The following is a 111,829-nucleotide window of genomic DNA, read 5'->3' on the forward strand; positions in this document are numbered from 1 at the left end:
GCGTGGCCCGGGCGACGATGACGCCGATCTCGGCCGGGGCGTCGGCGGCTTGCGGGGTTTCGGGCTTCGAGCACCCGGTAATAAGAATTAATACGGAAGATAGGGCGAGCGTGCGTAGGGAGACTTTTTGCTTCATTTTTGAAATTGTCTTGATGGGCCCGCGGCGGGGCTTACGTGGGGAAAGGCGCCAACTTTCCCGGGTGGGGAAGCGAGTCTATCATTTAATCCGTCACGCTTGATTAATTATTTTGTTCGGAAGTATGCTCTTCGCTTCACACATGTTCACAGTGTCCAAAAAGGCGGCTTCGAGGCCGCCTTTTTTTTGCACCCCGTTTTTTGAGAAGGAGGTCCCCGCATGGCCCGCAAGACGAAAGAAGAGTCCCAACGCACCCGCGACCGCATCCTGGATGCGGCCGAGCACGTGTTCCTGTCCAAAGGGGTGGCCGCCACCACCATGAGCGACATTGCCGACCACGCGGGCGTGTCCCGGGGCGCCGTCTACGGCCACTACAAGAACAAGATCGACGTCTGTATCGCCATGTGCGACCGCGCGCTCGGCGAGGCGGCGCCGCTCACCCAGGTGTCGACCGAGGGCGAGGCCCTGGAATCGCTTTACGCCTCCATGCGGCAGTACATCCAGATCTACGCGCAGGAAGGATCGGTGCAGCGCGTGCTGGAAATCCTGTACCTGAAATGCGAGCGCAGCGACGAGAACGCGCCGCTGCTGCGCCGCCGCGACCTGTGGGAGCGCCATGCGCTGCGCACCTCGGAGAAACTGCTGCGCGCCGCCGTCAGGCGCGAGGACCTGCCGCGCGCGCTGGATGTGCGCCTGTCCAATCTGTACCTGCACGCCCTGGTCGACGGGGTGTTCGACAGCATCTGTTGGTCCGATCGCCTCAAGGGCGATATGTGGCCGCGCGTCGAGCGCATGCTCCGCGCCGCCATCGACACCCTCCGGTTCTCCGCGCACCTGCTGACGCCCAAAACCGCGTGATTCCACGGGTCGCCCGGGCGCTGCGCGCCTCTACAATCCGGGCATGACCCTCAAGCAACTCGAAGCCTTCTACTGGGCCGCCACCTGCGCAAGTTTCGCCGTGGCGGCCGAGCGCCTGCATCTGTCGGTGTCGTCGCTGTCCAAGCGTATCGCCGAACTCGAACAGGCGCTGGGCCAGCCGCTGTTCGACCGCAGCGGCCACAAGGCGGTGCTGACCGACGCCGGCCAGCGCCTGTTGCCGCAGGCCGGCGAACTGCTGGTCGCGGCCGAGCGGGTGCGCGCCTCGCTGGCGCAAAGCCCGGGCCTGCGCGGACGCTGCCGCTTCGGCGTGGGCGAACTGAGCGCGCTGACCTGGCTGCCGCGCCTGATCCGGGGCGTGCGCAGCGCCTACCCGGAGCTGGTGCTCGAACCCTATGTGGACATCGGCCAGGTGCTGGAGCAGCGCGTGGCCGACGGCGAACTGGATTTCGCCGTGATCGCCGGCCGTTCGTCGCGGCCCGGCATCGCCTCCGCGCCCATCGGCCAGGCCGAGTTCTGCTGGACCGCGGCGCCGGCCGCGCTCGACGGCGCCACGCGCATGTCGCCCGAACTGCTGGCGCGCCTGCCGCTGGTCACGCTGCCGGCCGGGGCCGGCACCACGCGCATCATCGACGACTGGCTCGCCGGCCGCGACGCCGGCGGCGAACGCCTGTGCTGCAACAACTGGGGGGCGGTGGTCGGCCTGCTGATCGAAGGCACCGGCGTGGGGCTGCTGCCCAGCCATTGGGCCCGCAAGCTGCAGGACGAAGGCAGCCTGCGCGTGCTGGACTGCGAGCCGGCGCTGGCGGCCTTGCCCTACGCGTTTCAATACCGGCGCGACGACGCGCGTCCGCTGGTGGCCAGCCTGCGCGAGCAGGTCCAGGCCTGCGTGGACTTCGCCGCGCCCTGCCGGATTCCCTGAAGCGTCCGCATGGCGGCCGCCGCCGGCGCCCCGGGCGTGAGGGGCGTCCGCCGCTCTATACAATCCCCGCGCGCCTGGCGCAGAATCGAACCCTATATAGACGGAGACAAGCATGCGTAAACTTTGCCTCGCCATGGCCATGGCCGGAATGCTGGCCAGCGGATGGGCCCAGGCCCAGTCCACCCTGCGTATCGGCCTGCAGGACGACCCGGACGTGCTCGATCCGGTGCGCGCCCGCACCTTCGTCGGCCGCATCGTGTTCGCCTCGCTGTGCGACAAGCTGGTGGACATCACGCCGGACCTGAAGATCGTGCCGCAGCTCGCGCAGTCCTGGACGGTGGCCGACGACGGCAAGACCCTGACCTTCAAGCTGCGCACGGACGCCGTGTTCCATGACGGCACGCCGATAGACGCCGCCGCGGTCAAGGCCAACCTGGACCGCGCCCGCACCCAGCCCGACAGCAACCGCAAGAGCGAGCTGGCCACGGTCGCCAGCGTCGAGGCGCCGGACGCCGGGACCGTGGTGCTCAAGCTGTCCGAGCCCGACGCGTCGCTGTTGTCGCAGCTGTCGGACCGCGCCGGCATGATGATGTCGCCGGCCAGCTTCGACAAGGACCCGGGCGGCAAGCCGGTGTGCTCCGGTCCGTACCAGTTCAAGGAGCGCGTGCAGAACGACCGCATCGTGCTGGAGAAATTTCCCAAGCACTGGGACGCGGCCAACTATCACTTCGACCGCCTGGTCTACACGCCGATTCCCGACACCACGGTGCGCCTGAACAACCTGCGCGCCGGCGACCTGGACATCATCGAGCGCGTCGCGCCCAGCGACGCCAAGGCGGTGAAGGACGACAAGAACCTGCGGCTCGCGCCGGTCACCGGCCTGGGCTTCCAGGCGATCTCGGTCAACCTGGGCAACGGCGCGCGCGCCGACAACCCGCTGGCCAAGGACAAGCGCGTGCGCCAGGCGCTGGACCTCGCGATCGACCGCGACGTGCTCAACCAGGTGGTCGGCGAAGGCATGTTCCAGCCCGCCTATCAGCCGTTCCCGCCGGCCAGCTTCGCCTACGACAAGGCGTCCGAGCACAAGGGCCGCGACCCGCAGAAGGCCCAGGCGCTGCTCAAGCAGGCCGGCTACGACCGCGTCAAGTTCGAGATCACCTACGGCAACAACACCACCATGCAGCAGGTGTTCGAGCTGGTGCAGGCCATGGGCGCCGAAGCGGGTTTCGATATCACGCTGCGCCCGGTGGAATTCGCGTCGCTGCAGTCTTCGCTGGCGCGCGGCGACTTCGAAGTGGGCCAGAGCGGCTGGTCCGGCCGGGTCGATCCCAGCGGCAACATCCATCAGTACGTGAGCTGCAAGGGCAACCTGAACGACGGCAAGTTCTGCGATCCCGCCGTGGACAAGCTGCTCAACGACGCCCGCGCCGAATCCGACGAGGCCAAGCGCCGCGCCCTGTACGACCAGGTGCTGGCCGCCATGCAGGACCAGCGTCCCATCGTCTACCTCTTCTACCTGCCGTGGACCTTCGGCGTGCAGAAGAAGCTCGATGGCTTCGTGCCGTATCCCGATGGCCTGATCCGCCTGAAGGGCGTGAGCCTCGCCAAAAAGTAAATCAGCCCAGGTGCCCCCATGTTCACCACGCGTCCGGAAATCCTCGGCACCTTCGGTGTCGTCACGTCTACGCACTGGCTGGCCAGCGCGGCCGGCATGTCGCTGCTGGAACGCGGCGGCAATGCGTTCGACGCCTGCGTCGCCTCGGCCTTCGTGCTGCAGGTGGTCGAGCCCCACCTGGTGGGGCCGGCCGGCGAAGTGCCCGCCGTGTTCTATTCGGCCCGCACCGGCCGCGTCGAGGTGCTGTGCGGGCAGGGCGCCACGCCGGCGGCGGCCACGCTGGAGCGCTACCGCGCCGAAGGCCTGGCGCTGATTCCCGGCAACGGCCTGCTGGCCACGGTCATTCCGGGCGCGTTCGACGCCTGGATGCAGCTGCTGCGGGACCACGGCACCATGCGCGTGCGCGACGTGCTGGAACCGGCCATTTATTACGCCGAGCACGGCCACGCGCTGATGCCGCGCATCTCCAACACCATCGCCGGGCTCAAGGACTTTTTCGAGACCCACTGGCCGACCACGGCCCAGGTCTACGTGCCGGGCGGCCAGGTGCCGCAGGCCCGCAAGCTGTTCCGCAACCCGGCGCTGGCCCGCACCTGGACCCGGGTGCTGCAGCAGGCCGAAAGCGCGGGCGGAGACCGCGACCGGCAGATCGAGGCGGCGCGCGACGCGTTCTACCGCGGCTTCGTGGCCGAGGCGATCGACCGCTACGCGCGCGGCAACGAGGTCATGGATGAGAGCGGCGTGCCGCATCGCGGCGTCATCACGGCCGACGACCTGGCGGGCTGGTCGGCCGGCTACGACACGCCGGTCACCTACGATTACCACGGCTATACCGTGGCCAAGGCCGGCGCCTGGAGCCAGGGGCCGGTGTTCCTGCAGACCCTGGCGCTGCTCAAGCACATGGATCTGGGGGCCGCCGGGCCGAACAGCGCCGAGTTCGTGCACCGGCTGACCGAGGCCATGAAGCTGGCCTTCGCCGACCGCGAGGCGTATTACGGCGATCCGGCATTCGTCGACGTGCCGCTGGCGCATCTGCTGTCGGACGCCTACAACGACGAACGCCGCGCGCTGATCGGCGCCGCGGCCTCGCACGAACTGCTGCCCGGCATCGTGCCCGGCTACGAGGCGCAGGTGGCGCGCGTCATGGAGACGCTCGCGCGCCTGTCGCCGGTCACGGCGCCCGGCAGCGCCACCAACGAGCCCACGCTGGCCGACATGCGCGCCTCGGCCAGGCGTGGCGACACCACGCACGTGGACGTGATCGACCGCTGGGGCAACATGATCTCGGCCACGCCGTCGGGCGGCTGGTTCCAGTCCTCGCCGGTCATTCCCGAACTGGGCTTCGGCCTGAACACGCGCGCCCAGATGTTCTGGCTGGAAGAGGGGCTGCCGGGCACGCTGGCCCCGGGCAAGCGGCCGCGCACCACGCTCACGCCCTCGCTGGCGCTGCGCGAAGGCAAGCCTTACCTGGCCTTCGGCACGCCCGGCGGCGACCAGCAGGAGCAATGGCAGCTGCTGTTCTTCCTGCGCCACGTCCACCACGGGCTGAACCTGCAGGAAGCGATCGACCTGCCCATGTCGCACACCATGCATTTCCCCACTTCCTTCTATCCGCGCGACCGCAAGCCGGGGCACCTGGCGCTGGAGGCCGGTTTCGGCGCCGAGGTGATCGAGGCGCTGCGCCAGCGCGGCCACCGGATCGAAGAGGTGCCGCAATGGTCGGTGGGGCGCCTGACCGCCGCCTCGCGCGACGCCGACGGCCTGCTGCACGCGGCCGCCACGCCGCGCCTCATGCAGGCCTACGCGATCGGCCGCTGATCGGCCAGGGGCTTTGTTGCGGCGCGTCGCCGGCATGGGGTATGTTTTACCCATGACGCCATCCCAGCAGAGCCCCGCGGCGGGGGCCCGGTCCCTGACGGGACAAGAGCCGCTCTTCATCGTCCTCAATACCGGATCGGGGCGCGGCGACGCGCAAGCGCTGCAGGACACCATCCGCGGCATGCTCGATGCGGCCGGACGGCGCTACGAACTGATGCCCGTGCAGGACCCGTCCCGTTTGACCGAACAGGCCCGCGAGGCGCTGCGGCGCGCCCGGCAGGAGCAGGGCGTGGTGATCGCCGCCGGCGGCGACGGCACGCTCAGCGCCGTGGCCGGCGTCGTGCTGGGCCAGGGCGTGCCCTTCGGCATCCTGCCCCAGGGCACCTTCAATTACTTCGGCCGCAGCTACGGCATTTCCCAGGATACGGAAACGGCGCTGCGCGGGTTCCTGCAAGGCCGGATCCAGCCGGTGCAGGTCGGCCTGCTCAACGGCCGGCTGTTCCTGGTCAACGCCAGCCTGGGCCTGTATCCGCAACTGCTCGAAGACCGCGAAGCCTACAAGCAGAAGTACGGCCGCAGCCGGCTGGTGGCCCTGTGGTCCGGCATGGTCACGCTGCTGCGCGCGCCGCGCCAGCTGAGCCTGACGCTGGACTACGAGGGCAAGGCGCGCAGCCTGCGCTCTCCCACCCTGGTGGTCGGCAACAATCCGCTGCAGCTCGAACACATCGGGATTCCGGCCGAGGAACTCGAACGCGGACGCCTGATCGCCATGGCGGCGCGGCCGGTCGGCACTCTGGCGCTGTACGGCCTGCTGCTGCGCGGCCTGGCCAGCCGGCTGGGCGACGCCGAGCACGTCGTCAACTTCGCCTTCGACCGGCTGTCGGTGGGCGTGCGCGGACGGCGGCGGGTCAAGGTGGCGATGGACGGCGAGATCTTCTGGATGGACACGCCGCTGGAATTCAAGGTGGCCCCCGAGCGGCTGCCGCTGGTGGTGCCCACGGACCCGCAATACCTGGACCGTTCATGACGCGCATCCTGCATCTTTCCGATACGCACTTCGGCACTGAACGCAAGCCGGTCGTCGAGGCCGTGCTGGACCTGGCCCGCAGCCTTGCGCCCGACCTGGTGGTGCTGAGCGGCGACATCACGCAGCGCGCGCGGCGCGGCCAGTTCGCCGCCGCCCGCAAGTTCATCGAGCGCCTGTCGCTGCCGGTGCTGGCCGTGCCGGGCAACCATGACATCCCGCTTTTCAACGTGTTGGCGCGCGCGCTCAACCCCTACGGCAACTACAAGCGCGCCCTGGGCGCGGTGCTCGAACCGGTCTACGAAAGCGACGGCCTGCTGGCCATCGGCCTGAACACGACGCGCCCGCGCCGCCACAAGGACGGCGAAATCTCCGGCGGCCAGATCGCCCGCGTGGCCCAGCGCCTGCGCCAGGCCCGGCCGGGCCAGCTGCGGGTGGTGGTGGCGCACCATCCGGTGCGCGCCAAGGTCGAGTCCGACCTGTCCAACCTGCTGATCGGGCGCGAGCGCGCGCTGCAGGCCTGGGGCGAGGCCGGGGTGGACCTGGTGCTGGGCGGCCACATCCATCTGCCTTATGTGCTGCCGCTGCGCCCCGAGGCCGGGGGCGGGGGCTGGATCGTGCAGGCCGGCACCGCCTGCTCGCACCGCGTGCGCGGCAGCATTCCCAATTCCGTGAACGTGATCGAGCGCGACGCTGACGGCGGCTGCCGGGTCGAGCGTTGGGACTACGCCGCCGGGACCCATGCTTTCGCACCGGTCGACAAGACGCTGGTCGCGCTGTAGCGTGGCCGGCGGCGTGAATTTCCTCATGGACGCTTGCAAATGACCAACGTCTATGCGGCGTGGGTCGCGTCCCATGCCTTGCTATTGTTCATCGCGCTGCCGCTTCTGAGCGGCGCGGCGGCGATGCTGGCCGCGCGCGGCTGGCAGCAGCTGCCGTGCCGCGGCCGCGCGCCGTGTTTCGCGGCGGCCGCCGGCGCTTCGTTCGCCCTGTTCCTGGTCTTCGCCTACGCGGTCGGGCAGCAGGGCGCCGTGGTGGCGTTCGACGAGGCGCTGGCCGGCGCCCTGAGCTTGTCCATGTCGATGTGGCTGCTTTGGCTGCTGTCCTGGTTCACCTACCTGGGCGACCGGAATTTCCTGACGGTGGTGAGCGTGTTGATGACGCTGGGCCTGCTGTGGAACCGGCAGTGGCGGCTGGCCCTGTTCTGCGCGGTCGCCACCGCCGCGGGCGGCGCGCTCAACTGGATGCTCAAGCACAGCTTCGAGCGCGTGCGCCCCGAGCACGGCTACGGCTACATCAACGTGTCGGGCTGGAGCTTCCCCAGCGGCCACGCCTCGGCGGCGATGGCGGTCTACGGCACGGCCTGCTACCTGGTGTGGCGGCTGGCGCCGCCGGCCTGGCGGCTGCCGGCGGTCGCGATCATGGCGGCGCTGGTCATGGCGGTGGGGCTCAGCCGCATCCTGCTGCAGGTCCATTTCGCCAGCGACGTATTCGCCGGCTTCGCGGTCAGCTTCGGCTGGCTGGCGCTGTGCGTGGCGGCGGCGCAGCGCTGGCGCTGAACGCCAGCGCCAGCAGCAGGCGGGCCTCGGCGCTGCCGGGGGCCGCGGCGCCGGGCAGCGGCGCGCAGATATAGCGCCCGCCGGCCTCCACGATCGCCTGGTCCAGCCGGCGCGCGCGTTCGGCCGAGGGCGGCTCCAGGTCCACGATCAGCTTGCCGGCCACCGGCGCGGTGACGTGGCCGTCGCTGAAACGTTCCAGGGTGCGGTCGATCTCGCGCTCGCGCGGCAGGGCCAGCACGATGGTGTCGGACTCGGCCAGGGCCTCGCGCGCGGAGGTGGCCAGCGTGGCGCTGCCGCGGAAATCCTCGCAGCGGTCGGGCTCGATGTCGTAGAGGGTCAGCGCGATGTCCGGTTCGGCCGCCAGCAGGCGGCGCGCGGCCCGCGTGCCGGTCCTGCCCATGCCGACGATGCTGACGCGCAGGCTGGCGGGCGGGTTCATGGCCTGGGCACCGACCAGGTGCTGACGATATGGGCCAGGGGCTCGTCCGAGCCTTCGCCCGTCAGTATCACTTCGCCGGCCGACAGCCGCCCGACCTTGAGCAGGCGGGCGTCGGCGTAGATCGCGCCGGCGGGACTCTTGCGCAGGAAATTGATGGTCAGGCTGGCGGTGACGGCGTGCGCCTGCCCGGTGGCGCCCACCACCGCCGCATACATGGTCAGGTCGGCCAGGCCCATCAGCATGGGACCGGCCACGATGCCGCCCAGCCGCTGGTGGGCGTCGCGCGCCGGCAGCACGGCGCGCGCGGTGCCGTAGCCGATGCTGATCACGTCGATGCCGAGCAGCATGGAGAACGGATGCTGGTCGGCCAGCAGGATGTGGAAGTCGGCCAGGCTGATGAGCGGGGCCTCGGCGCGGGTGTCCAGGTCGGTTGCGGTCATCGTTGCTCCAGGGCGTTGCAATAGCTGTCCAGCAGCGCGTCGGCGCGCTGGCCCAGGGATTTCAGGCGGTGGGTGTGCTGCAGCAGGAGCAGGCCCATCAGGTAAGTGAAGAGATTCATCTGTTCGACCTCGACCACGGCGGCGTCCCAGGACTTGGTGCGGGCCAGGGCCAGGCCCAGCAGGTCCACGCATTGCCGCAGCCGGGCGTTGAGGCGTTCGTCCATCTCGCGGCCCAGTCCGCGCGGGCCCAGGCCCTGGAACAGGTACATGCCCAGGGAGAAATCGGTGCGGCGCTCGGCGTAGTAGCCATAGAAGGCGTGGATCGCCCGGCGCGCGGCCGTGCGCGCCTCGCCCGTGGCCGCGGCTTCGCTCAGGTGGGCGTGCAGGCGCTGCAGCGAGGCTTCCAGCAGCGCGCCGTAAATGGTTTCCTTGCCCGCGAACCAGGGGTAGATGGCGCCGGTGGTGCAGCCGGCCTCGTTGGCGATGGCGCGGATCGTGGTCTTCTCCAGCCCGTCGCGTTCGAACACGCGCTGGGCGGCGTCGAGGATGAGCTGGCGGCGCAGCGCGTTCAGGCTTTCGCTACGGCCGCTGCGGGGGGAAGTGGAGGGCATGGCGCGGGAACCGGTTGTCGATGCGTTCGATCATAGCGGCGATTTTTATTGATAACAATGTTATTGAAAGCCGGGAGACGGAAACGGATCGGCATATGGATTGCAGCCGCCAAACCGATCGCGGCTGAAAGGTTCGTGCCGGCCGGCCGCGCCGGATCGCGGCCGCGCGGCAACGTAGCTCGCGCCAAAAACAGGGCTCCGAAATGCCTCAAAAAATTAGGGGCAGGGCTGAAAGTCGCATGAATAGGGGCTTGGTCAGTTTCATCAGGGTTAGCCCTAGGCCGATCGGCCAGGCCTTGCCGTGATGTTGCAATATCCCAACAAGCCTGTCGCAAACCTGCACTTTTCTGATGCCGGCCGTAGCCAGCCCCCCTGATTTTTGATGCAATAGCGTCAACTTCCCTTCGCGGAGTTAGGGGGGCGGCAGGCTGGTTTGCTGGATTGCTGCTCTTGTCACTCAAATCAACGGAGATTTCTTAAATGAAAAAGACTCTGCTCGCTGCCGCCCTGCTCGCCGGTTTTGCCGGTGTCGCCCAGGCAGAAACGTCTGTCACCCTGTACGGCATCATCGACACGGGTATCGGTTACAACAAGGTCAAGGGCAACGGCTTCGACGGCAGCCGCGTCGGCATGATCAACGGCGTGCAGAACGGTTCGCGCTGGGGTCTGCGTGGTTCGGAAGATCTGGGTGACGGCCTGCGCGCTGTTTTCCAACTGGAATCGGGCTTCAACTCGGGTAACGGCAACTCGGCTCAGAACGGTCGCCTGTTCGGTCGTCAAGCCACGATCGGTCTGGCCTCCGACAGCTGGGGTCAACTGGACTTCGGCCGTCAGACCAACATCTCGTCGAAGTACTTCGGCTCGATCGACCCGTTCGGCGCTGGTTTCGGCCAAGCTAACATCGGTGTCGCCCTGAGCGCTGCCAACACCGTCCGCTACGACAACATGGTCCTGTACCAAACCCCGTCGTTCAGCGGCTTCCAGTTCGGCGTCGGCTACTCGTTCAACGCTGACGACAACAACGCTCGCCAAAGCGGCTGGCGCACCGCCGACAACACCCGCGCGATCACCACCGGTCTGCGCTATGTCAACGGTCCGCTGAACATCGCTTTCTCGTACGACCAGCTGAACGCCTCGAACAACCTGACGCAGCCGGAAGTTGACGCCACCCCGCGTATGTACGCCCTGGGCGCTTCGTACGACTTCGAAGTTGTGAAGCTGTCGCTGGCCTATGCCCGCACGACCGACGGCTGGTTCGGCGGCCAAGGCGTGTCCGGCCCCGCTGGCAACATCAACTTCGGCAACAACATCTTCGCTGACGGCTTCAAGGCCAACTCGTACATGGTCGGCCTGTCGGCCCCCATCGGCGGCGCTTCGAAGCTGTTCGGTTCGTGGCAGATGGTTGATCCGTCGAACGATCGCCTGAACACGGCTCCGGGTGCTGACGAGACGATGAACGTCTTCTCGCTGGGCTACACCTACGACCTGTCCAAGCGCACCAACCTGTACGCCTACGGTTCGTACGCCAAGAACTACGCCTTCATCGACGACGTCAAGTCGACCGCCGTCGGCGTCGGTATCCGTCACCGCTTCTAATCCAACGCAGGGCGCAAGCCCTGCCTGGATTTGAAAAAGTGCGCGAACGGGCTTCGGCCCGTTCGTACGAAAACCACTCTCCGGAGTGGTTTTTTTTCGTTCCGGCGTTGTTTTTCGCCGCCTGGTCGACGGCGCGCAAAGCGCGTGTAGTAAGCTTGTCCGGTCGCTGCGCAAGCCGCGATTGTTCCGGTGAAGAAATGCAGTCTTTCACCCGCTGTTCAGGCTACAGAGTTCAGCCAGAAGTAACCCCGCGAATGCTACAATCCTAAGGTTTGCGCATTTGACGGACGCCTGAATGAACCTGCAACAGTATTTCCCCGTCCTGCTGTTTATCGTAGTGGCCACCCTCATCGGGTTCGCGCTGCTGACGGCCGGCTCCCTCCTTGGTCCGCGGCGTCCGTACGCCGAAAAGCTTTCGCCGTACGAGTGCGGCTTCGAAGCTTTTGAAGACGCCCGCATGAAGTTTGACGTGCGCTACTACCTGGTGGCGATCCTGTTCATTCTTTTCGACCTCGAAATCGCGTTCCTGTTCCCGTGGGCCATCGCCCAGGGCACGGTCGGGCTCGTCGGATTCTGGACGGTCATGGTCTTCCTGGCCGTGCTCACCGTCGGCTTCATCTATGAATGGAAAAAGGGCGCGCTGGACTGGGAATAAGCCCCGGGCTTCCTGTACAGCACGCTATCAGAGACGAATATGGCTATAGACGGCATTCTCAAGCAAGGGTTCATCACAACCAGCGCCGACAAGTTCCTTAACTGGGCGAAGACCGGCTCCATGTGGCCCATGACCTTCGGTCTGGCCTGCTGCGCGGTTGAGATGATGCACGCGGGCGCGGCCCGCTACGACCTGGACCAGTTCGGCATCATTTTCCGGCCCAGCCCGCGCCAGTCCGATCTCATGATCGTGGCCGGCACGCTGTGCAACAAGATGGCGCCGGCGCTGCGCAAGGTCTACGACCAGATGCCCGAGCCGCGCTGGGTGGTCTCGATGGGCTCCTGTGCCAACGGCGGCGGCTACTACCACTATTCGTATTCGGTGGTCCGTGGCTGCGATCGCATCGTACCGGTAGACGTCTACGTGCCGGGCTGTCCGCCTACGGCCGAGGCGCTGGTCTACGGCTTGCTGCAAATGCAGAACAAGATCCGCCTGACCAACACGATTGCGCGCTGAGCCTTCGCCCGCCGGGCGGCAACCCGCCGCCGGCCTCGCGAAACCAGCGTATCGGTTCACCTAAGCGTACAAGATGATGACCAGGCTCGAAACCCTGAAAAACAATTTGCAGACCACCCTCGGCGCCGATATCGCGCTGACCGAGGCGCTGGGCGAGCTGACGCTCGAAGTGCCCGCGCAGCAGTGGTTCTCGGTCTGCAACAAGCTGCGCACCGAAGCCGGCCTGCGCTTTGAAACCTGTATCGACCTCTGCGGCGTCGACTACCTGACCTGGGGCAACGGCACCCGCCAGATGCCCGAGGAAGCCAACGCCAAGGTCCAGCGCGCGCGCTTCGCCGTCGTCGTGCACCTGCTGTCCATCGAGCACAACTGGCGCCTGCGGGTGCGCACGTGGGCCGAGGACGACGAGTTCCCGGTGGTCGCCTCGCTGATCGAGTGCTGGCCGGGCGTGGGCTGGTTCGAGCGCGAAGCCTTCGACCTGTACGGCATCGTCTTCGAAGGCCACCCGGACCTGCGCCGCATCCTTACCGACTACGGCTTCATCGGCCACCCGTTCCGCAAGGACTTCCCGTTGTCCGGCACCGTCGAAATGCGCTACGACCCCGAACAACGCCGCGTCATCTACCAGCCGGTCACGATCGATCCGCGCGAGATCACCCCGCGCGTGGTCCGCGAAGATTCCTACGGCTTGGGGCGTTAAATCATGGCAGAAATCAAGAACTACACGCTCAACTTCGGTCCCCAGCACCCGGCCGCCCACGGCGTGCTGCGCCTGGTGCTCGAGCTCGACGGCGAAGTGATCCAGCGCGCCGACCCGCACATCGGCCTGCTGCACCGCGCCACCGAAAAACTGGCCGAACACAAGACCTACATCCAGGCGCTGCCCTACATGGACCGCCTGGACTACGTGTCCATGATGTGCAACGAGCACGCCTACGTCATGGCCATCGAGAAGCTGCTGGGCATCGAAGCGCCGCTGCGCGCCCAGTACATCCGCGTGATGTTCGACGAAATCACGCGCCTGCTGAACCACCTGATGTCGCTGGGCTCGCACGCCCTGGACGTGGGCGCCATGGCGGTGTTCCTGTACGCCTTCCGCGAGCGCGAAGACCTGATGGACTGCTACGAAGCGGTCTCGGGCGCGCGCATGCATGCGGCCTACTACCGTCCGGGCGGCGTCTACCGCGACCTGCCGGATTCCATGCCGCAGTACGGCGCCACCAGCAAGTACCGCGGCGACAAGGAACTGCGCGCCATGAACGACGCGCGTTCGGGTTCGCTGCTGGACTTCATCGAAGACTTCACCAACCGCTTCCCCGGTTGCGTGGACGAGTACGAAACGCTGCTGACCGACAACCGCATCTGGAAGCAGCGCCTGGTCGGCATCGGCGTGGTCGATCCCGAGCGCGCCAAGGCGCTGGGCTTCACCGGCCCGATGCTGCGCGGTTCGGGCGTGGCCTGGGACCTGCGCAAGATGCAGCCCTACGAGGTCTACGACCTGGTCGATTTCGACATCCCGGTGGGTGTCAACGGCGATTGCTACGACCGCTACCTGGTCCGCGTCGCCGAAATGCGTGAAAGCAACCGCATCATCCGCCAGTGCGTGGAATGGCTGCGCAACAATCCGGGCCCGGTCATGATCGAGAACCACAAGATCGCCCCGCCCAAGCGCACCGCCATGAAGACCAACATGGAAGAGCTGATCCACCACTTCAAGCTCTTCACTGAAGGCTTCCACGTTCCTCCCGGTGAAGCGTATGCCTCGGTGGAACACCCCAAGGGCGAATTCGGCATCTACGCGGTGTCCGACGGCGCCAACAAGCCCTACCGTCTGAAAATTCGGGCGCCGGGCTTTGCCCACCTCCAATCGCTGGATGAAATGTCTCGCGGTCACATGATCGCCGACGCCGTCACCATCATTGGCACGCAGGACATCGTTTTCGGCGAGATCGATCGCTGATCCGCCCAGACAGTCACGAGCACGCCCGCATAACCCGGATTCAAACTATGCTGCTTTCCGAACAGGCCTACCAGAAAATCGACCGAGAACTCGCCAAGTTCCCGGCCGACCAGCGGCAGTCCGCCATCATGGCCTCGCTTGCCATCGCGCAAGAAGAGAAGGGCTGGTTGGCTACCGAAATCATCGAAGATGTGGCCAACTACATCGGCGTCCCGCCCATCGCGGTCCAGGAAGTCGCCACTTTCTACAACATGTTCGACGTCAAGCCCGTCGGCAAGAACAAGATCGCCGTCTGCACGAACCTGCCCTGTGCCTTGCGCGACGGCGAACGCGCCGGCGACTACCTCAAGCGCAAGCTGGGCGTCGACTACCGAGAAACCACCGCCGACGGCCAGTTCACGCTCGTGGAAGGCGAGTGCATGGGCGCTTGCGGCGATTCGCCGGTGCTGATCGTGAACAACAAGCATATGTGCGTGCGCATGACCGAAGAGAAGCTGGACGCGCTGGTCGCGGCCCTCAAGGCGCAAGGAGAGTCGGCATGAACGCGCCCGACCTGTACAAGCAGTTTGCGCAGGGGCTGGACCCCAACCCGCTGAACGACCTGACCAACTCGATGTGCCTGCACGGCCGGCACATCCAGCCGCAGATCCTGGCCGACGTCGACGGCGCCAACTGGCGCCTGGCCGACTACGTCAAGCGCGGCGGCTACGAAGCCCTCAAGAAGATCCTGACCACCGGCATGAAGCCGGAAGACGTGATCGCCGAAGTCAAGGCCTCGGGCCTGCGCGGCCGTGGCGGCGCGGGCTTCCCGACCGGCCTGAAGTGGAGCTTCATGCCGCGCGCCTTCCCCGGCCAGAAGTACCTGGTGTGCAACTCCGACGAAGGCGAGCCGGGCACGTTCAAGGATCGCGACATCCTGCGATTCAACCCGCACATCGTGATCGAAGGCATGGCCATCGCCGCCTACGCCATGGGCATCAGCGCGGGCTACAACTACATCCACGGCGAAATCTTCGAAGTCTACGAGCGCTTCGAGGAAGCGCTGGAAGAGGCTCGCGCCGCCGGCTTCCTGGGCGACAAGATCCTGGGTTCGGATTTCAGCTTCCAGCTGCATGCGTTCCACGGCTACGGCGCCTACATCTGCGGCGAGGAAACCGCGCTGCTGGAATCGCTGGAAGGCAAGAAGGGCCAGCCGCGCTTCAAGCCGCCGTTCCCCGCCAGCTTCGGCCTGTACGGCAAGCCCACCACGATCAACAACACCGAGACGTTCGCGGCGGTGCCGTGGATCATCCGCAACGGCGGCCAGGCCTACCTGGAAGTCGGCAAGCCGAACAACGGCGGCACCAAGCTGTTCTCGATCACCGGCGACGTCGAGCGTCCCGGCAACTACGAGATCCCGCTGGGCACCCCGTTCTCGACCCTGCTGGAACTGGCCGGCGGCATGCGCGGCGGCAAGAAGCTCAAGGCCGTGATTCCCGGCGGCTCCAGCGCCCCGGTGCTGCCCGCCGACATCATGATGGAATGCACGATGGACTATGACTCCATCGCCAAGGCGGGCTCGATGCTGGGCTCGGGCGCGGTGATCGTCATGGACGAGACGCGCTGCATGGTGAAGTCGCTCATGCGCCTGTCGTATTTCTATTTCGAGGAAAGCTGCGGCCAGTGCACGCCGTGCCGCGAAGGCACCGGCTGGCTCTACCGCATGGTGCATCGCATCGAAAACGGCCAGGGCCGTCCGGAGGACCTGGACCTGCTCGACAGCGTGGCCGGCAACATCATGGGCCGCACCATCTGCGCCCTGGGCGACGCCGCGGCCATGCCCGTGCGTGGCTTCCTCAAGCATTTTCGCGACGAATTCGCGCACCACATCGAGCACAAGTCTTGTGTGGTCCCGCAATATCTGTAGGTCTCAGGAACAGCAATGGTTGAACTAACCGTCGACGGCAACAAGGTCGAAGTGCCCGAAGGCAGCATGGTCATGCATGCCGCCCAGAAGATCGGGCTTTACGTGCCGCATTTCTGCTACCACAAGAAACTGTCCATCGCGGCCAACTGCCGCATGTGCCTGGTTGAAGTGGAAAAGGCGCCCAAGGCGCTGCCCGCCTGCGCCACGCCCGTAACCAACGGCATGGTCGTCCACACCTGCTCTGAAAAGGCGCGCGCCGCCCAGAAGTCGGTGATGGAATTCCTGCTCATCAATCACCCGCTCGACTGCCCGATCTGCGATCAGGGCGGCGAATGCCAGCTGCAGGACCTGGCCGTGGGCTACGGCGCCTCCTCCTCGCGCTACAACGAGGAAAAGCGCGTGGTCTTCCACAAGGACCTGGGCCCGCTGGTTTCCGCCGAGGAAATGAGCCGCTGCATCCACTGCACCCGCTGCGTGCGCTTCGGCCAGGAAATCGCCGGCATCATGGAGCTGGGCATGCTCAACCGCGGCGAGCACTCCGAGATCACGACCTTCGTCGGCCGTTCGATCGAGTCCGAGCTCTCCGGCAACATGATCGACATCTGTCCGGTGGGCGCGCTGACCTCCAAGCCGTTCCGCTACAGCGCCCGTACCTGGGAGCTGGCGCGCCGCCGTTCGGTCAGCCCGCACGACAGCCTGGGCGCCAACCTGGTGATCCAGGTCAAGGGCGACCGCGTCATGCGCGTGGTGCCGTTCGAAGACGAAGCCATCAACGAATGCTGGATCTCCGACCGCGACCGCTTCTCGTATGAAGGCCTGAACAGCGAAGACCGCCTGTCGGCCCCGATGATCAAGGGCACCGACGGCAAGTGGCAGGAAGCCTCCTGGTCCGACGCGCTGGCCGCCGTGGCCCAGGGCCTGTCGCGGGTGCGCGACAGCTTCGGCGCCGGCCAGATCGGCGCGCTGGCCTCGGAATACGCCACCACCGAAGAATACGCGCTGCTGGGCCGCCTGGTCCGCGCGCTGGGTTCGGAAAACATCGACTTCCGCCTGCGCCAGACCGACGCGGCCTTCGACGCCGCCCTGACGGGCGCGCCGTGGCTGGGCATGCCGATCGCCGAACTCGACAACCTGGACCGCGTCCTGGTCGTGGGCTCGTTCCTGCGCAAGGACCACCCGCTGATGGCGCAGCGCCTGCGCCAGGCCGCCAAGCGCGGCACGCAGATCCTGATGCTCGACAGCGCCGCCGACGATCCGCTGATGCCGGTCGCCGCCCGCGTCACCGTGGCCCCGTCCGAACTGGCGCGCGCGCTGGCCGAAGTGGCCGTCGCGCTGGCCCAGGCCAAGGAACAGGCCGTGCCGGCCGAGTTCGCCTCGGTCGTCCCGGGCGACAATGCGAAGGCCATCGCCGCCAGCCTGGCGTCCGGTTCCAACACCGCGGTCCTGATGGGCAACTTGGCCGTGGCCAGCCCGCAGGCCTCGACCCTGGCGGCCAACGGCCGCGCCGTGGCCGACCTGGCCGGCGGCAAGTTCGGCTTCCTGACCTCCGGCGGCAACACCGTCGGCGGCTACCTGGCCGGCGCGATTCCGGGCAAGGGCGGCAAGAACGCCGCCGCCATGCTGGCCGAGCCGCTCAAGGCCTACGTGGTGCTGCACGCCGAGCCGCTGCTCGACGCCGACAACGGCCAGCAGGCGCTGGCCGCGCTGCGCGGCGCGCAGTTCGCCGTGGCCCTGACGCCTTACCGTTCGGCCGCCGCCGAATGGGCCGACGTCATGCTGCCGGTCTCGCCCTTCACCGAAACTTCGGGCACCTTCGTCAACGCGCAAGGCCTGGCCCAGAGCTTCAAGGGCACGGTCGCGCCGTTCGGCCAGACCCGTCCGGGCTGGAAGGTCCTGCGGGTGCTGGGCAACGTGCTGCACCTGGCCGGCTTCGACGACGAGACCTCCGAGTCCGTGCGCGACGCCGTGCTGGCCGGCGGCGTCGAAGGCCGCCTGTCCAACGACATCAAGGCGCCGCTGGGCCTGGGCCAGGCGGCAGCCGGCCTGGAGCGCGTCGCCGACGTGCCGATCTACCGCAGCGACGCCATGGTGCGCCGTTCCGAGCCGCTGCAGGCGGCTCCGGCCTCGAAGAAGCCGGCCGCCGCCATGAACGGCCGCACGCTCACCAGCCTGGGCCTGACGGCCGGGGCCAAGGTGCGCGTGTCGGGCGGGCAGGGCGCCGTCGAACTCGAAACCGTGCAGGACGATGCCGTGGCCGACCGCGCCGTGCGCATTTCGGCTGCCTTTGAAAACACCGCGGCCCTGGGTGGCGCATTCGGTCAAATCAGCGTGGAGCGTGCCTGATGGAATGGCTTAATGTTCTTGAGAGCCAGGGTACGGCATTGCTGGGCCCGACGGTCTGGATGGTCCTCTGGACCCTCATCAAGATTGTGATCATCGCTGTGCCCATCATCCTGTGCGTGGCCTACCTCACGTACTGGGAACGCAAGATGATCGGCGCCATGCACGTGCGCATGGGTCCGAACCGCGTCGGCATCAAGGGGCTGCTGCAGCCGTTCGCCGACGTGTTCAAGCTGCTGACCAAGGAAGTGGTGGTTCCGTCGCAGGCCAACAAGGTGCTGTTCGTCGTGGCCCCGGTGGTCACGCTGATGCCGGCCCTGGCCGCCTGGGCGGTGGTGCCGTTCGGTCCCGACGTGGTGCTGGCCAACGTCAACGCCGGCCTGCTGTACATCATGGCCATCACGTCCATCGGCGTGTACGGCGTGATCGTCGCCGGCTGGGCGTCGAACTCCAAGTACGCGTTCCTGGGCGCGCTGCGCGCCTCGGCGCAGATGCTGTCGTACGAACTGGCCATCGGCTTCGTGCTGGTGACGGTGCTGCTGGTCTCGGGCAGCCTCAACATGTCGGAAATCGTGCACGTGCAGAACCGCGGCTGGTTCGCCGACAAGGGCCTGACGTTCCTGTCCTGGAACTGGCTGCCGCTGTTGCCGCTGTTCGTGGTCTACGTGATCTCGGCCGTGGCCGAAACCAACCGCCACCCGTTCGACGTGGTCGAAGGCGAATCCGAAATCGTGGCCGGCCACATGGTCGAATACTCGGGCATGGCGTTCGCGCTGTTCTTCCTGGGCGAATACGCCAACATGATCCTGCTGTCCTGCATGGCCTCGATCATGTTCCTGGGCGGCTGGGCCTCCCCGATCGACATCGCGCCGCTGACCTGGATTCCGGGTTGGATCTGGCTGGGTATCAAGACGTTCGTCGTGGTCTCGTTGTTCGTGTGGTTCCGCGCGACTTTCCCGCGCTACCGCTACGACCAGATCATGCGTTTGGGTTGGAAAATCTTCATCCCGCTGACCGGCGTGTGGCTGGTCTTGGTGGCGATCTGGATGCAGACGCCCTGGAACATTTGGCGCTAAGCCGCCAGGCAGAGGCAGGATATGGAAGCGATCAAGGATTTCTTCGGCAGCCTGATGCTGACCGAATTGCTCAAGGGCATGCGCCTGACGGGCAAGTATTTCTTCAAGCGCAAGGTGACCTTGCGCTACCCCCAGGAAAAGACGCCCGCGTCGGCGCGTTTCCGTGGCCTGCACGCGCTGCGCCGCTACCCCAACGGGGAAGAGCGCTGCATCGCGTGCAAGCTGTGCGAAGCCGTGTGCCCGGCCCTGGCGATCACCATCGAGTCGGACCAGCGCGACGACGGCACCCGCCGCACCACGCGCTACGACATCGACCTCACCAAGTGCATTTTCTGCGGCTTCTGTGAGGAAAGCTGCCCGGTGGACTCCATCGTGGAAACGCATATCCACGAATACCACGGCGAAAAGCGCGGCGACCTGTATTTCACCAAAGACATGCTGCTCGCCGTGGGCGACCGCTACGAAGCCGAAATCGCCCAACGCCGGGCCGAAGACGCTCCCTATCGTTGAAGCCCAGGGTCTGATCCATGACTTTTACCACTGTCCTGTTTTACATACTGGCCGCCGTGCTGGTGATCGCGGCCTTCCGCGTGATCACCGCGCGCAGCCCGGTCACCGCCGTCCTGCACCTGATCCTGGCGTTCGCCAACGCGGCCATGCTGTGGATGCTGCTCGGCGCCGAGTTCCTCGCGCTGCTGCTGGTGCTGGTGTACGTGGGCGCCGTGATGGTGCTCTTCCTCTTCGTCGTGATGATGCTGGACATCCGCATGGATGCGCTGCGCCAGGGCATGAAGACCTACCTGCCCCTGGGGCTGGTGATCGGCCTGGTGCTGGTGCTCGAGATGTCCTTCGTGCTGGGCTCGACCTGGTACGGCGCGGGCCCGCAGGCCCCGGTCGCCGGCGACTACAACAACGCCCGCGCGCTGGGCGAGGCCATGTACACCCAGTACATCTACGCCGTTGAAGTCGGCGCCGCGCTGCTGCTGGTCGGCATGGTCGCCGCCATCGCGCTGACCCTGCGCCGCCGCCGCGACGTCAAGTACAACGACCCCGTCGCCGCCGTGCGCGTGCGCGCCAAGGACCGTTTCCGCCTGGTGAGCATGCAGCCCCAGAGCGAGCGCGCCCAGTCGCAGATCGGTGCCTCGTCCGCCGCCGCGCCCCAAGGAGAACAAAAATGACGCTGACGCTGGCCCATTACCTGATCCTGGGGGCGGTGCTGTTCGCCATCGGGATCTTCGGCATCTTCCTGAACCGCCGCAACCTGATCATCCTGCTGATGTCCATCGAGCTCGTGCTGCTGGCCGTCAACATGAACTTCGTGGCGTTCTCCAGCTGGTTCGGCGACACCGCCGGCCAGGTGTTCGTGTTCTTCATCCTGACCGTGGCCGCCGCCGAAGCGGCGATCGGCCTGGCCATCCTGGTGCTGCTGTTCCGCAACCTGAACACGATCAACGTTGACGAACTCGATCGCCTGAAGGGCTGACGGGGTATTGGAAGAAAATGTCTAGCTCACCCAATCTCTACTTGCTCATCGCGCTGGCCCCGCTGGCCGGAGCGATTCTCGCGGGCCTCTTCGGCACCGGCTTCCTGGGCCGTCCCATCGGCCGCCGCGCTTCGCACGTGATCACCATCCTGGGCGTGCTCGTCTCCACCATCGGTTCGGTGGTGGTGCTGAACGACGTGCTCAACGGCCTGCGCTTCGACGGCGCGGTCTACACCTGGAGCCTGATCGGCCAGACCAAGCTGGAAATCGGCTTCCTGATCGATCCGCTGTCGGCCATGATGATGGTCGTGGTCACCTCCGTGTCGCTGATGGTGCACATCTACACCATCGGCTACATGGCCGACGATCCCGGCTACCAGCGCTTCTTCTCGTACATCTCGCTGTTCACGTTCTCCATGCTGATGCTGGTGATGTCGAACAACATGGTGCAGCTGTTCTTCGGCTGGGAGGCGGTGGGCCTGGTGTCCTACCTGCTGATCGGCTTCTGGTACACGCGCCCGACGGCGATCTTCGCCAACATGAAGGCGTTCCTGATCAACCGCGTCGGCGACTTCGGCTTCGTGCTGGGCATCGGCCTGCTGTTCGCCTACGCCGGCACCATGCAGTACGCCGAAGTGTTCGCCCAGGCCGACAAGCTGGCCGCCCTGACGCTGCCCGGTTCCGACTGGATGCTGCTGACCGTGGCCTGCATCTGCCTGTTCATCGGCGCCATGGGTAAATCGGCCCAGGTTCCGCTGCACGCCTGGCTGCCCGACTCGATGGAAGGCCCGACCCCGATCTCCGCGCTGATCCACGCCGCCACCATGGTGACGGCCGGCATCTTCATGGTCGCGCGCTTCTCGCCGCTGTTCGAGCTGTCCGACACCGCGCTGTCCTTCATCATCGTGATCGGCGCCATCGGCGCGCTGTTCCTGGGCATCCTGGGCATCATCCAGAACGACATCAAGCGCGTGGTGGCCTACTCCACGCTGTCGCAGCTGGGCTACATGACCGTCGCGCTGGGCGCCTCGGCCTACTCGGTGGCGATCTTCCACCTGATGACCCACGCCTTCTTCAAGGCGCTGCTGTTCCTGGGCGCGGGCTCGGTCATCATCGGCATGCACCACGACCAGGACATCCGCAACATGGGCGGCCTGCGCAAGTACATGCCCATCACCTGGATCACCTTCCTGCTGGGCACGCTGGCCCTGGTCGGCACTCCGTTCTTCTCGGGCTTCTACTCGAAGGAACACATCATCGAGGCGGCCGGCGCCGCCAACGTGTGGGGCGCGAACTTCGCCTACTACGCCACGCTGATCGGCGTGTTCGTGACCTCGCTGTACTCGTTCCGCGTGTACTTCCTGGTCTTCCACGGCAAGGAACGCTTCGACACTTCCGACCACGGCCACGGCCATGGCCACGATGCGCACGGCCACGACGACCACGGCCACCACGGCGGCAAGCCGCATGAGTCGCCCTGGGTGGTCACGCTGCCGCTGGTGCTGCTGGCGATCCCGTCGGTGCTGATCGGCGCCTGGGTGGTCGACCCGATGCTGTTCGGCAAGTTCTTCGACGGCGTCATCAAGGTCCTGCCGCAGCATCCCGCCATGCACGAGCTGCATGAAGAGTGGCACGGCTGGGTGGCCTTCGGCCTGCACGCCTTCCAGACGGTTCCGTTCTGGCTGGTCGTGGCCGGCGCGGTCATCGCCTGGTACTGCTACCTGATCAATCCCAAGGTTCCGGCCAAGATCCAGTCCAGCCTGTCGGGCATCAACAAGCTGCTCGAAAACAAGTACTACGTCGACTGGATCAATGAACAGATCATCGCCCGCGGCGCGCGCTGCCTGGGCCGTGGCCTGTGGCAGACCGGCGACCGCGGCATCATCGACGGCCTGCTGATCAACGGCAGCGCCCGTGTGGTGGGCTGGGTGGCAGCGATCAGCCGCCACCTGCAGTCCGGCTTCATCTATCACTACGCGTTCGCGATGATCATCGGCATCATGGCGCTGGTGACTTTCTTTGTGCTGATTCCCCAATGATGGCAAGCGAGATGGCATCCAACACTTTTCCCTGGCTCACGCTTGCGATCTTTGTTCCGATCGTATTCGGCCTGCTGGTGCTGGCGGTTGGCCGTGACGACCGCCCCGGCCTGACGCGCGGCCTGTCGCTGATCGGCTCGATCGCGGGTTTCCTGGTCACGATTCCGCTCTACACCGGGTTCGACTCCTCCACGGCCGCCATGCAGTTCGTGGAGAAGACCTCCTGGATCGAGGCCTTCAACGTCAACTACCACCTGGGCATCGACGGCATCTCGATGTGGTTCGTGCTCCTGACCGCCTTCATCACCATCATCGTGGTGCTGGCCGGCTGGGAAGTCATCACCAGCCGCGTCGCCCAGTACATGGCCGCCTTCCTGATCCTGTCGGGTCTGATGGTGGGCGTGTTCGCGGCGGTCGACGGCATGCTGTTCTACGTGTTCTTCGAAGCCACGCTGATCCCGATGTACATCATCATCGGCGTCTGGGGCGGCCCGAACCGCGTGTACGCGGCGTTCAAGTTCTTCCTGTACACGCTGATGGGCTCGCTGCTGACCCTGATCGCGTTCATCTACCTGTGGAACGCCTCGGGCGGCTCGTTCGACATCCTGACCTGGCAGCAGACCAAGCTGGGCTACACCCCGCAGATCCTGATCTTCGTGGCGCTGCTGGCGGCCTTCGCCGTCAAGGTGCCGATGTGGCCGGTCCACACCTGGCTGCCGGACGCCCACGTCGAGGCGCCCACGGGCGGCTCCATCGTGCTGGCCGCGATCATGCTGAAGCTGGGCGCCTACGGTTTCCTGCGCTTCTCGCTGCCGATCGCCCCTGACGCCTCGCACAGCCTGGCCGGCCTGATGATCACGCTGTCGCTGATCGCCGTGATCTACATCGGCCTGGTCGCCATCGTGCAGGACGACATGAAGAAGCTGGTGGCCTATTCGTCGGTCGCCCACATGGGCTTCGTGACGCTGGGCTTCTTCATCTTCAACACGGCCGGCGTCGAAGGCGCCATCGTGCAGATGATCTCCCACGGTTTCGTGTCGGGCGCCATGTTCATGTGCATCGGCGTGCTCTACGACCGCATGCACTCGCGCCAGATCGCCGACTACGGCGGCGTGGTCAACGTGATGCCGCGCTTCGCCACGTTCTTCATCCTGTTCTCGATGGCCAACAGCGGCCTGCCCGCCACCAGCGGTTTCGTCGGCGAATTCATGGTCATCATGGGCGCGGTCGAGCACAACTTCTGGATCGGCCTGCTGGCGGCGACCGCCCTGATCCTGGGCGCCTCGTATTCGCTGTGGATGGTCAAGCGCGTGGTGCTGGGCGACGTCGCCAACGACCATGTGCGCGAGCTGACCGATATCAACCGCCGCGAGTTCGTGATTCTTGGCGTGATGGCGATCGCCGTGTTGTACATGGGGATCTATCCCAAGCCCTTCACCGACGTGATGCACGTTTCGGTGGAGGCCCTGCTGCAACACGTTGCCGTCTCGAAACTGTAAGACAAGACAATGATGCAATCCCAAATCGATTTCGCCCTGGCGACACCGGAAATCCTCTTGCTGGTTTTCGGCCTGGCTATCCTGCTCATCGACGCGGTCAGCAATCACCCCGAGCGCAAGCCGACGTTTCTGCTGACCATGCTGGCCTTGGGAGTGCTGACCGTCGTGTCGGCGCTGCAATGGAGCAACGGCGTGACCGGGTCGACCTTCAACGGCCTGTACGTCACCGACGAGCTGTCGCACCTGCTGAAGATCGCGTCCTACATCGCGGTCGCCGTGACCCTGGTGTATGGCCGCCTGTACGCGCAGGTGCGCGACATGATGCGCGGCGGCGAGCTCTACGTGCTGACGCTGTTCGCGCTGCTGGGCCAGATGGTCATGATCTCCTCCGGGAACCTGATCTCCATCTACCTGGGCCTGGAGCTGATGTCGCTGGCGCTGTACGCGCTGATCGCCCTGCGCCGCGACAACGTCACGGCCACCGAAGCCGCCATGAAGTACTTCGTGCTGGGCGCGCTGGCCTCGGGCTTCCTGCTCTACGGCATGTCCATGGTCTACGGCGCCACCGGCCACCTGGACCTGGCCGAAGTGGCCAAGGTCATCGCCGCCGGCAAGGCCGAGAACCTGGCGCTGGTGTTCGGCATCGTGTTCCTGGTTTCGGGCCTGGCGTTCAAGCTCGGCGCCGTGCCGTTCCACATGTGGGTGCCTGACGTCTACCAGGGTTCGCCGACCGCCGTCACGCTGATCCTGGGCGCCGCGCCCAAGCTGGCCGCCTTCGCCATCACGCTGCGCCTGCTGGTCGATGGCCTGCACGGCCTGGCCGCCGACTGGCAACCCATGCTGATGATCCTGGCGGTGCTGTCGCTGGCCATCGGCAACCTGACCGCCATCGCGCAGACCAACTTCAAGCGCATGCTGGCCTATTCGACCATCTCGCACATGGGCTTCGTGCTGCTGGGCCTGATGTCGGGTTCGGTCGCCGGCAAGCCGGACCTGGCTTCGGCCGCCTACGGCGCCTCGCTCTTCTACATGCTGACCTACGTGCTGACCACGCTGGCCAGCTTCGGCATCATCCTGCTGCTGTCGCGCCAGGGTTTCGAGTGCGAGCAGATCGACGACCTGAAGGGCCTGAACCGCCGCAGCCCGTGGCACGCCGCCATCGTGCTGCTGCTGATGTTCTCGCTGGCCGGCATTCCGCCGCTGGTGGGCTTCTACGCCAAGCTGGCCGTGCTGCAGGCGCTGATCAGCGCCGGCCACGTCACGCTGGCCGTGATCGCGGTGCTGTTCTCGCTGATCGGCGCGTTCTACTACCTGCGCGTGGTCAAGGTGGTGTACTTCGACGAGCCGGCGGCCGACGCCGCGCCCATCGCCGCCACCTGCGGCCAGCGCGGCGTGCTGTCGGTCAACGGCGCGCTGATCCTGGTGCTGGGCGTGCTGCCGGGCGGCCTGATGGCGCTGTGCGTGCAGGCCATCCGCAGCTCGCTGAACATGTAAGAGGGCGGCCGGGCATGAACCAGACCCTGGCGGTATGGCTGTTGATCGCGCTGGCCGTGGTCAGCGCCAACCTGCCGTTCCTGACCGAGCGGGTGTTCGCCGTCATGCCCTGGAAGCGGGGCGGGGCGGCGGCGGTCAAGCCGCTCTGGGTCCGCCTGATCGAGGTGCTGGTGTTCTACCTCGTCGTCGGCGCGCTGGGCTTCGCGTTCGAATCCGCGCTGGGCAACCGGTTCTCGCAGACCTGGGAGTTCTACGCCATCACGCTCAGCCTGTACCTGGTGCTGGGTTATCCGGGTTTCGTCTACCGGTATCTGTTCAAGCGGCATCCGCGCCTGCGCACCTGAAGCCCGGATCCGCTTTGTGAAAAACGCCCCTCTGGGGCGTTTTTTTATGCGGACATGGATAGGGTGCCAACCACCGGCCGCGGCGCGTCCTGAGCCGATCCTGGAGGCTCTGGAAGGCCTTGGAACGGCAAAAGGTGTTGTATTTTCATCTTTCATGACCGTTTGGTGGAAATGTTCAGGTTCCATTCAGCCAGTGGGTTCAGAATCGCAAACGTTTAAAAAACAAGAATCGTTGCTATTCACACTGGAGAAGCTGGTTTGAAGCCCCAAGACTCGTATTCGCTGAATACGCTCGCCACCTCGCTGGCCGCCGCCATCGCCGTTCCCGCGCTGTTCGTCAGCCCCCACGCCGCCGCCCAGTCCGCCGACGGCGTGACGCAGCTTGCGCCGGTGCGCGTGGAAGGAGAGGGCTCGTCGTACCAGACCACGACCGTGTCGTCGCCGAAGATGACCGCGCCGCTGCTGGACACCCCGCGCACCGTGCAGGTCGTGCCCAAGCAGGTGATCCAGGACCAGTCGGCGTCGACCCTCCAGGACGTGCTGCGCAACTCGCCGGGCATCACCTTCGGCGCCGGCGAAGGCGGCCGTCCGGGCGGCGACCTGCCCATCATCCGCGGCCAGAACTCGGCCGGCAGCATCTTCCTGGACGGCATCCGCGACTCCAGCACGCAGGTGCGCGACACCTTCAACCTGGAAGAAGTGGAGATCATCAAGGGCCCGGACTCGGTGTACTCCGGCCGCGGCGGCGCCGGCGGCAGCATCAACATGGTCAGCAAGACCCCGCGGGCCACCGACTTCACCGAAGGCACGATCCAGCTCGGCACGGACAACAACTACCGCGCCACCATCGACAGCAACTGGCGCCTGGACGAAAAAGCCGCCTTCCGCCTGAACGTGATGGGCAACAAGGGCGACGTGCCGGGACGCGACGACGCGGTGGACTTCGAGCGCTGGGGCGTGGCCCCGTCGCTGACGCTGGGCGTGGGCACGCCGACCCGCATCACGCTGAGCTACTACCACTATCAAGACGACAGCATGCCGGATTACTCCATCCCGTATGACCCGAAGACGGGCCAGCCGGTGACGGAGACCATGGGCGTGAGCCGCAAGAGCTTCTACGGCCTGACCGGCCGCGACTTCATGAAGACGCGCGACGACGTCGCCACGGCCGACTTCCAGCACGATTTCTCCGACAAGCTGCAACTGCGCAGCGTGCTGCGCTACGGCCGCGGCACCACCGACTTCGCCGCCACCAACCCGGACGACAGCAAGGGCAACGTGCCCAACGGCCTGGTGTACCGCGCGCTCAAGTCGGGCTATTACGTCACCAAGACCTTCGCCAGCCAGACCGACCTGACCGGCGAATTCGAGACCGGCAGCCTCAAGCACAGCTTCGACCTCGGCTTCGAATACAGCAACATCAAGCAGGACAAAGACGGCTACACCCAGTCGGGCGTGCCGACCAGCGCGACCTGCACCGGCCTGTCGGTGGTGTGCGCCTCGCTGTGGGACCCGGACCCGCACACCGATTACACGGGCCGCCTGACCCGCAACAACAATCCGGCCCGCTACAACACCGACACCATCGCGCTCTACGGCTTCGACACCATCAAGTTCAACGAGCAGTGGCAGGCCAGCCTGGGGCTGCGCTGGGACAACTACCGTACCAGCGGCAGCAACATCGCCCGCGGCCGCAACGACCCGGCCGGCACGCCCGCGTTCTACAGCACCAGCCGCGAGGACAACCTCTTCAACTACCAGATCGGCCTGGCCTACAAGCCCATGCCCAACGGCACGATCTACGCCACCTACGGCACCTCCTCGACGCCATCGGCCATCGCCGCCGGCGCCATCAGCGACGCCGCCACGGCCGTGAGCGAGTCGCTGGAGCCCGAAAAGAGCCGCACGGTGGAACTGGGCACCAAGTGGGACGTGTTCGACGACCGCCTGACGCTGTCGGCGGCCGCCTTCCAGGACATCCGCAAGAACACCAGCGTGGCCGTGTCGGCCACCGAGACCGAGCAGATCGGCGAGGCCAAGGTGCGCGGCATCGAACTGGGCTTCTCCGGCAGCATCACGCCGCGCTGGAACGTGTTCGGCGGCTACACCTTCATGGACAGCGAAATGACCAAGGGCGCCTTCAACAGCGGCGCCGTGGGCCAGGATCTGCCCAACACCCCGCGCAACGCCTTCAGCCTGTGGACCACCTACAAGGTGCTGCCCAAGCTGACGGTGGGCGGCGGCGCCTACTACGTGGACAAGGTGTACGGCAACTCGGATTCGAGCAAGAACCCCGACGGCACGCCCAAGGCGCGCTGGGTGCCCTCGTACTGGCGCTTCGACGCGATGGCGTCGTATGAATTCAACCCGAACGTGTCGGCCCAGCTGAACGTGATGAACATCTTCGACGAGACGTATTACACCAAGGCCTATGCCGCGCACTATGCGGCGCTGGGCGGCGGGCGCGCGGCGTTGCTGTCGCTGCGTGTGCGGTATTGACGGGAGAAGGGGAGGCGCCTGCCGCGAAAGGCGGCGGCTGGCGCCGCCCGATGGGTTTCGCGCGCTCGAGCGGATCGGTTCGGTCGACGTTCATCGCGAACCGGTATCGTAGGATGGGTGTAGCGCGGCAACCGGCGGACAAGAACGCCGGTGCGCAACGCGCGCAACGCATCAGCCGGCTTTATTTCATTACCCCTCGAACCAGCTCAACACCCCGTCCAGCCCCGACACGTTGAGCGCATAACGCGTCTGCTGGCGCACCAGGGGCTTGGCGTGGTAGGCCACCGGAAAACCGGCCGCGGCCAGCATCTTCAGGTCGTTGGCGCCGTCGCCCATGGCGATGATCTGTTCCTGGGCGGCGCCATGGCGGCGCGCGAATTCGCGCAGGTGCATGGCCTTGGCGTCGGCGTCGAGGATGTCGCCCAGCACCTTGCCGGTCAGCACGCCGTTGTCGATCTCCAGCGTGTTGGCGTGCGCGCTGTCGAGCTTGAGGCGCTCGCGCAGGCGGTCGGTGAAGAAGGTGAAGCCGCCCGAGACCAGCAGCACCTTGATGCCGGCGGCCTGGGCCGTGGAGATGAGGCGTTCGGCGCCCGGGTTCAGGCGCAGCTTTTCCGCGTAGACCTGGTCCAGCGCCTCGGCCGGCACGCCCTCGAGCAGGGCGACGCGGCGCCGCAGGCTTTCGGCGAAGTCCTTGATCTCGCCGCGCATCGCGGCCTCGGTGATTTCCGAGACCTTGTCTTTCACGCCGACCACGCCCGCGATCTCGTCGATGCATTCGATGTTGATCAGCGTGGAGTCCATGTCCATGGCCAGCACCTTGCAGTCCGACAGCTTCAGCCCGGCGGGCAGGAAGGCGGTGTCGATGCCGCGGCCCTCGGCCCACGCCACGACCTCGGCGCGGGTGGACTCGTCGTGCTGCACGTCGAGCAGGCGGGCGGCGGTGGCGCTGATGCGCGCGATGCCCTGCGCCTGGGCCAGGGCCGCGAGCTGTTCCGCGTGTTCGGCGCTCAGGGCGGGGGATTGGACGACTAGGTGGTGGGTGGTCATGGGGTTCGGGTGATGGCTACGGTTACTTCAGGGCGCGCAGCACGGCGCGCACGGCGTCGACGCGGGCCGGCACCTGCGCGGCCTTGATCTCGACCCGTAATTTATCCTGTCCCGCCAGTTTGATGTGGCGCTGGCGCTGGACCAGCTCGATGATCCTGGCCGGGTCCACCGAGGTCTTGGCGCCGAACTGCAGCAGCGCCTGGGTTTCGCTGGCGTCGATCTTGACCACGCCCAGCGGCTGCGCCGCCAGGCGCAGGCGATGCGTGGCCAGCAGGGTCTGCGCGGCTTCGGGCAGCTTGCCGAAGCGGTCGATCAGCTCTTCCTGGATGTGGATCAGGTCGTCCTCGCCCGCGGCGTGCGCCAGGCGCTTGTAGATGCCCAGGCGGGCGTGCACGTCGGCGCAATAGTCCGAGGGCAGCAGCGCCGGCGCGTGCAGGTTGACCTCGCAGGCCAGGTTGAAGGGCGCTTCCAGGTCGGGTTCTTCGCCGGCGCGCAGCGCGCGCACGGCCTCGTTGAGCATCTCGTTGTACATGGAGAAGCCCACTTCCTGGATATTGCCCGACTGCGAGTCGCCCAGCACCTCGCCGGTGCCGCGGATTTCGAGGTCGTGCATGGCCAGGTAGAAGCCCGAGCCCAGTTCCTCCATCGCCTGGATCGCTTCCAGCCGCTTCTTGGCGTTGCTGGTGATGGCGTCTTCGCCGGGCGTCAGCAGATAGGCGTAGGCCTGGTGGTGCGAGCGCCCGACCCGTCCGCGCAGCTGGTGCAGCTGGGCCAGGCCGAAGCGGTCGGCCCGGTGGATCACGATGGTGTTGGCGCTGGGCACGTCGATGCCGGTCTCGATGATGGTGGTGCACAGCAGCACGTTGTAGCGCTGCTGGTAGAAGCCCTTCATCACCTGTTCCAGCTCGCGCTCGGGCATCTGGCCGTGGGCCACGGCGATGCGGGCCTCGGGCACCAGTTCTTCGAGGCGGGCGCGGCGGTTGTGGATGGTCTCGACCTCGTTGTGCAGGAAATAGCACTGGCCGCCGCGCTTGAGCTCGCGCAGCAGCGCCTCGCGCAGCGTGCTGCCGTCCTCGCGGCGCACGAAGGTCTTGATGGCCAGGCGCTTCTGCGGCGCGGTGGCGATGACCGAGAAGTCGCGTATGCCTTCCAGCGACATGCCCAGGGTGCGCGGAATCGGCGTGGCCGTCAGGGTCAGCACGTCGACCTCGGCGCGCAGCGCCTTCAGCGCCTCTTTCTGGCGCACGCCGAAACGGTGTTCCTCGTCGATGATGACCAGGCCCAGGCGCTTGAACTTCACGTCCTTGGACAGGATCTTGTGGGTGCCGATGACGATGTCCACGCGCCCGTCGTTGATGCCCTCGATGGCGGCCGACACTTCCTTGGCCGAGCGGAAGCGCGACAGCTCGACCACGCGCACCGGCCAGTCGGCGAAACGGTCGGAGAAGGTCTGCGCGTGCTGCTCGGCCAGCAGCGTGGTGGGACAGAGCAGGGCGACCTGCTTGCCGTTGGCCACGGCCAGGAAGGCGGCGCGCAGCGCCACCTCGGTCTTGCCGAAGCCCACGTCGCCGCACACCAGCCGGTCCATGGGGCGTCCGGAGGTCATGTCGGCGATGACGGCCTCGATGGCGGCGGCCTGGTCGGCGGTCTCCTCGAAGCCGAAGCCTTCGGCGAAGGCCTGGTAGTCGTTGAGCGGCAGGTTGAAGGCGTAGCCTTCGCGCGCGGCGCGCTGGGCGTAGAGCGCCAGCAGCTCGGCGGCGGTGTCGCGCACCTGCTTGGCGGCCTTGCGGCGCGCCTTGTCCCATTGGCCCGAGCCCAGCTGGTGCAGCGGCGCGGCCTCGGGGTCGGCGCCGCTGTAGCGCGCGATCACGTGCAGCTGCGAAACCGGCACGTACAGCGTGCTGCCGCTGGCGTATTCGAGGTGGAGGAACTCCATCCCGCCTTCGCCCATGTCCATGTTGACCAGGCCGTGGTAGCGGCCGATGCCGTGCTGCGCGTGGACCACCGGGTCGCCCTCGCGCAGTTCGGACAGGTCGCGCACCATCGCCTCGACGTTGCTGGCGCGCTCCTGGTCGCGCTTGCCGCGCCGGCCCGTGGCCGCCAGGCCCGGGTAGAGGTCGTTCTCGGTCAGGAAGGCCAGGTTGGCCTGGGGCAGCTGGAAGCCCGTGGACAGCGGCGCGGCGACGATGCCGAAATGCGCGTCCGAGGCCAGGAAGGCCTCGATGGCGTCGGGCTGCGCGTCCGGAGTGAGGCCGAATTCGTTCAGCATCTGCACCAGCGTCTCGCGCCGGCCGGCGGAGTCCGCGCACAGCAGCACGCGCGTCTGGCTGCCCGCCACCAGCGCGCGCAGCTTGGCGATGGGGTCGTCCGAGCGCCGCGCCACGCTGACGTCGGGCGCGGCGCGGAAATCCGGATGCGGCTGGCCGGAGCTGAGCGCCAGCCGGCGGAAGGCCTTCAGGCCGGCGTAAAGCGCCTCGTTGTCCAGGAACAGCGCCGAAGGCGGCAGCACCGGGCGTTCGCGGTCGCTTTTCAGAAAGCCGTAGCGGCTGGCGGTGTCCTGGTTGAAGCGCTGGATGGCGTCGTCGATGTCGCCGACGGTGACCGTGACGGTGCCTTCGGTCAGGTAGTCGAACAGCGTGGCCGTGTCCTCGAAGAACAGCGGCAGGTAGTACTCGACGCCGGCGAACGGGATGCCGTTGCCGATGTCCTTGTACGGCAGCGCGCGCGAGGGATCGCCCTCGAACACTTCGCGAAAGCGCGCGCGAAAACGCGTGCGCGCCTCGTCGTCCATCGGGAATTCGCGTCCCGGCAGCAGCTGCACCTCGCGCACCGGGTACAGGCTGCGCTGCGTGTCCACGTCGAAGCTGCGGATGGTCTCGATTTCGTCGTCGAACAGGTCCAGGCGGTAGGGCACCGCCGAACCCATGGGGAACAGGTCGATCAGGCCGCCGCGCAGGCAGAATTCGCCGGGCGCCGTCACCTGCGTGACGTGGTTGTAGTTGGCCAGCGTCAGCTGCGCGCGCAGCGCGGCTTCGTTGAGTTTGTCCTTCTGCCTGAAGGAAAAGGTGTAGGCCGCCAGGAACGCGGGCGGCGCCAGCCGGTACAGCGCGGTGGTGATCGGCACCGTGAGCACGTCCACCGATTTGGTCATCAGCGCGTGCAGCGTGTGCAGGCGTTCGGAGATCAGGTCCTGGTGCGGCGAGAACGCGTCGTAGGGCAGGGTTTCCCAGTCGGGCAGCTGGCGCACGCGCAGTTCGGGCGCGAACAGCTGGATCTCTTCGGCCAGGCGCTGGGCCTCGACCGGCTCGGCGGTCAGGATGACCAGCGGCGCCGCGGCCTGGCGCGCCAGGTCGGCCAGCAGCCAGGCGTCGCCGGAACCGGGCGGGCGCGGTTGCGCGTAGCGCGCGCCGGGCTTGAGCGCGGACAGGGTGGGAGCCGTGGCGGGGACGGGGGCGGCGAGAGTGGGGGAGGGCATCAGGCTGGCAGCAGGCATCAAGCGGAAGATTATAAAATCACCGCACCATGTCTGCCTCCATCATCGCAATCGTGCCTGCCGCCGGCGTCGGCGCCCGCGCCAGCCGGCCCGGACACGAAGCCGTGCCCAAGCAATATCGCCCCTTGTCCGGCCAGCCCATGCTGCGCCACGCGGTGTCCGCGCTGCTGGCCGACGACCGCATTTCCCAGGTGCGCGTGGCCGTGACGCCGGGCGACGGCTGGGTGGACGCGGCGCTGGCCGGGCTGCCCCGCACCGTGTGGCGGGCCTGCGGCGGCGCGACGCGCGCCGACACCGTGGCCGGCGCGCTGGCCGACAGCGGCGTCGCCGACGACACCTGGGTGCTGGTGCATGACGCCGCGCGCCCGGGGCTGCCGGCGGCCGCGCTGGCCCGGCTCATCGACGCCTGCCTGGCCGATCCGGTGGGCGGGCTGCTGGCGCTGCCGGTGGCGGACACGGTCAAGTCCGGCGACGCGCGCGTGGAGCGCACGCTGGACCGCAACGGCCTGTGGCTGGCGCAGACCCCGCAGATGTTCCGCGCCGGCGTGCTGCGCGATGCGCTGACGGCGGCCTCGGTAAGCGGCGCCGCCGTCACCGACGAGGCCTCCGCGATCGAGGCGGCCGGCTATGCGCCGCTGCTCGTGCCGGGCGCCTTGCGCAACTTCAAGGTGACCTGGCCGGATGATTTCGAACTGATGGAAAAATGGCTATGAGCATTCCCTTTCGCGTCGGGCAGGGCTTTGACGTGCACGCCCTGGTCGAGGGCCGTCCGCTGATCATCGGCGGCGTCACGATTCCCCACACGCACGGCCTGCTGGGCCATTCCGATGCCGACGTGCTGCTGCACGCCATCACCGACGCGCTGCTGGGCGCGGCCGGCCTGGGCGACATCGGCCGCCACTTTCCCGACACCGACCCGGCCTTCAAGGGCGCCGACAGCCGCGTGCTGCTGCGCGAGGCGATGGCGCGGGTGCGCAAGGCTGGCTGGACGCCGGTCAACATCGACGCCACGCTGCACGCGCAGGCGCCCAAGATCGGCCCGCATGCGCCGGCCATGGTGAAAAACATCGCCGCCGACACCGGGCTGGCGGAAACCGAAGTCAACATCAAGGCCAAGACCAACGAAGGCCTGGGCTATCTGGGCAGGAAGGAAGGGATCGCGGCGACGGTCGTCGCGCTGCTGGCGCGAGCCTGACCCCGGAGGGGGCCAGGCTGCGCAGGGAGTACCGGGCGGCGGGGGAGCCGCCCGCGGGCCTTAGGCCTTGCCTTGGGCCGCCAGCGCCAGGGCGGCGGCGTTGACGACTGCGGCGATGCGGCCGACGTCGCGCATCTGTTCGACCGACAGGCCGTCGTTCTTCAGGTTCTCGTAGTGCGAAGCCACGCAGAAATGGCACTTGCCGATGATGGAGGCGGCCAGCGCGAACAGCTCGAAGCGCTTTTTCTCGACGCCGCCGTGGGTGGCGTAGGCGTTCATGCGCAGCTGCGCGGGCAGGCTCTTCAACTGGGCGTCGCCGGTCATTTCCACGTAGGGATACCAGGTGTTGTTCATGCCCATCAGGGACGAAGCGGTCAGCGCGGCGTTGGCGTCGGTTTCCGACAGGCCGCTCTTGAAGGCTTCGACCAGCGCCGGGCTGCGCGCGGCGAAGGCGGCCGACAGGGCGGCGCCGACGGCGTCTTCGGGCGCCAGGGTCGAACGGGCGATCACGGCGTCCAGATTCAGGCGGATGTCCTTGGCCCAATCCGGCAGTTGATCCTTAATGGTGGCGAGAAATTCCATAGTTTTTACCTATCATCTAGCGCAGTTAAAGCCCAGCGCGGGACCTGCTGGGCAGATCCCGGGCCGGGCTGGAAATTACAGCGTGGCGCCGCCAACCGAGCGGTTGCACGGGCACAGCTCGTCGGTTTGCAGGCCGTCGAGCAGACGCAGGACTTCTTCGGGGTTACGGCCGACGTTCAGGTTGTTCACCGAAACGTGCTGGATCGTGTTGTCCGGGTCGACGATGAACGTGGCGCGCAGGGCAACGCCAGCGCCCTTTTCACGCACGCCCAGCTGGTCGATCAGGGCGCCGGTGGTGTCGCCGAATTGGTAGTGACCCAGCTTGTTCAGGTCCGGGTGCTCACGGCGCCATGCCAGCTTGACGAATTCGTTGTCGGTGGAGCCGCCCAGCAGAACGGCGTCGCGGTCTTCGAAATCCTTGGCCAGCTTGTTGAAGCCGACGATTTCGGTCGGGCAAACAAACGTGAAGTCTTTCGGGTAGAAGTAGATCACCTTCCACTTGCCGGGGAACGAGCTTTCGGTGATGTCTTCGAATGCCGACACGCCGTTTTCTTCGTGTTGGTTGAAGCCGGGCTTGACGCCGGTGACCTTGAAGGGCTCGAGTTTGTCGCCAACAGTTTTCATGTTTACTCCCAGTTTGTCGGTGAAATTAAGGCACTGCCTCAAACCCCAAATTCTACGCTATGGATTGTCGTTGTCTAATTGATAATTCCTAAACTTGGCTTTGGGCAACTCTATCCGGGCGGTCAGGCCGCCGCCCTCGCGGGCGAGCATGCGCAACGAGCCGCCCACGTGCTTGAGCAGGCGCTCGACGATGGCCAGGCCCAGGCCGGCGCCGCTGACGCCGGTGCGCGCCGCTTCGCCGCGCGAGAACGGCCGCAGCAGGCGGTCGACGTCCTCGGGGGCGATGCCGGGGCCGCGGTCGGACACCTCGATCGCGATCATGGCGCCGTCGGCCTGCAGCGTCATGGTCAGATGGGCCATGCCGTCGGGCGAGCGGCCGTAGCGGCGGGCGTTCTCGATCAGGTTGCTGACGATGCGCTTGAGGTCCAGCGCCGTGATGCGGGCCCGCAGGCCCGGCTCCAGCGAGGCGTCCAGTTCGCCGCCCAGCGACGCGGTATGGCTGCGTTCGCGCTCGTAGAGTTCGGCCAGCACGGCGGAAATGTCGGTGGCCAGCTGCGGCAGCGTGCCGGCCGGGCGCGCGTACTCCATCAGCTGTCCGATACTGTGGTCGATCTGGCCCAGGTCTTCGTCGATGGCCTGACGGGCGTCCTCGGACACGCCGCTCAGCTCGATCTCCAGCCGCATGCGCGCCAGCGGCGTGCGCAGGTCGTGCGAAATCCCCGCCAGCATCAGTTCCCGGTCGGCTTCCGCCTGTCTGAGATCCTTGGCCATGCGGTTGAAGGAAGCGTTCAGGTCGCGGATTTCCAGCGGCCCCTGCTCGGGCAGGGCGGCCGGCGTCTCGCCGCGCGAAAGCACCTGGGCGGCGCGCGCCAGCCGCGACAGCGGCCGGTTGACGAAGCCCACGCTGACCGCGGCTCCCACCAGAGACAGCAGCAGCGCCGTGGCGCCCCAGCCCAGCCATTCGATCCCGCCCGTCAGGCCGATCTGCTCGCGCTCGAATACCAGCCAGTACAGGTCTTTCTCTATCTGGAAGCTGACCCAGAAGCCGGGCACCTGGTTCACGCCCCAGGCGATCTGCGTCTCGGGGCCGAAGCGCGTGCGGATGTGCTGGGCCACGCGCTGCCAGTAGTCGTCGTCGGGCAGGGCTTCGGCGAAGTCCGTGACCTCGCGCGGATAGACCTGGATGCCTTCGTTGGTGGCCAGGTCCAGCAGCAGCTTGCTGCGCTCGTCGTTATGGGAATAGATCAGCGCGGTGCGCGTGATATTGACGGCCGTGATCACCCGCTGCGCCATTTGATTGGCGCGCGGTCCCAGCTCCATGCTGAAGAAGACTTGTAGCCACGCGCCCAGGCTGACGAGCATCAGCGCGGCGAGCAACAGGAACGTGCGGCCGAACAAGCCGAGCCGCAAACGTGAAGTCAGGTTCCTGAAGGTTCTGCGCAAGCGGGGCACGAGGCTGCGCTCCTGCCCGGGGCGGGCGAGCCGGTCAGCTGCCACCGTCCGGCACGAACACGTATCCCAGGCCCCAGACGGTCTGGATGAATACGGGCTTGGACGGATTCGGTTCGATCAGCTTGCGCAGGCGCGAGATCTGGACGTCGAGGCTGCGGTCGAAGGCCTCGTATTCGCGGCCGCGGGCCAGCTCCATGAGCTTGTCGCGCGACAGCGGGATCTTCGGGTGGCGCGCAAACACCTTGAGCACCGAGAATTCGCCCGTGGTGATGGGGACTTGTTCGCCGTTGCGCGTGAGCGTGCGGGTCGACAGGTTCAGCACATAGGGGCCGAACGCGATGGATTCGTTCTCCTGGCTGGGGGCGCCGGGGTGTTCCTCGGTGCCGCGGCGGCGCAGGATCGCATTGATCCGCGCGAGCAGTTCCCGGGGGTTGAACGGCTTGGACAGGTAATCGTCCGCGCCCATCTCCAGGCCGACGATGCGGTCGATCTCTTCCGCCTTGGCCGTCAGCATGATGATGGGGGTATTGTCATGGCCACCGCGCAGCCGGCGGCAGATGGACAGGCCATCCTCACCGGGCAGCATCAGGTCCAGCACGAGCAGGTCGAAATGCTCGCGTTGCCAGAGCTTGCCCATCTCTTTCGCGTCTTCGGCAACGAAAACGTTGAATCCCTGCTCGGACAAATACCGGCGCAGCAGATCGCGCAAGCGCGGATCATCGTCGACGACGAGGATTTTTCGGGTGGGGGTGGTGTTTTGCGTATTCATGGCCGGAAATGTAACAGTGGCAAGAACCAGCGGCTAGTGGGCGTTCACAAGATATTACACATTGCGATCCATGGTTGAAATCCCCCTAATAACCGGGGGCGGAGCCGCCGTATTTCGTACAATCTGCATCTATGGAACTAAACCTGCTGGCCCTGGAAACCTCTTCGTCCCGCTGCGGCGTGGCCCTCTTGCGCGCGGCCGACGGCCGGGTGGAGGTCAGCGTCAGGGAGCACGAGGGCTCCCAGGAGCACGCGGAACGGCTTTTGCCCATGGCCAGCGAGCTGCTCGCGGCCAGCGGGCTGGCCCCGGACGCCCTGCATGCGGTGGCCTTCGGCCAGGGGCCGGGCGGCTTCACGGGGCTGCGCGTGGCCTGCGGCGTGGCCCAGGGCATGGGGCTGGGGCTGGGCATTCCGGTGTTACCCATTGTCTCTCATATGGCGGTCGCCGCCCAGGTGGACGCGACCCCCGCCGACGCCATCGTGGTGGCGCTGGACGCCCGCATGAATGAAGTCTATCTGGCCGTGTACCGGCTGGCCGGGGCGGACGGCGAAGCTGGCTGGGATACCCTGCAGGCGCCGCTGCTGATCGCGGCGGCCGAGGTCGCGCCCTGGACCGAACATCATCTGCCCGGCTGGTCGGCGCGCGCGGGCCGCCCGCTGAACGCGGTGCTGGCCGGCGACGCCTGGGACGCCTACGCGGCCGACATGGCGGCGCCCGCGGACTGGCGCCGCGCCGCCGGCGCGCAGCGGCCCGAGGCGGCCAGCGTGGCGCGCCTGGCGCGCCAGGGCTGGCTGCGCGGCGAGGCCGTGGCCCCGGAACTGGCCGCGCCGCTCTACGTGCGCGACAAGGTGGCTTTCACCACCGCCGAACGCCTGCGCGGCGAGGGCGGCAATCCCAAGGCCCGGCCCGCGCTGGCGCCCGGGGTGCCGCAGCCCATGACCGACGCCGACCTGGACGAGGTGGTGGCGCTGGAGGCGCACGTGCAGGCCTTTCCCTGGACCCGCGGCAATTTCGCCGACGCGCTGGCGGCCGGCTACGGCGCCTGGGTGCTGCGCCGCGAAGGCCGGCTGGCGGGCTTCTGCATCGTCATGCACGCGCCCGACGTGGCGCATCTGCTGGTGATCGCGGTGGACAAGGCGCTGCACCGCCAGGGCCTGGGCGGCCTGCTGCTGGACTGGTGCGAGCAGCAGGCGCGCGAACACGGACTCGAAGGCGTGCTGCTGGAAGTGCGCCCCTCCAATGCATCGGCCGTTTCTTTCTACAAGCGCCACGGCTACCTGCAGATCGGCGTGCGCCGCGGCTACTATCCGGCCGAGAAGGGCGGACGCGAAGACGCCCTGGTCATGCAGAAGCGTATTGCGGCGGCGGGAGCGGCCGCATGATGCCGCCCGTCGCGCCCCGGCCGCCCAGCGTCAATCCGCTGCAGCGCTTCTGGCTGCGCGAGATCGGCATGGAACGTTTGTGGCTGCGCCCGGCGCCGGCCGCCGAGCGGCCCGCGCCCCAGCCCCAAGTCCCTGTTTCCAAACCGGTTTTGCCGGCCGAAGCGCCCGCCGCGCCCGCAAGCGCGCCGGCGCCGGCCCGCCCGGCCGCGGCCGAACCCGCAGCGCCGCCCGCGACCGGGCGTCCGGGCATTCCGGCTTCCATCCTGAACCGCAGCGGCCCGCCGCCGCGCCCGGCGCCCAAGGTGGCCGAGGAAGCGCCGCCGCCCGCGCCGATTCCGGTGGCCGAGGCCGTCCGCAACGCCAGCCTGGACGAAATGCGCGAACAGGTCGTGGCCTGCGAGGCCTGCGGCCTGTGCAAGGGGCGCCGCAACGCGGTGTTCGGCCACGGCGGCCAGCCCACGCGCTGGCTGGTGGTGGGCGAGGCGCCGGGCGAGCAGGAAGACCGGCAGGGGCAGCCCTTCGTGGGCCGCTCGGGCCAGCTGCTCGACGCCATGCTGTCGGCCGTGTCCATGAGCCGCGAGCGCGACGTCTTCATCACGAACGTGATCAAGTGCCGCCCGCCCGGCAACCGCAATCCCAAGCCCGAGGAAATCGCCGCCTGCAGCCCGTACCTGATGCGGCAGATCGCGCTGCTCAAGCCGCAGCGCATCCTGGTGCTGGGCCGTTTCGCGGCCCAGACGCTGCTGGGCACGGACGCCACCATCGGCAGCCTGCGCGGCCGCATCCATCAACTGAAGACCGAGGACGGCCAGCAGATCCCGGTCGTGGTCAGCTACCACCCGGCCTATCTGCTGCGCAGCCCCGCCGAGAAGGCGCGCGCCTGGCAGGACCTGAAGCTGGCGGCCCGCATGGACTGAGGCCGCCGGCCGCGCAGACAAAAAAACCGGGCGCCAGCCCGGTTTTTCTTTGCAGCGTCCGTATTCAGTGCGAGGAATCCAGCGCGCGGCCGTGGCCTTCCTGGCCGATCTGCTCATGCAGTTCGGGGTTGGCCTGCAGGTTGCGCTTGCTCCAGCGCATGAACACCACCATCAGCACGGTGACCACGGTGCCGAAGATCACGATGATCAGGTTGATCGGCAGTTGCAGCCACAGCAGCAGGGTGTACATCGCCACCATGAGCAGGATGTTGAGCTGTTCGTTGAAATTCTGCACGGCGATCGAATGGCCGGCCGACAGCAGCACGTGGCCGCGGTGCTGCAGCAGCGCGTTCATGGGCACCACGAAGAAGCCGGCCAGCCCGCCGGTGATCAGCAGCAGCAGGTAGACGCTCCAGGGCGAATACACCAGCGGCATCAGCAGCACCACCAGGCCCATGGCGGCGCCGACGGGCAGCACGGCCAGCGCGCGGCGCAGCGGGATGCGGCCGGCCAGGATGGAGCCGACCACCGTGCCCAGGGCGGCCACGCCCATCAGCATCGAGGCCTTGTCCAGCTGGTATCCGAGGTGGCTGCGGCCCCATTCGATGACGATGAGCTGCAGCGTGGCGCCGGCGCCCCAGAACAGGGTCGTGACCGCCAGCGAGATCTGGCCCAGCTTGTCCTTCCACAGCACACAGACATAGCCCCAGAAGGTGCGGACCAGGCGGACCGGGTTCTTCTGCTGCGGCGGGTAGCGCACGTGGGTGTGCGGAATCATCAGGTTGCACAGCGCCGCCAGCAGATACACGAAGGCGATGACCAGGATCGCGGCCTCGGCCGGGGTGTGGACCAGGCTGCCGATGAACGAGTGGCTGAGCAGGGCGGTCGAGACGGAAGACGAAATCAGCAGGCCGCCCAGCACGGTGCCCAGGATGATGGAGAAGACCGTCAGGCCCTCGATCCAGCTATTGCCCTTGACCAGCATGGCCGGGGGCAGCATTTCGGTCACGATGCCGTACTTGGCCGGGGAATAGGCCGCCGCGCCGATGCCCACGATGCCGTAGGCGACACAGACGAGATAGGTCTGGTAGTGGGGCGGAATGCCGATATTGGCGTAGGAGAACATCAGCAGGCAGCCGCCCACCTTCAGCGCATTGGTGGAGAACATCACGCGGCCCTTGGGGAAGGAATCCGCCAGCGCCCCGACGAAGGCGGCCAGCACCACATACGCCAGCGCGAACGACCATTTCATCATGGGGGCCAGCCAGTCGGGCCCGTGCAGCTCCTGTATCAAGGCGATGGCTGCGATGAACAGCGCATTGTCCGCCAATGATGAGAAGGCCTGCGCGGCCATGACCAGATAGAAACCACGTTTCAAGAATGTCCCCGTGCTTGGGCCGGAGTCCGGCCGGTCCGCGTGAAAATTTTGTGTGTCGTGCCAAAAAGTGTCAGGGAGTATAGCCGGACGCCAGGCGGCGGCCATTGCGCGTTTGCCCGCGTGTTGACCGTTGCTAACGTTCTGGCCGGGGGCGCCTGCGGTATCATACGGACCATATGAGAGCCGGCCCTGAATGGGCCGGTTTGCAATCTGCGCGGCAGGTCCAGGTCCCCAGGTCCATTAACGCCTTTGGTTCAACCCCTCCGTCGTCACCCATCGTACTGTGCGTCTTACTCAGCTCAAACTCGCCGGCTTCAAGTCTTTCGTCGATCCCACCGTGATTCCCGTGCCCAGCCAGCTGGTGGGCGTGGTGGGTCCCAATGGCTGCGGCAAGTCGAACATCATCGACGCCGTGCGCTGGGTGCTGGGCGAGGCCAAGGCCTCGGAGCTGCGCGGCGAGTCCATGCAGGACGTCATCTTCAACGGCTCGGGCAACCGCAAGCCGGCCGCCCGGGCCTCGGTGGAAATGGTGTTCGACAACAGCGAAGGGCGCGCCGCCGGCCAATGGAGCAGCTACGCCGAAATCGCCGTGCGCCGCGTCCTGACCCGTGACGGCACCAGTAGCTACTTCGTCAATAACCAGCAGGTCCGCCGCCGCGACATCCACGACATCTTCCTGGGCACGGGCCTGGGCGCCCGCGGCTACGCCATCATCGGCCAGGGCATGATCAACCGCCTGATCGAGGCGCGCCCCGAAGAACTGCGGGTGTTCCTCGAAGAGGCGGCCGGCGTGTCGCGCTACAAGGAACGCCGCCGCGAGACCGAGAACCGCCTGTCCGACACCCGCGAGAACCTGACCCGGGTCGAGGACATCCTGCGCGAACTCAACAGCCAGCTCGAAAAGCTGGAGGCGCAGGCCGAAGTGGCCACGCGCTACCGCGAGCTGCAGGCCGACGGCGAAAAGAAGCAGCACGCGCTATGGCTCCTGAAGGAAACCGGGGCGCGCGAAGAGCGCGCCCGGAAGGCCCAGGAAATGGCGCAGGCCCAGAACGAACTGGAAGCCGCCATCGCCGGCCTGCGAGCGGGCGAGGCGGCGCTGGAGTCGCGGCGCCAGGCCCATTACGCGGCCAGCGACGCGGTCCACACGGCCCAGGGCGCGCTGTACGAAGCCAATGCCCAGGTCAGCCGCCTGGAGGCCGAGATCCGCCACGTGGTGGATTCGCGCAACCGCCTGCAGGCGCGCCGCGAGCAGCTGCAGCAGCAGATCGGCGAATGGACCGCCCAGCGCGAGCACTGCACCGAGCAGATCGCCCAGGCCGAGGACGACCTGGCGACCGGCGCGGCCCGCACCGAAGAGGCGCGCGCCAAGGCCGAGGACGCCCAGGCCGCGCTGCCGGCCATCGAACAGCGCGTGCGCGAAGCCGCCTCCGGACGCGACGAGATGCGCGCCGCGCTGGCCCGGGTCGAGCAGAACCTGGCCCTGGTCGCCCAGACCCAGCGCGACGCCGACCGCCAGATGCAGTCCCTGGAGCAGCGCCGCGAACGCCTGCAGCAGGAACTGCGCGAACTGCACAGCCCCGACCCCGTGCGCCTCGAACAGCTGGCCGGCGACCGCCTGGCCGGCGAGGACCAGCTCGAGGAAGCCCAGCAGGAACTGGCCGCCCTGGAAGGCCGGGTGCCGGAAGCCGACGCCGAGCGCAGCCGCGCCCAGGCCGCCGCCCAGACCGAGGCGCAGAACCTGGCGCGCCTGGAGGCCCGCCTGTCGGCGCTGGTCAAGCTGCAGGAAGACGTGCAGAAGCAGGGGGCGCTGGAGCCCTGGCTGGCCAAGCACGAACTGGCCGGCCTGGCGCGCCTGTGGCAGAAGCTGCACGTCGAGCCGGGCTGGGAAACCGCCCTGGAGGCCGCCCTGCGCGAACGCATGGCCTCCATGGAAGTGCGCAGCCTGGACTGGGCCCGCGCCTTCGCCGAGGACGCGCCGCCGGCGCGCCTGGCGTTCTATCAATTGCCCGTGGCCGCGCCCACGCCGCCGGCCCCGGCCGGGCTGACCCCGCTGGCCAGCCTGCTGCGCATCACCGATCCCGACCTGCGCACGCTGCTCAACGAGTGGCTGGGCGGCGTCTACACGGCCCCCGACCTGACCCAGGCCCTGGCCATGCGCGCCAGCCTGCCGGCCGGCAGCGCCTGCGTGGTCAAGGCCGGCCACCTGGTCGACGCGCACAGCGTGCGCTTCTACGCGCCGGACTCCGAGCAGGCCGGCCTGCTGGCCCGCCAGCAGGAAATCGAAAACCTGCAGCGCGAGATCAAGGCCCAGCAGCTCATCGCCGACCAGGCGCGCGCCGCGGTGGCCCGCGCCGAGGCCGGCTGGCAGCAGGTGTCGCAGGCCATCGCGCCGGCGCGCCAGCGGGTCGCCGAGGTCACCCGCCGGGTCCACGACATCCAGCTCGAACATTCGCGCCTGCAGCAGCAGGCCGAACAGTCGGGCGAGCGCGCCTCGCGCCTGCGCCAGGACCTGGAGGAAATCAAGGTCCAGGAAGAAGACCTGCGCGCCACCCGCGAAGAGGCCGAAGCGCGCTTCGAGACGCTGGACGAGGAACTGGCCGAGCACCAATCCCGCTTTGCCGACGCCGAAATGGACGGCGAGACCCTGGCCGCCCAGGCCGAGGCCGCCCGCAACGCCCTGCGCGAGCTGGAACGCGCCGCCCAGGAAGCCGAATTCGCCGAACGCAGCATCCAGGTCCGCATCACCGAGCTGCAGCGCAACCAGCAGCTGGCCGCCGACCAGAGCCAGCGCGCCAGCGTCGAACTGGAACAATTGCAGGACGACCTGGCCGAACTGGACGCCTCGGCGTCCCAGGCCGGCCTGCAGGACGCCCTGGAAGTGCGCGCCGAGCGCGAGGAAGCGCTGTCGCGCGCGCGCCAGGAGCTCGAAAACCTCGCGGCCCTGCTGCGCGGCGCCGACGAAGAGCGCATGCAGCAGGAGCAGACCCTGGAACCGCGGCGCGCCCGCATCATGGAATTGCAGCTGCAGGAACAGGCCGCCCGCCTGGCCGAAGAACAGTTCACCGAGCAGCTCAACGCGCGCGAAGTCGACCGCGAGGCCCTGGCCCAGGAACTGGCCAACCAGCCCGACGAATGGCGCCGCGCCAGCTGGCTGCAGTCGGAAGTCGGCCGCATCTCGCGCCAGATCGAGTCGCTGGGCTCGGTCAACCTGGCCGCGCTGGATGAACTCAACACCTCGCGCGAGCGCAAGGGCTTCCTGGATTCGCAGCACCAGGACCTGATGACCGCCATCGAGACCCTCGAGGACGCCATCCGCAAGATCGACCGCGAGACCCGCGAGCTGCTGCAGGAAACCTTCAACGTCGTCAACGGCCACTTCGGCGAGCTCTTCCCCAAGCTGTTCGGCGGCGGCGAGGCCAGGCTGACCATGACGGGCGAGGAAATCCTCGACGCCGGCGTGCAGGTCATGGCCCAGCCTCCGGGCAAGCGCAACAGCACCATCCACCTGCTGTCCGGCGGTGAAAAGGCCCTGACCGCGACCGCCCTGGTGTTCGCGCTGTTCAAGCTCAACCCCGCGCCGTTCTGCCTGCTGGACGAGGTGGACGCGCCGCTGGACGACGCCAACACGGAGCGCTACGCGAACCTGGTCGCCAACATGAGCGAGCAGACCCAGTTCCTGTTCATCTCGCACAACAAGATTGCGATGCAGATGGCCAAGCAACTGATCGGTGTAACCATGCAAGAGCAGGGGGTTTCGCGTATCGTTGCGGTAGATATAGATTCGGCCGTCCAGATGATGGCCTCCGAAGCGGCATAAACCAATACTAAGAAGGGCGCCGGGCGTTTCGGCGCGGGATTGATACATGAGTGATTTGCAGATCGGGCTGATTGCCCTGGGCGTCCTGCTGATACTGCTGGTGCTGGGATTCAACTGGTGGCAGGACCGGCGCGTGCGGCGCAGGATGCAGACCCATTTCCCGGCCTCCGAGCAGGACCCCCTGCTGGGGGCGGGAGCCGCCGCGGGCGGCGCGGCCGCGGCGCGGCGTGAACCCGGCATGGGCGGCGAGCCCGCGCGCGCCCAGCCCGGCCAGCCGGCCCCGGTCGATCCGGGCACGGACGCCGACGACACGGTCGAGCCGGACCCCGCCTGCGAGGTCGTGATCGAAATCAACTTCGCCGAACCGGTGCGCGGCGCCGAGCTGCTGCCCTACATGCAGAGCCTGCGCCACGTGGGCCGCAAGCCCATGCGCGTGTTCGCCGAGACCGACCAGCGCCGCCACCGCGCGCACATCCACGCCGACGAATCCTATGCCTCGATGCAGCTGGCCGTGCTGCTGGCCAACCGCAGCGGTCCGCTGACGGCCATCGAGTGGTCGCAGGCCTGGGCCCGCGCCCAGGACATGGCCGAACGCTTCGACGCCACCATCGAAGGCCCCGACCAGCAGGCCGTGCTGGAGCAGGGCGCCCGCCTGGACGATACCTGCGCCGCGCTGGACACCCAGGTCGGCCTGACCCTGCTGCTGGGCACGGCCCAGCCGGCCGCCGAAGTGCTGGCCGTGGCGCGCGAGATCGGCTTCGTGCCGGACGGCAACCGCCTGGCCTGGCCGGCCGAGAACGGCGTGGCCCGCTTCACGCTGGCCCGCGCCGACGGCGCCGCCTTCGACGCGGGCATGGGCGGCATCGAACGCCTGTACCTGCTGCTCGACGTGCCCTGCAGCCCGGCCGACAGCCGCGCCTTCGGCCGCATGGTCGACGTGGGCCGCGACCTGGCCGCGCGCCTGCGCGCCGAACTGGTCGACGACCAGGGCAAGCCGCTGGCCGAGGGTTCCGAGACGGTCATCGACGAACGGCTGCAGGTGCTGTTCGGCCAGCTGGAGCAAGCGGGCCTGCCCGCCGGCAGCGAACGCGCCCAACGGGTCTTTGCTTGAATGAAGACAGGCTCTTCCGGTGAAAGCGCGGCGCAGGCCGCCGCGCGCCTGCGCGCAGAAATCGAACAGCACAACGTCCGCTACTACGTCTACGACGAGCCCTCCATCTCGGATGCCGAGTACGACGGGCTGATGCGCGAACTGCAGGCCCTGGAGGCCGAGCATCCCGAACTGGTCACGCCCGAGTCGCCCACCCAGCGGGTCGGGGCCGCGCCGGTGTCGGCCTTCGGCGCCGTGCGCCACGCGGTGCCCATGCTGTCGCTGGGCAATGCCTTCGACGAGGAAGACGTGCTGGCCTTCGACCGCCGCGTGACCGACACGCTGCGCGGCGCCGGCCTGCTCGGCCCGGCGCAGCAGGCCGATTATTTCTGCGAACTCAAGCTCGACGGGCTGGCCATCAGCCTGCGCTACGAGGACGGCCGCCTGGTGCAGGCCGCCACCCGCGGCGACGGCCAGACCGGCGAGGACGTCACCTCCAACATCCGCACCATCAAGGCGATCCCGCTGCAGCTCAAGGGCCCCGCCCCGAAAGTGCTGGAAGTGCGCGGCGAGGTGCTGATGAACCGCGCCGACTTCGTCAAACTCAACGAAGCCCAGGCCAGGCGCGACGAGAAAGTATTCGTCAACCCGCGCAACGCGGCCGCCGGCAGCCTGCGCCAGCTCGATCCGCGCATCACCGCCAAGCGCCCGCTGCGCTTTTTCGCTTACGGCTGGGGCGAGGTGCATGGCCTGCCGGGCTCGCAGGGCGGCCTGTTCGCCGAGTCCTCGGCCGGCGCCGCCGAGACCTCGCAGCTGCCCGAGAAGTCCCACGGCACCATGCTGGACTGGCTGGCCTCGCTGGGGTTGCCGGTCAACGTGAAGCACAACCACCGCGCCACCGGCGCGGAGGGCCTGATGGCCTTTTACGCCAAGGTCGGCGCGCTGCGCGCCGAGCTGCCCTACGACATCGACGGCGTGGTCTACAAGGTCGATTCGCTGCCGGCGCAGAAAGTGCTGGGCTTCGTGGCGCGCGCGCCGCGCTTCGCGCTGGCGCACAAGTTCGCCGCCGAAGAAGCCACCACCACGCTGCTGGACATCGAGGTCCAGGTCGGCCGCACCGGCGCCATCACGCCGGTCGCCCGCCTCAAGCCCGTGTTCGTCGGCGGCGTGACCGTCACCAACGCCACGCTGCACAACGAAGACGAAATCCGCCGCAAGGACGTGCGCATCGGCGACACGGTCATCGTGCGCCGCGCGGGCGACGTGATACCCGAGGTGCTGGGACCGGTGCTCGACAAGCGCCCGGACGACGCCCGCGAATTCGCCATGCCCACGGCCTGCCCGGTCTGCGGCTCGGCCATCGAACGCCTGGAAGGCGAGACCATCGCGCGCTGCACCGGCGGCCTGTTCTGCGGCGCCCAGCGCAAGCAGACCCTGTGGCACGCCGCCAGCCGCAAGGCGCTGGACATCGAGGGCCTGGGCGAGAAACTGGTGGACCAGCTGGTCGACAGCGGCCGGGTCAAGACCCTGGCCGACCTGTACAGCCTGCGGCCGCTCGAACTGGTGGGGCTGGACCGCATGGGCCAGAAGTCCGCCGACAACCTGGTCGCCGCCATCGAAAAGGCGCGCACCCCGAGCCTGTCGCGCCTGCTGTTCGCGCTGGGCATTCGCCACGTGGGCGAAACCACGGCGCGCGACGTGGCGCGCCATTTCGGCAGCATCGACGCCATCATGGACGCCGATGAGGAAGCCCTGTCCGCCGTGCCCGACGTGGGCCCGGTGGTGGCGGCCTCGATCCGCCATTTCTTCGCCGAGCAGCACAACCGCGACGTGATCGGGCAGTTGAAGGCCCAGGGCGTGAACCCCGTGGCCGAGGCCGCGCCGCAAGGCACCACGCTGGCCGGCAAGACTTTCGTGCTGACCGGCACCCTGCCCAACTGGACGCGCGAAGAGGCCTCCATGCATATCCAGGCCGCCGGCGGCAAGGTCAGCGGCTCCGTGTCCAAGAAGACCGCCTACGTGGTGGCCGGCGAGGACGCCGGCAGCAAGCTCGCCAAGGCCCAGGAACTGGGCGTGGCGGTGCTGGATGAGGACGGGCTGAAGGCGTTGCTGGGGATGGGCGGTTAGATACTGCTGCGCGGCATGGCGTTGCGGATCGCGACGGCCGCGCGCTGCAGCGTCGGCAGGTAATGGGCTTTCAGTTCATCCGGCGACCGGGAGCCCAGCACCATGCTGATGCTCAGGCCGGCCACCGCCCGGCCCTCGTGGTTGTAGAGCGGGACCGCGACGCCGGCGAAGCCGTCCACCAGTTCGCTCACCGAAATGCAGTAGCCGTCCTGGCGCACCTGCCGGATCAGCTTGCGCAGCGCGCTGCGCGAGACGGTCGTGTACGGGGTCAGCCGTTTCAGGTCGGCGCTTTCCAGGTATTCGTCCAGTTGCTCGTCGTCCAGCGTCGACAGCAGCGTCCGGCCCAGCGAGTGCGCATAGGCGGGCAGCCTGCTGCCGACCGACAGGTCCAGCTTGAGCAGTCGGGGCGCTTCCTCGCGCGCAAGAAACACCACGTGCTGCCGGTCCAGCACGCCCAGCGAACATGTTTCCCCCGCGCTGTGTGCGACCTCCTGCATGGTCGCGCGGGTCAGCTTCGGCAGGCTCAATGACGCGAAATAGGCGTAGCCCAGGTCCATGACCTTGGGGGTGGGCGAGAAATTCCTGCCGTCCTGGCGCACATAACCCAGCTTTTCCAGCGTCAGCAGGATGCGGCGCGACGCCGCCCGCGTCACGGACAGGTGTTCCGCCGCTTCCTGGACGGTGACGCTCGCCACGCCGGTGGCGTAGATCTGCAGCAATTGCAGCCCGTTGGCCAGGCTGTCGAGAAACTCCTCTTTCCTTTCTTTCGGTGGCGCCAAGATCGTGTCCATGTGGTCGGCAATCGTGTTTTGGTCAGGTCTCGATTGTAGTTTGACATTCGCCGCATTCCCCATAAAATGAGTTTTAGCGAACAATTGTTCGTTAAATAGATGGGTGCGACACGCCCACGAACCTTTGGAGGAATGCCATGCGCAGGAGACTATTGCGCGCCTTTGGCGCGTTCGCATTGGCGTCCGTCGCCGCCGCGGCCGGTTCGGCAGCGGTTGCCGCAGACGCTTTTCCCAGCAAACCCATTCGTTTCGTGGTGCCCGCCGCCGCGGGCGGACCCACCGAAATCGTCACGCGGCTGCTGGCCGAGCGCATGACCCAGAGCATGGGCGTGTCCGTCATCGTCGAGGCCAAGCCGGGCGCCGGCGGCAACATCGGCGCGGACGCGGTCGCCAAGGCCGCGCCGGACGGCTACACCATCCTGATGGGCACGATCGGCACCAACGCGATCAACCAGACGCTCTACAAGAGCATGCCGTTCCAGCCGCAGAAGGACTTCGTGGCGGTGACGCAGGTGGTTTCGTATCCGCTGGTCGTGGTGGTGAACCCCAATCTGCCGGTCCGTTCGGTGGCCGATCTCATCGCCTACGCCAAGGCCAACCCCGGCAAGCTGAACCGCGCCTCGGGCGGAAGCGGCACGTCCATGCACATGTCGGGCGAACTCTTCAACGAGATGGCCGGGGTGAAGATGCAGCACATTCCGTACAAGGGCAGCCTGCCCGCGCTGACGGACGTGATCGGCGGACAGGCGGACCTGGCCTTCGACAGCCTGGTCATCGCCCAACCCCTGATCAAGTCCGGCAAGCTGCGCGCCATCGCGGTCACCGGCCCCGAACGCTCGCCGGCCGCGCCCGACCTCCCCACGGTCGCCGAAACGCTGCCGGGATACGCCATGACGTCGTGGATAGGCGTGTTCGCTCCCGCCGGCACGCCGCGGCCGGTGGTGAACCGCCTGCAGCAGGAAATCGCCAAGGCGCTGGCCGACCCGCGCGTGCGCGAGCAGCTGAAGTCGCAGGCGGCGGAGCCGGTGGCCAGCACGCCGGACGAATTCGCCCGCTTTACCGCCGAGGAAACCAAGAAATGGGCGCCCGTCGTCAAGGCGTCCGGCGCGTCGGTTTCCTGAACCCCAAAACGAGGAGCTATTCATGCAGTCCATCGATTTTTCGGCGCGTCGCAAGCGCGTGGCCCAACATGCGCGCGAACTGGGTTTCGACGCCTACCTGGGTACCCGCCAGGGCGCATTGCACTACCTGAGCGGCGCGTTCATGCCCTGGCGGGGAGCCGTGCTGGTGACCGCCGACGGCCATTGCGAATTCATCTACTGGGCCATGGACGCCTCGCGCGTGCGGGCTGAAGGGCACGAGATGGATATGTACGAGTTCGAGTTTTCGGACTTCCCGCAACTGATCCGCCAGCGCCTGGAGCATCACGGTCTGAGCCGGGCCAAGGTGGCGCTGGACCTGGCACATCCCGGGGCCGCGCAGGTGGCGCCGGGCATGCTCACCGCCGCGGAGTATTTCGATCTGTCCACGCACCTGCCCGACATCCGCTTCGAGAACGGCGTGGACGTGATCGACGACGTCATGCTGATCAAGGACGCCCCGGAGATTGCGCGCCTGCGTCTGGCGGCCGAGGTGTCGGACTATGGATTCGAGCAGGGCATGAACGCGGTGCGCGTAGGCGCCACCGAGAATGAAGTCGCTGGCGAGATCGAGCGCGCGATCCGGCGGCGCGGCAGCACCTGGTCATGGGCGGTGACCGGCGGCACCGAAGTGGGGGCGGGCGAACGCACCGGCTTTCTGCGGGGCGTCACGCAGCAGGCGACCGACCGCCCCATCCAGGCGAACGAGTTCGTGATCCTGGACCTGCACCCGCTGATGGATCTCTACATGGCCGACACCGCCTTGCCCGTTTTCCTGGGCAAGCCCGACGCGGCCCAGGCCAAGCTGATCGACTGCTGGGAAGAAACCGTCCAGACCATGCTGGGCTCGCTGACGCCGGGCAGGCCGATCGCCGAGTGCGCCAGCCGCGGGATCGCCGTGTTCGAAAAGCATGGCCTCGCCGAGTTCGGGCTGCCGCTGTTCGGCCACGGACTGGGAACCTGCGCGCGAACCAGGCCGTTCATCAACCTGCGCAGCCGCGACGTCGTGACGCCGGGCATGGTGGTGGCGCTGGGCACGCACCTGTACCGGCCCGGCGTGGGCGGCATGCGGCTCGAATACCCGGTGCTGATCGGCGAGCACGGCGCCGAGCCTCTGGTGCAAACCGAGGCGCGCGTGCACCGCCTTTCCTGAAGCCTTCCGCTGGAGTTTCATCATGCAAGCAAACCCTCTTAGCGACTTGATCGGCGCCGAAGTGCGGGGCGTGGACCTAGAAACGCTGGACGCCGGCGGCTTCGAGGCCGTCAACGCGCTGTTCCTGCGCCACCAGTTGCTGGTCTTCAAAGACCAGCGCCTCTCGCCCGAAGGCCAGCTGCGATTCAGCCGCCGGCTGGGCGAACTGGATATCCACGTGCTGGCCCAGTACAACCATCCCGACTATCCCGAGATCTTCGTGCTGTCCAACGAAGTGAAAAACGGGGTGCCGGCCGGGATCGCCGACGGCGGTTCCTATTGGCATTCGGACTTCGCCTTCCGGGAGTGTCCGGCCAAGGCCACCATCCTCAATGCCCAGGTGATCCCGCCCGAAGGCGGCAATACCCTGTTCGTCAATATGTACCGGGCCTACGAGGAACTGGACGAGGCGACGAAGTCCCGGCTGGCCGGGTTGCGGGCGATACACCGCTACCGGCGCAGGAACACCAAGGCCGACGAGGGAACCCGCGTCGCCATGGACGCAGGCCAACTGGCGCAGACCCCGGACGTGGAGCATCCCATCGTGCGCACCCATCCCGAGACGGGACGCAAGGCGCTGTTCGTGCATCCTGGCATGACCGCAGAGGTGGCGGGCTGGGGCGAGGCCGAGAGCCAGGAATTGCTGGACAGGCTGTTCGCGCACAGCACGCAGGAACAATACCAGTACGCCCTGCAGTGGGAGCCGGGCGACGTGGTGATGTGGGACAACCGCTGCGTCATGCACAAGGCGACGACGCGCCAGCTTCCTCCCAGCATGCGACGCACGATCTACCGCACGACCGTCATGGGCGAGCGTCCCTTCTAGGAGCGCCCGGTGCCGGAGTATGCGCCGCAGTCCCCGATGGTCGAGGCCGGCACAACCCGATTTCCCGGCTTGCCGCTGGACGGCGGCGCCAGCCTGGCTGCGGTCAGGCTGGCCTGGTCGCGCTTCGGCCCGCCGCCGGATCGGGCGCGCGCCGTGGTGCTGTTGCTGCATGGCATATCCGGCAGCCAGCAGGCCCTGCGCGCGCCGGGCGGGCAGGCGCAGCATCCCGACGCGGGCTGGGCCGCCGCGTGGCTGGGACCCGGCAAGGCGCTGGATACGCGTCACATCTGCGTGCTGGCGCCGAATGCGCTGGGCTCCTGCTTCGGCAGCAGCGGCCCCGAGGGGAGCGCGGCGCGCGAATTCCCCGACATCTCGATCGCCGACGGCGTGCGCCTGCAGGGCATGTGGCTGCGGGCGATGGGAGTGGAGCGACTGGACGCCGTGGTCGGGTACTCCTATGGCGGGTACCAGGCGTTCCAGTGGGCGGTGCGACCGCCCTTGCCGGTCGGCCGGGCGATCGCGATGGCGTCGGCGCCGCGCGGCGGCGGTAGCGAAGCGGACGTGCAGCGCCTGCGCCGGGTTGCCGCCGCCCTGGATGCCGGCGACCCGCAGGCGTGGAACGAATGGGTCGAACTGCGCTGCGCCACCCTGCGTCGCTACGGCTATGCCCAATGGCTGCGCGATATGGGGGAGTCTGGCATGGAGCAGCGCATCCACGGCGAAGCCGCGGCCTGGGCGGCGCGTTTTTCGCCCTGGTCCATGGCGGTTCTCAGGGCATCGGCCTGCCGCTATGATGCCCGCCCGGCGCTGCGCGATGCGGTCACGCCCGTATATTGGCTGCGCTGCCGGTCGGACGCGCTGTTTCCGCCGGGCGTTGCGGGCCATGAGCCATATCCGGCCCACGTCGTGCAGATCAGCGTAGACGGACGATACGGCCACGCTTCGCCGGTGCTGGAGGGCGAGATATGGCGCGCGCCCCTCGTGCGGGCGATGACGAGTTCTTCGCTGTAAAGAAAAAGCCGGCTTTCGCCGGCTGATGGGTTACGCGCGTTGAGCGGTCGAGTTCTTGCGCAGAATCTCTCGCGCTCCACCCATCCTACTGGATCTTGGCCTTTTCGCGCAGTTCCTTCTGGTAGTCGGCCAGGGTTTGCTGGCGCAGCATTTCTTCCAGTTGGGTGCGCACCTGGTCCAGCGGCGGGAATTCCACCGGGCGGGTGTCGTCGACCATGATGATGTGCCAGCCGAACTGGGTCTGCACCGGCTTGTCGACCAGTTCGCCCTTCTTCAGCTGGGTCACGGCCTGCGCGAACGGCTGGACGTAGTTGGTCGGGGGCGCCCAACCCAGGTCGCCGCCCTTTTCGGCGCTGCCGGGGTCCTTGGAGTTCTTCTTGGCCAGGTCGTTGAACTTGCTCTTGTTGCTCTTGATCTGGGCCAGCAGGTCATTGGCCGTCTTCTCGTCTTCGACGAGGATGTGACGGACCTTGTATTCCATCTTGCCGGCCTGTTCCTTCTTGATCTTCTCGTATTCGGCGTTGACCTTGGCTTCCGAGACCGGATGCTTGGCCAGGTAGTCGGCCATCAGGGCGCGGACCAGGATGCCCTGGCGGGCCAGTTCGATCTCGGTCTGGACGTCGGCCTGCTTGGCGATGCCGCTGGATTCGGCGGCCTGCACGAAGATCTGGCGGTTGATCATTTCCTGCTTGACCTGTTCGCGCAGTTGCGGCGAATCGGTCGCGCCCTGGCTGACCAGCAGCTTGACGAATTGATCCAGGCTCTTTTGCGAAATGGCCTTGCCATTGACGGTGGCCACGTTCTGGGCAATAGCCGGCACGGCGATGACGCAGGCCGCAGCCAGCATGACGATGCGTTTCATGAATATCCTTTGCTTTCTATTTGGGAGCCTGGGCATCTAGCGCAAGCGCATGAATCGGATAAGGGATCAAATCTTGCAAATGATGATACACCAGCCGATGCCGCGCGACCGGCGAGAGCCCCGCGAAGCAAGGCGCTACGATGATCACGCGATAGTGGCCGGCGCCGTTTTTACTGCCTTCGTGTCCGGCGTGCAAATGGGAGTCGTCGATGATTTCCAGGCTGGCGGGTTCCAGGACGGCGAGCCGTTCCCGGATCAGGGCGATGCGGTCGGTGGTGTCTGACATGGCTGAGGAAGAATGGACGCCGGCGCGCGGGGCGCCGGACGGAGCAGGGCGGTTCAGGGCTTGCCGGCCGGGGAGTCGGGGCCGGAGGGCGTCTGTTCGTCGGACTGGATGTGCTTGCCCAGCCAGATCGACTGCCCGATCACGAAGACCACCATCAGGCCCATCAGGCCGAAGGCCTTGAAGCTGACCCACTGCGACTCCGTGAACTGGCCGGAAAACGCCACGTAGAGATTGAGCGCGCCGGCGATCAGGAAGAAGGCGGCCCACACCAGGTTCAGCCGCTCCCAGGCCGCGTCGGGCAGCTGGATCTGCTTTTCCATCAGGCGGCGGATCAGGTTGCGGCCGAAGAACAGGCGCGCAAACAGCAGCGCGCCGCCGAACAGCCAGTACAGCACCGTGGGCTTCCATTTGATGAAGACGTCGCTGTGCAGCCAGATCGTGGCGCCGCCGAACACCAGGATGACCGTGAGGTTGATCCAGTGCATGGCCTCGGTGGCGCGGCCGGTGGCCTTGAGCCAGACGATCTGGACGACTGCGGCGGCCATGGCCACGCCGGTGGCGATGAAGATGTCCGTGTACCGGTAGGCGATGAAGAAAAGGAACAGCGGAAACAGGTCGAACAGGAACTTCTTCATTCAGTCGTCTACGGGTTCGAACGTCATTGACAGGGAATTGATGCAATAGCGCAGGCCGGTGGGCTCGGGGCCGTCGGGAAAGACGTGGCCCAGGTGCGAGTCGCAGACGTTGCACAGCACTTCGGTGCGCACCATGCCGTGGCTGGTGTCGCGCTCTTCGCGCACGTTTGCCGGATCCAGCGGCTGGAAGTAGCTGGGCCAGCCACAGCCGGCGTCGAATTTGGTGTCGGACGCGAACAGCGGCGTGCCACAGCCCACGCAGCGGTAGATGCCGTGCGTGAACGTATTCCAGTAACGCCCCGTGAACGCGCGTTCGGTACCCTTTTCACGGGTGACGACGTATTCTTCCGGGGAAAGCTGGGCGCGCCATTCGGCGTCGGATTTGCGTACTTTGTCCATATGAGCTCTTGGAGTCCCGATGCCCGAAATGGTTCGGGCATAATCCCGCCCCATGTTAATCGAGTTTGACCAGGCGGTTGTTTCCACGCCCCGGGCCGAAGTGCTGCGCGGGGTGAGCGCGACGCTGGCCGAACGCCGCATCGGCATCGTCGGCCCCAACGGCGCCGGCAAGAGCACGCTGGCGCGACTGGTCAACGGGCTGGTGCTGCCCTCGGCGGGCAGCGTGCGGGTGGGCGGGCTGGACACCCGCCACGACCTGAAGGCGGTGCGCCGGCAGGTCGGGTTCGTGTTCCAGAATCCCGAGAATCAGATCGTATTCCCCATCGTGCGCGAGGACCTGGCCTTCGGTCTGAAGCAGCTGGCGCCGGACCGGCGCCAGCGCGAGGCCCGCATCGAGGCCCAGCTGGACAGCCTGGGCGTGGGGCACCTGGCCGACCGGACCAGCCACACCCTGTCCGGCGGCGAGCGCCAGCTGGTGGCGCTGGCGGCGGTGCTGGTCATGGAGCCGGCCCTGATCGTGTTCGACGAGCCCACCACCCAGCTGGACCTGCGCAACCGCAACCGGGTGCGCGACGCCATCGGCGCGCTGCCGCACGACGCCATCGTGGTCAGCCACGATCTGGAGCTGCTGGAGGATTTCGACCGGGTGCTGGTCGTGCGCGACGGCAATATCGCGGCCGACGACGCGCCGGCCGCCGCGCTGCGCTGGTATCGGGAGCACTGCGCATGATGGAGCCGCTGTACGTGCCCGGCGCCACCGCGCTGCACCGGCTGCCGGCCGGTTTCAAGCTGGCGGCGCTGGTGCTTGCGGGGGCGGGGCTGTTCCTGCTGCGCGATCCGCGCTGGCTGGCGCTGGCCTGCCTGGCGGCGGCCGTGCTGGTCTGGTCCACCGGCGTGGCGGCGGCCGCGGTCTGGCGGCAGGTGCGGGGGCTGGTCTGGGTGCTCGCGGCGGTGGGCGGCTTCACCGCGTGGTTCCAGGGCGGGGAGGCGGCGCTGGCGGTGCTGCTGCGCGTGGGCGCGCTGGTGGGCCTGGCGCTGGCCGTCACGCTGGCGACGCGCACGTCGGACCTGATCGCCGTCTGCGAAAAAGTACTGATGCCGCTGCAGCGCGTCGGACTGGTCGACGCCGGCAAGGTCGCGCTGGCGCTGGCGCTGGCCTTGCGCTTCGTGCCCGAGATCTGGCGCAATTTCCAGGAAATCCGCGAAGCCCAGGCCGCGCGCGGCCTGGGCGCCAACCCTGTCGCGCTGATCGTGCCGCTGATCGTGCTGACCCTGAAACGGGCCCAGGAAGTCGCCGAGGCCATCGACGCGCGCAGCGCCTGACCTTATCCACCAGCAAGGAACCACCATGAAATCCAGCAACACCGTGCTGATCGCGCTGTTCGCGGCGCTGATCGTCGTCCTCAGCCTGATCCCGCCCATCCCGCTGCCGGCCATTCCGGTGCCGATCACCTTGCAGACGCTGGGCGCGATGCTGGCCGGCGCGATGCTGGGGCCGTTGCGCGGCGCGCTGGCGTGCCTGCTGTATCTGGCGCTGGCGGCCATCGGCCTGCCGGTGCTGCCGGGCGGGCGCGGCGGGCTGGGCGCGTTCTTCGGGCCGACCGGCGGCTTCCTGGTGGGCCTGGTGGCCGGCGCCTGCGTGACCGGCTGGCTGGCCCGGCGCCTGGCCGCGCGAGCCCGCGGCGCCGCGCAGGCGGCGGCCTACGTGCTGGCCTGCGTGGTCGGCGGCATTCTGGTGGTGTATGCGTTCGGCGTGCCGTGGCTGGCGGTGGTGACCAAGATGGAACTGGCCAAGGCGGCGCTGGCCGTGGCGGTGTTCCTGCCGGGCGACGTGGCCAAGGCGCTGGTGGCCGGCTGGGTGGCCTGGCGGGTGGAGCGGGTCTGGCCGATGCTGGAGCGCTGAAGCCCGGGCATGGTCCAAGGGAATCCCCCAACTGACGCGCCGCGGGCTTTTCTAGTACAAGTTCGCCATTAACGAATGCGTTTGCTGAAAGCGCTTCTTGTAGCACATCAGGGATTTACCGGATTTGCGCGTAGTCATCTGATACTGTTTTAACCCTATAATATTTTTTTCTGTATAACTTTAACTAGGCTCGCACCAGCCTCGACCGAGGCGCTCGCAAGCCACCACAGGAGACAAAAATATGCGCAAGCACTTCGGCTTGTCCGCGGCGGCTGCCGCTCTCGCCCTGACGCTGCCGCTGCTGGCGAGCGCGCAGGTCAAGGTAGGCGTGACGGTCGCCAGCACCGGCCCGGCCGCGTCGCTGGGCATCCCCGAGCGCAACACCGTGGCGCTCTTGCCCAAGGAAGTGGCCGGCCAGAAGATCGAGTGGATCGTCCTCGACGACGCCACCGACACGACGCAAGCCGTCAAGAACTCGCGCAAGCTGGCTTCCGACGACAAGGTCGACGTGCTGATCGGCACCTCGGTCACGCCGGGCTCGCTGGCCATGGTCGACGTGGCCGCCGAAGCCAAGGTCCCGATGATCAGCGTGGCCGCCAGCGCCAAGATCGTCGAGCCCGTGGACGAGAAGCGCCGCTGGGTCTTCAAGACCCCGCAGAACGACGCGCTGATGGCCGGCGCCCTGGCCGACGCGATGGCCAAGTCCAAGGTCAAGACCCTGGGCTTCATCGGCTTTGCCGACGCCTACGGCGACGGCTGGCTGGACGTGATGCAGAAGGCCGCCAAGGCCAAGGGCATCGAGATCGTCGCCATCGAGAAATACGGCCGCACCGACACCAGCGTCACCGGCCAGGTGCTCAAGCTGGTCAGCGCCAAGCCCGACGCCATCCTGATCGCCGGCGCCGGCACGCCCTCGGCGCTGCCGCAAAAAGAACTGAAGGCCCGCAACTACGGCGGCACCATCTACCAGACCCACGGCGCGGCCAACAACGACGTGCTGCGCGTCTGCGGCAAGGACTGCGACGGCATGCTGCTGCCGGCCGGCCCGCTGCTGGTGGCGGCGCAGCTGCCGGACAGCAACCCGGTCAAGAAGTCGGCCCTGGCCTACGTCGAAGCCTACGAGAAGGCCAACGGCGCCGGTTCCACCAACACCTTCGGCGGCCACATGTGGGACGCCGGCCAGCTGGTGGTGGCGGCCCTGCCGACGGCCCTGAAGTCGGGCGCCAAGCCGGGCACGCCGGAGTTCCGCGCCGCCATGCGCGACGCGCTGGAAGGCGTGAAGGACCTGGCCGCCTCGCAGGGCGTGTTCAACATGTCGCCGACCGACCACGCCGGCTTTGACGAGCGTTCGCGCGTCATCGTCAAGGTGCAGGGCGGCAAGTGGGTGTACCAGCCCGATCTGTAAATCCCTGGATCGCCCGATCCACGGGGGCCGCCCGCGGCCCCCGCGCAATGCCACACACCGGCCTTTCCGGCCGGTGTGTCGTATCGGCGTCCCGGATGCCGCGGAACGCCCAGAACCCAAAGGTAGTTGTTAGATGGATTCCTCAATTGCGCTGATCCTGCTGCAAGACGGAGTGGTCAACGGCGCCATCTATGCCCTGCTGGGCATGGCCCTGGTGCTGGTCTTCGCCGTCACGCGCGTCATTTTCATACCCCAGGGCGAGTTCGTGGCGTTCGGCGCCCTGACCCTGGCCATGCTGGTCGACGGCAAGGTGCCCGGCACCGCGTACCTGCTGCCCCTGCTGGGCGCCGTCTGCCTGGTGCTCGAACTGCTGCGCGCGCTGCGCACCCGCAGCGCCGCCGGCCTGCCCAGGACCGTGGCGACCTGCGTGGTCCTGCCGCTGGCGCTGCTTTGGCTGACGCTGACCTACACCGCCGCCGGCAACTCGCTGTGGCTGAACATGCTGCTGACGCTGCTGCTGGTGATCCCGATGGGCCCGATGGTCTACCGCATCGTCTACCAGCCGCTGGCCGAAGCCACCGTGCTGGTGCTGCTGATCGTTTCCGTGGCCGTGCACTTCGCGCTGACCGGCCTGGCGCTGGTGTTCTTCGGCGCCGAAGGCTGGCGCACCCCGGCCTTCGTCAGCGGGCAGGTCGACCTGGGCTTCGCCACGTGGTCCGCGCAAAGCCTGTTCGTGGTCGCGACCTGCGCGATCCTGATCGTGGGACTGTGGCTGTTCTTCGGCAAGACGCTCTACGGCCGCGCGCTGCGCGCCACGGCGGTCAACCGCCGCGGCGCCCGCCTGGTCGGCATCAGCACCACCATGTCCGGCAGCCTGACCTTCACGCTGGCCGTGGCCATCGGCGCCATGTCCGGCATGCTGATCGCGCCCATCACCACCGTCTATTACGACACGGGCTTCCTGATCGGCCTGAAGGGCTTCGTGGGCGCCATCATCGGCGGCCTCGCCAGCTATCCGGTGGCGGCCGCGGGCTCGCTGCTGGTGGGCGTGCTGGAATCCTTCTCTTCCTTCTGGGCCAGCGCCTACAAGGAAGTGATCGTCTTCACCCTGATTATCCCGGTTCTGGTCTGGCGTTCGTTCAGCACCCATCACGCGGACGAAGAGGAATAAGCGTCATGAACCGTATCCTGCTTGCCGTTTTCATCGTCGTCCTGGCGGGCCTGCCGCTGGTGTCGGCCACGCCCGAATTCTGGGTCACGCAACTGAACTACATCGGGCTGGCCAGCCTGGTGGTGCTGGGGCTGGTGCTGCTGACCGGCGTCGGCGGCCTGACCTCGTTCGGCCAGGCGGCGTTCGTGGGCCTGGGCGCCTACACCACCGCCTACCTGACCACGCAGTACGAGCTGTCGCCGTGGCTGGCGCTGCCGGCCGGGCTGATCCTGACCGCCGTGGTCGCCTATCTGCTGGGCGCCATCACGCTGCGCCTGTCGGGCCACTACCTGCCGCTGGGCACCATCGCCTGGGGCCTGTCGCTGTATTTCCTGTTCGGCAACATCGACTGGCTGGGCAAGCATGACGGCATCGCCGGCATCGAGCCCATCAGCATTTTCGGCATCTCGCTGGCCAGCGGCCGCCATATCTATTACCTGATCTGGATATTCGTGCTGCTGGCGCTGTGGGCCACCCGCAACCTGCTGAACTCGCGCCCGGGCCGCGCCATCCGCGCGCTCAAGAGCGGGGCCGGCATGGCCGAGTCCATGGGCGTCAACACCGCCGCCTACAAAATCGTGATCTTCGTCTGGGCCGCGCTGCTGGCCTGCGTGTCGGGCTGGCTCTACGCCCACATGCAGCGCGCGGTCAGTCCCAGCCCCTTCGGCATCAACTACGGCATCGAATACCTGTTCATGGCCGTGGTCGGCGGCGCGGGCTACGTCTGGGGCGCGCTGCTGGGCTCCAGCGTCATCCTGGTGCTGAAGGACCAGCTGCAGAACCTCCTGCCCAAGCTGCTGGACACCAACGCCAACTTCGAGATGATCGTCTTCGGCGTGCTGCTGATTCTGATGCTGCAGTACGCGCGCAACGGCCTGTGGCCGATCCTGGCCGGCTGGTGGGACAGCCTCACCGGCGCCGACGGTTCGCGCCGCAACCTGGCGCCGCCGGCGCAGGCGCCGGCCCTGCCGACGCGGGTGCGCCCGCAGGCCGGGCAGGTGGTGCTGGAAGTCGACGCCATCCGCAAGGAGTTCGGCGGCCTGGTCGCGGTCAACGATATTTCGTTCAAGGTCAGCTCCGGCGAGATCATGGGCCTGATCGGCCCGAACGGCGCCGGCAAGAGCACCACGTTCAACCTGATCAGCGGCGTGCTGCCGGTCACGCGCGGCAAGGTCACGTTCATGGGCCAGCGCATCGACAACCGCTCGGCGCGCGAGATCGCCAAGCTGGGCGTGGGCCGGACCTTCCAGCACGTGCAGCTGCTGCCGGGCATGACGGTGCTGGAAAACGTGGCGCTGGGCGCGCACCTGCGCTCCGACGTGGGCGTGCTGGCCGGCGCGCTGCATTCGGACCGCGCGCGCGAAGCCCAGCTGCTGCACGAGGCCGCCGAACAGCTCAAGCGCGTCGGCCTGGGCGAATACCTGTACGAGCAGGCGGGCAACCTGGCGCTGGGCCAGCAACGCATCCTCGAAATCGCGCGCGCCCTGGCCGCCGATCCGGTGCTGCTGCTGCTGGACGAACCCGCCGCCGGCCTGCGCTACAAGGAAAAGCAAGACCTGGCCCGCGTGCTGGAGCAGCTGCGCGCCGAGGGAATGAGCATTCTGCTCGTCGAACACGATATGGATTTTGTGATGCGCCTGACCAACCACCTCGTGGTGATGGATTTCGGCACCAAGCTGGCCGAAGGCGTGCCGGCCGACGTGCAAAAGAACCCTGCGGTGCTGGAAGCCTACCTGGGCGGGATCGACGACGACCTGCCCGAGTCGGACCAGGCCAAGCCCGTGTCGGCAGGAGGCGTGTGATGAGCGCGACGCAATCCCCCGTCCTCGAAGTCAGCCAGCTGTCGGCCCGCTACGGCAAGGTCGGCGCGCTGGTGGGCGCCTCGCTCACGGTGCCGGCCGGCAGCATCGTCACGGTGATCGGCGCCAACGGCGCCGGCAAGTCCACCATGCTCAACGCCATCATGGGCTCGCTGCCCCACACCGGCCATGCGGCCGGCGCGGTGCAGTACGCCGGCGCCGACGTGTCGGGCTGGCAGGTCGAGCGCCGCGTGGCCGCCGGCATGTCGCTGGTGCCCGAGCGCCGCGAGCTGTTCGGCACCATGTCGGTGGAAGACAACCTGCTGCTGGGCGGCTTTCGCCGCTACCGCAGCCGCGAAAGCGGCTGGCGCGACACCTTGAACGAGGTCTTCGACCTGTTCCCGCGGCTGCGCGAGCGGCGCACGCAGCAGGCCGGCACGCTGTCCGGCGGCGAACGCCAGATGCTGGCGGTGGGCCGCGCGCTGATGGCCAAGCCCAATCTGCTGATGCTCGACGAGCCCAGCCTGGGCCTGGCCCCGCGCATCGTGCGCGAGATCTTCCACATCATCGCGCGCCTGCGCGAAACCGGCGTGGCCATCCTGCTGGTCGAGCAGAACGCGCGCGCGGCGCTGCAGGTGGCCGACTACGGCTACGTGCTGGAAACCGGCGAAGTCATCCTGCACGGTCCGGCGCGCGAGCTGGCCGGAGACCCCAAGGTCATCGAGAGCTACCTGGGCCTGGGCAAGGGCGGCGAGGAAGGCTGACGCTTTCCGTCCTCGTCCTGCCGCTCACGAAAGCGCCGGGCCCAGCCCGGCGTTTATCTTCTATTCCGGCAGTTTGCGCGGCAACCACACCCAGGCCGCCAGTCCGACCAGCAGCATCAGCAGGCCCCCCACGCCGACTGCCAGATGCAGCCCCGAGAGGAAGGCTTCCCTGGCCTGCATCGCGGCAGCTTCTGTGATCCCGGGATGGCCCAAGGTCTCGTTCAATGTTCCCGCCACGCCCGGGCCGGACAGCCGGAACACCAGCGCCGCCAATGAACCCAGCAAGGTGATGCCCAAGGCATTGCCGATCTCGTTGCTGGTTTCCGCGATGGAGCCCGCCGCCCCGGCGCGCTCGCTCGGCACCGCCGACACGGCGATTTCGGCGACGAGGCTGAACGACAGGCCATAGCCCACACCCGCAATCACCGTCGAAGCCACGAACGCGATGACTCCGGCCTCGGTCGTGGTGAACAGCAGCAGGAACACGCCCAGGCCAATCAGGAAATGCGTGCCCACCAAGGCGGCCTTGCGCCCGATGCGCTCGACGATGCGGCTGGTTCCGACGCAGGTGGCCGTAAGCACCACCGCGCCCGGCAAGGCCATCAGCGCCGCCGTGAAGACCTCGTGGCCCAGCACCGACTGCAGATAGATGCCCGACAGATAGCCTGCCGCCGACCAGACCACCAGCGACAACAGCCCGGTCAGGATGGCGATCGAGAAAATCCTGTCCTTGAACAAGCTCAGGTCCAGCAGCGGAAAAGCGATCTTCGTCTGTCGGCCCAGGAAGGCCGCCAGGGCAAGCAGCCCCGCGATTCCTGCGACGGACTGCACCGGTGTAAAGCCCGCGGCCGCCGCGCTCTTGATCGAGTAGGTGAACAGCAGGATTCCTGCGAAGGACAGCAACAGGCTCGGCACGTCAATGCGGCCGGAGGTGGTGGTGCGCACTTCGCGCAGCAGCGCTGGCGCGACCAGCAGGAAGGCCAGTACCACCGGCACGTTGATCAGGAACACCACGCCCCAGTCGAAGCGCTGCAGCAGCAGCCCGCCGATGATCGGCCCGATGGCAAATCCCGCCGCGAATGTGGCCGCAAAGATTCCGATGGCCTGCGCCCGCTGCCGTGGGTCGGGGAACAAGGCGCTGACGATGGCCAGCCCCGACGGCAGTAGCGTGGCGCCGCCCAGTCCCATCAGCGCGCGAAAGCCGATCATGCTGGCGGGCGTCGTGGAGTGCGCCGCGCCCAGAGATCCCAGCCCGAAGATCACGGCCCCCGTCATCATCAGCTTCAACCGTCCATAGCGGTCGCCGATGTTGCCGAAGGCGATGAGCAGAGAGCCGACAACAAAGCCGTAAATGTCCAGAATCCACAGCGCCTGGTCCGCCGTCGGCAAGATGGCGGCCGTCATGCGCGGCATGGCGAGGTACAGGACGGAGCCGTCCATCGCCACCAGCAACACCAGGGCGAGAACGGTCAGAAGCCCCAGCCATGCCTTGCGGCTGGCGGGCTGTGGAAGTGAAAGCGTATTGGAGGTCATGGTCATGGTCCGGTTGTGGACGCCACCCGGTTGCCTGCCGGGCCGCGATCCAATATACTGAAAGTAACTTACGGATGGTAAGTTACCTTTGGTATATAGCGATGTCAAGCCCCCTGAAAAAACCTGTCCCCTCCAAGGACTCCCCCCGTCGCCGCCTGTCCAGGGACGAGCGGCTGCGCCAGCTTCTCGATGTTTCATGGCAGTTGATCCGGGCCGAAGGCACGGATGCCTTGACCCTGGGACGGCTGGCCGATGTTGCGGGTGTCACCAAGCCCGTTGTCTATGACCACTTCGGCACCCGCAATGGACTGCTGGCAGCGCTCTACCAGGATTTCGATGTGCGTCAGACGGCCGTGATCGACGCGGCCATCGCCGCCAGCACGCCCACGTTGAAGGACAAGGCCAGCGTCATCGCCGGCAGCTACGTCGATTGCGTGCTGACCCAGGGCCGTGAAATTCCGGAGGTGCTGGCCGCCCTCAGCGGCTCGCCGGAATTGGCGGCCGTCAAGCGCCAGTACCAGCAGGCGTTCATCGAGAAGTGCCAGAAAATCCTTGAACCCTTTGCCGGGCCGCGGAGCGTGTCGCCGGCAAGCCTGTGGGCGATGTTGGGCGCGGCGGAGGCGCTGTCTCAGGCGGCGGTGGCCGGAGACCTCAGTGAAGCGCAGGCGCGGGACGAGTTGACGGAAACCATTCTGGCGATGGTCAAGCGCAGCAGGCTCGTCGATAGCCAGTGATCGCGGCGGCGTTGCAGGAAAAACCTGACGACGGACACTTCAAGCCGCCGGCGTCCAGCGCAATACCGGCTCGCCGCCCATCGCGGGATCGGAGGTGGAGGGTGCGCCGGTTTCGATGCGCCCGGCCAGCCGTCGGACGTAGGCCGGATCGCTTTCGTCGCGCACCGTCACGTCGTACCAGCCCGCGCTGCGCGCCATGTCCCAGGACAGGCTGATGGCCTCGCCCGCGGCCAGCGCCGTGGCGGCCTGCGCCGGATAACCGTAGGCGTTGGCCTCCACGCGGAACGCGCGGGTTTGCGGGCCGGGGTTGCTCACGGTCAGGCGCAGCGGCGCGCCCGGCCCTGCGTGATCGGCCGTGACCTCCAGCGGCGGCTGGGCCGCCGTGTCCAGGCGTCCGCAGCAATGCCGGTGGAATCCGTTGGGGCCGAGCACCCACAGGTCGTAGCGGGCGCCGTCGACCCAGGCCGGCCATGCATCCTGCAGGGACTTGCCGGCCTCGACGGTATAGCGGCGCGGACCGCGTTGCAGGTCGAGGCGGTCGTACACATGGAACACGGCGCCGGCCCGGCCGGTGTTCTCGAAGCGCAGCGCGATGCGTCCGTCCCGCGCCTGCGCGTGGACCTGCAGCGCATAGGGCAGGGGGCGCGACGGGCGCGTGCCGGCCGGCTGCCGGGCCACGTCGGGGCGCAGCGGAGCCGCCGGGACGACGGTCTGCGGCAGCGCGCGGGCCAGTCCGGCGCGCTCGGCCGTGGGCGGCAGGCCGCGCAGCAGGTCGGCGTCGTCGGGCGCGGCGAAGTCGAAGATCGAAGTCAGGTCGCCGCAGACCGCGCGCCGCCACGGCGAAATATTGGGCTCGGCCACGCCGAACCGCTGCTCGACGAAGCGCAGCACGGAGGTGTGGTCGAACACCTGCGAATTGACCCAGCCGCCCTTGGTCCAGGGCGACAGCACGTACATGGGCACGCGCGGCCCCAGCCCGTACACCCCATGCAGATGCGCCGCCGTGTCGTCCTTTTCGAGGCCGGTGACGATCTCGTGGTGTTCGCCCTTCGTATCGACCGTGGACGCGCCGGCCAGCGCGCCGGCGGCATCGCGCGAGGGCGGCGCGGGCGGCGGCGCATGGTCGAAGAAGCCGTCGTTCTCGTCGAACATCAGCAGCAGGACGGTCTTGCTCCAGACCTCCGGGTTGGCCGTCAGCGCGTCCAGCACGCGGGCGGTGTAGTCCGCGCCCTGCGCCGGGCTGGACGGGCTGGGATGCTCCGAGCCGGCCTTGGTCGCGCAGATCCACGACACCTGCGGCAGCCTGCCGTCCAGCACGTCCTGGCGCAGCAGGTCCAGGCCGCGGGTGGTCAGCGCCTTCTCTTTCAGCGCGGGCTGAGAGCCGGGCGCGCCGTGGTAGGCGTCGCGGTAGGCCTTGAAGCCGGCCATGGGGTTGAGCGAATAGTTGTCCGCCATGTCCTGGTAGATGCGCCAGCTGACGCCGGCGGCCTCCAGCCGTTCGGGATAGGTGGTCCAGGTGTAGCCGCCGGCCGGATCGCCGCCCGACAGCTTGTTGTAAAGATTGCCCAGCGCCGGGCCGTTGCCGCGTCCCAGGCCGTCGTTGGTGCCGGTCCACAGGAACAGCCGGTTGGTGTTGGTGCCGCCGGTGAACGAGCAGTGATAGGCGTCGCACACGGTGAAGGCGCGCGCCATGGCGTACTGGAAGGGCATGTCGTCCTCCGTGAAGTACGCCATCGAATGGTTTTTCTTGGCCGCCGGCCAGTTGCCCATGCGGCCGGCGTCCCAGGCGTCCTGGGCGTTGGACCAGGTATGCGGCGTGCTGGCCACGCGCATGGTCTCGAAGGCCTCGCGGGTATCCAGGTGAAACGGCAGCACGGTGCGCGGCGCGCCTTCCTCGGGCCTGTCGTTGTATTGCGCCCAGACGGTGCGGTGGCGCGCGTCGGGGCTGTCGGGCGCCGGTGCGGGGAAGCGGTCGCCGAACCCGCGCACACCGGCCAGGGCGCCGAAGTAATGGTCGAACGAGCGGTTCTCCTGCATGAAGATCACGATGTGCTCCACGTCGCGGATCGTGCCCGTGCGGCGCGCGGCCGGAATCGCGAGCGCGCGGCGGATGGAGGCGGGCAGCAGGGCCAGGGCGCTGCCGGCGCCGGCCAGCGAGGCGCCGCTGCGGAGAAAATCACGTCGGGTCTGCATGAGGACTCCTGAGAACGACGCTGCCCGCACGGGGCGGGCAGCTTTGGGGGGAGAGGGCGACCTATCTGGCGCGCGTGCTTTCCGCGTAGTCCATGTACAGCTTGTGCGCGCGGCGGGCCATGGGGCCGTATTCCAGCTTGCGGTCTTCGACGCGGTTGACGTGCACCACCTTGCCGTAGTTGCCGGAGGAGAACACTTCGTCGGCTTGCTCGATGTCGGCGCGGGTCAGGCTGCGTTCCTGGACCTCGACGCCGTCGGCCTGGAGCAGGGCCAGCACGCGGCGGCGCGTGATGCCGTTCAGGAAGGTGCCGTTGTCGACCGGCGTGGACACCACGCCGTTCTTGGCGATCCACAGGTTGCTGGTGGCGAACTCGGCGATGTTGCCCGCGCCGTCGAGCATGATGGCGTTGTCGAAGCCTTTCTCGGCGGCCTCGCGGATGGCGCGCTGGCCGTTCGGGTAGAGGCAAGAGGCCTTGGCGTCGGTGGGCGCCATATTGGGCCAGGAGCGCGCGTAGCTGGAGAAGCAGGCCGAAAAGCCCTGGTCGCCGGGCATGGGCACCTTGAACACGTGCAGCACGAACTGCGTCTTGTCGGCGTCGGGCAGCAGGAAACCGTCGGCGCAATAGAACATCGGCTTGATGTAGAGCTCGGTGCCCTCGGGGAACTTGGCCACGGCCTGCAGGCACAGCGACTGGATCTCTTCCCAGCCGAGCTGCGGCTTCATCAGCATTTTCTCGGCCGAGCGCACCACGCGCTGGCAGTGCAGGTCCAGGTCGGGCGTCAGGCCGCGAAAGGCGCGCGCGCCGTCGAAGACCATGCTGGCCATCCAGAAGGCGTGGTCGGCGGGGCCGAGCAGTTTGGGGTTTTCAGTGGTCCAGCGACCGTCGTGCCAGTACAGGGCGTCCATGGTTGTCTTCCTTCGTTCGTATGGGGTGGCGTGTGGGCCGCGTCGAGGGCGGCTGCGCCGAAGGCGGCCCCGCCGAAACGTCAGGATACATGAGCCCGGGCCGTGCGCCTCATTCCCGCGCCAGCGCCGCCTCCACGCGGGCGGCCGCGTCGGCCGGCATCCACTGCCGCCAGACGGCGCCGTACTGCTTGAGGAAGTAGCGGGCGGCGTCTTCGGGTTCCTTGCCTTCGTTTTCGAGCCAGCCCAGGGTGGCGTCGATGGCGTCGTCCGGCACGGCCAGCCTGGCGAAGAAGGCGGCCAGCTGCGGCGCCTGCCGCGCGAACTCGGCGTTCAGGCCGGTGACCACCGGGTTGGGCTTGAATTCCGTGGCCACGGGTTGTTCGCACTTGGGATCGGTCATGCAGGTATAGGCCGCCTGGTCGAAGGGCGGCAGCTCCAGCTTGACCAGGTCCAGCGCGCCGACCAGCGAGGTCGGGGTCCAGTAGTAGAAGACGATGTCGCGCTTGCGCTTGTAGGCCGAGACGATGGCGGCTTTCTGCGCGGCGCCCGAGCCGGGCGCGAACAGCGAGTAATCCTTTTCCAGGCCGAGGGCGCGCAGCAGGTTGCCGTTGAGCGTGCCGCAGGCCCAGCCCGCCGGGCAGCCGTAGATGCGGCCGCGGCCCGGGTCCTCGGGATCGGCGAAGACCTGCTTGAAGCGCGCCAGATCGGAAGCCGACTTCAGGTCGGGATGGCGCTCCACGGTGTAGCGCGGCACGTACCAGCCTTCGCCGGCGTCGTACACGTGGCCCACGCCGAGCACGCGCCCGCTGGCCAGCGCCTTTTTCCATGCGCCTTCGATCTGCCCCGGCCAGACTTCGGGCGTGACGTCCACGTCGCCGCGCTGCAGCGCGGCCAGCATGGGCAGGGTCTCGCCGATTTCCACCTGGGTCTTGCAGCCGTAGCCGTGTTCCAGCACATAGCGTTCGATGCCGGCCAGCACCAGGTTGGATTCCCAGTTCAGGCCGCTGAAGCGCACGGGACGGTCGACTTCACAGACGGGCGTGGCGGGCGCGGGCTGGGCCGCGCTGGCGGCCGGGGGAACGGCCGCGGCCAACGCCACGGCGAAAAGGGCGGAGGCGACGTGCAAGTTGCGCATGGTCAGGCACCTGTCGAGTGGTTTGTGCCATTGTAAGGCGCACCACCGGCGGGGCCGCCGCGGCCCGAACGACGAAGGGGCCGCTGTCGCGGCCCCTTGCGGCAATCACCGGTCTGGCGTGTCAGGCGCGGGCGGCGCGCCGGCGCTGCATGAAGGCGCCGATCTCGCCCACGATGCCGCGGCGGAACGCCAGCACGCAGATCACGAAGATCAGGCCAATCACGATGGTGACCGATTCGCCCAGGCGCAGGAACCAGTCCATGCCGGTGGCGCGCGCCAGCATCTGGCCGAAGTCGCCCACCTTGTTCTCGAGCAGCACCACGATGAAGGCGCCCAGCACGGGGCCGGTCAGGGTGCCCAGGCCGCCGATCAGCGTCATCAGGATCACCAGGCCCGACATCTGCCAGGTGGCGTCGGACAGCGTGGCGGACACGAACACCAGGGTCTTGGTGGCGCCGGCCAGTCCGGCGATGGCGGCCGACAGCACGAAGGCCAGCAGCTTGAAGCGGTCGACGTCGTAGCCGAGCGAGACCGCGCGCGGCTCGTTCTCGCGCAGGGCCTGCAGCACCTGGCCGAACGGCGAGTGCACGGTGCGCCAGATGATGAAGAAGCCCAGCGCGAACACGCCCATCACCACGTAGTACAGGTTCAGGTCTTCGGACAGGTCCACCAGCCCCAGCAGGGTGCCGCGCGGCACGCCCTGCAGGCCGTCTTCGCCGCCGGTGAAGTGCGCCTGCAGGAAGAAGAAGAACACCATCTGCGCCAGCGCCAGCGTGATCATGGCGAAGTAGATGCCGCTGCGGCGGATCGCCAGCGCGCCCATGGCCAGGCCCAGCAGCGCCGCGACGGCCACGCCGAACAGCAGGCCGATCTCGGTGGGAAAGCCCCAGACCTTCAGCGCGTGTCCGGCGGCGTAGGCCGCGCTGCCCAGGAAGGCGGCGTGGCCGAAGGACAGCAGGCCGGTGAAGCCCAGCAGCAGGTTGAACGCGCAGGCGAAGAGGGCGTAGCACATGACCTTCATGGCGAAGATCGGATACACCCCGACGAAGGGAAGAATGGCCACCACGATGGCCACTGCCGCATAGCCCAGGAATTGACGATTCATTTCTCTTTTCCGAACAGCCCGGCCGGGCGGATCAACAGAACAATGGCCATGATGATGAAGACGACCGTGCTGGAGGCTTCGGGCCAGAACACCTTGGTCAGGCCTTCTATGACGCCCAGGCCCAGCCCGGTGACGATGGCGCCCAGGATGGACCCCATGCCTCCGATCACGACGACCGCGAACACGACGATGATGAGGTTGGAGCCCATCAGCGGGGAAATCTGCAGGACCGGCGCGGCCAGCACGCCGGCGAAGCCCGCCAGCGCCACGCCGAAGCCGTAGGTCAGCGTGATCATGCGCGGCACGTTCACGCCGAAGGACTCGACCAGCTTGGGATTCTCGGTGCCGGCGCGCAGCAGCGCGCCCAGGCGGGTGCGTTCGATCACGAACCAGGTGGCCAGGCACACCACGACCGAGGCCGCCACGACCCAGCCGCGGTAGTTCGGCAGGATCATGAAGCCCAGGTTGGTCGCGCCGCGCAGCGCGTCGGGCGTGGGATAGGGCTGGCCCGACACCCCGTAGAAGCTGCGGAACAGGCCCTCGATGAGCAGCGTCAGCCCGAAGGTCAGCAGCAGCCCGTAGAGGTGGTCGAGCTTGTACAGGTGCTTGAGCAGCAGCTTCTCGATGATGATCCCGAACGCGCCCACGATCAGCGGCGCCAGGACCAGCATGATCCAGTAGTTCAGTCCGAAGTAGGACAGGCCCATCCAGGCGACGAACGCGCCCAGCATGTAGAGCGCGCCGTGCGCGAAGTTGATGACGTTCAGCAGCCCGAAAATGACCGCCAGCCCGAGCGAAAGCATGGCGTAGAAGGAGCCGTTGACCAGGCCTAGCAACAACTGGCCGAACAAGGCCTGTATGGGGATGCCGAAAATGTCAGTCATCTTGTAAAAATCCTGCGCTTACGGATAGAGGCGGGCGATTCGGGAAACTGCCCGGCGGGTGGCCGGGCAGCATCGGGACACGGGAGCCGGTTTACTTCTTGACCAGCTTGCAGGTGGACTCGGACAGCTTGGTGTAGACCTCGTCGCCCGGCAGCGTCGCCACGACCTTGTAGTAGTCCCACGGACCCTTGGATTCGGCCGGGGTCTTGACCTGCATCAGGTACATGTCGTGGATCATGCGGCCGTCTTCGCGCACATAGCCGCCCTGGGCGAAGAAGTCGTTGACCTTGTTCGACTTCATCCACTTCATGACGGCGTCGCCGTCGTCGGTGCCGGTGGCCTTGACCGCGTTCAGGTAGAAGCTGAGCGCGGAGTAGTCGCCGGCCTGCAGCATGGAAGGCTTGCGGCCGACCTTGGCCTCGAACTTCTTGGACCAGGCGCGCGAGGCGTCGGATTGATCCCAGTACCAGCCGTCGGTCAGGTACATGCCCTGCGTGGCCTGCAGGCCCAGCGCGTGCACGTCGTTGATGAAGACCAGCAGGCCGGCCATCTTCATGGTCTTGGTCACGCCGAATTCGTTGGCGGCCTTGATCGAGTTGATGGTGTCGCCGCCGGCATTGGCCAGGCCCAGGATCTGCGCCTTGGAGGCCTGCGCCTGCAGCAGGAAGGACGAGAAGTCCGACGCGCCCAGCGGCGCGCGCACCTGGCCCTTGACCTCGCCGCCGGCGGCCTTGACCACGGCGATCGTGTCGCGTTCGAGCGCATGGCCGAAGGCGTAGTCGGCGGTCAGGAAGAACCAGCTCTTGCCGCCGTCCTTCACCACGGCCGAACCGGTGCCGCGCGCCAGCGCCACGGTGTCGTAGGCATAGTGCACGGTGTAGGGCGAGCACTGGGCGTTGGTCAGGTCGGAGGCGCCCGCGCCGATGGCCATGAAGGGCTTTTTCTTTTCGGCGGCCACGCCGGCCATGGCCAGGCTGGTCGACGAGTTGGTGCCGGCGATGATGACGTCCACCTTCTGCTCGTCGAACCATTCGCGCACGCGCGCCGAGGCCACGTCGGCCTTGTTCTGGTGGTCGGCCGACACGACTTCGATCTTCTTGCCGTTGATGGCGCCGCCGGCGTCTTCGATCGCCATGCGCACGGCCTCCAGGCCGGCCTTGCCGTCGATGTCCGAATACACGCCGGACATGTCAGTGATGAAGCCGACGCGGATGACATCGTCGGAGATACCCTGCGCGTGGACGGTAGCCCCGGCAAATCCCAGGCCAGCCATGGCCAGTGCAGCAGTGATGGTGTGCAGCTTCATGGGATGACTCCTCTTTTTTTCCTACGGTGTAGTGTTGCCGGGGTTCCGGCGGATGACAGGTGTGCTTACACGCCCAGCAGTTCGTTGAGCGTGTCCTGTTTTTCTGAAAGTTCGGTGGCTTCGAAGTGTTCGACGATCTGGCCGTGCTCCATGACGTAGAAGCGGTCGGCCAGCGGCGCTGCGAAGCGGAAGTTCTGTTCCACCATGACGATGGTGTAGCCGCGCTGCTTGAGCGCCGTGATCATGCGCGCCAGCGCCTGCACGATGACGGGCGCGAGGCCTTCGGAGATCTCGTCGAGCAGCAGCAGGTTGGCGCCGGTGCGCAGGATGCGCGCGACCGCCAGCATCTGCTGTTCGCCCCCCGACAGCCGGGTGCCGGGCGAGTTGCGGCGTTCCTGGAGGTTGGGGAACATGTCGTAGATTTCGGCCAGCGACATGCCGCCGCCCAGCGAACCGACCACCGGAGGCAGCAGCAGGTTCTCTTCGCACGACAGGCTGGCGAAGATGCCGCGTTCCTCGGGGCAGTAGCCGACGCCGAGATGGGCGATCTTGTAGGTCGGCAGGTCGATGGCCTCGGTGCCGTGGATGCGCACCGAGCCCTTGCGCGAGCCGGTCAGGCCCAGGATGGCGCGCAGCGTGGTGGTGCGGCCGGCGCCGTTGCGTCCCAGCAGCGTGACCACTTCGCCCTGTCCGACGCGCATATCCACGCCGTGCAGGATATGCGATTCCCCGTACCAGGCCTGCAGGCCCGAAATTTCCAGTGCCGGGGTGCTCATGCGTGTGCTCCTTGAAGTTCGCCCTCGGTGGTGCCCATGTAGGCCTGCATCACTGCCGGATGGCGGGAGACTTCGGCGTAGGATCCTTCCGCCAGTACGGAGCCGCGCGCCAGCACGGTGATGGTGTCGGCGATGGAGGACACGACGTTCATGTTGTGCTCCACCATGAGTATGGTGCGGCCGGCGCTGACCCGCTTGATCAGCTGGGTGACGCGGTCCACGTCCTCGTGGCCCATGCCCTGCGTCGGCTCGTCCAGCAGCATCAGCTCGGGTTCCATCGCCAGCGTGGTGGCGATCTCGAGCGCGCGCTTGCGGCCGTACGGCAGGTTCACGGTGGTCTCGTCGGCGAAGGCGGCGAGGTCGACCTGTTCGAGCAGCGCGCGCGCCGGCTCGTTCAGCGAGGCCAGCTGCTTGTCGCTTTTCCAGAAATGAAAAGACAGACCGGTCTTGCGCTGCAATCCGATACGCACGTTTTCCAGCACGGTGAGGTGGGGAAACACCGCCGAGATCTGGAACGAACGGATGATGCCGCGGCGCGCGATCTGCGCGGGGCGTTCGCCGGTGATGTCGATACCGTTGAACTTGATGGTTCCCGACGTGGGAGCCAGGAACTTGGTGAGCAGGTTGAAGCATGTGGTCTTGCCCGCGCCGTTAGGCCCGATCAAGGCATGAATCTCGCCGCGCTTGATACGCAAATCGACCCCATTGACCGCGACGAAACCGCGGAATTCCTTCGTGAGGCCTTTTGTCTCCAGGATCGTGTCGTCCATGTTCGCTGCACCAGCGTTGTATTTATTGGTCTGCACCCGCCGTTATCGCGGCGGGTCCCCGCAGGGTCGGAAGACTGCCGATGTAGCGCAGTTTTCCGGTGAGTTGCCGGCGAGTATGCGCACCTATTTATCAAAATTCCATGAGGGTTTGTCATAGGTTTTGCAGTGCGGAAAGGGCAATTGTCGGCAGGCCGACAATGCATGCGCAGCAGAGGGAGATGACAGTGCTGCAAGGGAAATGCATTGCAGCAAATACGCATTGACCAACGTCAACGCGTCACATTCTTCTGAACGAGGGAAAACCCGGTTTCGCGGCGGCGCGCGCCGCTCAGGCCGGGGTCTTCTGCTTGAATTCGCAGAGGTCGGAAATGCCGCACTGGGGGCATTTGGGCTTGCGCGCCACGCACACGTAGCGGCCCAGCAGAATCAGCCAATGGTGCGCGTCCTGCATGTATTCGCGCGGCACGAATTTTTCGAGCTTGCGCTCGACTTCCAGCACGTTCTTGCCGGGCGCGATGCCGGTGCGGTTGGAGACGCGGAAGATGTGCGTGTCCACGGCCATCGTGGGCTGGCCGAACGCGGTGTTGAGCACCACGTTGGCGGTCTTGCGGCCCACGCCGGGCAAGGCTTCGAGCGCCTCGCGCGTCTGCGGCACTTCGCCGCCGTGCTGCTCCAGCAGGATTCTGCAGGTGGCGATGGCGTTCTTGGCCTTGGTGCGGTAGAGCCCGATGGTCTTGATGTAGTCCGCCAGGCCTTCCTCGCCCAGCGCCAGCAGGCCTTCGGGCGTGCCGTGCTCGGGGAAGAACTTGCGCGTCGCGATGTTGACCGACTTGTCGGTGGCCTGCGCCGACAGCAGCACGGCGATCAGCAGCTGGAACGGCGTCTCGTATTCCAGCTCGGTGGTCGGGTGGGGATTGGCGGCCTGCAGGCGCGCGAAGATTTCCTGGCGTTTGGCGGCGTTCATGGCGTGGCGTTGCGGCGGGCGCGGGCGCGTGCCAGCGCGGATTCGATGGCGGAACGCTTGCGCTCCTCGTTGCCGGCGTCGGCGGGGGCGGAGGCGGGCGTTTCAGGGATCTCGGGCGCCATCAGGCGCGCGTTGTCGGCGGCCAGGCGCGCCATGCGCGCCAGATGGCGGCGATGGCGTTCGCGCCCGAGCGCGGCGTCCTCTGCGGTCCACGGGCGGCCGGCCGGCGTCATTTCGATGCAGTCTACAGGACAGGGCGCCACGCACAGGTCGCAGCCGGTGCACCAGTCGGCAAGCACGGTGTGCATCTGCTTGTTGGCGCCCACGATGGCGTCGACCGGACAGGCCTGGATGCACAGCGTACAGCCTATGCAGTGGGCTTCGTCGATGCGGGCCACCAGCAGGGGGCCGGGCTCGCCGCGCGTCGCGTCCAGCGGCAGCACGGGCACGCCGAGCAGGCCGGCCAGCGCGGCGATGCCTTCATCGCCGCCCGGCGGGCAGCGGTTGATCGGGGCGGCGCGGTCGGCGATGGCCTCGGCATACGGCCGACAGCCGTCGTAGCCGCATTTGGTGCATTGCGTCTGAGGCAGCAAGGCATCGATGCGGTCTGCAAGGGAACAACAGGACATGAGGAAGAAAGGACGCGGGATGAATCCGACTGAGGTCGGATTCATCCTGCAATCACGATTGCCGGATGAATTCGGCGATTTTAGGACAGATCATTTCGCGCCAGCGGCGGCCCGAGAAAATCCCGTAGTGGCCGCAGTTCGGCGCGGTGTAATGCATCTTGCGCTCGGCCGGGATGTTCTTGCACAGCTTGATGGCGGCGCGCGTCTGGCCCTGGCCGGAAATGTCGTCCAGCTCGCCCTCGATGGTGAAGAGCGCGACCTTCTTGATGTCGGCGGGGCGCACCGGCTTGCCGTCGACCTCCCAGGTGCCGTTGGGCAGCTGGAATTCCTGGAACACCATGCGGATCGTGTCCAGGTAGAACTCGGCCGGCATGTCCAGCACGGCGTTGTATTCGTCGTAGAAGCGGCGGTGCGCCTCGGCGTCGCTGTCGTCGCCGCGCAGCAGGTCCAGGTAGAAGTCGTAGTGCGACTTCATGTGGCGGTCCGGGTTCATGGCCATGAAGCCCGCGTGCTGCAGGAAGCCGGGGTAGACCTTGCGGCCGGCGCCCGGATACCGCGGCGGCACCGGATGGATGACCTGGTTCTCGAACCACGAGTAAGGCTTGGTGGTGGCCAGGCGGTTGACCTGCGTGGGCGACTGGCGCGGGTCGATGGGACCGCCCATCATCACCATGCTGCGCGGCTGGCAGGGGTCGTTGGCCGAGGCCATCAGCGAAACGGCGGCCAGCACCGGCACCGTGGGCTGGCACACGGACATGACGTGCATGTCCGGGCCCAGGTGGCGGATGAAGTCCTGCACGTAGCGCACATAGTCGTTCAGGTGGAACGGGCCTGCCGACAGCGGCACCATGCGGGCGTCGATCCAGTCGGTGACGTAGATGTCATGGGCCGGCAGCAGGGCGCGCACGGTGTCGCGCAGCAGCGTGGCGTGGTGGCCCGACAGCGGGGCCACCAGCAGGATGGTGGGATCGTCCGGGCGCGCGTGGCGGACGTCGCGGTGGAAGTGCACCAGGCGGCAGAACGGCTTGTCCATCGCCACGGATTCGGTGACGCGGACGGTCTTGCCGTCGATCTCGGTGGTGGGCAGGTTCCAGGCCGGCTTCTGGTATTCCTTGCCGATCCGGGTCATCAGCTCGTACCCGGCCGCCATCTGGCGGGAAATCGGGGTGTAGGCGAGAGGGCTGTATGGGCTGGAAAACAGTTGAGAGCCGGCGTCCGTAAATGCAGCAAACGGAGTCAGGAAGGCGCGCTGCATTTCGTGCAATTGATACAGCATTTGAAAAGGTCCTTCTGGGTCGTGCGTGTGCCCCGATTATTGCCCCGGGGATTAACGATATTTCCAGATAGCCTGAAGAAACACCGACAAAAAAAGCAAATATGTTGCTAAAAAACGACCCAATAGCGGTTATGCACCAGTGTAGGGCCGTGCGGGGACGCGGTGGCTGGGCCGTTTGGCGGAGTTATGCACTACGCCCGGGCTTACCAGTAGTTTTCCACCGCCAGGTTGCCGGGGATGCCGCGGCGGCCCGGCTTGAAGCCGCGCTCGCCCAGCAGCTTGCGGGCGTCGGCCAGCATGTCCGGATTGCCGCAGAGCATGATCTTGGCGTTCTCGGGGTCCAGCGGCTGGCCGGCCAGCTGCTCCAGGCGGCCGTCGGCGATCAGCGTGGTGAGGCGCTCCCGGGGCATGCCGGGCAGCGCCTCGCGCGTGGCGATGGGCAGGTAGACGAGCTTGTGCGGGTCCGCCGCGAACATCTCGGCCAGCGCGGGCTGCTTGCGCCAGGACTCGATTTCTTCGCGATAGGCCAGCTCGGCCGCGGTGCGCACGCCATGGACCAGGATGATGCGGCGATAGGCGCGCCAGGCGGCCGGGTCGCGCAGGATGGACAGATAGGCCGACAGGCCGGTGCCCGAGGCCACCAGCCACAGGTCGCCGCCCGGGGCGAAGCGCTCCAGGGTCAGGAAGCCGTAGGGCGCTTTTTCGACGTACAGCGAATCGCCGGGCTGCAGCCGCGCCATGCGCGGGCTGAACAGCCCTTCGGGCACCACGATGGAATAGAACTCCAGCCAGGGCTCATGCGGCGCCGAGACCATGGAATAGGCGCGCCACAGCGTGGGCGCGCTGTCGGGCGCGTCGGCCTCGGGCAGGCCGACGCGGGCGAACTGGCCGGGCTGGAACGTAAACGCGTCGTCGCGCGTCACGCGTACGGAGAAGAGTTTTTCCGGCACCCAGGTGTGGACGTGGGTGACTGTCTGGCGCGTGTATTTGGAGTCGTCGGTCATCGGGGCATCGCGCGATGCCGGCCGTCAGGCGGCCGGCGCTCGCGGATTCATCTTTCCAGGTACTGCAGCTTGTCCTCTTTGCCGTTCCAGTCGTCGGCGTCGGGCAAGGGCTTCTTGGCACGGCTGATGCTGGCGAACTCGGGAGAGAGCTCGGCATTCAGGGCGATGAAGTTCAGTTGGTCCTGCGGCACGTCTTCTTCGGCGTAGATCGCATTGGCCGGGCACTCGGGGATGCAGACGGCGCAATCGATGCATTCGTCGGGATCGATCACCAGGAAGTTCGGACCCTCGCGAAAACAGTCCACCGGGCAGACGTCTACGCAGTCGGTGTACTTGCACTTGATACAGTTTTCGGTGACAACGTGGGTCATTAAGGAACTCCGGGATTCGGCGGCTTTGTGTCTTGTTGCGTCGATTTTACCCAATGCCGTGCCGATGTGCCGGTAATACCCGTATTGACATCGTGGCCCATGGGCCCTTGCCCCGCGCGCTCTATGCTATGGTGTCGCGAAACGAAACGCGCAATCATGATAATCACCTCGCTGCTCGACACCGACCTGTATAAATTCAGCATGATGCAGGTGGTTCTGCACCACTTTCCGGCTGCCCAGGTCGAGTACCGTTACAAATGCCGCACGCCAGGGGTCGACCTGCGTCCCTATCTGGACGAAATCCGCGAGGAAGTGCACCAGCTGTGCCAGCTCCGGTTCACCGAAGACGAACTTAAATATCTCGGCGGCTTGCGCTTTATCAAAAGCGACTTCGTTGATTTCCTCGGCCTGTTCCACATGCCCGAGCGCTGCATCTTCATCGGCGAGGGCGAGGCGCCCGGCGAAATCAGCATCGAGGTCAAGGGCCCGTGGCTGCACACCATCCTGTTCGAGATCCCGGTGCTGGCCATCGTCAACGAGGTCTATTTCCGCAACACGCGCAAGAATCCCAACTGGGAAGAGGGCCGCAAGCGCCTGCAGTCCAAGATGCACCTGGTGCTGGACGATCCCGCGCTGGCGGACTTCCGCGTGGCCGAATACGGCACGCGCCGCCGCTTCTCCAAGGTCTGGCACGAGGAAATCGTGTCGACCATGAAGGCGCAGATGGGGCAGCATTTCGCCGGCACCAGCAACGTGCTGCTGGCCAAGCAGCACGAGGTCCTGCCGCTGGGCACCATGGGCCATGAATACCTGCAGGCCTGCCAGGCGCTGGGCCCGCGGCTGCGCGATTCGCAGGTGTTCGCGCTGGAGGTCTGGGCCAAGGAATACCGCGGCGACCTGGGCATCGCGCTGTCCGACGTCTACGGCATGGATGCCTTCCTGCGCGATTTCGACATGTATTTCTGCAAGCTGTTCGACGGCGCGCGCCACGACTCGGGCGACCCCTTCGTCTGGGGCGAGCGCCTGCTCGAACACTACCGCAAGAACCGCGTGGACCCGCGCGCCAAGACGCTGGTGTTCTCGGATTCGCTGACCTTCCCGCGCGCCATCGAGCTGGCCCGCCAGTTCTCGGGCCGCTGCAAGGTGTCCTTCGGAATCGGCACCAACCTGACCAACGACCTGGGCCACGAGCCCCTGCAGATCGTCATGAAGATGGTCCGCTGCAACGGCCAGCCCGTGGCCAAGGTGTCCGACGCGCCGGAAAAGACCATGTGCGACGATCCGGCCTACCTGGCTTATCTGCGGCAGGTGTTCCAGTTGCCTCCCGCCTAGTTTTTTGACCCAACCACTTCCTAGGGGAATATTCATGAGCAGCATCAAGCGCTTCAACGTCGACAAGCGCCTGTCGGACATGGCCGTGTACAACGGCGTCGCGTACCTGGCCGGCCAGGTGCCCGACGATGCGACGCTGGACATCACCGGCCAGACCGCCCAGGTGCTGGCCACCATCGACCGCCTGCTGGCCGAGGCCGGCACCGACAAGACCAAGATCCTGATGGCCCAGATCTACGTGGCCAACATGAAGGAATTCGACGGCATGAACAAGGCCTGGGACGCCTGGGTCGCCGCGGGCAATTCGCCCCCCCGCGCCACGGTCGAAGCCCGCCTGGCCAACCCCGACTACAAGGTCGAGATCGTCGTCACGGCGGCGCTGTAGGCGCCGTAGGATGGGTGCAGCGCGCGGATGCCCGAGCCAAGCGCTCCGCCATCAAGCGCGCGAAACCCATCAGGCGGCGCAAGCCGCCGTTTTTCTTGGCACGAAAAAATGCCGGCTTGCGCCGGCTGATGGGTTACGCGCGTTCGGCGGTTGAGTTTTTGCGCACGCATCCGCGCGCTACACCCATCCTACGTCCAACACCCCCAACACCCCCAACACCCCCCCACTCATAACAACAGCGTCCCCGCCAGCAATCCCCCCAGTTCCTCGCATTTCGCCAGTTCCGCCGGCGCCACCGTCTTGGGCGCGAGGATCTGCTGCGCCGTCTGCGCGCCCATGTTGACGATGAGCGGCGGCGCCACGGGGTTGAGCCGCCAGCCGGTGCAGATGCGTTCGGCCTGGCGGGCGGCGCCCGAGCCGTCGCTGCCGGCGCTGATCGCGCAGGCATAGGGCAGCCCCTGTATCCGGTCCAGCACCGCGTAGTAGTTGCGGTCGAAGAACTCCTTCATTTCGCCGCTCAGGCCCGCCAGGTTCTCGGGGGCGCAGAACAGATAGCCGTCGCTGGCCAGCAGCTCGTCGGCCTGCACGTCGGCCGCCCGCCGCAGCGCGACGCGCAGATCGTTCTGCTGCGCCATTTCGGCGGCGGCGGACCGCGCGCCGCGGGCGGCCGCCTCGGCCATCTGCCGGGCCGCGCCGGTGCGCGAATGCCACACGATCAGCAGCTGTTTCATGCGTAGCGTTCCAGTGGGTCCTGCCTATAGTAGGCCTTCAGCAGCGCATACCATTGCGGCAGCGCCTGCTGCATGGGGTAGGGGTCGACGAAGAAATGCTCGGAGCTGACGGCGAAGAATTCGGCCTCGTCGGTGGCGGCATACGGGTCCATCGGCAAGCGGGCGTACCAGGCGTCGGCTTCCTCGCTTTCGGGATCGACGTGCGGCGGGATGGCGGCTTCCACCGCGTCCAGGGCGGCGATGAAGCGGTCCAGGCTGTCGTCCAGCACGCGGCGCCAGGCGCGCGGCTGCAGTTCGGGGTGGGCCGCCAGCGACGGCATGCCGTCGGCGAAACCCGAGCGCAGGTCCAGCTTGTGGGCGAATTCGTGGATGACCACGTTGAAGCCGCCATCCGAGAGCTGCGTGTCTTCCCAGGACAGGACCAGCGGCCCGCCTTCCCAGGCCTCGCCGGCCGCGTCCTCGATGTATTCGTGCACCACGCCGTCCTCGTCCTGGCGCGAGCGGGGAATGCGAAAGCCCGCCGGATACACGATGATCTCGTCCCAGCCCTCGTACAGTTCCGGCGCCAGGTTCAGGATGGGCAGGCTGGCCTGGGCCGCGATCGACAGGCGCATGAAGTCGGACACCTCCAGCCCCTGCGCGCCGTTGATGTTCTTGCTGGCCAGCAGCCACGCCGAGCGCGCCAGCAGCTGGGCCGATTCGTCGGCGTTCAATACCGCCAGGAACGGGTGGGCGTCGAGTACCTCGCGCCATAGATCCGGCGCGATGCGGGCCTGCATTTCGGCGACCGCGGAGGGGCGGGCGCCGCGTCCCTTCAGCCAGCGCAACATGAGTTCGGGTTCCTTCCATATGCCGCGCGCGGCGGCGTTTTCCAGTGTCTGCAAACCCTAGTGTAGAGTGTCGGAATATCAACCTCTATCACCCATGTCCGTCATGTCCGCCCCGCCCGTATCCGACGCGCCTACGCCTTTCGACGCCGCCTGGCGCGAGGAGGCGGGAGCCGGCCTGGACGCCGACGGCCTGGCCCTGCTCGACCGGGCCGTGGCCTGGGCCGAACCGCGCTTCGAAGGCCAGCACGCGCTGACCGGCGAGCCCCTGGCCGGCCACGGCGCCGGCGTGGTGCGGGTGCTGGCGGCGCTGCAGACCGACGCCGCGACCCGCGCGGCGGCCTTGCTGGCCGCCTTGCCCACGGACCTGATGGCGCCCGCGCCGTCCCTGCGCAACGATCCGATCGCGGCCGCCTTCGGCGCCGAGGTCGCGCGGCTGGTGCAGGGCGCCTGGGCCTTGCTGCGGCTGGGCGTGGTGGCCCGCCAGGCCAGCGACGCGGCGGCCGAGAGCGGCTCGCAGAAAGAGATGCAGCGCAAGATGCTGCTGGCCATGGCGGCCGACCTGCGCATCGTGTTGATGCGGCTGGCCTCCAGGCTGCGTTCGCTGCGCTGGCACGCGGAAAGCAAAACGCCGTGCTCGACCGCGTTCGCGCGTGAAACCCTCGACCTGTACGCGCCGCTGGCCAACCGCCTGGGCATCTGGCAGATCAAGTGGGAAATGGAAGACCTGGCGTTCCGCTTCCTGGAGCCGGAGAAGTACAAGCAGATCGCCCGCCTGCTCGAAGAAAAGCGGGTCGAGCGCGAGGCCTTCATCGCCGGCGCCATCGAGCGCCTGCAGGCGGCGCTGGCCAAGAGCGGCGTGCAGGCCGAGGTCAGCGGCCGGCCCAAGCACATCTACAGCATCTGGAACAAGATGCGCATCAAGCGCCTGGACTTTTCCCAGATGTACGACCTGCGCGCGCTGCGCATCATCGTCGACGACGTGCGCGCCTGTTATACGGCGCTGGGCATGGTGCACGAGATGTGGACGCCGATCTCCGAGGAGTTCGACGACTACATTTCGCGGCCCAAGCCCAACGGCTACCGCTCGCTGCACACGGTGGTGGCCGATGACGACGGCCGCCCGTTCGAGGTGCAGATCCGCACCCGCGAGATGCACCAGTTCGCCGAATACGGCATGGCCGCGCACTGGCGCTACAAAGAAGCCGGCGCCAAGGGCGGCCAGGTGGCGGCCTCCAGCGAATACGACCGCCAGCTGGCGTGGATGCGCCAACTGCTGGCCTGGAACGCCGACGTCGAGGGCGGCGAGCCGGCCGCGCCGGCGGCCAAGCCCGCCTCGGGCAAGGGCCGCCACGCGGCGGCGGCGCCCGCGCATACCGACGAGCGCATCTACGTGTTGACGCCGCAGGCCCGCGTGATCGAACTGCCCGCCGGGGCCACGCCGGTGGATTTCGCCTATCACCTGCACACCGACCTGGGCCATCGCTGCCGCGGCGCGCGGGTGGACGGGCAGATGGTGCCGCTGCAGACGCGGCTGTCCACCGGCCAGACCGTGGAAATCATTTCCGCCAAGTCCGGCGGCCCGTCGCGCGACTGGCTCAATCCCCAGCTGGGGTTCCTGGCCAGCCCGCGCGCCCGCGCCAAGGTGCGGATGTGGTTCAACGCCATCGAGCTGCAGCAGCGCATCACCCAGGGCCAGGCGCTGGTCGAAAAGGAACTGCAGCGGCTGGGCAAGACCGCCGTCAACCTCGAACAGTTGGCGCAGAACCTGGGCTTCGCCCGCGCCGACGACCTGTACGTGGCGGCTGCCAAGGAAGAGTTCAGCCTGCGCCAGATCGACACGCTGTTCCAGCAGCCTGCGCCCGCGGCCGAGCCGCAGCCCGCCGCATTGCGCCACGCCAGCGCGGGCAGCGCCGAGAAAAGCGGCAAGAGCGGGGTGCTGGTGGTGGGCGTGGGATCGCTGCTGACCCAGCTTGCGCGCTGCTGCCGCCCGGCGCCGCCGGACGCCATCGCCGGCTTCGTCACGCGCGGGCGCGGCGTGTCCATCCACCGCTGCGACTGCCACAGCTACCAGGCCCTGGCCGCGCGCGAGCCCGAGCGCGTCATCGAAGTGGCGTGGGGCGAGACCTCCGACACCTTCTATCCGGTGGACATCAGCGTGCGCGCGCACGACCGTTCCGGCCTGCTGCGCGACCTGTCCGAAGTCTTCGCCCGCCTGCGCCTGAACGTGGTGGGCGTGAACACGCAGAGCCGGCAGTCGCTGGCCCATATGGTGTTCACGGTGGAGGTGCGCGGCGGGGAATCGCTGTCGCGCGCGCTGGACGCGCTGGCCGAAGTGCCCGGGGTGTCCTCGGCCGTGCGCCGCTAGCGGCCCGCGGCGCGCGACGCCGCGGGCTGGCGGGGCCGCTTCAGTGGTCGAGCGCGTCGTGGGCGCGTTCGCGCATGTAGAACGCGGCGACCAGGCCCAGGGCCACGCCGAACATGACGTAGTAGGCCGGCGCCATCGGCGAGCCGGTGGTCTTGATCAGCCAGGTCACGATGAACTGGGCGAAGCCGCCGAAGATCATCACGGCCACGTTATAGGCCAGCGACAGGCCCACCGAACGCACGCGCGCCGGGAACAGCTCGGCCATGACCGTGCTGAACACGCCGAAGAAGGCCGACACGAACAGGCAGACCACCACCTGCACGGTCAGCAGGCGCGCGATCGAGGGCGCGTCCGACAGCCAGTGGTACAGCGGATACAGCACCAGCAGGTAGCCGATCAGCGAGCCGAGCACGATGGGACGGCGGCCGACGCGGTCGGACCAGGCGCCCATGAACGGCGTGAGCAGCACCATCAGCGCCGCGCCCGCCATCTGCACCAGGAAGGTCTGGTTCAGCGGCAGTTTCAGGATCTGGGTGGAGTAGGTCACCAGGTAGGTGAAGGTGATGTAGATGGAAACCGTGGCGGTCACCACCAGGCCCACGCCGATCAGGGTTTCGCGGGTATGCGTCTTCAGCATCTGGCCCAGGGTCAGGCGCTGCACGTCGCCGCGCGCGGCGGCCTGGCGCTCTTCTTCCTTGATCTGCTTGAAGGCGTCGGTTTCGTCGACGTTGCGGCGGATATAGATGGCGATCGGCACGATGACCAGGCCGAAGGCGAAGGGCAGGCGCCAGGCCCAGTCGGCGATCTGCTCGGGCGTGAAGAACTCGGTGATGAGCGTGCCGCAGGCCGCGCCGATCAGCAGCGCCAGCATCTGGCCGGCCATCTGCCACGAGCCGTAGAAGCCGCGGCGGCCGTTGGGCGCCATTTCGATCAGCAGCGCCGTAGACGTGCCGAACTCGCCGCCCGCCGAGAAGCCCTGCAGCAGGCGCGCGATCAGGATGAAGATCGGCGCCAGGATGCCGGCGGCATGGTAGGTGGGGGCGACGGTGATCAGCGCGATGGACACGGCCATCAGCGAGGTGACCAGCACCATGGCCGCCTTGCGGCCCTTTTTGTCGCCGTACAGGCCCAGGATGATGCCGCCCACCGGACGCATGAAGAAACCGACGCCGAAAATGGCCGTGGTCATCAGGATGGCGTTGAGCTCGCTGCCGGGCACGCTCGGGTCGGTGGGGAAAAAGAGCTTCGATATGATCGGCGTCATGAAGGCGAACACCAGGAAGTCATACCATTCCAGGGCGTTGCCGATTACCGCCGCCACGATGTTGCGCGTGGGAACTGCCTTGTGCTGCACGATGTCTCCTCAGGGGGATGTTTGCTGATTCCGGGCGACATTCTAGTGCCCTGTCCGGCCGGCGCCTCCGGACGGGGGGCCGAGACGCGCGCGCCGGCTGGCTTTACACTTCTCTTTTTCCCCCACGAGAGTAGTGACATGAACGCGCGCACCTGGCTGGAAACGCTGGTCGGTTTCGACACCACCAGCCGCAATTCCAATCTTGCCCTGATCGAAACCGTCCGCGATTGGCTCAAGGGCCAGGGCGTCGACGCGTGGCTGGCGCACAATCCGGAGCGCACCAAGGCCAACCTGTTCGCCACCCTGCCGGCGCAGGACGGCGGCCAGCAGGGCGGCATCGTGCTGTCGGGCCACACCGACGTGGTGCCGGTCGACGGCCAGGACTGGAGCACCGATCCGTTCAAGCTGGTGGAAAAGGACGGCCTGCTGTATGGCCGCGGCGCCTGCGACATGAAGGGCTTCATCGCCGGCTCGCTGGCGCTGGTGCCGGAATTCCTGGCCATGCCGCGCAAGAAGCCGATCCACCTGGCCTTTTCCTATGACGAGGAAGTCGGCTGCGCGGGCGCGCCCTACATGCTGGCCGACCTGCACGACCGCGGCATCCGGCCGGAAGGCTGCGTGGTGGGCGAGCCCACCGGCATGCAGGTGGTGGTGGCGCACAAGGGCATCAACCTGTTTCGCTGCAAGGTGCACGGCAAGGCGGCGCACTCGTCGCTGACCCCGCGCGGCTGTAACGCCATCGAATACGCCGCCCGCCTGATCTGCCGCATCCGCGACCTGGCCGACAGCTTCAAGGCCCAGGGTCCGTACGACCAGTTCTACGACGTGCCGTTCTCCACCATGACCACCAACCAGATCCAGGGCGGCATCGCGGTCAACACCATTCCCGAATCCTGCGAGTTCAGCTATGAATTCCGCAACCTGCCGGGCATGCAGCCGGACGCCATCCAGGCCGAGGTCGAGAAATACGTGCGCGAGGAACTGCTGCCGCGCATGAAGGCCGAGTTCGAGGGCGCCAGCATCGAGATCGAGACCGGCGCGGCCGCCCCGGCGCTGGAAGCCTCGGAAGAGGCCGCCATCACCCAGCTGGTGCGCGCCCTGACCGAAGACCGCGCCACGCGCAAGGTGGCCTACGGCACCGAGGCCGGCCTGTTCCAGGGCATCGGCATCCCGACGGTGGTCTGCGGCCCCGGCCACATCGAACAGGCCCACAAGCCCGACGAATACGTGGCGCTGGACCAGCTCGCGTCCTGCGAAACCTTCCTGCGCCGCCTCGGGCAGTCGCTCTGACGCCGCCGCGGCGGTTTCCAGGCCCGGGCGCGGCCGCGCCCGGGCGGCTGCCGCGTCAGGTAAAATGCCGGGTTGCAAACTGGATTTGCGGCCGGTAATGGCCTGCCGCGATGCCGGGGGAGATGCTAGTTGAAACCTTACGACTTTCCGGATGCCCAGGGCCATTTCGGCCCCTACGGCGGCGTTTTCGTGGCGGAAACGCTGATGCACGCGCTCGACGAGCTGCGCGCGGCCTACGACCGTTATCGTGTCGACCCCGCCTTCCTGGAAGAGTTCAATTATGAACTCAAGCATTTCGTCGGCCGGCCCAGCCCGGTCTACCATGCCCGCCGCTGGTCCGAACAGCTGGGCGGCGCCCAGATCTGGTTCAAGCGCGAAGACCTGAACCACACCGGCGCCCACAAGGTGAACAACTGCATCGGCCAGGCCCTGCTGGCCAAGCGCATGGGCAAGCCGCGCGTCATCGCCGAGACCGGCGCCGGCCAGCACGGCGTGGCCACCGCCACGGTGGCGGCCCGCTACGGCATGGAATGCGTGGTCTACATGGGCAGCGAAGACGTGCGCCGCCAGGCCTCCAACGTCTACCGCATGAAGCTGCTGGGCGCCACGGTGGTGCCGGTCACGTCGGGCTCGCGCACCCTCAAGGACGCGCTCAACGAAGCCATGCGCGACTGGGTCACCAACATCGAGAACACGTTCTACATCATCGGCACGGTGGCCGGGCCCGACCCGTACCCCCGCATGGTGCGCGATTTCCAGACCGTGATCGGCAACGAATGCCTGACCCAGATGCCCGAAGCCATCGGCCGCCAGCCCGACTACGTCGTGGCGGCGGTGGGCGGCGGCTCCAACGCCATGGGCATCTTCCATCCCTACATCCCGTACGAAAACGTGCGCCTGATCGGCGTCGAGGCGGCGGGCGAGGGCATGGACACCGGGCGCCACGCCGCCTCGCTGGCGGCCGGCCACGTGGGCGTGCTGCACGGCAACCGCACCTACGTCATGCAGGACGCAGACGGCCAGGTGCAGGAAACCCATTCCGTCTCGGCCGGCCTGGACTATCCCGGCGTCGGCCCCGAGCATGCCTGGCTGAAGGACTCCGGCCGCGCCGAATACGTGGGCATCACCGACGACGAGGCCCTCAAGGCTTTCCACGACTGCTGCCGGATCGAAGGCATCATGCCGGCGCTGGAGTCCTCGCACGCCATCGCCCAGGCGGTGAAAATGGCGCCCACGCTGGGCCGTGACGCCGTCATCCTGGTCAATTTGTCGGGCCGTGGCGACAAAGACATGCATACCGTCGCCGAGAAGGCCGGTATCGAGCTGTAAGGGTTCCGACCATGGCAACTCGCAACGACCGCATCGCCGCCGCCTTCGCGCGCACCGCCGAATCCGGCCGCGCCGCGGCGCTGATCCCGTACATCGCCGCGGGCGATCCCTCGCCGGCGGCCACGGTGCCCCTGATGCACGCGCTGGTCGAGGCCGGCGCCGACGTCATCGAGCTGGGCGTGCCGTTCTCGGACCCCATGGCCGACGGCCCCGTCATCCAGCGCGCCGCCGACCGCGCCATCGCGCAGGGCGTGGGCCTGGCCCGCGTGCTGGAAATGGTGGCCGAGTTCCGCCAGCGCGACGCCGACACCCCGGTGGTGCTGATGGGCTACGCCAACCCGATCGAACGCATGGGCCAGGACCGCTTCGCGCAGGACGCCGCCCGCGCCGGCGTGGACGGCGTGCTGGTGGTGGACTATCCGCCCGAGGAAGTGGTGGAGTTCGCCGCCACGCTGGGGCAGCAGGGCATCGCGCCGATCTTCCTGCTGGCGCCCACCTCCACCGAGGAACGCATCAAGGCCGTGGCCCAGGTGGCCCGCGGCTACGTCTATTACGTGTCGCTCAAGGGCGTGACCGGCGCCGGCTCGCTCAACACCGATGACGTGGCCGAGCGCGTGGCCCTGATCCGCCGCCACGTGCGCGACATCCCGGTCGGCGTGGGCTTCGGCATCCGCGACGCCGAGAGCGCCCAGCGCGTGGCGCGCGCCGCCGACGCGGTGGTCATCGGCAGCAAACTGATAGAAACCATGGAGCAGGCGGCGGCGGATGCCCCGGCTGCGCAAAAGAACGATGCCGCCGTCGCCGCCGCCAGCGGCTGGCTGCGCACGATCCGGCAGGCGCTGGATCAAGTGAAACGAGCAAACGCGTCGGCCTGACAGCGCGGGCGCGACCTCATACGGGATGAAAAATCAATGAGCTGGATCGAAAAACTCCTGCCTCCTCGCATCAATAAAACCAGCGACAGCGGCGCCCGCCGCGTTCCCGAAGGCCTATGGGTGAAATGCCCGTCGTGCGAGTCGGTGCTGTACAGCGAAGACCTGGCGGCCAACCTGCACGTCTGCCCCAAGTGCGACCATCACATGCGCATCGGGGCCCGCGCCCGCATCGATTCGCTGCTCGACGTGGAAGGCCGGGTCGAGATCGGCCAGACCACGCGTTCGGTCGACTCGCTGAAGTTCAAGGACACGCGCAAGTATCCCGAGCGCCTCCAGGAAGCGGTCAAGCAGACCGGCGAAAGCGACGCGCTGGTGGTCATGAGCGGCTCGATCCGCGGCGTGCCGGCGACGCTGGCCTGCTTCGAATTCGAATTCATGGGCGGCTCGATGGGCTCGGTGGTGGGCGAGCGCTTCGCGCGCGGCGCCCAGGCCGCCCTGGACAACAAGACCTCCTTCATCTGCGTGGCCGCCTCGGGCGGCGCGCGCATGCAGGAAAGCCTGCTGTCGCTGATGCAGATGGCCAAGACCAACGCCATGCTGACCCGCCTGTCGGCGGCCGGGCTGCCCTTCATCAGCGTGCTGACCGACCCCACCATGGGCGGCGTGTCGGCCAGCTTCGCCTTCATGGGCGACGTGGTCATCGCCGAACCCAAGGCGCTGATCGGCTTTGCCGGCCCGCGCGTGATCGAGCAGACCGTGCGCGAAAAACTGCCGGAAGGCTTCCAGCGCGCCGAATTCCTGCTGCAGAAGGGCGCCATCGACATGGTCGTGGACCGCCGCCAGCTGCGCGAGGAAATCGCGCGCCTGCTGGCGCTGCTGACCAACCAGCCGGCCGACGTGGTCACCGCCTGAAGCGCGCGAGCGCTCAAGCCAGATGCCGCCGGCGCCCCAGGGCGCCGGCGGCTTTTTGCATTCAGGACGGGCACGCCGCTTGCTGAGCGGCTAGCCGTTTTTGCGGAACAGTGTTTTCCATTCGCGATGTTGCCGCCGAGCGACAAAAATTACACGGTTTGGTCTGGTTTTTGCTATGTTGCAACCTAGAGTTGAAATAGACGGAGTTATTCCAATGCAGTCCACCAAGAACAAGATGCTTGCAGGCCTGGCCGGACTGGCCCTGGCGGCCACCGCGACCTTCGCGAATGCTCAATCGTCCGAAGGCACCCAGGGCGGAGTGAGCATGCATTACGGCATTGGAGACCATTACCAGCGCCTGACCCTCAACTACGAAACGCCTTCGGTCTGGACCCACCAGTTCGGCGGCAACTGGGGCCGCCTGGACCTGACGCCGGAATTCGGCGCCTCGTACTGGTGGGCCGACGGCTCGCGCTCGCCGGGCCACGTGTGGCAGTTCAACGCCATCCCGATGTTCCGCTGGTGGACCGGCGAACGCTTCTACATCGAAGCCGGCATCGGCGCCACGCTGTTTTCCAGCACCCGCTTCGCCGACGAGAACATCAGCACGGCCTTCCAGTTCGGCGACCACGTCGGCCTGGGCTTCCTGCTGACGCCGAACAACCGCATCGGCCTGCGCTATTCGCACTTCTCGAACGCCAGCATCAAGCGCCCGAACCCGGGCCTGGACGTGGTGCAGCTGACCTACACCTACCAGTTCTGAGCGGTAAGCGCTTCTCGAAAAATCCACCCGGCCGGGTGGATTTTTTTTGCCTGCGCGCGGCGCTGAAACCATAAAAATATTGTGCTTTGAAGGCGCATCCAGATGCTTGTACCGATGGGGTGCGATGGCCACAATGGCCTGGCATCGCCCGCCTCGACGCGGGCGGCCAACGGAGACAAAACCATGAAAAAACCCTGTACGACCGCGCGCCGGATGGCGCGCGGGCTCGGCGTCGTCGGCCTGGCCGCGGCGCTGCTGGGCGCCTCGGGCGCCGCGCTGGCCGAGGCGTTTCCCAGCAAGCCCTTGCGGATGGTGGTGGGCTTCGCGCCCGGCGGCGGCGCCGACATCGTGGCGCGCCTGATCGGCGCCAAAATGGCCGAGAACCTCGGGCAGCAGGTGGTGGTGGAGAACCGCGCCGGCGCCACCGGCACCATCGCCGCCGACAACGTGGCGCGTTCGCCGGCCGACGGCTATTCGCTGTTCCTGGGTTCGCAGTCCACCATGGTGGTCGCGCCCTCGCTGTTTCCGACGCTGCCGTTCAAGCCCGAGAAAGACTTCGCGCCGGTGTCGCAGGTGGTGACCATGCCCCTGATCCTGGTGGTCAATCCGGCCCTGGCCGACGTCGGCACGGCGCAGGAACTGGCCGACTACATCCGCAAGCGCGGCGACGCGGCGGTCAGCTACGCCTCGTCCGGCCAGGGCGGCCCGCAGCACATCGCCGGCGAGCTGTACGCGCACATGGTGGGCGCCAAGGTGACCCACGTGCCGTACAAGGGAGAATCGGCGGCCATCGCCGACGTGCTGGGCGGGCACGTGCCGTACATGTTCGCCAACCTGCCCGTGGCGCTGCCCCATATCGCCTCGGGCAAGCTGCGCCCGCTGGCCATCACCAGCCTGAAACGCGATCCCAAGGCCCCCGGCATCCCGACGCTGGCCGAGTCCGGCTTCAAGGACTTCGAGGTCTCGACCTGGTACGGCGTGTTCGCGCCGGCCGCCACGCCGCGGCCCGTGGTCGACAGGCTGTCGCAATCCATCCGCGCCGCGCTGGACCAGGGCGACACGCAGGCCCGGCTGAGCGAACAGGGCTTCACCGTGGTGGGCAGCGACGCCGAGGCCTTCAGCCGCTTCGTGGGCGCGGAACTGCCGCGCTGGTCCGTGGTGATCCGCGACATCGGCATCAAGCCGGAATAGCCGCCTGCAACCTTCCTCCATCCGAGACGACGACATGATAGAAATGAATGAAAAGCGCGCCGCGGGGCCGGTGATACGGCTGCACTCCGGCGACAACATCGTGGTGGCGCGCGTGCCCATCGCCATTGGCATGGCCGTGCCCTCCGAGGGCATCGTCAGCCGCAGCCAGATTCCGGCCGGGCACAAGATCGCGGCGCGCGACCTGCGCGCCGGCGAGCCCATTCTCAAGTACAACGTCTGCATCGGCTTCGCCGCGGCCGACATCCCGGCCGGCACCTACGTGCATGCCCACAACATGGCGTTCCAGGAGTTCGACCGCGACTACGCGCACGCGCGCGACTACGTGCCCACGCCGGTGCTGCCGGAGTCCGAACAGGCGACCTTCCAGGGCATCGTGCGCGCCAACGGCCAGGTGGCCACGCGCAACTTCATCGGCGTGATGGCGACGGTCAACTGCTCGGCCACGGTGGTGCATCGCATCGCCGAGGCCTTCACGCCCGAGCTGATGGCGGCCTATCCGAACGTGGACGGCGTGGTGGCGCTGAGCCACGGCATGGGCTGCGGCATGGAGATGTCGGGCGAGCCCATGGACCTGCTCAGGCGCACGATGGGCGGCTATGCCTGCCACGCCAACTTCGCGGCCGTGCTGATCGTGGGCCTGGGCTGCGAGCGCAACCAGCTCGACGCGCTGCTCAAGGACCAGGGGCTGGAGGCGGGCGCGCGCCTGAAGACCTTCATCATGCAGGAGACCGGCGGCACCCGCAAAACCATCGAGGCCGGCGTGGCCGCGCTGCGGGCCATGCTGCCCGAGGCCAACGCGGTCGAGCGCCGGCCGGTGCCGGCGCGCCACCTGAAGGTGGGCCTGCAGTGCGGCGGATCGGACGGGTTTTCGTCGATCACCGCCAACCCGGCGCTGGGCGCGGCCATGGACATCCTGGTGCGCCACGGCGGCACCGCCATCCTGTCCGAAACGCCGGAGATCTATGGCGTGGAGCACACGCTGACCTCGCGCGCGCGCAGCCGCGAAGTCGGCGAGAAACTGGTGCAGCGCATCCGCTGGTGGAAGGAGGAATACTCGCCGGGGCGCGACGTGCAGATCAACGGCAAGGTCAGCCCCGGCAACCAGATGGGCGGGCTGGCCAACATCTTCGAGAAATCGCTGGGCTCCTCGATGAAGGGCGGCACCACCGGCCTGATGGAGGTGTACCGCTACGCCGAGCCGGTGCGCGAGCCGGGCATGGTGTTCATGGACACGCCGGGATTCGATCCGGTCTCGGCCACCGGCCAGATCGCGGGCGGGGCCAACATGATCTGCTTCACCACCGGCCGCGGTTCGATGTTCGGCGCCAAGCCCGTGCCGTCGATCAAGCTGGCCACCAACACGCCGATGTATGAACGGCTGACCGAAGACATGGACGTCAATTGCGGCGAAATCCTGGACGGCGCGGCCAGCATGCAGGAGATGGGCCAGCGCATCTTCGAGGAGATCCTGCGGGTGGCCTCGGGCGCGCGCAGCAAGAGCGAGCTGCTGGGGCTGGGCGACCACGAGTTTGTGCCCTGGAACATCGGCGTGGTCAGCTAAACGGGCGGGCGATCCGGCGGGAATCGCCCGCGGCCGGCGTTCAGGCGTCGGCCAGCGCGGCGGCGCCCGGCATGTCGAAGCCGTTTTCGTCCAGGGCGGCGCGCAGCGCCGCGGCCTGGCCGGCGTTCAGCTCCACCAGGGGCGGGCGCACCGTGGCCCAGGCGCCGTCGCCGGATTTCCAGGCGATGGCGGCCTTCATGGCGGGAATCATGGGGAATTGCTGGAACACGTTGCGGGTGGCGTTCAGCCCGGCCTGGCGCGCGTCGGCGTCGGCCTCCTGCCAGCGCTGCTGCAGCGCCACGATGGGGCCGGGATTGACGTTGCCGGTGGCCGTGATGCAGCCCACGCCGCCGGCGCGCAGGGTCTGCAGCAGAAAGGCCTCGCTGCCCGCATAGACCTGGAAGCCGCGCGGCGCGAAGCGCTCGATCATGGCCGCGGTGTTGTTCCAGTCGCCGCCGCTGTCCTTCACGCCGGCGACGATGCCCGGATAACGCGCCAGCAGGCGGTCGATCAGGTCCAGGCTCAGCGGCACCTGGCTCACGGGGGGGATGTGGTACAGGTACATGCGCAGCCTGTCGTCGCCCACGCCCTCGATCAGCTCGGCGTAATAGCGGAACAGGCCCTCGTCGCTCACGCCCTTGTAGTAGAAGGGCGGCAGCACCAGCACGCCCATGCTGCCGCTGCGCACCGCGTGCCGGGTCAGCTCGACCGCGTCGGGCAGGGCGCAGGCGCCGGTGCCGGGCATCAGGGCCTGCGGCTCCACGCCGGCATCCAGCAGCGCGTCCAGCAGCTCGTGTTTTTCCGCCAGCGACAGCGAGTTCGCCTCCGAATTGGTGCCGAAAATCGCCAGCCCGACCGATTGCTCGCGCAACCAGCGGCAGTGCTTCACATAGCGGCCCAGGACCGGCCGGTAGCGTTCGTCGAACGGCGTCAGGACCGGAGAGAAAACGCCGGGAATGCGGGCTTGGGTCGTCATGGTCTGTACTCGTAGTCGGGGTTCGGGAATGGCGCGCCGCGGCGGCGCGCCAGCAACACCTGATTCTGGCACCGATCCGGCCCATGAACATCTGCTGTTTAATTGCTTCAATCCATAAAATTGTTATGGTTTGCCGTAACGCAAACCGGCGGCCGGAAAAAGGGGGAGACCGTGGATACGCGATATGTGCAGAGCTTTGTGACAGTGGTCGAAAGCGGCTCGCTGGCCGAGGCGGCGCGGCGCCTGGACTTGACCCCGGCCGCCATCGCCGCGCGCGTGCGCACGCTGGAGGAGGAGCTGGGCGCGACGCTGATCAAGCGCGTGGGCCGCAGCGTCAAGGCGACCGAGGCGGGCCTGAAGGCGCTGGAGCGGGCCCGCGCCGTGCTGCGCGAGGTGCGCGACCTGCGCGCCAGCGCCGGCGACGACGCGCCGCTGGGCGAATTGCGCCTGGGCGTGTCGGCCTCGGCCCTGACCGGCACCATGCCCATCGTGCTGGCGCGCCTGTACCGGCGCATGCCGAAACTGGCCGTGTTCATGGAGCCGGGCACCTCCAAGCACCTGTACCACCGGGTGGTCAACGGCGACCTGGACGCCGCCTTCATCGTCAAGCCGCAGTTCAACCTGTCCAAGGGCTACGCGTGGCGGCTGGTCACCGAGGAGCCGCTGGTGGTGCTGGCGCCGCCGGACACCGCCGGCGACGACGCCCACGAACTGATGCGGACCCAGCCCTTCATCCGCTACGACCGCAATGTCTGGGGCGGCCGGCTGGCCGACCAGTACCTGCGCCAGCACGGCATCGCCCCGCGCGAGCGCCTGGAGGTCGACGGCCTGATGGGCATCGCCTGCATGGTTTCGGAAGGGCTGGGCGTGTCGCTGGTGCCCGACTGGGCGCCGGACTGGCTCGACAGCCGGCGCGTCAAGCGCGTGCCGCTGCCCGGACGCGCGCCGCTGCGCCGCATGGGCATTCTGTGGGCGCGCCACATGCCGCACTCGGCCCTGGCCGAAGCCTTCGTGGAAGAGGCCGCGCTGGCCCTGAACCTGCCTGACAGCGCCAGGGGAAGACTGAGCGGCACGCCAAATGAAAACGCCCCGGAAACTTGAATCTCCGGGGCGTTTGGCTGGGAGCCGGACGGCTTAGTGGCGCGTCTCGACCTGGACCAGCGGTTCGTTGGACACGGGCGCGACCGGCTTGCGCTCGCGGCCCAGGCGGACCGGCTTGTGCGCGGCCGCGATGCGCAGCTGCGTCTGGGCGTGGCGGTCCGGGTCGGTCTCGATCCATTGCAGGCCGGCGGCATTGACCACTTCATGCAGGGCCTGGGCCTTGGCCGACGGCGCCGAGGCCGGCACCACGATGGGCTGCTGCGCGCCGGCTGCCGCCGCCGGGGCGGCTTCGGCCGGGGCCGGGGCTGCCGCGACCACCGGTTCGACGGCGGCGGCTTCCTCGGGCGCGGCGGGCGCCGCGGGCGCGGACACCACGCTGGCGGGCTGCACCGTCACCGGTTGCGTGGCCTGGACCGGTTCCTCGGCTTGCGGGGCGGTTTCGGCGGGCGCGGGGGCGGCGACTTCGGCGGCGACTTCCGTGGTCGCTTCGGCGGTCACTTCCGTGGTCGCTTCAGCGGTCACCTCGGTGCTTACCTCGGCAGCGGCTTCGGCGACCGGGGCTTGCGCCTGGACCTGCGCCGAAGCCGGCTGGGCGGCCGGTTCGGACTCGGCGGCGGACTCGGCGGCGGCTTGCGGCTGTTCGCCGGCTTCCTCGTCGGCGCCTTCTTCGAGCTGCTCGTCGCCGGCGCTCACGCCTGCTTCTTCCTGGCTGCGGCGGCCGCGGCGGCTGCGGCGGCGGCGGCGCTTGCGCTCCGGATCGGCCGCGCCTTCGGCGCCTTCGGCGGCCGGCGCCGCGTCAGCGGCCTGCTCGGCCGTGGCGTCGGCGGCGGCTTCCTCGGCGGCCTGGACGGCCTGGGCCGCGGGCTGGCGGGTGTCGGGCAGGGCGGTGGCGACCGTCTGGGCCAGCGCGGCGACCATGCTTTCCTGTTCGCTCATCGGGGCGTCGGACTGGCCTTCCTCGCGGCGGTTGCGGCCGCGGCCGCGACGGCGGTTGCGGCCGGCGCCGGCGTCTTCACCGGCGGCCTGGTCGGCCTGCTCGGGGCGGCTGGAGGCCAGGGCCGCCTGCGTGGCCTGGGTGTCGCGCTCGGCGCGGGCTTCGCTGCGCTGGTGGCGCTCGCCGCGTTCCTGGCGCTCGCCCTCGGCGCGACGGCCGCCGCGCACGTGGTGACGGCCGCCTTCGCCGCCCTCGGCGCCTTCGCCGCGCGCTTCATTGCGGCGGTTGCGGTTGCGGTCCGAACCGTGGCGCTCGCCGCGGCGTTCCTGGCCGTCATGGGCCGAGCGGCCCTTGCCGCGGCCGGAGGCGGCGCGCTTGGCGCTGTCTTCCTGGACGGCGGGGGCGGGCTTGGCGGTTTCGGCGTTGCCGGTCAGCCAGCCGACCAGGCGCTTGAACAGGCCGCCCAGGCCGCCGCCGGCGGGAGCGGGCGCGGCAGCGGCGGGCGCCGGAGCCGGGGTCGAAACGGGAGCGGGCTGCGAGGGCGTGATGCCCTTGACCAGCGCTTCCGGACGCGACTTGACTTCGTGCTCGCGCGGCTGCCAGGGGGCGTCCGTGGCCGGGGCCTCGACCAGCTCGAAGCTGGTCTTGAGCTCTTCCAGGCGCGGATCGTCGTGGCGCAGGCGCTCGATGTGGTGGTGCGGGGTCTCCAGGTGCTTGTTGGGGATCAGCAACAGGTTGACCTTGAGGCGGGCTTCCATCTTGGTGATGTCGGCGCGCTTTTCGTTCAGCAGGTAGGTGGCCACGTCCACCGGCACTTGCGCGTGCACGGCGGCGGTGTTTTCCTTCATGGCCTCTTCCTGCAGCAGGCGCAGCACGTGCAGGGCGCTGGATTCCGCGTCGCGGATCACGCCGGTGCCGTTGCAGCGCGGGCAGGTGATGTGCGAGCCTTCGTTCAGGGCCGGGCGCAGGCGCTGGCGCGACAGTTCCATCAGGCCGAAGCGCGAAATCTTGCCCATCTGGACGCGGGCGCGGTCGAAATGGAGCGCGTCGCGCAGGCGCTGTTCGACGGCGCGCTGGTTCTTGCTGTCCTCCATGTCGATGAAGTCGATGACGATCAGGCCGCCCAGGTCGCGCAGGCGCAGCTGGCGGGCCACTTCGTCGGCCGCTTCCGAGTTGGTGCGCAGCGCGGTTTCCTCGATGTCGGCGCCGCGGGTGGAGCGGGCCGAGTTGACGTCCACCGACACCAGCGCCTCGGTGTGGTCGATGACGATGGCGCCGCCCGAGGGCAGCTGCACCGTGCGCGAGTACGCCGTCTCGATCTGGTGTTCGATCTGGAAGCGGGAGAACAGCGGGATGTCGTCGCGGTAGCGTTTGACGCGCTGGACGTTGTCAGGCATCACCACGCTCATGAAGGCGGTGGCCTGGTCGGCGATCTCGTCGGTATCGATGAGGATTTCGCCGATTTCGGGGGAGAAGTAGTCGCGGATGGCCCGGATGACCAGGCTGGACTCGAGGTAGATCAGGATGGGCGCGGAGTTGTCGCGCGCGGCGCCGTCGATGGCGGTCCAGAGCTGCAACAGGTAGGACAAGTCCCACTGGAGTTCTTCGACGCTGCGGCCGATGCCGGCGGTGCGGGCGATGATGCTCATGCCCTGGGGCAGTTCGAGCTGCTCCATGGTGTCGCGCAGTTCCTGGCGGTCCTCGCCCTCGACGCGGCGCGAAACGCCGCCGCCGCGGGGGTTGTTGGGCATCAGGACCAGGTAGCGGCCGGCCAGCGAGATGAACGTGGTCAGGGCCGCGCCCTTGTTGCCGCGCTCTTCCTTCTCGACCTGGACGATCAGTTCCTGGCCTTCGCGCAGGGCGTCCTGGATGCGGGCGCTGCGCACGTCCACGCCTTCCTTGAAGTAGCTGCGGGCCACTTCCTTGAAGGGCAGGAAACCGTGACGGTCTTCACCGTAGTTGACGAAGCAGGCTTCGAGGCCGGGTTCGATCCGGGTAATGACACCTTTGTAGATATTGCCTTTGCGTTGTTCGCGGCCGGCAGTCTCGATGTCGAGGTCGATGAGTTTCTGCCCATCGACGATAGCGACGCGTAATTCTTCCTGGTGCGTCGCATTGAACAGCATGCGCTTCATGAGAGGGGTTCTCCGTTGTCATGACGCGCCGATATCGGCGCGTGACCTCGGGTCACTCGGGCTGCGGACTGAAGCGGGCAAGAAAGAATGCGGACCGTACCTGGGCGGCGCCCAGGCGTATCCGCCGCGGGTCAGGCGGGCACGTCGTGCCGTGGGGCACGGGGTTCTGTCAGCAGGAGGGTCAGCTTCACTGAATGTGGTTTGACGGAAAGATTGCTGTGAACGGCAGTTGCGGCAGGAGTGGTTGCCGGCACGCAACTGGTGCTTTAAATATGCGACGATTCTTGCAGTGCTTCAGAGCCGCTTGCGGCATGCAACGGACCTGCTGGGACAGCGGGCAAAATGAATGCCACACCACTGTTCCGCAGGGCGCGGTTGCGCCGGCGACCAAGAGACCCAGAGGCTGAAATGAGCAGGCAGTACAATGGCGGCCCACGCGCTCGACGGAGTTGCGCACTTTGCATCTCTACGTCAGGCGGCTAGTTCAGCCCCTTCAGGCTGTCCCGATTATATGTCGCTTTCCGCAATGCGCAAAGAAACTTCCTCCCCTGTCTCCCTCTCTAAAGCCGCTCCCGCCGTCCGCATGGTCGAGGTGGGCGCCGAGCATGCCGGCCAGCGCCTGGACAACTACCTGGTGCGGCTGTGCAAGGGCGTGCCCAAGACGCATATCTATAAAGCCATCCGGGGCGGCGAGGTGCGGGTAAACAAGGGACGTATCTCGGCCGATTACCGCGTGGCCGAAGGCGACATGGTCCGCATCCCGCCGCTGCGCCTGCCCGACCCGGGCGCGCCGCGCCCGGTGCCCGGCGCCGAGTTCCCGGTGGTGTTCGAGGACGACTCCCTGCTGGTGGTGGACAAGCCCGCCGGCGTGGCGGTCCACGGCGGCAGCGGCGTGTCCTTCGGCGTGATCGAGCAGCTGCGCGCCGCGCGGCCCGACGCCAAGTTCCTGGAACTGGTGCACCGGCTGGACCGCGAGACCTCCGGGCTGCTCATGGTAGCCAAGAAGCGCAGCGCGCTGCTGGCGCTGCACGCCATGCTGCGCGAAGGAAAAGGGGACAAGCACTACCTGGCCCTGGTCGAGGGCGATTGGGTCAACGACCGCCAGCACATCAAGCTGGGCCTGTCCAAGTGGACCACGCAGTCGGGCGAACGCCGCGTCAAGGTGGACCCGGACGGCCAGTCGGCCCACACCATCGTCACCCTCAAGCGCCGTTTCGGCGATTACAGCCTGGTCGACGCCGAATTGCGCACCGGGCGCACGCACCAGATCCGGGTGCACCTGGCGGCCAGCGGCTTTCCCATCGTGGGCGACGACAAATACGGCCACGACGAAGTGCGGGCGCACTTCGCGCGCCTGGGCTTCGGCCGGATGTTCCTGCACGCCCACCAGCTGACCCTGAACCACCCCGTCACGGGCGAGCCGCTGACGCTGACGGCCGAACTGCCCCCGGCCTGCCTGAAAATACTGAAACAACTGGAGTCTGCCTGATATGTCGTATTCGCTGGTCGTGTTTGACTGGGATGGCACCCTGATGGATTCCACGCACAGCATCGTGGCCGCCATCCAGGGCGCCTGCCGCGACCTGGAACTGGCGGTGCCGTCGGCTTCCGACGCCAGCTGGGTGATCGGCCTGTCCCTGGAAAGCGCGCTGCGGCGGGCGGTGCCCGAACTGACCCAGACCATGCTGCCGCGCTTCCTGGAGCGCTACCGCACCCATTACCTGCTGCGCGACCCGGAACTGCGCCTGTTCGACGGCGTGCGCGAGCTGCTGACCGAACTGGCCGGGCACAACGTGCGCCTGGCGGTGGCCACCGGCAAGAGCCGCGTCGGCCTGACCCGCGCCTTGGCCGCCACCGGCCTGGGCCCGCTGTTCGACGCCACCCGCACCGCCGACGAAACCTTCAGCAAGCCGCACCCGGCGATGCTGCACGAATTGATGCAGGAGCTGGACGTGGCGCCCGAGCGCGTGGTGATGATCGGCGACACCTCGCACGACCTGCAGATGGCGGCCAACGCCGGCGTGCATGGGCTGGGCGTCACTTATGGCGCGCACACCCTGAAGGAGCTTGAGGGTTGCGGCCCCCAGGCGGTGCTCGACAGCGTGCCCGGCGTGCGCGAGTGGCTGCTGGCCCGTACGGCGGCCGCGCAGTAACGCAGCAATACCGGACGCGGAACGTCCGGGCGGCGCGCGGGTCTATAACCAAATACCGCCAGCGCCGCGGAATATCATGGGGTCCTGTGCCGTCCATGGGTTATGCGAGGCGCCGCCGTACGGAGACCATGATGCTGATACGCAAGCCCGACGATATTCTTTCCTCCGAGATCACCCCCGAGGCCGTCTGGCGCTCGCGCCGCGAGCTGATGCTGCGGGCCGGGCTGGTGGCCGCCGCGGCAGGGCTGCCGGGCTGGGCGGCGCGCAGCGCGTTCGCGCAGGATGCCGGCGCGTTGCCGGGCAAGCCCAACCCGGCCTTCAGCGTGATGGACAAGCAGACCCCCTTGTCCGACATCACGTCCTACAACAACTTCTACGAATTCGGCCTGGACAAGAGCGATCCCGCCGCCAACGCCGGCAAACTCCAGACGCGCCCCTGGACCGTCAGCGTCGAGGGCGAGGCCGGCAAGCCGCGCACCTTCTCCATCGAGGAACTGCTCAAGCTGGCGCCCATGGAAGAGCGGGTCTACCGGTTGCGCTGCGTCGAGGGCTGGTCCATGGTCATCCCGTGGATGGGCTATTCGCTGGCCGAGCTGCTCAAGCAGGTCGAGCCCACCGGCAACGCCAAGTACGTGGAGTTCGTGACCGTGGTCCAGCGCGAGAACATGCGCGGCGTGCGCAGCGGGGTGCTGGACTGGCCCTATGTCGAGGGGCTGCGCATCGACGAGGCGATGAATCCGCTGTCCATGCTGGTCTTCGGCGTCTACGGCAAGCTGCTGCCGGGCCAGAACGGCGCGCCGGTCAGGCTGGCGGTGCCGTGGAAATACGGCTTCAAGTCGGCCAAGTCCCTGGTCAAGATCCGCCTGGTCGAAAAACCGCCCGTCTCCTCGTGGATGAAGGCCGCGCCGCAGGAATACGGCTTCTACGCCAACGTGAATCCCAACGTCCCGCACCCGCGCTGGAGCCAGGCGACCGAGCGCCGCATCGGCGAGGACGGCCTGTTCTCGCCCAAGCGCAAGACCCTGATGTTCAACGGCTACGGCGAACAGGTCGCCTCGCTCTACCAGGGCATGGACCTGAAGGCCAATTACTGAGGCGCGCATGGAAGCAGGCATTTCGCAGGCGCCGCCGCGCAGGACGCAGCTTTCCGCCAAGACCGTCGGGCGCTTCAAGCCCGTGCTGTTCCTGCTGGGGCTGGCGCCGTTCCTGCGCTGGTTCTGGCTGGGCGCCAATGGCGGCCTGACCGCCAATCCGGTCGAATTCCTGACCCGCTCTTCCGGCACCTGGACGCTGGTGTGCCTGCTGGTCACGCTGGCCATCACGCCGCTGCGCCGGCTGACCGGCCAGCCGGCCCTGGTGCGGCTGCGGCGCATGTGCGGGCTGTTCGCGTTCTTCTATGGCGCCATGCATTTCATGGCCTGGGTCTGGTGGGACCGCGGCTTCGACCCCGCGGCCATGCTGCGCGACATCGGCGAACGGCCCTTCATCACGGTGGGATTCGCGGCCTTCGTGCTGATGACCGCGCTGGCGGCCACGTCCACCCAATGGGCCATGCGCCGGCTGGGCAAGCGCTGGCAAAGCCTGCATCGCGCCGTCTATGCCATCGGGCTGCTGGCCATCCTGCACTACTGGTGGCACAAGGCGGGCAAGAACGACTTCGAAGCGCCGCTGATCTATGCGGCCGTGCTGGCGCTGCTGCTGGGATGGCGGGTGGTGGAGCGGTGGCGGCGGAATGCCTGATGGGTTTCGCGCGTTCGATGCTCGTGTTCTTGCCTGGAGAATCTCGCGCTGCACCCATCCTACGACGGTCGGAAACCGTACGGCGAGGAATCGTACGGCAATCCGGAATCGTAGGATGGGTGCAGCGCGAGACCCCTGAACAAAAACTCAGATATCGAACGCGCGAAACCCATCGGGCGGCGAAAGCCGCCTCACAACATCGCCAGCATGATGGCCGCCGTCTCGGCGTCCGGCTGCCCGTCGTACAGCGCCGGCCGGTAATGCATCTGGAACGCCGCCAGCGTGTTGATGGTGGCCTTGTCCAGCACGCCGTCCTGCGGGCAGGCGTAGCCCAGGCGCTGCAGCTGCTGCTGGAACCACGCCACGCCGGGAACGCCCTGCGCCTGCAGCCGGGCCAGGTGCGCGGCCGCGCCGGCCTCGTCGTACCAGCGCCCGATGCCGGCCCCGGCCAGCGCCTTCCATGGAAAGAGCGGTCCCGGATCGACCTTGCGCTGCGGCGCGATGTCGCTATGGCCCACCACGTTCTCGGGCGCGATGCCGTGGCGCTGGATGACGTCGCGCAGCAGCACGGTCAGCGCGCGCAGCTGGCGTTCGCCGTAGGGATGCCATAGCGGCTTGCCGTCCGGGCCGTCGGTCCAGCCGGGATTCACGATCTCGATGCCGATCGAGGTGCTGTTCATGGCGATGTTGCCGTACCAGGCGCTGGCGCCGGCGTGCCAGGCCGCCCGGTTTTCATCGACCAGGCGGTAGGTGCGGCCGGACTCGGTCACGAGGTAGTGGGCGCTGACCTTGCCGCGCGACAGCAGCTGCAGCGAGCGGGCGTCGTCGACCGAGGTGTAGTGCAGCACCACGGCGCGCACCCGGCTGGCCTGGCCGACCGCCGTGACGGAGGTGTCCAGTTCCAGGCCGGCGGGGCCGCGCGCGGCGCATCCGGCCAGGGCCGCGGCGGCCAGCAGCGCAAGAGCGGGGCGCAGCATGGCTCAGCGGGCCAGGTAGAGGAACAGGGTGGGCAGCTTGTCCAGCTGCGGCGCCGGCTGCTGTTTCCAGTCGGCCACGCTGCGGGTCTGGATCCATTCGTCGGCGGTGGTGACCGAGCGGGCCACGCACAGCCGGGTATCGCCCTTCAGGCTGGCCAGCAGCGTGGCGAACATGGCGGCGTTGCGGTAGGGCGTCTCGATCAGCAGCTGGGTCTGGTTGTGCCGGGCCGAATGCTGCTCCCAGGCGCGCAGCTGCCTGGCGCGCTCGGCGGGGTCGACCGGCGCGTAGCCGTGGAACGCGAAGCGCTGGCCGTCCAGTCCGCTGGCCATCAGGGCCAGCAGGATGGAGGACGGACCGACCCAGGGCCTGACCGTCAGGCCCTGCCGGTGGGCGGCCTCCACCACCTTGGCGCCCGGGTCCGCCACGGCGGGGCAGCCGGCCTCGGAGACCAGGCCGATCTCGGCGCCGCCGGCGATGGGCGCCAGCCAGGCCTTGATCTGGGCGGCGTCCACCCGGTCGTTCAGCGTGTGGACGGTGATTTCCTGCAGCGGCCGGACCGTGCCGATCAGCTTGAGGAAGGCGCGCGCGGTCTTGGCGTTCTCGGCGATGTAGGTGTCGAGCCGCCCGGCCAGGGCGCGCACTTCGGCGGGCAGCCAGCGCTCGGGCGGGGCCTCGCCCAGGCCCACGGGAATCAGGTGCAGCGCGCCGCTCATGCGGGCGCTCCGGGCACTCCGGGCGCGTCCAGCGGATTTAGCCCGAAGCGCATCAGCATGCTAGTCAGCGCGATCAGCGGCAGGCCGATGATGGCGGTGGGGTCGTCGCTCTGGATGCTTTCCATCAGTGCGATACCCAGGCTTTCCGCCTTGGCGCTGCCTGCGGTATCGTAGGGTTCTTCGACGAGCAGATAGGCCACGATCGCCACGTCGCTCAGCTGGCGGAAGCGGCAGCGCGTGACGACGTCGGCCTTTTCCACCCGGCGGCCGTCGGTGACGGCCAGCGCGCTGTGGAATTCCACCTCCCGGCCCGACAGCGCCTGCAATTGCGCCATCGCGCGCGGGAGGTCGCCCGGCTTGCCGATGGGCTGCCCGTCCACGGTGGCCACCTGGTCGGAACCGATGACGATGCAGCCGGGGTGCTTTGCCGCCACCGCCATGGCCTTGGCCACGGACAGGCGCAGGGCCAGCGCCTCGGGCGTTTCGCCGGCGTGTGGTGTTTCGTCCACATCGGGCGAAATGGTGGTGAACGGCATGCACAGGCGGGACAACAATTCTTTGCGGTAGCGCGAGCTGGAGGCGAGGATGAGGCTGGGCTTCAAGGGCATACGATATTTGACGCTGATACGTAAGTCACAGTATTATCTAACGTTTTGCGGCATTTTTGCAGGAACACCGAAGTGACTGGTACTGGCGTGAATGCAAAGAGCATCGACGCGTTTGCTTTTGCTCGTCTGGGCAAGGAAGCGCAAGGCAGCGTGCCGCTGGCGAGGCTTACGCGATTGGTCGACGGGCTGCCCGAGCAGCCCGCGGGCGAGGCGGGCCTGGCGCACTGGTCCGTGCGCGGAGAAGTGAGCAAGTCCGGCCTTCTTGCCGGGCAGCCGCTCTTGCATCTTCATGTGCGGGCGAATCCGCTGGTCGTGTGCCAGCGGTGCAACGCGCCGTTCGCCTACCCGGTCGACAGCGAAGTCGTGCTGCAGCTGGTCAAGTCCGAAGACGAACTCGATGACGGTTTTGGCTCTGGAGAACACTCCGGAGGCTACGCCGGCGAGGACGAGGACGACGAGGACGAAGAAGGAAAAGGTTTTGTGTCCAACCTGCCTGAAAGGGTGGTGGGTTCACATCATTTCGATCTGCTGGCCCAGATCGAAGATGAGCTCATTCTGAGCGTTCCGTATGTGCCCAAGCATGATGTATGCCCGGGCGCGCAGGCCAATGCCGGCGAGGCTGCTCCCGAGGAGCCCGCCGTCAAGCGTCCGTCGCCGTTTGCGGTGCTGGAACAACTGAAGCACAAAGATTGAGATCAACATCGGGCCGCATCGCGTACAATGCGCCCCGTTTCTAGGAGTCATCATGGCCGTTCAACAAAACAAGAAGTCCCCGTCCAAGCGCGGTATGCACCGCTCGCACGATTTTCTGGTGAACCCGCCGACCGCGATCGAGCCCACCACGGGCGAAGCGCATCTGCGTCACCACATCAGCCCCAACGGCTTCTACCGCGGCCGCAAGGTCCTGAAGACCAAGGCCGACGAATAAGGCCCCCGGGCCGAACTCGTACTCGGACCATTTCGGCTGAGCGCTGATACCTGGCACCCGTGATACGCATCGCCATAGACTGTATGGGCGGAGACTTCGGTCTGCCCGTCACGATTCCGGCTGCGATCGAGTTCGCCCGGCAATTTCCGGATACCCGGCTGTTGCTGGTCGGGCTTCCCGACGCTATCGAAGCGGCGCTCTCCGAGCACCGCGGCGTGGCGCGCGATCGTCTTGAGATCGTGGCGGCTTCCGAAGTCGTCACCATGGACGACCCGGTCGAGGTCGCCCTGCGCCGCAAAAAAGACTCCTCCATGCGCCTGGCCGCCCAGTCCGTCAAGGACGGGCGCGCCGACGCCTGCGTCTCCGCAGGCAATACCGGCGCGTGGATGGCCATTTCACGCTACGTGCTCAAAACGCTGGACGGCATAGACCGCCCGGCCATCGCCACGTCCATTCCGAACCAGACGGGCCGCGCCACCACGGTGCTGGACCTGGGCGCGAACGTGGACTGTACGGCCGAGCACCTTCTGCAATTCGCCATCATGGGCGCCGCGCTGTCGCAGGCGGTCGACCATCGCGAGCGGCCTTCGGTGGGCCTGCTCAACATCGGCGAAGAAGTCATCAAGGGCAACGAAGTCGTCAAGGAAGCCGCCGAACTGCTGCGCGGCAGCCCGCTGAACTTCTACGGCAACGTGGAAGGCAACGACATCTTCAAGGGCACGGTCGACGTGGTCGTCTGCGACGGCTTCGTCGGCAACGTCGTGCTCAAGTCCGTCGAAGGCCTGGCCAAGATGCTCTCCAGCGTCATACGCGAAGAGTTCAAACGCAACCTGATCACGCTGCTGGCCGGCGCGGTGGCCAAGCCGGTGCTCAACCGCCTGCGCACCCGCGTCGACAACCGGCGCTACAACGGCGCCGCGCTGCTGGGCCTGCGCGGCGTGGTCATCAAGAGCCACGGCTCCGCCGACGTCTACGCCTACGGATTCGCCTTGCAGCGAGCCCGCGAAGCCGTAGTGAGTAAACTGCTGGAGCGCACCGCCGAGACGGTCGCTCAGATTACCAAGCGCGTTCAATCCGGCGATGCCGCTACGGCGCCGCCGCAAGACGTGGCTGGGGACACCGCTTGATGGATACCGCAATGAAATATTCCGTGATCGCGGGCACCGGCAGCTTCCTGCCGGAACGCGTGGTTTCGAATGACGAGCTGGCTGCGGAACTGGCGACGCGCAACATCGCCACCTCCGACGAATGGATCGTCGAGCGCACTGGCATCCGGCAGCGCCATCTGGCCGAGCGCGGCGTCACCACCAGCCAGCTGGCGACCGAGGCCTCGCGCCGCGCGCTGGCCGACGCGGGCGTGGACGCCTCCGACATCGACCTCATCATCCTGGCCACTTCGACGCCCGACTTCGTGTTCCCGAGCACCGCCTGCATCGTGCAGGCCAACCTCGGCTCCAAAGGCTCGGCGGCGTTCGACGTGCAGGCCGTGTGCAGCGGCTTCGTCTACGCGCTGACCACCGCCGACAGCTTCATCCGCGCCGGCCGCGCGCGCTGCGCGCTGGTCATCGGCGCCGAAGTGTTCTCGCGCATCCTGGACTGGAACGACCGCAGCACCTGCGTGCTTTTCGGCGACGGCGCCGGCGCCGTGGTGCTGAAGGCTTCCGACAAGCCCGGCATCATGGCCGCGCAGCTGCATGCCGACGGCAGCCAGAGCAAGATCCTGAACGCGGCGGGCAACGTGGCCTATGGCGACGTGACCGGCGATCCGTTCCTGCGCATGGACGGCCAGGCCGTGTTCAAGCAGGCCGTCACCGTGCTGGACCGCTCCGCGCGCGACACCTGCGCCGAAGCCGGCGTGGACGTCGCCGACGTGGACTGGATGATCCCGCACCAGGCCAACGTGCGCATCCTGAATTTCCTGGCGCGCAAGCTGTCCGTGCCGGTCGAGAAGGTCGTCATCACCGTCGACAGCCACGCCAACACTTCCGCAGCCAGCGTGCCGCTGGCCCTGGACGCCGCGCGCCGCGACGGCCGCGTCAAGCCGGGCCAGCTGGTCCTGATGCAGGGCGTGGGCGGCGGGTTCACCTGGGGCTCGGTACTGGCCCGCATGTAGGGGCGGGCCGGGCGGCAGGCGGCGCGCGCCGCGGCCGCCGGGCAGGCGCACCCGACATTCCTCACAGACACTGAATCTCATCCTAACGGTCAACCATGAAAATCGCTTTTGTCTTTCCTGGTCAGGGTTCTCAAGCTGTCGGCATGCTGGACGCCTGGTCGGGCGTTTCCGCGGTCGCCGATACGGTGGCGCGCGCGTCGCAGGCCCTGGGCCAGGACCTGGGCGCGCTGATCGCGCAAGGCCCGGCCGAGCAGCTCAACCTCACCACCAACACCCAGCCCGCGATGCTGACCGCCGGCGCCGCGCTGTACGCGGCCTGGTGCGCCGCGGGCGGCCGCAAGCCGGACGTGGTCGCCGGCCATAGCCTGGGCGAGTACGCCGCGCTGACCGCGGCCGGTTCGCTCGCGCTCGAAGACGCCGTGCGCCTGGTGCGCGTGCGCGCCGACGCCATGCAGGCCGCCGTGCCGGTCGGCACCGGCGCCATGGCCGCCATCCTGGGCCTGGACGACGACGCCGTGCGCGCCGCCTGCGCCGCCGCCGCGCAGGGCGAAGTGGTCGAGGCCGTGAACTTCAACGCGCCCGCCCAGGTCGTGATCGCCGGCCACAAGGCCGCCGTCGAACGCGCCTGCGAGCAGGCCAAGGCCGCGGGCGCCAAGCGCGCGCTGCTGCTGCCGGTGTCCGCGCCGTTCCACTCCAGCCTGCTCAAGCCCGCCGCCGAGGTGCTGGCCGGCGCGCTGGCCGGCGTGACGGTGTCGGCCCCGCAGATCCAGGTCATCAACAACGTCGACGTGGCTTCCCCGGCCGATCCTGGGGCTATCCGCGATGCGCTGGTGCGCCAGGCATGGCATCCTGTGCGCTGGGTCGAAACCCTGCGCGCGATGAAGGCGCAAGGCGTCACGCACGTGATCGAATGCGGCCCCGGCAAGGTGCTCGCCGGCCTGACCAAGCGCATCGATCCCGAACTCACGGGCATGGCCATCACCGATCCGGCTTCTCTCGAAGCCGCGCTGGCCGCCGTCAACGGAAACCAATGAACATGGACAACCCCTCGATCGAACTGCAAGGCAAGATCGCGCTGGTGACCGGCGCCACGCGCGGCATCGGCCGCGCCATCGCGCTGGAACTGGCCGCGCGCGGCGCCACCGTCGTCGGCACCGCCACCTCCGAATCGGGCGCGGCCGCCATCACCGAAGCGCTGGCCCCCTCGGGCGGACGCGGCGTGGTGCTGGACGTGACCGACGCGGCGGCCTGCGACGCGCTCATCGACGCGCTGGGCAAGGAAGGCGGCGGCCCGCACATCCTCGTCAATAACGCCGGCATCACGCGTGATACGCTGGCGATGCGCATGAAGGACGAAGACTGGTCGGCCGTCATCGACACCAACCTGGCGTCGGTGTTCCGCCTGTCGCGCGCGGTGCTGCGCAGCATGATGAAGGCCCGCTGGGGACGCATCATCAACGTGACCTCGGTGGTCGGCTCCAGCGGCAACCCCGGCCAGGCCAACTACGCGGCCGCCAAGGCCGGCGTGGCCGGCATGTCGCGCGCCCTGGCGCGCGAACTGGGCAGCCGCAACATCACGGTCAACTGCGTGGCCCCCGGCTTCATCGATACCGACATGACGCGCGCCCTCGGCGAAAATCAGACCGCGGCTTTGCTGCAGCAGATTCCGCTGGGCCGCCTGGGAGCGCCCGAGGACATCGCGCACGCGGTGGCATTTTTGTCCGGGCCGCAGGCGGGTTACATTACCGGCACCACCCTGCACGTCAACGGCGGGATGTACATGCAATAAATCACGAACCGCGCGCAGGCCGCTCCGCACGGGGCGATGCGCGGTTCAACCGGAAACGCCGCACACGGGTTTCCTGCGCCATTCCCGGCGACAGATCAAGTGCGCGGTGTTATTTTTGTCACGGCCAGGCGTCGCAAAACTCCGCGCTTGGCTATAATTCGCGGGATTTTTCCCAATTGGAGATCTGCATGGAAAGCATCGAACAGCGCGTCAAGAAGATCGTCGCTGAACAACTTGGCGTCAACGAAGCCGAGATCAAGAACGAATCCTCCTTCCTTGACGACCTCGGTGCCGATTCGCTCGACATGGTCGAACTGGTCATGGCGCTCGAAGACGAATTCGAGACCGAGATCCCCGACGAAGAGGCCGAAAAGATCACGACCGTGCAACAAGCGATTGACTACATCAATTCGCACGGCAAGCAGTAAGCTGGGCTTACTCCCTTCCGGCGGTCCGAGGACGGACTTCGGGGCCAGCCGGAAAATCGGGGCGGTTTCAGGAGTTGCCTTTGCGGTGCGCATGCGGGAAGGGCGTGAAAACGCCCGACCCGCTTTTGTGTGTACCGCAAGCGCAGCGCATCCCGAAAACCGCCTTTCTTTTGTCTGTTTGAGGAGTCATCCGTGAAGCGACGTGTCGTCATCACCGGCCTGGGTATCGTTTCCCCCGTGGGGAACGACGTGACCACGGCTTGGGACAATATCGTCAACGGACGTTCTGGCATCAGCCGCATCACCCGTTTCGATCCCTCGGCCATCACCACCCATATCGCCGGCGAAGTCAAAGACTTCGACATCAGCGCCTATATCTCGGCCAAGGAAGCCCGCCAGATGGATACCTTCATCCATTACGGCCTGGCTGCCGGGATGCAGGCCTGGCGCGACAGCGGCCTGGAAGTCACCGAAGCCAACGCCGAACGCATCGGCGTGATCGTCGGCTCGGGTATCGGCGGCCTGCCGCGCATCGAAGAAACCCAGGTCGAATACCTGTCCAAGGGCCCGCGCCGCATTTCGCCGTTCTTCGTGCCGGGTTCGCTGATCAACCTGATCTCCGGCCACCTGTCTATCGCCTACGGCATGAAGGGCCCGAGCTACGCCGTCGTGTCGGCCTGCACCACCGGCCTGCACTGCATCGGCGATGCCGCCCGCCTGATCGAGTACGGCGATGCCGACGTCATGCTGGCCGGCGGCGCCGAGTCGACCGTGTCGCCGCTGGGCATCGGCGGTTTCGCCGCCATGCGCGCCCTGTCGACCCGCAACGACGATCCTCAGACGGCTTCGCGTCCCTGGGATCGCGACCGCGACGGATTCGTGCTGGGCGAGGGCGCCGGCGTGCTGGTGCTGGAAGAATACGAACACGCCAAGAGGCGCGGCGCGCGCATCTACGGCGAATTCGTGGGCTACGGCATGAGCTCCGACGCGCACCACATCACGGCGCCGGACAAGGACGGCCCGCGCCGCGGCATCGTCAACGCGCTGCGCAACGGCGGCGTCAACCTCGAAGACGTCCAGTACGTCAACGCGCACGGCACCTCCACGCCGCTGGGCGACAAGAACGAGACCGACGCGCTGAAGCTGGCCTTCGGCGACCACGCCAAGAAGCTGGTGGTCAACTCGACCAAGTCCATGACCGGGCACCTGCTCGGCGCGGCCGGCGGCATCGAGGCGGTGTTCACCACGCTGGCCGTCTACAACCAGGTCTCGCCCCCGACGATCAACATCTTCAATCAGGATCCGGAATGCGATCTGGATTACTGCGCCAACGAAGCGCGGCAGATGAAGATCGACGTGGGCCTGTCCAACTCGTTCGGCTTCGGCGGCACCAACGGCTCGATGGCCGTTCGCCGGGTCTGATTTGGCAGGCCCGGTCGGGGAGCGCTGGTCGTTTCGCGTGCCCGTCGTGCGTCCGGGCAGCGTCCAGGCGGTTTACGGCCTGGCGCTGGCCCTGGCCGCGGGCAGCGCGCTGACGGCCGCCTCCTGGCATGGCCCGGCCGCGCTCGCGGGGGCGGCGCTTGCGCTGCTGCTCGGGCTCGGCGGGCTGTTACACTCGGCACGGAGCGGCCCGTCCCCGGTATCCGCGTTACGTACGGCGGCCGGGGCTGGGCATTGGCAGCTGCGGCTGCCGCAGGGCTGGCGCGACGCAAGTCTGCTGGACCGGCGGCGCGGCCCGCGCTGGCTCACGCTCACCTTGCAGCCT

104 protein-coding genes (1 of these 104 cut by a window edge) are annotated in these 111,829 nt (G+C 67.5%); 67 read left to right on the forward strand and 37 right to left on the reverse strand.

The window, feature by feature from the left end:
- Positions 1-355 precede the first annotated feature (355 nt).
- The 7 genes from axyZ (at position 356) to A6B37_RS18210 (ending at position 7,950) form a co-directional block, all read left to right on the forward strand.
- Complete coding sequence (gene axyZ / locus A6B37_RS18180) at positions 356-994, forward strand: multidrug efflux transcriptional repressor AxyZ (protein WP_111826545.1); 639 nt, start codon at positions 356-358, stop codon at positions 992-994.
- Positions 995-1,037: 43 nt separating this feature from the next.
- The gene (locus A6B37_RS18185) at positions 1,038-1,934 is read left to right on the forward strand and encodes a LysR family transcriptional regulator (RefSeq protein ID WP_111826546.1); all 897 of its coding nucleotides are present in this window, start codon (positions 1,038-1,040) and stop codon (positions 1,932-1,934) included.
- Positions 1,935-2,046: 112 nt separating this feature from the next.
- Positions 2,047-3,549 carry an ABC transporter substrate-binding protein gene (locus A6B37_RS18190; RefSeq protein WP_111826547.1) on the forward strand — a complete coding sequence of 501 codons (1,503 nt, stop codon included), beginning with the start codon at positions 2,047-2,049 and terminating at the stop codon, positions 3,547-3,549.
- A gap of 18 nt (positions 3,550-3,567) precedes the next feature.
- Positions 3,568-5,367: a gamma-glutamyltransferase family protein gene (locus A6B37_RS18195; protein WP_111826548.1), complete on the forward strand. Its 1,800-nt coding sequence runs from the start codon at positions 3,568-3,570 to the stop codon at positions 5,365-5,367.
- Positions 5,368-5,419: 52 nt separating this feature from the next.
- Complete coding sequence (locus tag A6B37_RS18200) at positions 5,420-6,394, forward strand: diacylglycerol kinase family protein (protein WP_111826549.1); 975 nt, start codon at positions 5,420-5,422, stop codon at positions 6,392-6,394.
- Complete coding sequence (locus A6B37_RS18205; RefSeq protein WP_111826550.1) at positions 6,391-7,173, forward strand: metallophosphoesterase family protein; 783 nt, start codon at positions 6,391-6,393, stop codon at positions 7,171-7,173. Before A6B37_RS18200 ends, A6B37_RS18205 begins: the two co-directional genes overlap by 4 nt.
- 39 nt (positions 7,174-7,212) lie before the next feature.
- The gene (locus tag A6B37_RS18210) at positions 7,213-7,950 is read left to right on the forward strand and encodes a phosphatase PAP2 family protein (protein WP_111826551.1); all 738 of its coding nucleotides are present in this window, start codon (positions 7,213-7,215) and stop codon (positions 7,948-7,950) included.
- Here the strand turns inward: A6B37_RS18210 and A6B37_RS18215 are convergent.
- The 3 genes from A6B37_RS18215 to A6B37_RS18225 are packed head-to-tail and all read right to left on the reverse strand — an operon-like array spanning position 7,898 to position 9,440.
- Positions 7,898-8,389, reverse strand: a complete 492-nt coding sequence (locus A6B37_RS18215; protein ID WP_111826552.1) for an NAD(P)-binding domain-containing protein — start codon at positions 8,387-8,389, stop codon at positions 7,898-7,900. The genes A6B37_RS18210 and A6B37_RS18215 overlap by 53 nt on opposite strands.
- The gene (locus A6B37_RS18220) at positions 8,386-8,829 is read right to left on the reverse strand and encodes a PaaI family thioesterase (protein ID WP_111826553.1); all 444 of its coding nucleotides are present in this window, start codon (positions 8,827-8,829) and stop codon (positions 8,386-8,388) included. Before A6B37_RS18220 ends, A6B37_RS18215 begins: the two co-directional genes overlap by 4 nt.
- The gene (locus tag A6B37_RS18225) at positions 8,826-9,440 is read right to left on the reverse strand and encodes a TetR/AcrR family transcriptional regulator (RefSeq protein ID WP_111826554.1); all 615 of its coding nucleotides are present in this window, start codon (positions 9,438-9,440) and stop codon (positions 8,826-8,828) included. Before A6B37_RS18225 ends, A6B37_RS18220 begins: the two co-directional genes overlap by 4 nt.
- A 480-nt stretch (positions 9,441-9,920) precedes the next feature.
- On the opposite strand from A6B37_RS18225, the gene A6B37_RS18230 reads away from it, so the two are divergent.
- The 17 genes from A6B37_RS18230 to A6B37_RS18310 all read left to right on the forward strand — a co-directional run bounded on the left by A6B37_RS18230 (position 9,921) and on the right by A6B37_RS18310 (position 28,847).
- Positions 9,921-11,036: a porin gene (locus tag A6B37_RS18230; protein WP_102774343.1), complete on the forward strand. Its 1,116-nt coding sequence runs from the start codon at positions 9,921-9,923 to the stop codon at positions 11,034-11,036.
- 295 nt (positions 11,037-11,331) lie between these two features.
- Positions 11,332-11,691: an NADH-quinone oxidoreductase subunit A gene (locus tag A6B37_RS18235; protein ID WP_006217959.1), complete on the forward strand. Its 360-nt coding sequence runs from the start codon at positions 11,332-11,334 to the stop codon at positions 11,689-11,691.
- Between the two features lie 39 nt (positions 11,692-11,730).
- Positions 11,731-12,207 (forward strand): NADH-quinone oxidoreductase subunit B, encoded by a 477-nt coding sequence (locus A6B37_RS18240; RefSeq protein WP_006217960.1) that lies wholly within the window; start codon positions 11,731-11,733, stop codon positions 12,205-12,207.
- 73 nt (positions 12,208-12,280) lie between these two features.
- A complete protein-coding gene (locus A6B37_RS18245) occupies positions 12,281-12,907 on the forward strand; it encodes an NADH-quinone oxidoreductase subunit C (protein ID WP_102774344.1) in 627 nt (208 codons plus the stop codon).
- Positions 12,908-12,910: 3 nt separating this feature from the next.
- Positions 12,911-14,167 carry an NADH-quinone oxidoreductase subunit D gene (locus A6B37_RS18250; RefSeq protein ID WP_102774345.1) on the forward strand — a complete coding sequence of 419 codons (1,257 nt, stop codon included), beginning with the start codon at positions 12,911-12,913 and terminating at the stop codon, positions 14,165-14,167.
- Positions 14,168-14,214: 47 nt separating this feature from the next.
- On the forward strand, positions 14,215-14,709 hold the full coding sequence (gene nuoE / locus A6B37_RS18255; protein WP_043543414.1) for an NADH-quinone oxidoreductase subunit NuoE: 495 nt from the start codon (positions 14,215-14,217) through the stop codon (positions 14,707-14,709).
- The gene (gene nuoF, locus A6B37_RS18260; protein WP_102774346.1) at positions 14,706-16,073 is read left to right on the forward strand and encodes an NADH-quinone oxidoreductase subunit NuoF; all 1,368 of its coding nucleotides are present in this window, start codon (positions 14,706-14,708) and stop codon (positions 16,071-16,073) included. Before nuoE ends, nuoF begins: the two co-directional genes overlap by 4 nt.
- A 15-nt stretch (positions 16,074-16,088) precedes the next feature.
- Positions 16,089-18,416 (forward strand): NADH-quinone oxidoreductase subunit NuoG, encoded by a 2,328-nt coding sequence (gene nuoG, locus A6B37_RS18265; protein WP_102774347.1) that lies wholly within the window; start codon positions 16,089-16,091, stop codon positions 18,414-18,416.
- The gene (gene nuoH / locus A6B37_RS18270; protein ID WP_102774348.1) at positions 18,416-19,489 is read left to right on the forward strand and encodes an NADH-quinone oxidoreductase subunit NuoH; all 1,074 of its coding nucleotides are present in this window, start codon (positions 18,416-18,418) and stop codon (positions 19,487-19,489) included. The genes nuoG and nuoH overlap by 1 nt, the downstream gene beginning before the upstream one ends.
- Positions 19,490-19,510: 21 nt before the next feature.
- On the forward strand, positions 19,511-19,999 hold the full coding sequence (nuoI, locus tag A6B37_RS18275) for an NADH-quinone oxidoreductase subunit NuoI (protein ID WP_043543405.1): 489 nt from the start codon (positions 19,511-19,513) through the stop codon (positions 19,997-19,999).
- 17 nt (positions 20,000-20,016) lie between these two features.
- Entirely contained in the window at positions 20,017-20,667 is a 651-nt protein-coding gene (locus A6B37_RS18280) for an NADH-quinone oxidoreductase subunit J (protein WP_102774349.1), read from the forward strand.
- Complete coding sequence (gene nuoK / locus A6B37_RS18285; protein WP_050448548.1) at positions 20,664-20,972, forward strand: NADH-quinone oxidoreductase subunit NuoK; 309 nt, start codon at positions 20,664-20,666, stop codon at positions 20,970-20,972. The genes A6B37_RS18280 and nuoK overlap by 4 nt, the downstream gene beginning before the upstream one ends.
- A gap of 17 nt (positions 20,973-20,989) precedes the next feature.
- A complete protein-coding gene (gene nuoL, locus A6B37_RS18290) occupies positions 20,990-23,011 on the forward strand; it encodes an NADH-quinone oxidoreductase subunit L (RefSeq protein ID WP_111826555.1) in 2,022 nt (673 codons plus the stop codon).
- Positions 23,008-24,510, forward strand: a complete 1,503-nt coding sequence (locus A6B37_RS18295; protein WP_102774351.1) for an NADH-quinone oxidoreductase subunit M — start codon at positions 23,008-23,010, stop codon at positions 24,508-24,510. The genes nuoL and A6B37_RS18295 overlap by 4 nt, the downstream gene beginning before the upstream one ends.
- Before the next feature lie 9 nt (positions 24,511-24,519).
- A complete protein-coding gene (nuoN, locus tag A6B37_RS18300) occupies positions 24,520-26,004 on the forward strand; it encodes an NADH-quinone oxidoreductase subunit NuoN (protein ID WP_102774352.1) in 1,485 nt (494 codons plus the stop codon).
- Positions 26,005-26,018: 14 nt separating this feature from the next.
- The gene (locus A6B37_RS18305; RefSeq protein WP_111826556.1) at positions 26,019-26,348 is read left to right on the forward strand and encodes a DUF2818 family protein; all 330 of its coding nucleotides are present in this window, start codon (positions 26,019-26,021) and stop codon (positions 26,346-26,348) included.
- A 258-nt stretch (positions 26,349-26,606) separates the two neighbouring features.
- Positions 26,607-28,847: a TonB-dependent siderophore receptor gene (locus tag A6B37_RS18310; RefSeq protein WP_111826557.1), complete on the forward strand. Its 2,241-nt coding sequence runs from the start codon at positions 26,607-26,609 to the stop codon at positions 28,845-28,847.
- A gap of 189 nt (positions 28,848-29,036) precedes the next feature.
- Here A6B37_RS18310 and serB read toward each other — a convergent pair whose 3' ends face one another.
- Together serB and mfd are read right to left on the reverse strand one after the other, a co-directional pair.
- Positions 29,037-29,894 carry a phosphoserine phosphatase SerB gene (serB, locus tag A6B37_RS18315; RefSeq protein ID WP_111826558.1) on the reverse strand — a complete coding sequence of 286 codons (858 nt, stop codon included), beginning with the start codon at positions 29,892-29,894 and terminating at the stop codon, positions 29,037-29,039.
- A 22-nt stretch (positions 29,895-29,916) separates the two neighbouring features.
- Positions 29,917-33,387 carry a transcription-repair coupling factor gene (gene mfd / locus A6B37_RS18320; protein ID WP_168202244.1) on the reverse strand — a complete coding sequence of 1,157 codons (3,471 nt, stop codon included), beginning with the start codon at positions 33,385-33,387 and terminating at the stop codon, positions 29,917-29,919.
- A 29-nt stretch (positions 33,388-33,416) separates the two neighbouring features.
- Between mfd and ispD the strand changes: the two genes are divergently transcribed.
- A complete protein-coding gene (gene ispD / locus A6B37_RS18325; RefSeq protein WP_102774356.1) occupies positions 33,417-34,100 on the forward strand; it encodes a 2-C-methyl-D-erythritol 4-phosphate cytidylyltransferase in 684 nt (227 codons plus the stop codon).
- The gene (ispF, locus tag A6B37_RS18330; RefSeq protein ID WP_102774357.1) at positions 34,097-34,582 is read left to right on the forward strand and encodes a 2-C-methyl-D-erythritol 2,4-cyclodiphosphate synthase; all 486 of its coding nucleotides are present in this window, start codon (positions 34,097-34,099) and stop codon (positions 34,580-34,582) included. The genes ispD and ispF overlap by 4 nt, the downstream gene beginning before the upstream one ends.
- Before the next feature lie 60 nt (positions 34,583-34,642).
- On the opposite strand, the gene A6B37_RS18335 is transcribed toward ispF, so the two are convergent.
- The 4 genes from A6B37_RS18335 to ompR form a co-directional block, all read right to left on the reverse strand.
- Positions 34,643-35,164 (reverse strand): carboxymuconolactone decarboxylase family protein, encoded by a 522-nt coding sequence (locus A6B37_RS18335; protein WP_102774358.1) that lies wholly within the window; start codon positions 35,162-35,164, stop codon positions 34,643-34,645.
- A gap of 75 nt (positions 35,165-35,239) precedes the next feature.
- A complete protein-coding gene (locus A6B37_RS18340) occupies positions 35,240-35,788 on the reverse strand; it encodes a peroxiredoxin (RefSeq protein ID WP_003813886.1) in 549 nt (182 codons plus the stop codon).
- A gap of 57 nt (positions 35,789-35,845) precedes the next feature.
- Entirely contained in the window at positions 35,846-37,240 is a 1,395-nt protein-coding gene (locus A6B37_RS18345) for an ATP-binding protein (RefSeq protein ID WP_168202245.1), read from the reverse strand.
- Positions 37,241-37,274: 34 nt separating this feature from the next.
- Positions 37,275-38,009 (reverse strand): two-component system response regulator OmpR, encoded by a 735-nt coding sequence (gene ompR, locus A6B37_RS18350; protein WP_003813882.1) that lies wholly within the window; start codon positions 38,007-38,009, stop codon positions 37,275-37,277.
- A gap of 131 nt (positions 38,010-38,140) precedes the next feature.
- Here ompR and tsaB point away from each other — a divergent pair, with 131 nt between their 5' ends.
- Together tsaB and A6B37_RS18360 are read left to right on the forward strand one after the other, a co-directional pair.
- Positions 38,141-39,391, forward strand: a complete 1,251-nt coding sequence (tsaB, locus tag A6B37_RS18355; protein ID WP_111826560.1) for a tRNA (adenosine(37)-N6)-threonylcarbamoyltransferase complex dimerization subunit type 1 TsaB — start codon at positions 38,141-38,143, stop codon at positions 39,389-39,391.
- Positions 39,388-40,308 carry a uracil-DNA glycosylase gene (locus tag A6B37_RS18360; protein ID WP_102774361.1) on the forward strand — a complete coding sequence of 307 codons (921 nt, stop codon included), beginning with the start codon at positions 39,388-39,390 and terminating at the stop codon, positions 40,306-40,308. The genes tsaB and A6B37_RS18360 overlap by 4 nt, the downstream gene beginning before the upstream one ends.
- A gap of 64 nt (positions 40,309-40,372) precedes the next feature.
- On the opposite strand, the gene lplT is transcribed toward A6B37_RS18360, so the two are convergent.
- The gene (gene lplT / locus A6B37_RS18365; RefSeq protein ID WP_111826561.1) at positions 40,373-41,686 is read right to left on the reverse strand and encodes a lysophospholipid transporter LplT; all 1,314 of its coding nucleotides are present in this window, start codon (positions 41,684-41,686) and stop codon (positions 40,373-40,375) included.
- Positions 41,687-41,969: 283 nt separating this feature from the next.
- Here lplT and smc point away from each other — a divergent pair, with 283 nt between their 5' ends.
- The 3 genes from smc to ligA are packed head-to-tail and all read left to right on the forward strand — an operon-like array spanning position 41,970 to position 48,720.
- A complete protein-coding gene (gene smc / locus A6B37_RS18370) occupies positions 41,970-45,503 on the forward strand; it encodes a chromosome segregation protein SMC (RefSeq protein ID WP_102774363.1) in 3,534 nt (1,177 codons plus the stop codon).
- A gap of 46 nt (positions 45,504-45,549) precedes the next feature.
- Positions 45,550-46,614, forward strand: coding sequence for a cell division protein ZipA C-terminal FtsZ-binding domain-containing protein (locus A6B37_RS18375; RefSeq protein WP_102774364.1), 1,065 nt, complete (start codon positions 45,550-45,552; stop codon positions 46,612-46,614).
- Positions 46,615-48,720, forward strand: coding sequence for an NAD-dependent DNA ligase LigA (gene ligA, locus A6B37_RS18380; protein WP_111826562.1), 2,106 nt, complete (start codon positions 46,615-46,617; stop codon positions 48,718-48,720). It abuts the gene before it with no gap.
- On the opposite strand, the gene A6B37_RS18385 is transcribed toward ligA, so the two are convergent.
- Entirely contained in the window at positions 48,717-49,499 is a 783-nt protein-coding gene (locus tag A6B37_RS18385; protein WP_246842511.1) for an IclR family transcriptional regulator C-terminal domain-containing protein, read from the reverse strand. The genes ligA and A6B37_RS18385 overlap by 4 nt on opposite strands.
- A gap of 149 nt (positions 49,500-49,648) precedes the next feature.
- Here A6B37_RS18385 and A6B37_RS18390 point away from each other — a divergent pair, with 149 nt between their 5' ends.
- The 4 genes from A6B37_RS18390 to A6B37_RS18405 are packed head-to-tail and all read left to right on the forward strand — an operon-like array spanning position 49,649 to position 53,679.
- Positions 49,649-50,632 carry a tripartite tricarboxylate transporter substrate binding protein gene (locus A6B37_RS18390; RefSeq protein ID WP_111826564.1) on the forward strand — a complete coding sequence of 328 codons (984 nt, stop codon included), beginning with the start codon at positions 49,649-49,651 and terminating at the stop codon, positions 50,630-50,632.
- Positions 50,633-50,654: 22 nt separating this feature from the next.
- A complete protein-coding gene (locus A6B37_RS18395; protein WP_111826565.1) occupies positions 50,655-51,803 on the forward strand; it encodes a Xaa-Pro peptidase family protein in 1,149 nt (382 codons plus the stop codon).
- Between the two features lie 22 nt (positions 51,804-51,825).
- Entirely contained in the window at positions 51,826-52,668 is an 843-nt protein-coding gene (locus tag A6B37_RS18400; RefSeq protein WP_246842512.1) for a TauD/TfdA family dioxygenase, read from the forward strand.
- A gap of 36 nt (positions 52,669-52,704) precedes the next feature.
- Complete coding sequence (locus A6B37_RS18405) at positions 52,705-53,679, forward strand: alpha/beta fold hydrolase (RefSeq protein WP_111826566.1); 975 nt, start codon at positions 52,705-52,707, stop codon at positions 53,677-53,679.
- Positions 53,680-53,764: 85 nt separating this feature from the next.
- On the opposite strand, the gene A6B37_RS18410 is transcribed toward A6B37_RS18405, so the two are convergent.
- The 4 genes from A6B37_RS18410 to msrB are packed head-to-tail and all read right to left on the reverse strand — an operon-like array spanning position 53,765 to position 55,861.
- On the reverse strand, positions 53,765-54,541 hold the full coding sequence (locus tag A6B37_RS18410; protein ID WP_102774371.1) for a peptidylprolyl isomerase: 777 nt from the start codon (positions 54,539-54,541) through the stop codon (positions 53,765-53,767).
- Positions 54,542-54,557: 16 nt separating this feature from the next.
- On the reverse strand, positions 54,558-54,827 hold the full coding sequence (locus tag A6B37_RS18415) for a BolA family protein (RefSeq protein ID WP_102774372.1): 270 nt from the start codon (positions 54,825-54,827) through the stop codon (positions 54,558-54,560).
- Positions 54,828-54,880: 53 nt separating this feature from the next.
- Positions 54,881-55,462: a septation protein A gene (locus A6B37_RS18420; RefSeq protein WP_102774373.1), complete on the reverse strand. Its 582-nt coding sequence runs from the start codon at positions 55,460-55,462 to the stop codon at positions 54,881-54,883.
- On the reverse strand, positions 55,463-55,861 hold the full coding sequence (gene msrB, locus A6B37_RS18425; RefSeq protein WP_102774374.1) for a peptide-methionine (R)-S-oxide reductase MsrB: 399 nt from the start codon (positions 55,859-55,861) through the stop codon (positions 55,463-55,465).
- Positions 55,862-55,913: 52 nt separating this feature from the next.
- On the opposite strand from msrB, the gene A6B37_RS18430 reads away from it, so the two are divergent.
- The 7 genes from A6B37_RS18430 (at position 55,914) to A6B37_RS18460 (ending at position 62,942) form a co-directional block, all read left to right on the forward strand.
- Positions 55,914-56,591, forward strand: coding sequence for an ABC transporter ATP-binding protein (locus A6B37_RS18430; RefSeq protein ID WP_102774375.1), 678 nt, complete (start codon positions 55,914-55,916; stop codon positions 56,589-56,591).
- Positions 56,588-57,184, forward strand: a complete 597-nt coding sequence (locus A6B37_RS18435; protein WP_111826567.1) for an energy-coupling factor transporter transmembrane protein EcfT — start codon at positions 56,588-56,590, stop codon at positions 57,182-57,184. Before A6B37_RS18430 ends, A6B37_RS18435 begins: the two co-directional genes overlap by 4 nt.
- 25 nt (positions 57,185-57,209) lie before the next feature.
- Complete coding sequence (locus A6B37_RS18440; RefSeq protein WP_111826568.1) at positions 57,210-57,764, forward strand: biotin transporter BioY; 555 nt, start codon at positions 57,210-57,212, stop codon at positions 57,762-57,764.
- A 241-nt stretch (positions 57,765-58,005) separates the two neighbouring features.
- A complete protein-coding gene (locus A6B37_RS18445) occupies positions 58,006-59,169 on the forward strand; it encodes an ABC transporter substrate-binding protein (protein ID WP_102774378.1) in 1,164 nt (387 codons plus the stop codon).
- Positions 59,170-59,302: 133 nt separating this feature from the next.
- Positions 59,303-60,340 (forward strand): branched-chain amino acid ABC transporter permease, encoded by a 1,038-nt coding sequence (locus tag A6B37_RS18450; RefSeq protein WP_102774379.1) that lies wholly within the window; start codon positions 59,303-59,305, stop codon positions 60,338-60,340.
- A gap of 5 nt (positions 60,341-60,345) precedes the next feature.
- Positions 60,346-62,181, forward strand: coding sequence for a branched-chain amino acid ABC transporter ATP-binding protein/permease (locus A6B37_RS18455; RefSeq protein WP_111826569.1), 1,836 nt, complete (start codon positions 60,346-60,348; stop codon positions 62,179-62,181).
- Positions 62,181-62,942 carry an ABC transporter ATP-binding protein gene (locus tag A6B37_RS18460; RefSeq protein WP_102774381.1) on the forward strand — a complete coding sequence of 254 codons (762 nt, stop codon included), beginning with the start codon at positions 62,181-62,183 and terminating at the stop codon, positions 62,940-62,942. The genes A6B37_RS18455 and A6B37_RS18460 overlap by 1 nt, the downstream gene beginning before the upstream one ends.
- Before the next feature lie 60 nt (positions 62,943-63,002).
- Here the strand turns inward: A6B37_RS18460 and A6B37_RS18465 are convergent, their stop codons facing one another.
- On the reverse strand, positions 63,003-64,475 hold the full coding sequence (locus tag A6B37_RS18465) for an MFS transporter (protein WP_246842513.1): 1,473 nt from the start codon (positions 64,473-64,475) through the stop codon (positions 63,003-63,005).
- 101 nt (positions 64,476-64,576) lie between these two features.
- Between A6B37_RS18465 and A6B37_RS18470 the strand changes: the two genes are divergently transcribed.
- A complete protein-coding gene (locus tag A6B37_RS18470; RefSeq protein ID WP_111826694.1) occupies positions 64,577-65,209 on the forward strand; it encodes a TetR/AcrR family transcriptional regulator in 633 nt (210 codons plus the stop codon).
- Positions 65,210-65,248: 39 nt separating this feature from the next.
- On the opposite strand, the gene A6B37_RS18475 is transcribed toward A6B37_RS18470, so the two are convergent.
- From A6B37_RS18475 to fdxA, 13 genes are all read right to left on the reverse strand, one after another.
- The gene (locus A6B37_RS18475) at positions 65,249-67,402 is read right to left on the reverse strand and encodes a phospholipase C, phosphocholine-specific (protein ID WP_111826571.1); all 2,154 of its coding nucleotides are present in this window, start codon (positions 67,400-67,402) and stop codon (positions 65,249-65,251) included.
- A 61-nt stretch (positions 67,403-67,463) separates the two neighbouring features.
- Complete coding sequence (locus A6B37_RS18480) at positions 67,464-68,309, reverse strand: branched-chain amino acid aminotransferase (protein ID WP_111826572.1); 846 nt, start codon at positions 68,307-68,309, stop codon at positions 67,464-67,466.
- A gap of 109 nt (positions 68,310-68,418) precedes the next feature.
- Complete coding sequence (locus A6B37_RS18485) at positions 68,419-69,444, reverse strand: ABC transporter substrate-binding protein (RefSeq protein ID WP_111826573.1); 1,026 nt, start codon at positions 69,442-69,444, stop codon at positions 68,419-68,421.
- Positions 69,445-69,565: 121 nt separating this feature from the next.
- A complete protein-coding gene (locus A6B37_RS18490; RefSeq protein ID WP_102774386.1) occupies positions 69,566-70,549 on the reverse strand; it encodes a branched-chain amino acid ABC transporter permease in 984 nt (327 codons plus the stop codon).
- Complete coding sequence (locus tag A6B37_RS18495; protein ID WP_102774387.1) at positions 70,546-71,433, reverse strand: branched-chain amino acid ABC transporter permease; 888 nt, start codon at positions 71,431-71,433, stop codon at positions 70,546-70,548. The genes A6B37_RS18490 and A6B37_RS18495 overlap by 4 nt, the downstream gene beginning before the upstream one ends.
- Positions 71,434-71,524: 91 nt before the next feature.
- Positions 71,525-72,739, reverse strand: a complete 1,215-nt coding sequence (locus A6B37_RS18500) for an ABC transporter substrate-binding protein (RefSeq protein WP_102774388.1) — start codon at positions 72,737-72,739, stop codon at positions 71,525-71,527.
- Positions 72,740-72,804: 65 nt separating this feature from the next.
- Positions 72,805-73,515: an ABC transporter ATP-binding protein gene (locus tag A6B37_RS18505; RefSeq protein ID WP_102774389.1), complete on the reverse strand. Its 711-nt coding sequence runs from the start codon at positions 73,513-73,515 to the stop codon at positions 72,805-72,807.
- Positions 73,512-74,285, reverse strand: coding sequence for an ABC transporter ATP-binding protein (locus tag A6B37_RS18510; RefSeq protein ID WP_102774390.1), 774 nt, complete (start codon positions 74,283-74,285; stop codon positions 73,512-73,514). Before A6B37_RS18510 ends, A6B37_RS18505 begins: the two co-directional genes overlap by 4 nt.
- Before the next feature lie 328 nt (positions 74,286-74,613).
- On the reverse strand, positions 74,614-75,249 hold the full coding sequence (nth, locus tag A6B37_RS18515) for an endonuclease III (protein WP_111826574.1): 636 nt from the start codon (positions 75,247-75,249) through the stop codon (positions 74,614-74,616).
- Positions 75,246-75,878 carry an electron transport complex subunit RsxB gene (gene rsxB, locus A6B37_RS18520; protein ID WP_111826695.1) on the reverse strand — a complete coding sequence of 211 codons (633 nt, stop codon included), beginning with the start codon at positions 75,876-75,878 and terminating at the stop codon, positions 75,246-75,248. Before rsxB ends, nth begins: the two co-directional genes overlap by 4 nt.
- A gap of 52 nt (positions 75,879-75,930) precedes the next feature.
- Positions 75,931-77,154, reverse strand: coding sequence for a polyhydroxyalkanoate depolymerase (phaZ, locus tag A6B37_RS18525; protein WP_111826575.1), 1,224 nt, complete (start codon positions 77,152-77,154; stop codon positions 75,931-75,933).
- 203 nt (positions 77,155-77,357) lie between these two features.
- On the reverse strand, positions 77,358-78,158 hold the full coding sequence (locus A6B37_RS18530) for a ferredoxin--NADP reductase (protein WP_102774393.1): 801 nt from the start codon (positions 78,156-78,158) through the stop codon (positions 77,358-77,360).
- A 47-nt stretch (positions 78,159-78,205) separates the two neighbouring features.
- A complete protein-coding gene (fdxA, locus tag A6B37_RS18535) occupies positions 78,206-78,529 on the reverse strand; it encodes a ferredoxin FdxA (RefSeq protein WP_102774394.1) in 324 nt (107 codons plus the stop codon).
- A 156-nt stretch (positions 78,530-78,685) separates the two neighbouring features.
- Between fdxA and pncB the strand changes: the two genes are divergently transcribed.
- Complete coding sequence (gene pncB / locus A6B37_RS18540; RefSeq protein WP_102774395.1) at positions 78,686-79,861, forward strand: nicotinate phosphoribosyltransferase; 1,176 nt, start codon at positions 78,686-78,688, stop codon at positions 79,859-79,861.
- 34 nt (positions 79,862-79,895) lie between these two features.
- A complete protein-coding gene (locus A6B37_RS18545; RefSeq protein WP_102774396.1) occupies positions 79,896-80,246 on the forward strand; it encodes a RidA family protein in 351 nt (116 codons plus the stop codon).
- 227 nt (positions 80,247-80,473) lie between these two features.
- Here A6B37_RS18545 and A6B37_RS18550 read toward each other — a convergent pair whose 3' ends face one another.
- Both A6B37_RS18550 and A6B37_RS18555 read right to left on the reverse strand, forming a co-directional pair.
- The gene (locus tag A6B37_RS18550; protein WP_111826576.1) at positions 80,474-80,977 is read right to left on the reverse strand and encodes an NAD(P)H-dependent oxidoreductase; all 504 of its coding nucleotides are present in this window, start codon (positions 80,975-80,977) and stop codon (positions 80,474-80,476) included.
- Entirely contained in the window at positions 80,974-81,807 is an 834-nt protein-coding gene (locus A6B37_RS18555; protein WP_111826696.1) for a M90 family metallopeptidase, read from the reverse strand. The genes A6B37_RS18550 and A6B37_RS18555 overlap by 4 nt, the downstream gene beginning before the upstream one ends.
- A gap of 103 nt (positions 81,808-81,910) precedes the next feature.
- Here A6B37_RS18555 and A6B37_RS18560 point away from each other — a divergent pair, with 103 nt between their 5' ends.
- Positions 81,911-84,172, forward strand: a complete 2,262-nt coding sequence (locus A6B37_RS18560) for a bifunctional (p)ppGpp synthetase/guanosine-3',5'-bis(diphosphate) 3'-pyrophosphohydrolase (protein ID WP_111826697.1) — start codon at positions 81,911-81,913, stop codon at positions 84,170-84,172.
- A 40-nt stretch (positions 84,173-84,212) separates the two neighbouring features.
- Here the strand turns inward: A6B37_RS18560 and A6B37_RS18565 are convergent, their stop codons facing one another.
- Positions 84,213-85,526, reverse strand: coding sequence for an MFS transporter (locus A6B37_RS18565; RefSeq protein ID WP_111826577.1), 1,314 nt, complete (start codon positions 85,524-85,526; stop codon positions 84,213-84,215).
- A 138-nt stretch (positions 85,527-85,664) separates the two neighbouring features.
- Here A6B37_RS18565 and argE point away from each other — a divergent pair, with 138 nt between their 5' ends.
- The 7 genes from argE (at position 85,665) to A6B37_RS18600 (ending at position 93,468) form a co-directional block, all read left to right on the forward strand.
- Positions 85,665-86,816, forward strand: coding sequence for an acetylornithine deacetylase (gene argE, locus A6B37_RS18570; RefSeq protein ID WP_102774399.1), 1,152 nt, complete (start codon positions 85,665-85,667; stop codon positions 86,814-86,816).
- A gap of 129 nt (positions 86,817-86,945) precedes the next feature.
- Positions 86,946-88,145: a tryptophan synthase subunit beta gene (gene trpB, locus A6B37_RS18575; protein WP_102774400.1), complete on the forward strand. Its 1,200-nt coding sequence runs from the start codon at positions 86,946-86,948 to the stop codon at positions 88,143-88,145.
- An 11-nt stretch (positions 88,146-88,156) separates the two neighbouring features.
- Entirely contained in the window at positions 88,157-89,020 is an 864-nt protein-coding gene (gene trpA, locus A6B37_RS18580; RefSeq protein WP_111826578.1) for a tryptophan synthase subunit alpha, read from the forward strand.
- 36 nt (positions 89,021-89,056) lie between these two features.
- Positions 89,057-89,932 carry an acetyl-CoA carboxylase, carboxyltransferase subunit beta gene (accD, locus tag A6B37_RS18585; RefSeq protein WP_102774402.1) on the forward strand — a complete coding sequence of 292 codons (876 nt, stop codon included), beginning with the start codon at positions 89,057-89,059 and terminating at the stop codon, positions 89,930-89,932.
- A gap of 214 nt (positions 89,933-90,146) precedes the next feature.
- A complete protein-coding gene (locus A6B37_RS18590) occupies positions 90,147-90,695 on the forward strand; it encodes an acyloxyacyl hydrolase (protein ID WP_102774403.1) in 549 nt (182 codons plus the stop codon).
- Positions 90,696-90,878: 183 nt separating this feature from the next.
- Positions 90,879-91,886 carry a tripartite tricarboxylate transporter substrate binding protein gene (locus A6B37_RS18595; RefSeq protein ID WP_111826579.1) on the forward strand — a complete coding sequence of 336 codons (1,008 nt, stop codon included), beginning with the start codon at positions 90,879-90,881 and terminating at the stop codon, positions 91,884-91,886.
- Positions 91,887-91,920: 34 nt separating this feature from the next.
- Positions 91,921-93,468: an altronate dehydratase family protein gene (locus tag A6B37_RS18600; protein ID WP_111826580.1), complete on the forward strand. Its 1,548-nt coding sequence runs from the start codon at positions 91,921-91,923 to the stop codon at positions 93,466-93,468.
- A 40-nt stretch (positions 93,469-93,508) separates the two neighbouring features.
- On the opposite strand, the gene A6B37_RS18605 is transcribed toward A6B37_RS18600, so the two are convergent.
- Positions 93,509-94,444, reverse strand: a complete 936-nt coding sequence (locus A6B37_RS18605) for a dihydrodipicolinate synthase family protein (protein ID WP_111826581.1) — start codon at positions 94,442-94,444, stop codon at positions 93,509-93,511.
- Positions 94,445-94,615: 171 nt separating this feature from the next.
- Between A6B37_RS18605 and A6B37_RS18610 the strand changes: the two genes are divergently transcribed.
- Entirely contained in the window at positions 94,616-95,545 is a 930-nt protein-coding gene (locus A6B37_RS18610; RefSeq protein WP_111826582.1) for a LysR family transcriptional regulator, read from the forward strand.
- 33 nt (positions 95,546-95,578) lie between these two features.
- Here the strand turns inward: A6B37_RS18610 and A6B37_RS18615 are convergent, their stop codons facing one another.
- Positions 95,579-98,614, reverse strand: coding sequence for an Rne/Rng family ribonuclease (locus A6B37_RS18615; protein WP_111826583.1), 3,036 nt, complete (start codon positions 98,612-98,614; stop codon positions 95,579-95,581).
- 511 nt (positions 98,615-99,125) lie between these two features.
- Here A6B37_RS18615 and A6B37_RS18620 point away from each other — a divergent pair.
- The 4 genes from A6B37_RS18620 (at position 99,126) to msrQ (ending at position 102,507) form a co-directional block, all read left to right on the forward strand.
- A complete protein-coding gene (locus A6B37_RS18620) occupies positions 99,126-100,103 on the forward strand; it encodes an RluA family pseudouridine synthase (RefSeq protein WP_111826584.1) in 978 nt (325 codons plus the stop codon).
- Between the two features lies 1 nt (position 100,104).
- Positions 100,105-100,767 carry an HAD family hydrolase gene (locus A6B37_RS18625; protein ID WP_111826585.1) on the forward strand — a complete coding sequence of 221 codons (663 nt, stop codon included), beginning with the start codon at positions 100,105-100,107 and terminating at the stop codon, positions 100,765-100,767.
- Between the two features lie 131 nt (positions 100,768-100,898).
- Positions 100,899-101,861, forward strand: coding sequence for a protein-methionine-sulfoxide reductase catalytic subunit MsrP (msrP, locus tag A6B37_RS18630; protein ID WP_111826586.1), 963 nt, complete (start codon positions 100,899-100,901; stop codon positions 101,859-101,861).
- A gap of 7 nt (positions 101,862-101,868) precedes the next feature.
- A complete protein-coding gene (msrQ, locus tag A6B37_RS18635) occupies positions 101,869-102,507 on the forward strand; it encodes a protein-methionine-sulfoxide reductase heme-binding subunit MsrQ (RefSeq protein ID WP_111826587.1) in 639 nt (212 codons plus the stop codon).
- A 191-nt stretch (positions 102,508-102,698) separates the two neighbouring features.
- Here the strand turns inward: msrQ and A6B37_RS18640 are convergent, their stop codons facing one another.
- The 3 genes from A6B37_RS18640 to A6B37_RS18650 are packed head-to-tail and all read right to left on the reverse strand — an operon-like array spanning position 102,699 to position 104,806.
- Complete coding sequence (locus tag A6B37_RS18640; RefSeq protein WP_111826588.1) at positions 102,699-103,484, reverse strand: N-acetylmuramoyl-L-alanine amidase; 786 nt, start codon at positions 103,482-103,484, stop codon at positions 102,699-102,701.
- A 3-nt stretch (positions 103,485-103,487) separates the two neighbouring features.
- Entirely contained in the window at positions 103,488-104,198 is a 711-nt protein-coding gene (locus A6B37_RS18645) for an SAM-dependent methyltransferase (RefSeq protein ID WP_102774414.1), read from the reverse strand.
- Positions 104,195-104,806, reverse strand: coding sequence for a Maf family nucleotide pyrophosphatase (locus A6B37_RS18650; RefSeq protein WP_111826589.1), 612 nt, complete (start codon positions 104,804-104,806; stop codon positions 104,195-104,197). Before A6B37_RS18650 ends, A6B37_RS18645 begins: the two co-directional genes overlap by 4 nt.
- 72 nt (positions 104,807-104,878) lie before the next feature.
- On the opposite strand from A6B37_RS18650, the gene A6B37_RS18655 reads away from it, so the two are divergent.
- From A6B37_RS18655 to A6B37_RS18695, 9 genes are all read left to right on the forward strand, one after another.
- Complete coding sequence (locus A6B37_RS18655; RefSeq protein ID WP_246842514.1) at positions 104,879-105,499, forward strand: DUF177 domain-containing protein; 621 nt, start codon at positions 104,879-104,881, stop codon at positions 105,497-105,499.
- Positions 105,500-105,551: 52 nt separating this feature from the next.
- Positions 105,552-105,734, forward strand: coding sequence for a 50S ribosomal protein L32 (gene rpmF / locus A6B37_RS18660; RefSeq protein WP_043543314.1), 183 nt, complete (start codon positions 105,552-105,554; stop codon positions 105,732-105,734).
- 59 nt (positions 105,735-105,793) lie between these two features.
- Positions 105,794-106,861, forward strand: a complete 1,068-nt coding sequence (gene plsX / locus A6B37_RS18665; protein WP_102774417.1) for a phosphate acyltransferase PlsX — start codon at positions 105,794-105,796, stop codon at positions 106,859-106,861.
- Positions 106,861-107,847, forward strand: coding sequence for a beta-ketoacyl-ACP synthase III (locus A6B37_RS18670; protein WP_111826591.1), 987 nt, complete (start codon positions 106,861-106,863; stop codon positions 107,845-107,847). The genes plsX and A6B37_RS18670 overlap by 1 nt, the downstream gene beginning before the upstream one ends.
- A 95-nt stretch (positions 107,848-107,942) precedes the next feature.
- Positions 107,943-108,881: an ACP S-malonyltransferase gene (gene fabD / locus A6B37_RS18675; protein WP_111826592.1), complete on the forward strand. Its 939-nt coding sequence runs from the start codon at positions 107,943-107,945 to the stop codon at positions 108,879-108,881.
- 2 nt (positions 108,882-108,883) lie between these two features.
- Positions 108,884-109,636 carry a 3-oxoacyl-ACP reductase FabG gene (gene fabG, locus A6B37_RS18680; RefSeq protein WP_102774556.1) on the forward strand — a complete coding sequence of 251 codons (753 nt, stop codon included), beginning with the start codon at positions 108,884-108,886 and terminating at the stop codon, positions 109,634-109,636.
- 188 nt (positions 109,637-109,824) lie between these two features.
- Positions 109,825-110,064 (forward strand): acyl carrier protein, encoded by a 240-nt coding sequence (gene acpP / locus A6B37_RS18685; RefSeq protein ID WP_003813816.1) that lies wholly within the window; start codon positions 109,825-109,827, stop codon positions 110,062-110,064.
- A gap of 192 nt (positions 110,065-110,256) precedes the next feature.
- Positions 110,257-111,486 carry a beta-ketoacyl-ACP synthase II gene (gene fabF / locus A6B37_RS18690; RefSeq protein WP_111826593.1) on the forward strand — a complete coding sequence of 410 codons (1,230 nt, stop codon included), beginning with the start codon at positions 110,257-110,259 and terminating at the stop codon, positions 111,484-111,486.
- A gap of 37 nt (positions 111,487-111,523) precedes the next feature.
- Positions 111,524-111,829: the 5' portion of a hypothetical protein gene (locus A6B37_RS18695; protein WP_102774557.1), read on the forward strand. 153 nt of this gene lie beyond the right edge of the window; 306 of the gene's 459 nt are visible here — the first part of the coding sequence; its start codon is at positions 111,524-111,526; its stop codon lies beyond the right edge, outside the window.

The sequence above is a fragment of the Achromobacter sp. HZ01 genome (assembly GCF_003267925.1).
Taxonomy (GTDB): domain Bacteria; phylum Pseudomonadota; class Gammaproteobacteria; order Burkholderiales; family Burkholderiaceae_B; genus Achromobacter; species Achromobacter pulmonis_A.

What these genes read in the sequence shown, in the direction of transcription:
- A6B37_RS18400 (WP_246842512.1), top strand. Translation starts at nt 51,826, where the DNA reads ATGCAAGCAAACCCTCTTAGCGACTTGATCGGCGCCGAAGTGCGGGGC.
- nuoF (WP_102774346.1), top strand. Translation starts at nt 14,706, where the DNA reads ATGAACGCGCCCGACCTGTACAAGCAGTTTGCGCAGGGGCTGGACCCC.
- A6B37_RS18440 (WP_111826568.1), top strand. Translation starts at nt 57,210, where the DNA reads ATGAAATCCAGCAACACCGTGCTGATCGCGCTGTTCGCGGCGCTGATC.
- A6B37_RS18550 (WP_111826576.1), bottom strand. Translation starts at nt 80,977, where the DNA reads ATGAAACAGCTGCTGATCGTGTGGCATTCGCGCACCGGCGCGGCCCGG.
- A6B37_RS18185 (WP_111826546.1), top strand. Translation starts at nt 1,038, where the DNA reads ATGACCCTCAAGCAACTCGAAGCCTTCTACTGGGCCGCCACCTGCGCA.
- fdxA (WP_102774394.1), bottom strand. Translation starts at nt 78,529, where the DNA reads ATGACCCACGTTGTCACCGAAAACTGTATCAAGTGCAAGTACACCGAC.
- A6B37_RS18590 (WP_102774403.1), top strand. Translation starts at nt 90,147, where the DNA reads ATGCAGTCCACCAAGAACAAGATGCTTGCAGGCCTGGCCGGACTGGCC.
- nth (WP_111826574.1), bottom strand. Translation starts at nt 75,249, where the DNA reads ATGAACGCCGCCAAACGCCAGGAAATCTTCGCGCGCCTGCAGGCCGCC.
- A6B37_RS18490 (WP_102774386.1), bottom strand. Translation starts at nt 70,549, where the DNA reads ATGAATCGTCAATTCCTGGGCTATGCGGCAGTGGCCATCGTGGTGGCC.
- A6B37_RS18245 (WP_102774344.1), top strand. Translation starts at nt 12,281, where the DNA reads ATGATGACCAGGCTCGAAACCCTGAAAAACAATTTGCAGACCACCCTC.
- A6B37_RS18530 (WP_102774393.1), bottom strand. Translation starts at nt 78,158, where the DNA reads ATGACCGACGACTCCAAATACACGCGCCAGACAGTCACCCACGTCCAC.
- A6B37_RS18395 (WP_111826565.1), top strand. Translation starts at nt 50,655, where the DNA reads ATGCAGTCCATCGATTTTTCGGCGCGTCGCAAGCGCGTGGCCCAACAT.
- pncB (WP_102774395.1), top strand. Translation starts at nt 78,686, where the DNA reads ATGATAATCACCTCGCTGCTCGACACCGACCTGTATAAATTCAGCATG.
- accD (WP_102774402.1), top strand. Translation starts at nt 89,057, where the DNA reads ATGAGCTGGATCGAAAAACTCCTGCCTCCTCGCATCAATAAAACCAGC.
- A6B37_RS18615 (WP_111826583.1), bottom strand. Translation starts at nt 98,614, where the DNA reads ATGAAGCGCATGCTGTTCAATGCGACGCACCAGGAAGAATTACGCGTC.
- A6B37_RS18455 (WP_111826569.1), top strand. Translation starts at nt 60,346, where the DNA reads ATGAACCGTATCCTGCTTGCCGTTTTCATCGTCGTCCTGGCGGGCCTG.
- A6B37_RS18605 (WP_111826581.1), bottom strand. Translation starts at nt 94,444, where the DNA reads ATGACGACCCAAGCCCGCATTCCCGGCGTTTTCTCTCCGGTCCTGACG.
- ispD (WP_102774356.1), top strand. Translation starts at nt 33,417, where the DNA reads ATGTCTGCCTCCATCATCGCAATCGTGCCTGCCGCCGGCGTCGGCGCC.
- A6B37_RS18625 (WP_111826585.1), top strand. Translation starts at nt 100,105, where the DNA reads ATGTCGTATTCGCTGGTCGTGTTTGACTGGGATGGCACCCTGATGGAT.
- A6B37_RS18195 (WP_111826548.1), top strand. Translation starts at nt 3,568, where the DNA reads ATGTTCACCACGCGTCCGGAAATCCTCGGCACCTTCGGTGTCGTCACG.
- nuoG (WP_102774347.1), top strand. Translation starts at nt 16,089, where the DNA reads ATGGTTGAACTAACCGTCGACGGCAACAAGGTCGAAGTGCCCGAAGGC.
- A6B37_RS18435 (WP_111826567.1), top strand. Translation starts at nt 56,588, where the DNA reads ATGATGGAGCCGCTGTACGTGCCCGGCGCCACCGCGCTGCACCGGCTG.
- fabG (WP_102774556.1), top strand. Translation starts at nt 108,884, where the DNA reads ATGGACAACCCCTCGATCGAACTGCAAGGCAAGATCGCGCTGGTGACC.
- mfd (WP_168202244.1), bottom strand. Translation starts at nt 33,387, where the DNA reads ATGCCTGCTGCCAGCCTGATGCCCTCCCCCACTCTCGCCGCCCCCGTC.
- A6B37_RS18545 (WP_102774396.1), top strand. Translation starts at nt 79,896, where the DNA reads ATGAGCAGCATCAAGCGCTTCAACGTCGACAAGCGCCTGTCGGACATG.
- A6B37_RS18450 (WP_102774379.1), top strand. Translation starts at nt 59,303, where the DNA reads ATGGATTCCTCAATTGCGCTGATCCTGCTGCAAGACGGAGTGGTCAAC.
- A6B37_RS18390 (WP_111826564.1), top strand. Translation starts at nt 49,649, where the DNA reads ATGCGCAGGAGACTATTGCGCGCCTTTGGCGCGTTCGCATTGGCGTCC.
- argE (WP_102774399.1), top strand. Translation starts at nt 85,665, where the DNA reads ATGAACGCGCGCACCTGGCTGGAAACGCTGGTCGGTTTCGACACCACC.
- axyZ (WP_111826545.1), top strand. Translation starts at nt 356, where the DNA reads ATGGCCCGCAAGACGAAAGAAGAGTCCCAACGCACCCGCGACCGCATC.
- phaZ (WP_111826575.1), bottom strand. Translation starts at nt 77,154, where the DNA reads ATGCTGTATCAATTGCACGAAATGCAGCGCGCCTTCCTGACTCCGTTT.
- A6B37_RS18495 (WP_102774387.1), bottom strand. Translation starts at nt 71,433, where the DNA reads ATGACTGACATTTTCGGCATCCCCATACAGGCCTTGTTCGGCCAGTTG.
- msrP (WP_111826586.1), top strand. Translation starts at nt 100,899, where the DNA reads ATGCTGATACGCAAGCCCGACGATATTCTTTCCTCCGAGATCACCCCC.
- A6B37_RS18360 (WP_102774361.1), top strand. Translation starts at nt 39,388, where the DNA reads ATGATGCCGCCCGTCGCGCCCCGGCCGCCCAGCGTCAATCCGCTGCAG.
- msrQ (WP_111826587.1), top strand. Translation starts at nt 101,869, where the DNA reads ATGGAAGCAGGCATTTCGCAGGCGCCGCCGCGCAGGACGCAGCTTTCC.
- A6B37_RS18200 (WP_111826549.1), top strand. Translation starts at nt 5,420, where the DNA reads ATGACGCCATCCCAGCAGAGCCCCGCGGCGGGGGCCCGGTCCCTGACG.
- A6B37_RS18405 (WP_111826566.1), top strand. Translation starts at nt 52,705, where the DNA reads ATGGTCGAGGCCGGCACAACCCGATTTCCCGGCTTGCCGCTGGACGGC.
- msrB (WP_102774374.1), bottom strand. Translation starts at nt 55,861, where the DNA reads ATGGACAAAGTACGCAAATCCGACGCCGAATGGCGCGCCCAGCTTTCC.
- ispF (WP_102774357.1), top strand. Translation starts at nt 34,097, where the DNA reads ATGAGCATTCCCTTTCGCGTCGGGCAGGGCTTTGACGTGCACGCCCTG.
- A6B37_RS18235 (WP_006217959.1), top strand. Translation starts at nt 11,332, where the DNA reads ATGAACCTGCAACAGTATTTCCCCGTCCTGCTGTTTATCGTAGTGGCC.
- tsaB (WP_111826560.1), top strand. Translation starts at nt 38,141, where the DNA reads ATGGAACTAAACCTGCTGGCCCTGGAAACCTCTTCGTCCCGCTGCGGC.
- rpmF (WP_043543314.1), top strand. Translation starts at nt 105,552, where the DNA reads ATGGCCGTTCAACAAAACAAGAAGTCCCCGTCCAAGCGCGGTATGCAC.
- ligA (WP_111826562.1), top strand. Translation starts at nt 46,615, where the DNA reads ATGAAGACAGGCTCTTCCGGTGAAAGCGCGGCGCAGGCCGCCGCGCGC.
- A6B37_RS18445 (WP_102774378.1), top strand. Translation starts at nt 58,006, where the DNA reads ATGCGCAAGCACTTCGGCTTGTCCGCGGCGGCTGCCGCTCTCGCCCTG.
- A6B37_RS18335 (WP_102774358.1), bottom strand. Translation starts at nt 35,164, where the DNA reads ATGGAATTTCTCGCCACCATTAAGGATCAACTGCCGGATTGGGCCAAG.
- A6B37_RS18410 (WP_102774371.1), bottom strand. Translation starts at nt 54,541, where the DNA reads ATGAAACGCATCGTCATGCTGGCTGCGGCCTGCGTCATCGCCGTGCCG.
- A6B37_RS18480 (WP_111826572.1), bottom strand. Translation starts at nt 68,309, where the DNA reads ATGGACGCCCTGTACTGGCACGACGGTCGCTGGACCACTGAAAACCCC.
- A6B37_RS18250 (WP_102774345.1), top strand. Translation starts at nt 12,911, where the DNA reads ATGGCAGAAATCAAGAACTACACGCTCAACTTCGGTCCCCAGCACCCG.
- nuoL (WP_111826555.1), top strand. Translation starts at nt 20,990, where the DNA reads ATGTCTAGCTCACCCAATCTCTACTTGCTCATCGCGCTGGCCCCGCTG.
- A6B37_RS18230 (WP_102774343.1), top strand. Translation starts at nt 9,921, where the DNA reads ATGAAAAAGACTCTGCTCGCTGCCGCCCTGCTCGCCGGTTTTGCCGGT.
- A6B37_RS18640 (WP_111826588.1), bottom strand. Translation starts at nt 103,484, where the DNA reads ATGCTGCGCCCCGCTCTTGCGCTGCTGGCCGCCGCGGCCCTGGCCGGA.
- A6B37_RS18375 (WP_102774364.1), top strand. Translation starts at nt 45,550, where the DNA reads ATGAGTGATTTGCAGATCGGGCTGATTGCCCTGGGCGTCCTGCTGATA.
- A6B37_RS18650 (WP_111826589.1), bottom strand. Translation starts at nt 104,806, where the DNA reads ATGCCCTTGAAGCCCAGCCTCATCCTCGCCTCCAGCTCGCGCTACCGC.
- A6B37_RS18460 (WP_102774381.1), top strand. Translation starts at nt 62,181, where the DNA reads ATGAGCGCGACGCAATCCCCCGTCCTCGAAGTCAGCCAGCTGTCGGCC.
- A6B37_RS18305 (WP_111826556.1), top strand. Translation starts at nt 26,019, where the DNA reads ATGAACCAGACCCTGGCGGTATGGCTGTTGATCGCGCTGGCCGTGGTC.
- nuoN (WP_102774352.1), top strand. Translation starts at nt 24,520, where the DNA reads ATGATGCAATCCCAAATCGATTTCGCCCTGGCGACACCGGAAATCCTC.
- A6B37_RS18415 (WP_102774372.1), bottom strand. Translation starts at nt 54,827, where the DNA reads ATGTCAGACACCACCGACCGCATCGCCCTGATCCGGGAACGGCTCGCC.
- trpA (WP_111826578.1), top strand. Translation starts at nt 88,157, where the DNA reads ATGGCAACTCGCAACGACCGCATCGCCGCCGCCTTCGCGCGCACCGCC.
- A6B37_RS18645 (WP_102774414.1), bottom strand. Translation starts at nt 104,198, where the DNA reads ATGAGCGGCGCGCTGCACCTGATTCCCGTGGGCCTGGGCGAGGCCCCG.
- A6B37_RS18340 (WP_003813886.1), bottom strand. Translation starts at nt 35,788, where the DNA reads ATGAAAACTGTTGGCGACAAACTCGAGCCCTTCAAGGTCACCGGCGTC.
- fabD (WP_111826592.1), top strand. Translation starts at nt 107,943, where the DNA reads ATGAAAATCGCTTTTGTCTTTCCTGGTCAGGGTTCTCAAGCTGTCGGC.
- A6B37_RS18600 (WP_111826580.1), top strand. Translation starts at nt 91,921, where the DNA reads ATGATAGAAATGAATGAAAAGCGCGCCGCGGGGCCGGTGATACGGCTG.
- A6B37_RS18475 (WP_111826571.1), bottom strand. Translation starts at nt 67,402, where the DNA reads ATGCAGACCCGACGTGATTTTCTCCGCAGCGGCGCCTCGCTGGCCGGC.
- nuoH (WP_102774348.1), top strand. Translation starts at nt 18,416, where the DNA reads ATGGAATGGCTTAATGTTCTTGAGAGCCAGGGTACGGCATTGCTGGGC.
- A6B37_RS18670 (WP_111826591.1), top strand. Translation starts at nt 106,861, where the DNA reads ATGGATACCGCAATGAAATATTCCGTGATCGCGGGCACCGGCAGCTTC.
- A6B37_RS18620 (WP_111826584.1), top strand. Translation starts at nt 99,126, where the DNA reads ATGTCGCTTTCCGCAATGCGCAAAGAAACTTCCTCCCCTGTCTCCCTC.
- serB (WP_111826558.1), bottom strand. Translation starts at nt 29,894, where the DNA reads ATGACCACCCACCACCTAGTCGTCCAATCCCCCGCCCTGAGCGCCGAA.
- nuoI (WP_043543405.1), top strand. Translation starts at nt 19,511, where the DNA reads ATGGAAGCGATCAAGGATTTCTTCGGCAGCCTGATGCTGACCGAATTG.
- A6B37_RS18295 (WP_102774351.1), top strand. Translation starts at nt 23,008, where the DNA reads ATGATGGCAAGCGAGATGGCATCCAACACTTTTCCCTGGCTCACGCTT.
- nuoE (WP_043543414.1), top strand. Translation starts at nt 14,215, where the DNA reads ATGCTGCTTTCCGAACAGGCCTACCAGAAAATCGACCGAGAACTCGCC.
- ompR (WP_003813882.1), bottom strand. Translation starts at nt 38,009, where the DNA reads ATGAATACGCAAAACACCACCCCCACCCGAAAAATCCTCGTCGTCGAC.
- A6B37_RS18595 (WP_111826579.1), top strand. Translation starts at nt 90,879, where the DNA reads ATGAAAAAACCCTGTACGACCGCGCGCCGGATGGCGCGCGGGCTCGGC.
- A6B37_RS18560 (WP_111826697.1), top strand. Translation starts at nt 81,911, where the DNA reads ATGTCCGCCCCGCCCGTATCCGACGCGCCTACGCCTTTCGACGCCGCC.
- A6B37_RS18190 (WP_111826547.1), top strand. Translation starts at nt 2,047, where the DNA reads ATGCGTAAACTTTGCCTCGCCATGGCCATGGCCGGAATGCTGGCCAGC.
- A6B37_RS18210 (WP_111826551.1), top strand. Translation starts at nt 7,213, where the DNA reads ATGACCAACGTCTATGCGGCGTGGGTCGCGTCCCATGCCTTGCTATTG.
- nuoK (WP_050448548.1), top strand. Translation starts at nt 20,664, where the DNA reads ATGACGCTGACGCTGGCCCATTACCTGATCCTGGGGGCGGTGCTGTTC.
- A6B37_RS18470 (WP_111826694.1), top strand. Translation starts at nt 64,577, where the DNA reads ATGTCAAGCCCCCTGAAAAAACCTGTCCCCTCCAAGGACTCCCCCCGT.
- A6B37_RS18505 (WP_102774389.1), bottom strand. Translation starts at nt 73,515, where the DNA reads ATGAGCACCCCGGCACTGGAAATTTCGGGCCTGCAGGCCTGGTACGGG.
- A6B37_RS18225 (WP_111826554.1), bottom strand. Translation starts at nt 9,440, where the DNA reads ATGCCCTCCACTTCCCCCCGCAGCGGCCGTAGCGAAAGCCTGAACGCG.
- A6B37_RS18215 (WP_111826552.1), bottom strand. Translation starts at nt 8,389, where the DNA reads ATGAACCCGCCCGCCAGCCTGCGCGTCAGCATCGTCGGCATGGGCAGG.
- A6B37_RS18500 (WP_102774388.1), bottom strand. Translation starts at nt 72,739, where the DNA reads ATGAAGCTGCACACCATCACTGCTGCACTGGCCATGGCTGGCCTGGGA.
- A6B37_RS18420 (WP_102774373.1), bottom strand. Translation starts at nt 55,462, where the DNA reads ATGAAGAAGTTCCTGTTCGACCTGTTTCCGCTGTTCCTTTTCTTCATC.
- rsxB (WP_111826695.1), bottom strand. Translation starts at nt 75,878, where the DNA reads ATGTCCTGTTGTTCCCTTGCAGACCGCATCGATGCCTTGCTGCCTCAG.
- A6B37_RS18555 (WP_111826696.1), bottom strand. Translation starts at nt 81,807, where the DNA reads ATGTTGCGCTGGCTGAAGGGACGCGGCGCCCGCCCCTCCGCGGTCGCC.
- A6B37_RS18430 (WP_102774375.1), top strand. Translation starts at nt 55,914, where the DNA reads ATGTTAATCGAGTTTGACCAGGCGGTTGTTTCCACGCCCCGGGCCGAA.
- A6B37_RS18280 (WP_102774349.1), top strand. Translation starts at nt 20,017, where the DNA reads ATGACTTTTACCACTGTCCTGTTTTACATACTGGCCGCCGTGCTGGTG.
- A6B37_RS18510 (WP_102774390.1), bottom strand. Translation starts at nt 74,285, where the DNA reads ATGGACGACACGATCCTGGAGACAAAAGGCCTCACGAAGGAATTCCGC.
- A6B37_RS18485 (WP_111826573.1), bottom strand. Translation starts at nt 69,444, where the DNA reads ATGCGCAACTTGCACGTCGCCTCCGCCCTTTTCGCCGTGGCGTTGGCC.
- A6B37_RS18205 (WP_111826550.1), top strand. Translation starts at nt 6,391, where the DNA reads ATGACGCGCATCCTGCATCTTTCCGATACGCACTTCGGCACTGAACGC.
- A6B37_RS18240 (WP_006217960.1), top strand. Translation starts at nt 11,731, where the DNA reads ATGGCTATAGACGGCATTCTCAAGCAAGGGTTCATCACAACCAGCGCC.
- acpP (WP_003813816.1), top strand. Translation starts at nt 109,825, where the DNA reads ATGGAAAGCATCGAACAGCGCGTCAAGAAGATCGTCGCTGAACAACTT.
- A6B37_RS18465 (WP_246842513.1), bottom strand. Translation starts at nt 64,475, where the DNA reads ATGACCTCCAATACGCTTTCACTTCCACAGCCCGCCAGCCGCAAGGCA.
- A6B37_RS18220 (WP_111826553.1), bottom strand. Translation starts at nt 8,829, where the DNA reads ATGACCGCAACCGACCTGGACACCCGCGCCGAGGCCCCGCTCATCAGC.